We start from the raw sequence: 110,913 nt of genomic DNA on the forward strand, positions 1-110,913 counted from the left end.
ATGTCTGAAATCACTGATTTTTGGTCAGCGGTTAATAATGAATTTAACAATACGATGACCAAAGCCAGCTTCGACACGTGGATTCAAACAACTCACCCAGTAGAATACAAGGGAAATCAGATTTATTTAGAAGTCCCATCCCCATTACATAAGGGGTATTGGGAGAACAATTTAGTTAGTGAAGTAACTGATATTGCGAGTGGATTACTAAACAAACCAATCCATATTATTGTAAGAACTACTGATGAGTATGCGTCGTTAGATCCGACGATTGTTGAAGAGGAAGTTAAAGCACCTGTCAAAGATAAACCGCAACAAGAAACACATCTTAATGGTAAATACACGTTCGATTCATTTGTAACGGGTAAAGGAAATGAGATGGCTCACGCTGCTGCATTAGTGGTTGCAGAAAATCCAGGTGCCACTTACAACCCGCTGTTAATTTACGGCGGAGGTGGTTTAGGCAAAACCCATTTGATGGAAGCAATTGGGCATTACGTCTTAGATAACGAAAACGACAAAATCGTTAAGTACGTCACTAGCGAAACCTTCACTAATGACTTTATTAACTCAATTCGAAGTAATCACCAAGAAGAATTCCGGCAAGCCTACCGCAACGTAGATGTCTTATTGGTCGATGATATTCAGTTCCTTGCAGATAAAGAAGGGACCCAAGAGGAGTTTTTCCACACCTTCAACACCCTTTATAATGATCAAAAGCAAATCGTTCTTACTTCTGATCGACTGCCAAATGAAATTGCAAAACTTTCAGACCGACTAGTTTCCCGCTTTAAATGGGGATTATCAGTCGATGTGGCACCACCAGATTTAGAAACTAGAATTGCAATTCTTCAAAGTAAAGCGCATGCTGAAAGTCTAGAGATATCTGATGAAACGATCACTTACATTGCAAAACAAGTTAGCTCAAATGTTCGTGAACTTGAAGGAACCTTGGTCCGCGTTCAAGCCTACAGCGCAATTAAGCGCCAGGACATTACGACAGAACTTGCAATGCAGGCGCTTGACGGACTAAAAGTTAACCAGCGCACAGATATCACTGCCAGCAAGATCCAACGCAAGGTGGCAGACTTTTATGAAATCACCCCTGCTGATCTGAAAGGTAAAAAGCGAAGCAAAACGATCGTAGTTCCCCGTCAGATTGCGATGTATCTCTGCCGTGAACTTACATCTGATTCTCTTCCACGAATTGGACAAGAGTTCGGCGGCAAAGATCACACTACTGTCATGCACGCCATTAATCGAATTCAAGAAGAGATGGAAGGATCGCAACGACTTCGCGATGAGGTTAATCAGCTAAAAAATAAAATTCGTGAGTAACCTGTGGATAACCTCGAACTTTTCCACAAGTTATCCCCTGTTTATCCACAAGCAGAATGTTGATAACTTCCAAACGGTTAGTTTTTTTCACCGAATTCACAGGACCTACTATTACTTCTAAGAAAAAACAATAAAACTTATTAAAAAAAAAGAGGAAGCAATGAAATTCAAAATAAAAAGAAACCTACTACTCAAACATATCACCCGGGCTAATAAAGGCATTGCCAGCAAAACTCCGCAAGAAGTTTTACACAACCTTTTCTTAGAAGTTCTAAATGACCAAATTCGTATCACTGGTTCTAATTCTTCTTTAAGAATTGAAAGTGAGATTCCTGTGGATAACAATGAAGATCTCCAAATTTCTGAAATTGGCTCAATCATTGTGGATGCTAAACTACTTACAGATATTATTCGTCGAATGTCTAACGAATATATTAATTTAGAGTTAGTTGGTCAAAGAACGCTTCATATTTTCGATGTGGATACTGAATTTAAAGTCCAAATCTCAAAGCAAGATGAATATCCAACTGTGGAAAAAGCTGATTTCCAAAATAGTTACACTATGTCTTCGGAAATCTTCAGCAATGTGATTAAAGATGTGATTTTCGCCATTTCAAAACTTGAAATTCAAGTGGTAATGACTGGTGTTAATCTCCGCTTTGAACCGGGGAAAATCTACTTTATTGCAACGGATTCTCATCGTTTAAGCCAAAGAGTTATTGAAGCTCCCGAAGTAACTAGCAATTTTTCAGTCATTATTCCGGGATCGAATCTAAATGTACTATTGGGACTCTTAGAAGAAGAAAAAGAAGTTAGGATGTCAGTTAGCGACGATTTGGTGGTATTCCGTTTCTCTGACTACAGTTTCTATTCTCGTTTAATTAAAGAAACGTATCCAGATACTGATGCAGTTTTTCCACATGAATTCAACATGGTTGTTAAAGCTGATACGCATGAATGGTTTCAGGCTGTGGAAAGAGCAGCAATTATCAGTAGCGGAAATTCATCAAATATGATAACATTTAACCTTGACGGAGACAGAAAAAAGATTATCCTCAGTGGTGTATCTGACAAGGAAGACTCTTATAAAGAGGAGTTACCTTTTAGTGAAATTACTGGCGATAATTTGGTGATCCACTTCAACGCTAACTTTATGTTAGATGCACTGCGGGCCTACAGCGAAGGTGAAACTCAGATGAATTTCACAACTAGTCGTGGAGCTTTGACGTTAGAAAATGAAAATTACGGGGAAAGTTTTCTCCAATTAGTAACACCAATCATTACTTACGATTGATGTTTTATCTTCGGGATGTGGCTCAGTTTGGTAGAGCACCACGTTCGGGACGTGGGGGTCACAGGTTCAAATCCTGCCATCCCGATCAATGATAACTAGCCTAGGCTAGCTATTTTTTTGGGCTCTATAATATTGAGTGTTGATCAGTAATGATCGGCGCTTTTTTATTTATACCAAATTATAAGCAAAATAAAAAGGAACACCGCAATTCTAAAATTTAGAAAAATAACCAGGATATTACGTATGGAAAGAATTGGAAATAAGGGTGCTATGCTCACCGTTTTAAGTTAAAGATGTCAAAGACTCAAATTTAAGAAAAACGCTTAAATATAGTTCTATTGCTAGAAATCCTTAAATTTGACAATTGAAGCAAGAATTCGTGATGAAATTTAAAATCAAATATAATGGGAGAGCGTAACTGCATTTGACTTACCGATAAAATTGAATTAGAATATATGTACAACAAAGATGCTTGAACCAAAGGAGAAGAATATTCCTTCTTTTCTTTAAAAGAGAACTGGTGCGCCAACACCAGATTCTCTTTTTTGTACTCAAAGAAACTTAAATCCATAAAAAAGAGAGAAATTCGCCAAAATTCCTCTCCCAAAAAATTAGCGCTTTTTCCGTTTGTCATCCAGATTTTTTTCAATCTGGTTGCCCAAAACATCCAAAACTTTTTTGAACAGTGCTATACACACTGCTACAAAAATGCTGTCCCACAAAGGAGTTTTCCTCCTTCCAATCACAAAATTTATCGCTAGCGATAGAAATGTGATCAGTCTTATTTTACTTGATTTTCTATCAGTATCCAAATCAACATTTTCTAATTTAAAAAACATGTCCAATTTACTAACAAAATTGTCGTGCTACGCGCACCGTTTTAAATTAAAGGTGTCAAAGACTCAAATTTGACAATTGAAGCAGCAGAACCTGGATCTATTAGAGTACAACCGACAGAAAAACTAACATTTGGGATGCAAGCACAAGATGTTAATGTCTACGTTTTAGATGCAGTAGAGTCTACTTTAGTAATTCTCCATCATGTAAGAGGAAAAGCTGGAGATTTGGCAATGCGATTAGACGGCCTGTTAGCCTCGGAGATGTATATGACATTTACTGCCAAGACTAATGTTGTTAAAAGATCTCGTTGGATTTCTAAGCAAGTCCAGCTATCAGTGAACCTAGAAGCAATGCGCAATAGTTCATTAAAAGATATTGCCGAACGGCACGGAATTTCAGCATCTAGTGTTCAACGCTTGATTATAGAAGCCAATCCAAGTCTCTTGGGTAATCAATGTCATCATTTACCGGAGCACTTACTCTTTGATGAGACTAAGACTACCGGTGGAATGTATAGTTTTGTGATGATGGATAGTCGGCAGCATCAGCTGCTGGAAATGTTACCAATTCGCTTAACGAAAGATTTGAAACGTTACTTTGGGCGCTTTTCATTAGCTGAATGAATATAGCCAAAGAGTTAAAACCATTGTTGTTGATTTGAATGCGGCATATGTGAGTTTTATCCCGCAAATATTTCCCAATGCTGAAATTATTATCGATCGGTTTCATCTGGTCCAGATGCCTAATCGTTCAGTAAATATCATCAGAACGAAGTTGATGCGAACGAGTTATGGCTTTAGGAGTTGGGAGAATTTCAGATTAATGATTTATCTGGAATGCGGTATGCTTAAGGTTAGCTAAAGGGACCTGAAACAGGGTTCAGTTAACGACAAAGCAAGACAGCCAGACTAGTTACTAATGCAACGAAAAGGACTACTTATTTAGCGCACCCAAAAACCCATCAAAATAAGCATCAAGAAGAACTGAGAAGCAGTTCAAAAGAAATAAATACAAAAACGATTTGAAAAGTAAAAACCAGCTAGACCAATTTAGATCTGGCTGGTTGGAAAATTACTCATCAACACTGGTTGACATTAGAACCCAAAAAAACCAACCGAAAGGTTGGCTAAAAGGATTTATAACACCATGTGAAAGTAAAACAAATCTAGCATCAGTAGACAGTTCAAATCTACCGATAACCAATTATAACATTAATTAATAGAACAGTCCAGCAATTGATGAATTATTGTTTCTTTAATTCAAAAAGAAGATTTAAAACATATTCTGGTGGAACACTTACAGCTCGGGCAACTCTTTTTAGTGGATAACCACGCCCTAAGGCTTTAATAATTATTTTTTCATCTTCCAGATTGCATCGTTCCAAGAAAAAGTCTACACTTTCTTGATTCGTAAACGAACCGAGCCGTCGTTCTTCAAAATCATCATCATATCCCGGTTCACCGCTGTGTTTAATATCATCGATTACTTCATCTCTTACGAAATTTAAAGCCGAGTGTAAAAATATCTCATTTTCTAACTCGTAACCTTCGGGTTTCAACCAAATATGGCGATAATCAATTAAATATCCTAATCCCTTAATTGTATATTTAGCAAGTTCTTTGCTATTCTCTGGCACTAAACCAGTTTCAACTATTATATCTCTAACGACTTGATATGTCTTCATATAAGAATCAAAGGCGTTATCAAAGTGATCGTCAAATGAATCATCAAATGAATTACTCATCATTCCTCCATTCACTGTAACTTTATGTGACAGTATTAACTAAGCAAATTCTATCACTTATGAAGCGTGATTTCAAGAAAATTATTATTTTTTACCGAAAAAATAGCCTTGTACAATCGAGGATTAAAAATTAAATGGTTTTATGACCTTCTTTTTTGCGCGTTTAACGCATTTTCAATTGCAAGAGTGATTGATTTATAATACTTACTTGATTTAAGCGCTTTACTATCAATATTTTCTTTAATAATTGTATCATCAGGATGAAATCTGGCGAAAACAGATAATCCCTTAATCACGCGGCAATCTTGAATAATGTTTTGATCATCAATCACAATTAAACAAACTTGACCGATTTTGAATTTTGGCTGGTAAACCCCAACGCCAAAATAACCATTTTTGCGGTTATTAATCATTTCTTTGTACTCTTGAGTGTATATTTTACTGTTGAAATAACCAATGATTTGTTTGATGACAATGACAATAATTAAAAAAATTAAAAATGAAATTCCGTTGTTGCTCATGTGCTGCCTACTTCAACAAAAATGAAAATGCAAAGGCGATTAGGACGGCAATTGGTGATGTGATCAGCCGGGAAAATAAAATTGCAGGAGTCCCAGAGGTAATTGTATCTGGTTGGGCTTCCCCCAGGGTCAATCCGACCGGAATAAAATCGCATCCTGCCTGGGCATCAATTGCAAACAAAGCCGGAAGTGCTAAGAACATTGGAACAATTCCGGTGGCGATTTGTTGGCCAATTAAGGTTCCAACTACTGCAGCGATCACTCCTGCTGGTCCTAATATTGGTGATAGAAAAGGCAAAGCACAGATTAAACTTAAAATAACTAATCCAACGATATTTCCTGCAAGTGGACTTAATATTTTTGCAAGAATTTTACCGATTCCTGAATAATTAATAATTCCCACTAAAGTAGCAACAAAGGCCATAAAAGGTAAGATATTCTTAATTACGGTATCGATTGTGTCGCGCCCAGCTTGGTAGAAAGTATTGACGAATTCGCCAGCGATTTTGCCAACAACGTCGATTAGTTTAAGAAATCCGCTATCATTAGTTGGTTTAACTTCATCATTGCTTGAAGGAGTCGGTTCACTTGTAGATTGGAAAGTAGAGTCTTCTTTGGAGCTTTCAACTTCTTCAACGGTAACGCCCGAAACAAAAATATCTTCTTTAATAAACTGTGCTAAAGGTCCAGCTGGGGTGATTGCCACCGTGTTAATAGTTGGAATTCCCATTTTAGGGTAAACACCACTTCGAGCAGTTCCCCCGCAATTGACAACTGCGGCAAAAGTTTCTTCCTTCAAGACTGGATTGTTAAATGAATCCACCACTTCCCCGCCGCTTAGATCAGCAATCTTTTGGGCGACGGGGTCAATTCCGCCACCTGTTACACTGATTACGTATTTTTTTTGTTCATCTGGTTTAACAATCAGCGGTCCACCCCAGCCATGGTTACCTTTGACGATTTTTACACTATGATAAGTCATTTAATTAAGCCTCCTCTGCGTTTTCTTTTTTCAAATCATTGACATCTAATTTTTGGTTCAATATTTCAGTATTACCGTTGCGTTTGAAAAAGAAGATACTGAGTCTTTCGGTGACCATTCCTCTGATGAAAATGACAATGATTCCGGTTATGAAATATAACAGCGCTAAACGAGTCTGATTGCCGCCCGCTTTGGTAAATCCATTAGCAATTCCCAAGAATACGAATAATTCCGCTGAGTTGGCATGGGGAAAAATACCAGTGACTGGGTGCAAAAATGACACACACGAATCGAAGTAAGCTGGTTTATATTTTTCGGGTAAGAAACGTCCTGCTGTGTAACACATTGGATTAGTAAAAAAGAAAACCCCCAGGATCGGTAATAAGGTGTAACGCAAAATTGAATACTTAGTGAGTTTGGCCATGAAATTGTTAACCCGATCTTCACCAATAAACTTAATTAGAGCATTAATTGCAGTAATTAAAGAGATTAATAAAGGAATAATATCGGTCATATATCCCATAAATACTTTGCCGCCCGCTTTAAAAAGTCCGATAAAGCCAGTTGCTACATTAGTTAAAATATCCATTAATTAATCCTCCATGTTTTATTATTGAATCGTTACGACTTGGTTCACTTCGAGAGTTGGAATCGCTGTTTTATTTGAAGAAACAAAAATTGAACCAGGAAGTTTGCCCACATCTTCGTCAGTATTATTGAAATAAATTGATAAATGCCCTAGTTTGTCAAAATTTTGGTTAGCGTCATTGCCAACAAAATCAATCTTAAAACTTTGATCACCAAAGCTAATCTGTCCACCAACATGAAGGACGTTTGTCTCATCTCCCTGTTTTTCATGGAGAGCTGCTACGTCCTTTAATTCCTGGGGAGCGTTGGGGTTAAACATAATTAACACTCCAGCATCGATTAACTCAAAAGCATCGTTTCCAATTGAAATAATTTTTGTTTTCATTTAGATTATCCTCCTTAAGATACCGCTTACATCGGTTCGCTAAAAAGAATAGCACACTCTACAGATTAAAGCTTGAAGAAATCTACAAGAGTCGTGCTATTCAGTAACTTATTTTGCAAAAACGCTATCCTGCAACTGACGTAGTTTTACTACGACAGAATTAGGATCTAATTCTATGGAATCATTTGTTAAAGCTTGACCATTTTTAATATCTTTTTTGGCAATTGTTTGACCAGTGATACATCCAATTGGGACGTGGTTATTAGCGACAAAGTCACTGTGAGTTTCGATTGAGCCGCGAACTGAATATCCACCAATTCCATCAATAACTTCGCCTGCTTTAATATCTCTTTTGGCAACGGCAATTGTTTCAGAAACTGGAGCACCCAAAGGCACGATTGCGTGGTCATGATTCAAAACAGCTTTAGCGATTGTTAGTGGAGTTTCAAGGCTTGCTAAATGGAATGGCCGGTACAAAATATGGTGCTTGCGATCACCTTTCTTCAAGAGATAATTCATCTCGTTAGCTACGCCTTCGTTTTGGCCTTCGACAATAACGAAGACACTGGGAGCAATTCCGTCTACATATTCTACGACGCCAAATTTATCAAGAACGCCGCCGTTTGATTTCAAGTCCAGTTCTTTGACCGTGCCATCGACATCGGCTTTAATTCCGTGCATCCCAGCAATATCAGGAATTAAGCCGGTCGCATTTGATAACAAGGTCATCTCGGCCATCGTCTTAGTTCCATCTTGAAAAGCTGCTAGCATGTGAGGTGACATGTGTTTACTTTCAGCTTCTTCTTTTGCGGTATCTGGATTGGCTTCCAATTTAATTTTATTATTCTTCCCTTTACCAGCAACGAGAACTTTCATTCCCATGGATTTAGCAAATTCGAAAAGTCCCGTAGTTACTGCTGGCTCATCGCCATCAGAGCCAGTGTAAACTAAGTTACCAGCGTCATAAAGTTTTTTCATTAAAGGTCCGATGGTTACATCGATTTCAACGTTTAACAATACTAAATGTTTTTTTGCAACCAAGGTTTCAAGCGCCAATTGAGCCCCGACCTCAGTTACTCCTGTTGCGTCAACTACAACTTCCACGTTATCACAATGAACAATTTCCTTAAAATCAGTTGATGTTAAAATATCAACTGGTTTCTTAGAGTTGGCGTTAAATGAATCTTTAGCGCGGTTTGCGTTTTCTAATTTAATATCACTAATTCCAGTAACTACCATTCCTGGAATTCCAGCAATCTGGGAAATCATTCCAAATCCCATTTGACCTGCTCCGATAACTCCGACTTTGATCGGGTTATCTGCTGCTTCTCTTTGTTGTAACTGTTGATATAATGTCATAATTCTACCCTTCCTAACAAAATTTCTATGTTCGAACAATTGTCATAATAACGCTTTCCTGAACTTATGTCAACAACTGTAACAAATGTTATGAATTTGAGTCTGATCGATTTTATTTTTGTCAGCCAATGTGTTAGATTGAAGTTAAAAATCAATTTTCCAAGAGGTAAATAATGACCCATAATGATTTCACGGATCGCGATTTATTGCTAAAAGCTGCGATTTTGTATTATGAACAAAATATGACCCAAGAACAGATTGCTAAAATCATTGGGATTTCTAGACCAGCAGTTTCCAAAATTTTACAGAATGCACGAGATCAACATTTAGTTGAGTTTTTTGTCAAAGATTTTTCTAAGCGGACGGTGGAATTAGAAATTGAGATTCAAAAGAAATATAATTTGAAAACCGTGAAGGTGGTTTCAAATCGCTTCAATCGAACCACCGAAGCCATTGAGATGCAAGTAGGATTTTTGTCTGCCCAATATTTACAAAGTATTGTGAAGGATGTTTCCTCGATTGGGATTGGTTGGGGCAATGCTGTGTCTAAGTTTGTCGATGAGACTGATTATTTTTTGGCGCGTAAATTAACGGTTACGCCGCTAGTTGGTGGACTTGGACTGCTTAATTTGGACATTCATGCCAATAATTTAGCTTCTAAACTAGCAACCAAATTAGGCTGTCAATATTCGACTTTTTATGCACCAGTCATTGCGGCTTCGGCTAAGGAGGCTAAAGAATTAAAAGAGTCCGAGCTGGTATCTTCTTGTATTGAGGCAGCAAAAAATGTCGACGTTGCTTTCATCGGGGTCGGAAATGACGTCGAATCATCAACTTGGCGGAAGCTGGAATATATTTCTGAATCTGAAACGAAGGAATTGACTAAGGCTGGGGCAATTGGCGATGTAGTTGCTGATTTTTTTGATCGAGATGGTCAGCGGGTTCACACTGGATTTTCTAACCGATTAATTGGAGTCACAATCGATGATTTAAAGAAGATCCCCAATGTTGTAGCTATGGCAGTTGGGACTAAGAAAACGCAAAGTGTGAAAGTTTTGCTCGAAAATAAAATCATCAATGCATTGATGATTGATCAGGATTTAGCCGAACAAATCGGATAAAAAACAATTAAAATGATAGCAATGAAAACAAGAAAGCAAGTAAAAAAATGAAAAAAATTGATGCACATCTTCATTTAGTAAAATCTGTTGCGGGATTAAATGGTAGAGGACGCCTGACGCCTTTGGGTGATGGCAAGGCAATTTGGGATGATGGGACTTTAATTAAGCTAATCCCGGATGGCTGGGGATCGGATAATTTTCTAGCAGAGTCAGCTCTAAAAGTAATGAAAGAAAACGGAATTGAGAAATCTGTTTTGCTCCAGGGCAGTTTGAATGGATACCAAAACTACTATTCTTATCAAACAGTCAAGAAATATCCGGATAAATTCATTGCAGCCTTCTCGGTTGATCCTTTTGCTGATAATGCAATGAGGATCGTTAAAAGACATGTTGAAGATTTAGGTTTTCGCGCGATTAAGTTTGAAATCAGTCAAGGTGGCGGACTCCACGGATATCACCACCCTTTTCGTTTAGATATTTCTCTTGAAGTGGGTAAAATTCTCCACTTTATTTCCGATTATCCGGGATTTGTTGTTACTGTTGATTATGGTGATTATACGCAATTTAGCTACGAGCCAGAAGCGATTGCAAATTTGGCTATGCGTTATCCAAAACTCGATTTCGTAGTTTGCCATCTGTCCTTTCCTAATGCTGATCACCTCGATCGCTTGGAAAATGCTTTAGAACAATGGAAGCCATTTAATAATATCTCAACTGAGATCTCGGCCATTCAAGATATTGAAGGAGAAACAGAATTTCCTTTTCCACGCTGTCAAAAAGATGTCGCTTTAGCAAAGAAAATTTTAGGAGCAAAAAGAATTTTCTGGGGAACCGACTCTCCTTGGTCTTCAACGTTTAATTCATATCACGATCTATCCACTTGGTTACAAGCCACTGATATTTTTACAAAAAGCGAACTAGAGGACGTTTTCTACAATAACGCCGAGAGAATTTATTTCAAACCTGAGCATATCAAGGCGATGCGCGAGAGCGTTGATCCAGTGATGGCGTAAAGCAGCTCCAAATGAAGAAACGACAGCAGTGCTGACGATTATAAAAAGTTAGAAAATAATACTAAACCCTTTTCAATTTTTTTGTTTATTGAAAAGATGTGGTACAATAAATGGTACAATTACTTCGTAAAATGTAAAGGAGAAATATAATGGATGCCGTTTCTTACTCAAATTTTCGTTATAAATTAAAATATTATTTTAAAAAAGTAAACGAAGATGCAGAACCTCTAGTAGTCACTAATAAAGATGAGAATGATGACGTTGTTGTAATGTCGAAACGAGATTATGACGCTTTTATGGAAACTTTCAGGACTTTATCAAATCCTTATTTATTAGATAAAATCAAGCGTGGGGATGAACAATTTAAATCGGGAAAATTTCAAAACCATGAATTAATTGATTTTGAAGATTATGATTAAATCTTGGTCAGATGAAGCTTGGGAAGATTATTTATCTTGGTTTCAAAAAGGTGATAAGAATATTATTAAAAAAATTAACAGACTTCTTAAAGATATTGAACGTCATCATTATACAGGAATTGGTAAGCCAGAACCTTTAAAATATGAATTATCTGGTAAGTGGTCACGGAGAATTAATGGTGAACATCGGTTAATTTATAAGATTGAAAAAGATACGATTTTTATTTATTCAGCTCGTGATCATTATTAAATTTTTCTCGTTAAATTATAAAAGGGCTCAAATGGCCGTAAGTTAGGCCAAAGCTCGAAAATCCTAATGATGCAAAATGAAGAAACGACAGCAGTGCTGACGATTACTTCGAAACTTCGGTCAAATCCTGTTAATCTGAATTTGTTGAGAGGTTGAATAAGAAAACTTTCTTAAATAAAAAAGCTAAAAGTGATTAAACACTTTTAACTTTTTTTAATTGCTCGAAAGAATTAGCAGCACCGATCAGATTCGCATCGTTATGAAACTTAGCAGCAACAATTTCTGGCACGATCGGAGCAAATTCAACCTCTTTAACTAGCTCTTGGATAGATTTTCTTAGTTGCTCTAAGAAATATGGATTTTTGGAAACTCCACCGCCAATGATGAATTTCTCGGGATCAAAACTATATTGTAAGTTGTAAATAGCTTTAGCTAAACTTTGAAACATGAGTTTAGCTTCGCTAGAAGATACTTCATCGCCTTGCTTTGCCAACTCCAACACTTCTTGACCAGATAAATTGGTGTTTTTGATTTTATTGTAGCGCTCTGCCAAGTGGACCACGGTTCCAACAAGACTAAGCGATTGCCCATCTATTAGCATCAGGCCAAATTCCCCACCGTAGAGGTGTTTGCCGGGAACAATTTGACGATTAACGACTACCGTTCCCCCAATGCCAGGTTCCAATCACGATAAACAAAACGTTTTGGAGGTTTTTGGCTGCACCGACTGATAATTCGGCAATTGCCGAACAATTAGCATCGTTTTCGATTGTCACTGGTAGTTGAAGACGGCGCTGAAGCTCATCTCTAATTGGCAAGTTATGAAAATATGGAACAGCACTGATTCCTTCGATGTAACCAGATTCCTGGTTAATGACTCCGGGGAGACTCAACGCAACTCCCTAATTTCATGACGAGAAACAATTTGATTCATTAAATCGTAAAAAGTTGTTAAATCTCCCGGAGTTGCGGTCTTAAATGTCTGTAAAAGTTTTTGTTGGTCAGGGTCCCACAAGCCGTATTTAACTGCAGTCCCGCCCACGTCAATTGCAGCTATTTTCTTCACACAGTCTCCTCAATCATCTCTAGAACTGTAAATTCATCTTCACTGGAGTTTTTATTTATTTCAACTCTTGAATCGTTAATTTGCACTTCAACATTTTTATCAAGTGCTTTAACACTCAAAATCTTTTGTGAATAGTCCCAGTTTTTTTCACTATCTTGCTTGACGAAAGCATATAGATGGTTATCTCGCTGGGTAAAAAACCAACCAGCGGGCGGATTACTAATGTCAACGGCTCGAGTTTTAAATATTGCTTGGCCGTATTTTTGAAGCCAAATTTTCAGTTGCGCTAGTATTTTTAGCGCCTCGTGAGGCAAAGTTCCGTCCGGTTTTGGCCCAATTCCCAAAATCACATTTCCGCCTTTGCTCACGATTTCAACAATCATCGATTCAATTTCAGAAAACGTTTTGTATTGATCGTTGGGGACGTAGCCCCAATTTTTGGCAAGAGGAATGTTACTTTCCCAAACTTTCTTTGGCGGAGTTTCTGGAATCGACCGCTCGGGAGTGACATAATTCTCATAAAGTCCCCCGATTGTGCGATCGACAACCAAAATATTGGGCTGATGCAAACGAATTTGCTTGACAATGCTTTCCATCTCTAAAAACTCATGATGATCTTTATTAACCCAGCCGCCGTCAAGCCATAGAATATCAATTGGTCCGTAATTAGTCGTCAATTCAAGGAGCTGGTTTTTGACAAAATCATTGAACTGCTGCCATTTAGCGGGATTTTCCTTCGGATCATAAGAAGCATAGCGCCCAATTGGGTCGCTTCCTGGTTCCCAATAATTTTCGTTATGCCAATCTGGTTTTGAGTAATACGCCCCTACTTTTAGATTGTGTTGTTGCATTGTTTGGCTAAAGATCTTAAAAATATCTAAGTTCGAGTGAAAATTTGAGAACTTAGTATCGAAAATACTGAATCCATCGTGATGCTTGGTTGTCAAGATCCCGTATTTTATTCCTGTATCTTTAATTGTAGCTGCCCAGGAGACGACGTTGTCAGGATTTGGATGAAAATCATTTGCTAAGTTCCAATAATCATGGCGCAATTCAGCCAAATCGGATCGCCAAGGTTTTTTGCGAGCCCAAGTGTCTTCTTTAGATAATTGCCAAGATTCAACAATCCCAGCAAGCGAGTAAAGTCCAAAATGGAAAATAACGCCAATTTTATCGTCTTGGAATTGATTCAGTTGCTCAATTAAATTAGCAGGAAGGTTCTCGTACTCTTCGTTGAAAGTTTCTTGATCTGTAACAATATCTTTTCGCAAATGAGTTTTCCTCTTTTTTAGATTTCTTTCGATTTATTACTTGCCAGGACAAACGGCAGGTAAAGGAAAATATCCATTATAAATAATAAAGCTGATAAAATTGTTGCGGGAATGTCTCCGGCTGTCGTTACCCAGGCAGTTAATATTGGAGGTAAAGTCCAAGGTGGAATCACAACACTTTTAGCGACTAGGCCCATTGCCGTCAGAGGGTAAGCAATCGCTAAATTAATGATTGGAACAAAAAGAAACGGAATTGCCAAAAATGGATTCATAACTACTGGTAACCCAAACATAATTGGTTCTGAAACGTTGAAGAAACTTGGGACAAGCCCTAATTTGGCGACTTCCCGATAATTTTGTCTTTTTGATCCAATAAAGATTGCGATCAAAAGCGGTAAAATGGCACCAGTTCCACCAAATAGAGTATACATTCCAATCCAAGGGTTGGTTACGATAAAAGGCACATGTTTTCCAGCGCTAAAAGCAGAAATATTTTGCTGGATAGCCGCTAACATTGACGGAGATGTAACCGAAGAAACAATGTTTTGACCATGCAAACCGAAGAACCAAAGAATTTGCGTCACGATTTGAACCATAAATAATCCAATTGGTGATTCCATCGCTGCTTGAAGCGGGATCGCGATTACGGTTTGAACGAGTTGAGTAATTGTTTGACCAGTAATTTGGATATAAATGAAAGTAAATAACGCAAAGATAATAACAACAAGACTTTCTGGAATCAAAGAATTAAAAGATTGCGCAACTGCTGGTGGAACACCATCTGGCATCTTGATTCTAAGTTTTCCGCTTTTGGTAATTTTAATTAATAATTCAGTACTTAAAAGTGCGCCAATGAGCCCAACAAACATTCCACCCGAAGAGGTTAGAGCCTGAGTATAGACCCCAGCGACTTTGACGATCTTAGTGCTGTTGGCAACATTTACATCGTTAAATAGTGGGAACATGATTAAAGTTACTGCGACACTAATAATTCCTGCGTGCAGCGGGCTTAAATTCTCTTCAGTAATAGTTTTAGCAGCAACATAATGCTTGGTTAAACGATAACCAATTAAAAATGTTACAAAGATGGTCATAAAACCTAATGTACCATTGTTTACCATGGTACCAATATCTAATAGTTTCTTAAAATATGGAAACTTCTTTTGCAAACCAGGATTAGAAAACAATAGACTATTTAACAAAATAAATAGTGAATTCACCATGATGATTGGTGAAATATCAATAAAACTATCGCGGATTGCAATCAAATGGCGTTGATTACCAATTTTATTTGCATAAGGTAAAATCCATTTGTTGATTTTATCTGCTATTTTCAAAATTTATTACTCCCCTTTTTTTACATGACTTCTCCATTGGTATGAATCACTTGTTTCAACCAATGGTAACTTTCTTTTGGAATTCTCTTTAAATCCAATAGATCATGATTAGTGCGGTTGACATAAACTACCCCATAACGTTTATCGACATTACCTTGAGAACTAGGAATATCGATTAATCCCCAGCCGAGATAACCAATTACATTGGCACCATCTTGAATCGCGTCTTTTAGCGCTTCAAGGTGCTCACGGTGGTATTTGATACGATATTGATCATTAATTTCGTGTTTGCCGTCCCAACTTTCTCTAACGCCAATTCCGTTTTCAACTGGAAAAATTGGCAGCCTGGTTCGATTAGATAAATCCATAATAACGTTATAGAATCCCGTTGGATCAATCTCCCAGCCCCATTCATTGGCATTTAAATAATGATTAGGAACTTTTGAATAATCAGCCCAATAGTTTGGTGGCGTGCCTACAGGAACTTTGGTACTATCTAAAGCCGCCGAAGTGTAATAACTAAAACTGATAAAATCACTTCGCGTTTTACTGATTTGCGCTAAATCGTTTGGATCCAAAATGTCGTCCAAGTGATTCTCTTTCATAAAAGCAACAACTTCCTTGGAATACTCTCCAGTCGTAAATAACTGCAACAAATTGTAAGTAGTAAATTCTTTATACTTACGGACAACTTGTTGATCTTTAGGATTAGTTGTCGCGGGATACAATTCATGCAAAGCTTGCATGCCGCCAATTTGGATTCCCGGAAAAAATTCATGGATATAATTAGCTATTTTGGCATGAGCTAAGGCAACGTTATGTTGAATTTGATACAAATCGTGCAGTGATCTCTCACCTTGTTGATAACCACTATAATCGAAACCGCCCCCTGAACTGTAAAGATTTTGTTCATTAAAAGTCAACCAATACTTAACTTGATCACCAAATTCTTGAATCATTTTTTTTGCATAGATCACAAAATTATCCACGACAGTTTTACTTATAAATCCGTTGTATTTGTTTGCTTGATTCAATGGCATATCGAAGTGATATAAGCAAATCATTGGTTGGATCCCAGCTTTTAACAACTGATCAATTAGGTCATGATAAAACTTGATCCCTTTTTGATTAAATTCCCCCTCTCCTTTTGGTTGAACTCGGCTCCAAGAAATTTGAAATCGATAAAAGTTCATCCCTAAATCTTTCATCAAAGCAATATCTTCTGGATAGCGATGGTATGCATCAATTGCTACTTTCCAATCGCTAGCATCTTTTTGTGCGGGACGCACGTCGTAAACCGAGGGCCCTTTACCATCTAGATCAAAGGCTCCTTCAGTTTGCATACTGGACGTTGAATTCCCCCAGAAAAAATTGTTTGGTAACTTAATCATCATTAATCCTCCTAGAAAAGGCTTACAATAGCAAACACAAATATAGTATATACCCTTTTTAGAAAATGTAAATACATCTTTGGAGATTGTTTTTTACCTTTTTTTTTGTAATAATTCTAAAAGGAGGGTAAAAATGCCAAAATATCAGGATATTGAACAAGAATTAATCAGAAGAATTCAAAAGGGAATTTATAAGGCGGGTGCCCCCTTTCCAAATCAAAATCAATTAGCCAAAGAATTTAATACAACGCGGATGACCGTTCAAAAAGCTCTTAGTGGGCTTTTTAAAAAGGATTTAATTTATACACAGCAAGGTGCAGGGACTTATGTAAAGGTTAATGCGCGACTTGCTTCGCAATTAGATGCAAGTGTCGATCAATACGTGGGAACGACGAAATTAATGGGCGCCGATCATGAGGTTGAAAGTCAGATTCTCAAATTCGAAATTAGATTTCCCAATGAAGACGAACAAGAACAGCTTTATATTTCGGCTAATGAACCGATTTATGATATTCAAAGAGTTCGGATTGTGGATAAGATGCCATCTTCAATTGAGTACACCAATATGCCAGTCAGTGTAATTCCAGGCCTAAGTGAAGAAATTTTAAAAAAATCGATTTATCACTATATTGAGAATGACCTGAAAAAAAAGATTGGCGCGGCTTATCGAATAATTGGTGCAGATCATCCGCAACAATTTGATATTGATTATTTGAAATGCAAAAAAAACGACCCAATCCTCAAAGTTCGGCAGGTCGTGTTTTTACAAGATGGGACGCCTTTTGAATATTCAGAGACTCGCCATCGCCATGATAAAGGGAATATTATGATTTATTTACCGGGAAATAATTTCTGATTTTCTATTGATTTAAATTCTTCATTGCATAATCGATCTCAGAATCTGTGTAGTGGGAGTTCTTCAAAATTCGTTTAATGTCTTCAGTTCTAGTATTTCCTTTAAATCGTTTAGCATCTTTTAAAGCCATTTTGTTCCAATTAGTTTTCAAATGGTCGATAGCATACTTAGCTTGGGAAGTAGTAAAATTCTCTCCGTATTGGGAAATCAATTGATTATAAATTCCTTTTTGGGAGAAAGCTTGATGTTTCAAATAACTTTCTGCAGATTTTTTTGCAACTTGGTTCCAGTCAACGTCAAGATGATCGATCGCATATTTTCCCTCTTCTTTAGTAAAACCCTCAGCTTTTGGGTCAGTTAGCATTTCATAAAGTCTTTTTTTGGATGTTGGATAATCTTTAACTCTGTATTTTGCAGCTTTTAAAGCTTGTTGTTTCCTGCTTTATCTGCTTCTTTTTTGCTAACATTATAGCCGCCTTTATCGATGGGATCAGTTAAATTTTTGTAAATATCTTTCTTCGAAGGGTGCCATTCGTATTGAGCTATTACCTTCGCCTCATCAAAGGCCGTCGAAGATTCAGATTTACTATCAGAGCTTGAGGTAGTCTCGTGAACGGAATCGTCCTGATCTTTTTTAAAAGGTGCTGGTCCAAAGGCCAATATTGTTAAAATTATAATTAACCAAAACTCCCAGTGCTGATAAATTTTTTTGGGTGCGCGGTTATTAATCTTCCCAGTGTCTTTAAAATGATAATAATTTTCAGTTTGAGGCGTATTATTTCTCATTTTTGTCTCCGATCCATTTTAAACAAAAACTCCCTCTCAAGTGAGAAGGAGCAGATTTTAACGACCGCCCATTATTTGTAGAAGCTGCTCAGAAAATTCTTTTGGTGAGACGATCTTGTCGCTTGAAGGCATCTCAATTTTCTTATCGTATTTCTCGGTTTGAGTATTAAATTCAGCTTCGATTTCGCCGCCATCCTTTGGTTGCATTGTTAAGGTGTATTTTAATTTGGAAGCTTTTGTATCAAATTTGATGACGATATCTAATGCCTTCTGTTTTGAGAAGAATTTATCAATGTCGGACTGCTTCATCGGCTTCACATCATCGTCTTTATGCTTCTCAAGATATTTGTTATAAATTTCCGTTGCTTTTTTAACATCATATTTGTGTAATGTTGCTGTAATTACATTATCTTTTTTGGTGACAGCATCTTTTGGTAATGAATCCACAACTTCTTTTAAGGCTGCAGCAGAATCTTGTTGAATGTTATTAGCAGCTTTTGTCGCATTTTTTTTGTTTGCTGAACTAACTTTTTTACCCGATTCTTCCGACAGAGCTATCACGTCAACGTATTTACCAGATAATTTCGAAAAATCATAGCTAGGAACTTTTGAGCTAAACGATCCCATCAGTTTAATGATCGATCCAAGAAAGTCGGCATCTAGATAAACTTTTTGGTCATTGCCCACAAAATCTAACGGAATTGTCTGCTCCATCGCATTAACTTTGATGTTTCCCTTACCGTTTTTACCATCGGAATAAAGTTCGCCGTTTATAGTGCTCTGTTTAAAAAGATTGAGTGCCATCATACTCGATGCATCCATCTTCTCTTTTTCATCGTTTGATAATTCGAGTTTGTTGATTTTTAAATCAAAAGTTGCTTTCGCTTCTTTTTGGCTCGCCATTTTCTCGTACTCACTTACCAGAGCTTGTTTATTAGATTTGGCACACCCAGTTAAGACCAGCAACATCGATAATAAAACTAGTAAAAAAATTGTTTTTTTGTTTTTCATTTTTCCCTCCAATATGATGATATCTAATAGTAAAAATAATGTCAAAGGAGTGTGGTAAAATATATTAAAAACATGGAGGCAACTGGGATGGAGTATCCGGATAAGTACAAATTTACTAAAGATGAAAATCGACGTTTTGCTCGAAGTAATCTTGTTAAATTAGTACACACTGAATCTCGTTTTGAGGGTGTTAATACAACGTTGCCACAAACTCAGACAATTATGGACGGAATGAGTGTTCAAGGAGTACCCGTAGCTGATATTTTAACGATTGTTAATTTGAAAAAAGCTTGGCAATTTATCACAGAGAGCAATGCGAGTTTAAGTTTGGATTTTGAAAAGCAAATTAATTTGATTGTCGCAAAAGAAGATGCTTTGATTCCGGGTAGTTTAAGAAGCGGACAAGGTGGAGTTAGTCTATCTGATAATGAATTTTTTGAGCCACCAATTGTAAATGAACAAGAAGAAATTAAATTTATAGAAGAACTGCAAGATAACGATTGTAGCATCACCGATCGGGCGATCACTCTGATGTATCACAACATGCGTAATCAGATTTTTTGGGACGGCAATAAACGAACAGCAACAATAGTTGCCAATAAATTGATGATTGACCATGGAGCTGGCCTAATAAATGTACCGCTTGATAAATGGGAATTATGGAACCAATTGCTGAGCAATTTTTATCGAACAAATGAGATGAGTCAACTAAAAACGTGGACTTATGATAATGCAATTCAAGGCTTGAGTGTGAGAATGGCCAGGTAGAAAGAGCTGAGACTTGCAGTTAAATGCTCAAACATGTATAATTTAGTTACAAAAAGCCAGTGCGTTAACACTGGCTCTGGTAAGCCGCTTTAAAGGCGGTGACCAATTATATTGTAGACATTTCTGCCACTCTATAACCTGTCAAAGTTATATAGAGCGGCTTTTTTTTATCTATCGTGATGTTAACAATTAAGATGCCAAACATGAGCATCAGGGATAGCGCTTCGAAAACTGACAAAGCTGGCTGATTTCCTTTCAAGTGTAATTGCAAAATCATTCGCAACACCTCCTCTCGAAGATCACAGTCACCGCCCATAAAACTCTTACTACAATGAGAATAAAATAAAAAAGCCGGTGCGCTAACACCAGCCTAATTTATAATTCTTTTCTCTGGAACAATAAGAGCGATATGATAAAACAAATCAGTAAGATTAAACAACTCGTGAGAATGTAGGGTAGAAATTGATTTAGGGTGATTAGTTTAAGAGCAATTTTGTTAGAAACACCAAAGAAATCAAGGTATTTCAGCCAATCCCATTTAGTCACGGTCGTAACCAAGTTAACTAAGACTGGAAAAAGGACAATGAAGACTGCACTGACGATGGATAAACTGGTTAAAATTAAAAGAACAATTGCCATACCAAAAATAACACTGATAAAAAAAGTGGTCACAAAAGTGGTGGTAAAAGTTGTACTTAATAAATATCCCCAACTAGAACCCAATTTTCGTCCGCAAAGTAAGCCAGTGATGATTCCAGTTAAATAAAAAACAAAAACTTGAAGTAGGATATTGATAAGCATTGTGAGATATTTGACGACGATGAACTGGAGGCGGGAAATGCCAGAAATTAGCGTATTTTTATAAGTATTTTGGCTAAATTCCGTTCCAATCACCATCACAAAAATGCTGATAAATACGTAAATTAGTAAACTTGAGCCCATTGTCAAAAATTTTACGCCAGTTAAGACCGACCAGTTCGTGGTGTCGATCTCTTCTAGTGCATGTTGGATCCCTCCAGTCATCACTACGCCACCGACCGATTTGTAAAATGTAGTCAATGCACTATAACAAATAACAAAAATAGTTAAAAGATAGTTTCCTTTGGTATGAAACTGGCGGTACATTTCCGCGCGCAGTTGATTAATCATGGTTTCCTCCTTCATTTTGCAAGAGAGCGGTGTAGTAATTTTCTAAGGAACCCTCTTGCTGGGTGATGTTGTAGACCGCGAGGTTATTAGTAACTAAGATTTGATTTAATTCAGCGGTATTAAAAGCCAGACTATTAATGAGAATTCTGCGCTCATCAAGGACGGTGAACGGAGAGATCTGACGCTGATCCAAGATTTGGGCCGCTTTTTTGACGTCATCAACCTCAATGAGGATTCCAGCAGCGTTTTCTTGATCCAGCTTTTCCTTGGTGACTTCTTTGATAAAACGTCCGTGGGAAATGAAGCCAAACTTCGTCGATACCTGGTAAAGTTCACTAAGGATGTGACTTGAAATTAAAATTGTGGTATTACGTTCTTGATTCAACTTTTTGATTAGTTTGCGAAAAGCTAGGATGCCGGATGGGTCCAAGCCGTTAATTGGCTCATCGAGAATCAGAAAATCTGGTTGAGCCAAAAGGGCGATGGCGAGGCCGAGTCGTTGGCGCTGACCGAGAGATAGTCGACCCGCACGAGTTTTGGTTTTTTCACTCAGACCGACTAATTCGATCGTTTCATCGATAACGGACAGGTCTTCAATCCCGTGTTGAATCGCTGATATTTTGAGGTTTTCGAGCACCGTTAATTTCTTAAAAGCAGCGGGATTTTCGATAATTGCTCCCAAGTGTTTAAGTGCTTGATTGTAGTGCGGCGCCTGTTCTCCGAGCAAGGTGATTTTGCCATCACTAAGGGGCGATAAACTGGTGATGAGGCGCATTAATGTAGTTTTGCCGGCACCATTTTCGCCAATTAAGCCATAAACATCGCCGCGGTTGATCGTAAATGAGACGTCGGTCAAAGCGCGAAAGTTGCCAAAACGCTTATTTACATGTTCTATTTTTAAAATTTGAGTCATTTAACTCCTCCTTGAAGACTAGTTTAACTGGCGTTTCTTAAGACCTTTGCTAAATAATTCTTAAATAATTCTAAATTGTGCAACTGATTTCTGTGCGTTAAAATCTTGTTAAAGGAGAATCTACGATGACTGCTAAGATTTTAATTGTTGACGATCATGAAGATATTCGCGCTTTATTAAGCGATGTTCTAAAGGAATTCTACACTGTTTTTGTTGCGGCTAATGGCGTCAGCGCTCTTGCGCAAGTTAATCAATGTCAGCCAGATTTGATGATTTTAGATCTAATGTTACCAGAAATTATGGGTGAAAGTGTGCTCAAAACGCTTCGCAAAACTTCTCAAATTCCAGTAATAGTTCTTACAGCCATTCAAAATAAGGACAAAATTGTGGAGCTACTCGAAAACGGCGCCAATGATTATCTAACGAAGCCTTTTGATATTGATGAATTATTGGCGCGCGTGAAGGTTCAGTTAAGGCAATCACGGCCTCGTTCGGTGCAAAAAGAACTCTTGGATTATGGCCCGATCAGTCTAAATCAAGTGACCCACCAAGTTTTGGTCGCAGGGCAGGATTTAGTTTTGCCGAAAAAAGAATTTGCGATTCTCCAGATTTTATTAGCTCATCCCAAGCAAGTTTTTCCAAAAGATCAGCTTTATGAAGCCGTCTGGGGTGAACCTTATTTCAATGCAGAAAATACGCTGAACGTTCATTTGAGCAACTTGCGCACGAAAATTGCCGATCTCGCCGAGGGTGCCTCATACATTAATTCAATTTGGGGGATTGGAGTTCGTTTTGACTAAACTCATCGTAATTATTGTTTTGAGCCTGATTTGTTTCGCGCTTTTAGTCAGCCTGCTCCTAATTGTAAGCGACGTGAAACGGATTACCGAAGAATTGATTTACATCAATGAGCACCCGACCAATGGTTTTGTGACGGGTAGCAGCGGTTTGCCATTGATTCAGCGGTTAATCAATGCCAGTAATATAAATTTGAAATTAAACCGGCAGCTGCAAAATGAACAGTTGCAGCAAGAAAAGAAAATTCGCTCGATGCTTACAAATCTCACCCACGATATTAAGACTCCCCTCACCGTCTCGCGCGGCTATGTTCAGGTTCTTGGTAAAAAGCTGGATTCAAAGCATCGCGAACAATTCACTCGGATCGAGCGCAATTTGGATTCGGTCAATTACTATTTGCGATATTTGATGGATTTTAATCTCCTCCAGGAAAAAAGCGTCAATTTAAAAGTAAAAGAAATTAATGTTTCCCAACTTTTAGAAAATGAAATTTTCAACTATTATGATGAATTTAGTCAGAAAAAACTGGAATTGGTTCCGAAGATTCCGACGGGAGTTTTTTGGCAAACGGACGCCACTTTACTAAGTCGGATTTTCGAAAATTTAATCAGCAACATTTTGAAATATGGGAACGGTCAAGTTAAAGTAGATCTCAACCAAGATCATGATCGGCTCAAAATAACTTTTGCTAACCAGGGGTCTGACATATCTGTTGAAACTAATGATTTGCTTAATCGATTTTATACGCAGGATCAATTACAAGGTTCGGGGCTGGGACTGAGTATTGTTCAGTCGCTTGTGGTGAGCCTCGGGGGAGAGTTGGAAATTAAGACGGATGATGGCTGGTTTAAGGTGATGGTAATTTTAAAAAATGAAAATTGATAGTTTACTGGACGAAGAATTAAAGAATCCTGAATTTGCAGAATTTTTTCAAATCGAGAGCAAAAAATTAAATGTGGAGCTTGATTTATACGACGAAAGTATTAAGAATCCTAAAGTTTGCAAAGAAACTCCATGGAGTATATAATTAGGGTACAAAAAGAGCTGGTGCATTAACACCAGCTCAGGTAAGCCGCTTTAAAGGCGGTGACCAATTATATTATGGATATCGTTGCCACTCTATAACCGATCAAAGTAATATAGAGCGGCATTTTTTTATCTATCGTGATGTTTCATGATTGCAACAATTAAGCTGCCAAACATGAGCATCAGGGATATCGCTTCGAAAACTGACAAAGCTGGCTGATTTCCTTTCAAGTGTAGTTGCCAAATCATTTGCAACACCTCCTCTCGAAGATCACAGTCACCGCCCGTAAAACTCTTACTAAATGAGAATAACATAAAAAGAGCTGGTGAGCTAACGCCCTCTTAAAATCATCGCTACTCTAAATTTATAGAGTGGCGTTTTTATTTTTTAAAATTGCTTTATGTTATACACATTTCAGATTATTCATACACAAATCATGTTTCTGAGTCAAAAATATATACACAAAAGGATTTCTGCTTTGATAATCAGCTAAATTACTAGAATTTAAAAAAGTATAGCTATACACAAATATGTAAGCGGTTTTTGTGTTTTTTAAAAAGATCTCTTAAGATTGAATAATAGAAGAAAGGAGGAGTTAGTAATGTCAGAAATTCCACCAACTGGTGAGAATACAAAAATTCAAGATCTTGCAATGGAAATAATTGCTTTTGCTGGTGATGGGCACGCAGAATCACTTCGAGCAATTGACGAGGAGTTTGCAGAGAATTCGGTTGAGTCAATCAATTTATTAGAAAAAGCGCATGGAAATATTGAGCGGGCCCACAAAGCACAAACTAAACTTTTGCAGATGGAAGCCAAAGGAGAAGAAATTACTCCATCACTGTTAATGGTCCATGCGCAAAATCATCTAATGAACAGTATTTTGATCAATGAATTGAGCGAAAAAATGATTCAAATGTATCGCAAACTTAAGGAGCGGGAAGTATGAAGATTCTCTTTGTTTGTGCTGCTGGGATGTCCACCGGTATTTTAACTCGAAAACTTGAGCATTATATTAAAGAGCATCAATTAAAAATGGTCGTAGATGCTGTTGGTTTATCAGAATATGAAGAAATTTGTCATGGTTATGATGTCATTTTGATTGGTCCTCAAATCTCCTATCAAATTGATGAAATTAGAAGGAAATCAGGGCTGCCAGTGGCGAAAATTCCGGCACTAGATTATTCGATTGGTAACTGTGAAAATATTATCAAATTAGTAAATAAATTACAAAAAGGAGAGAAATAGAATGAAAAGCGGGGAAAAATTAAACAATCTTATTGTCAAATTTTCAAACAATATTTTTATTAAAGCGATTGCTGATGGAATGATGGCGATCATGCCGATTACTTTGTTGGGAAGTTTCCTATTAGTAATTAAAATGATTCCTAATTTGCCCAAAATAATCATCAACATTTGCACGATTGGAGCAAATGTTTCAAGCAATTTGATTGCATTATTTATTGCAATTGCCTTGTCTTATACATTGGCACGTGAAATGAAATCAAATATCATCGCTTCAATTATTTTGGCATTAGCTTGTTTTACGGCATTAATGCCAAATGATGCTCTAAAAGTTGAAGGTAAACCAGTACCTGTAATTAAGCTCGATTATATGGGTTCAAAAGGAATTATTGTGGCAATGATCTGTTCGTTGTTGGTAACTTGGAGTTTCGCCAAATTAATTGAGAAAAAGGTAACCATTAGGATGCCAGAAAGTGTGCCCCCTTTTATCAACAAAACCTTTGAATCGATTGTTCCAGCTGCAATAGTATTTTCAGTTACTATTATAATTGCAGCTTTAATGCAACTAACCAAATACCATGATATTCAAGATTTTATATATAAGATGCTTCAAGCCCCTTTACAGAATTTGGGTAATTCAGTTTGGTCGATGTTATTAATTATGTTGTTATCAGAAATGTTATGGTGGTTTGGAATTCATGGAAGTAATGTAACTCAGTCGATTATCATGGTGCTATTTGCTTCCAACGGTTACGCAAATATGGCAAGTGCCGCTGCAGGCAAACAGCCAACTAATATTATTTCTTCTTTCTTTATCGATGCGTACAAAGGTCCGCGCGCATTGGCAATTGTTTTTGTAATTTTACTCTTCTGTAAAAGTGAAAAATTGAAAGCAATTGGTAAAGTTTCTTTCATTCCAAGCTGGTTTGGGATTACAGAGCCGATGAAATTTGGAATTCCGCAGGTTATGAATCCATTGATGTTTATTCCGTTGACCTTAGCGGCACCAATTTGTATGGCAATTGCTTACGTTGCAACAAAGATTGGTTTTATTCCAATTATTGCTTATGATGTTCCTAAACAATTTCCGGCAATTTTTGGTGGATTCGTTGCAGGTGGTTGGCAAGGATTTGTCGTTCAGATCATTCAATTTGTGGTTGTTGTAGCACTTTATCTACCTTTTCTAAAAAAACAAGATAAAATTGAATTAGCAAATGAATTAGCAAATCTTGAAGCACAGGAGGCATAATTTTTGCAAATTTCGCGCAAGCAAAATAAAATTTTGGGTCAAATTCCAGATCCCCTCACCGATCACGGGCAAGTCACAATTTATCTTGACTACAAATTGGAAAAAGTTGCTGAAGTTGTTGACGTTAAGTTAATTAATGGTAGTTTTGAACTTGCAGATAAATTTGTTGCTAATCGAATTTTCGTTAAATTAGTAGTTGGCTTTCAAACTTATCTGGGGGCAACTCGACACGTGAATCTTGCAACTCTTTACAATTTAAGAGACATTGGTGGCTATGAGGGCCCGCTTGGCATGATCAAATGGGGGTGGTTGTATCGAAGCGATGCACTTGATCATTTGAGCCTGTCTGATCGCAATTTTTTGGAAAAATTACCAATCGAAACGGTGATCGATTTGCGTTCTCAAAAAGAAATAAAGCAAAATCCAGATCAAAATATTGGTGAGCATGATTATTTTGCGATCGATCCAGCGGCAGCAGTTGCAGCTGAAGCGAGCAAGATCCCAACTGGCAAAAACCATGATCAGCAAAAAGTTGAAGCATTCGAAAAGTTGGCGCAGACAGAAGCAGGACGTCAGAAACTTAAGGGTATGCAGCAGCAGATGCTAATTCAGATGCATGATATGGTGACACAACCGACGTCGCAGGAATCTTATGCCAAGTTTCTACGAGTGATTTTAAGTTCATCAGGGCCAGTGATCTATCATTGCCAGGGCGGTAAAGATCGCACCGGTTGGGGCACGGTCTTATTGTTAGGATTGTTAGGGATTGATGATGAGACCATTATGGCAGATTACTTAATGACTAAGAAGTACAACGCTCCAAGAAATGCTAAACGGATGCAGATTTACAAACAATTTACGAATAACGAATTTGTTCTGGATTATCTACACTCCCTTCAATTGGCCACAGAAGAATATTTAAATTCAGCACTGGCTGCTTTAAATCAGCTTGCTTCATCTTACGAGGATTATGCTAAAAGATATTTAGATTTCTCTAGTCAAGATATCGAAAATTTAAGATTAAAGTATTTAATGAAATAAATTAAACAAAAAGCAGACGCTTAAAACGCCTGTTTTTTAGATTTTCTTGACGGTCTTAATGATAATTGCAATTTCGTCATCACTTATAATGATATTAAATTTACGCTCAATACTTTTCATTAGTTTACTGATGTAGGAATAATCCTCAGGGAACTGGCGAATAATTTTTTGATTATTTTCATTACTGGATTGGGTTTTTCCGCTCAAAATTCGTTCGATAAGACTACCCAAATGAGTAAATAATCCAAGCTTTTGATCACGATTTAAATGGTATTGGATCGTTAATTCGTCGATAATTTCTGGCAAAACATCTTTGATTTTCGCAATTGAAGCAAATTTAAATTCTTCTGAAAAATATTGATAGATTCTTTCATAGATTAGAGAATTTGTGGTCAATGGTTGAAAGGTTAAGACTTTGTCTAAATTTTTATGCGGCACAGAAAAAATTTTTTGAATTGAGATAAATGGAATGTCAAAGAGATGAGGGTTGTAAGTCCCAATAAACGCGCGAATGTTGTAAACTTGGCGGAGTTGGGTTACTTCATCAATTAAGTGTTCCCGGTGGGAAATGTTCATCGCCTTGACTAAATAATTCAGATGTGAATATTCTTCAATGTAGTTTTTTAGCTGAACAGCCCCTCCTTCTCCCGTGTGACATAATGTTATTATTAGATTTTCTTTGCCGCTATTATCCAAAAATAGATGTTTTAAATTAACCGAGATATCGTGATACACATAATCAATATCACTTTCATTCTGCGCTTTATGAGCAATCTCAATGCCCAATAAAGTAATTGGGACCTTAAACAAGCGAATTTTCAGTTGAGTTTCTTCGGCAATCCGATCTAACATCACCTTAAAAGACCCCATATCGTAAATTATGATTATTCCTGCTCCCTGATCTATTGACAACAAGTGCTTTTTTAGTTTTTGATAAGCAATTTTATTATCCTGATCTAAATCTAAGTCGAAATAGTAAGCCTGTTGACCTGGGTTTAAAGCATTTGTAGTTTGGGCAAGTGCTTTAGCAGTCCCTTTTCCATGCATCGCATAAAGTAACACCGGATGATTTTGTATTTTTTCTTGATTATCTGGTTTAATTAGAAAAAGTAAAAGAATTGCTACTTCTGATTTGGAAATGACAAGGGAGAACTGAGTTTCTATCATCTTCTTAAGTTTTAATACTTCCTGATATTCCAGGGGATAATTGTTGATTATTTCCAGGCTTTTAGTCTTGCTAATTCGTTGATTATTAAAATGAAGTTCAACTAATGAATTAACGTGGAGACATAAGTTGTAGAAAATATCGGGACTAAAAAGTCGTCCCAAATTTTTAGAAGTTGAATCCAACCAATTCTCAATCATATTAATAATTAGAGGATTAATTAATTTAGACAATTCACGTTTGTTTTTATCTGTTCTCTCAATAGGATCAGAAGTGAGCTCAGTTCCCTCAAAAGTGATTCTCTCTTGATCGTCAAATAGATTTTGCAGCAATTCATAATTTTGTTTACTATTCAAAATTCCTAATCTGGTTTGGCCGTTTAAATCTGAGGAGTAGATATGCAAAACCGGATCATTTGTATCAACAATTCGAAGGTGGGCATTAGCGCAGGCCAGCGTAATTTGTCGTTTTAGCTCCTGAATATTGCCAGAAAAGTCACAAAGAAGCAACGCCTTGATGACATCTATCTCAACAATTAATTCACATCCTGCCTTTCGTGCTTCTTGGTTAAAGAAATCCATAATTAAAGCGTGTTTCTCATTTAAGGGGCGTTGCTTGAGATCAGGCAAAGTAAGATTTACCGGGAAAAACTGCTGTAAATTTTCTGAAACCTCGGGAGTTGAGGATACAATAATGAAAATATTACGGATATAATCATCTTTTAAGTGAGTATCAAGAAAGTTAGAAAAACGCGTTTTCTGTTGATTATTAAGATATTCTAAATGATTAAAAAATAAAATTCCATTTTGATTTTGCGAAAAAATACGATAATTATGGCCAAAAAGAAGCTCGTTGAGCGTTTCAGGATCATTAAGATAATTATGACAATTGATCGTGATTACTGGTGCGCCTTCAGCTATTATTTGATGTTTTTTGGCAAAATTAATAATGCACTGAACAAAAGTTGATGAACCGCAGCCTCGATTGGCGCTGATATTAATATTTAAGCTTCCTTTGGGATACAGAATTGCAGCTTTTGTATCTTGAATAGCTTTTTTTAGACTGCCATGATTTCCAATTAATGCCAAAAATGGATCATTGTTTTTTTGCGGAGCCAAAAAATATTTCACGGGTCGAGTTTTGGTTTTATTTAGCAATCCTTCTTGAACCAATTTATTTAATAAGGCACTGACGTTGGTTCGTTGCATGTTTAATGCTAAAGCAATTTCAGTAGTTTCAATGCCGATATTCGGGTCGATTCGGTTGAGTAGAACGTTTTGAACGTACTGATAGACATTTTCTTTATTGTTCATCGCTTACCTTCCTTAATAAGAATAGTTTAACTCATTTCCAAAGGAAAATGCCCGCTTGTATTCAAATTCGTGAAACCGCATACAAGTTTTTGCGATATTTCGCTTGACTGTATTGAAGGCGCTTAGATCCCGCTATATATTTAACTTGTATACAGAGGTACCCCTTATTACAAATATTGGCCTATGATGTTCATATGAAGCTTGAAAGGAAGATATCCATGAAGATTGAAATTGATAAATCATCGATGGTTCCCATCTATGAACAAATAGCCGATGGACTTAGAGATTTGATGTACGGAGGTAATTTACAGGACGGGGATAAGATCGATTCAGAGCAGAAAATGTGTATGGATTTGGGGATTAGTCGCGCGACAGTCCGCAAAGCTTTGAACATTTTAATTAAAGAAGGGCGGATTAGAAAGATCCATGGGAAAGGAACATATGTGATTCAGCCAAATGTTGAATATTCACTAAACGACAAATTATTTTCTTTTGCTGAATCTTTGGCCCAACAACAGTTGAACTATGAAACCCAAGTAATTAAACAAGAATTGTTACCGGCGAATAAGAAAATTGCCGAGCAGTTAAAGATCGATGTTGGAAATAAGTACCTTTATTTAGAGCGAATTCGATCCATTAATAATGAAAAAATTATGCTGATTGAAAATCGAATTAATGTTAAACATTGTCGCGGAATTGAAAATTCGAATTTCAACAATGTCAGTTTGTTTGCCAAAATCGAGGAGCTTTCACGAAGAAAAATTTCATTTGCTAAAAGCTCATATGAAGCTTTGATTGTTGGGAGTGAACGGGGCAAGCTTTTAGATTTGGCGCCAAATTTACCGATTTTAAAGATGCAACAGACAGTCTTTTTATCCAAGAACGAGCCAGTCGAGTATGGTTCGGTCTGGTTGAAAGCTAATAAGTACCTTTTAACTACAACATTACAAAGAAGATAGGAGAATTATTAATGCCATTAGTAAATGGTTTTGATTTAATCGATATTATAAAAGAAGAACATGTGGTGGCCGGAGCATTTAATACCACCAATCTTGAAACAACAATTGGAATTTTACAGGCAGTGGAGAAGAGTCGAATTCCCGCTTTTATTCAAATTGCCCCAACTAATATTCCAGTTTCTGGCTATGGATTTATTGCGGATATGGTTAATCGCTATGCAGCAGAAATGGACACACCAGTCGCTTTGCATCTTGACCACGGGAAGTCTTTTGACTCTGTTCGTCAAGCAGCGCGGGCGGGTTTCACCTCGGTCATGACTGATAATGCTAAATATGATTATGAAGAAAATGTTCAGCATACCTATGAAGCAGTTCAATTTGCCAAAGGTTATGGCATTCCAGTTGAAGCTGAACTTGGGGCAATTGCGGGTAAAGAAGATGATATTGTGACAGAGGGCAACAGTAAGACGGATCCCAAGCAAGTCCTTGATTTTGTTGAACGAACGGGGGTCAATATGTTGGCTGTAGCTGTGGGCAATGTCCATGGGCTCAATTTAGATCCAAATATTGATTTTCCGTTGCTAAAGCAAATTCAGGATATTTGTCCAGTTCCTCTGGTTTTGCATGGGGCATCCGGCATCCCGGATGAACAAATCAGCCAAATGGTGGACAACGGAGTGATAAAAATCAACGTCGCTAGTGATTTGCGGCAGGCTTTTATCCAATCAGCTGGTAAGGATTACGAAGCTGATCCTGAGCGCTTTGATATCGTTAATGTATCGCTTAATGCCGAAAAGGCCGTCGAAGAAGTGGTTTATCATAAAATTCAAGTGATGAATCGCAACTCACCAACACCGGTTCGCTAGGTACTACTAATGAGTGAACAAGTAAATTTTGATAAAGATTTTGTCAAACATTTCCCAACTGAAATTAGTTTTTCAGAGATAGTTGATGAAATGTCCACAAATTTAATAGCAAAAGATCTAGTGACCCCAACTTATCCACAAGCGGTTAAAGAAAGAGAACTTGTGTTTCCAACCGGGTTACCGACGGAACCCATCGGGGTGGCAATTCCCCACACTGATCCAAATTATGTTAAGCAAAATGCGATCTCGGTCGGGATTTTGCACGAACCAATTACCATGACGGTAATGGGGACTGAAGACGAATTGGTCGACGTGAAAATTATTTTTCTTTTATCACTAGCACAATCTAATAAACAGTTAAATATTCTCCAAAAAATCATGTCAATTGTTCAAGACCAAAATTTGTTGGAAGAATTTTTAACTAAATCAGACGAGTTCATCGTTAAAGAAGTAAAAAAATCAATCTTGGAGGAATCATCATGACCCAAAACGGAACCAAAAAAACAATTCTTTTTGTTTGTGCGACCGGAATCGCAACTTCAACAGTAGTAGCTGAAAAAACTTTGGATTATTTAAAAGATCAAGGAATTGACGTTAACTATACGCAAACTAACGTTGCCTCATTACCTGAATACGATCTTAAAAACGCAGATTTAATCGTTTCGACCACTAATGTCCCTTATGAATTAGAAATTCCAGTAATTCGAGCGCTACCGCTAATTACCGGAGTTGGTGCGGATAAAGTGCTAGAAGATATTAAAAATCATCTTGTTGATTAGGGAGGATAACGATGTCTAATCTAATAGCACAATTAAACGGGATTGTGCAATATGTTTTAGGGATGGGCGCCACCGTTATGCTCCCGCTCTTCTTGTTTATCCTCGCAATTTGCTTTCGAGTAAAACCAGCTAAAGCCTTGCGCTCAGCCGTAACAGTTGGGGTGGGATTTGTTGGAATTAATGCCGTAATGACCATTTTATCGGATAACGTTGGTCCAGCCGCTAAGGTCATGGTTAAGCATATTGGATTGAATTTACCGCATGCTGATCTAGGCTGGCCTGCCCTTTCGGCAATTACTTGGGGCCTGCCGATTGCCCCATTAGTTATTATTATGACAATTGTGATTAATATCGCAATGTTGGCGCTAAAGTGGACTAAAACTGTCGATGTCGATTTATGGAACTATTGGCATTTCGCCCTGCTAGGCACGTTAGTTTATTATGTGACTGGCAGCTATTGGTTGGGAATTTTGGCTGCTGCAATTATTACGGTGATTGTTTTCAAACTTGCCGATTGGGCAGCACCGATGGGAGAGAAATATTTTGGACTCGAAGGAATTTCGCTTCCGACCGTTTCCTCAATAACTTTTTGGCCAATTGGTTTGTTGGGAAATTATATTATCGATCATATTCCTGGTCTTAACAAAATCAAAATAAGACCAGAAACGATTCAGAAAAAGTTTGGCATCATGGGCGAGCCTTTGATGATTGGAACAATTTTGGGAATTATCTTAGGACTTTTGGCCGGATATGACCTCCGTCAGGTTTTGCAAACCGGGATTAATCTGGGCGCAGTAATGTTTATTTTGCCCCGGATGGTAAGAATTCTGATGGAAGGCTTAATGCCGATTTCAGAAGCAGTTAAAGATTGGCTCAATCAGCATGTCAAAAATAGCGGTGAACTTTACATTGGGTTAGATATCGCAGTGGCAATTGGGAATCCGGCGGTTATTTCGACCGGTTTAATCTTAACTCCCCTTGCGGTAGTGCTTGCGTTTTTCTTACCCGGAAATGGTACGATGCCGCTGGCAGATTTGGCTAATTTAGCAGTATTTGCCTCAATGATTGTCTTAGCGACCCACGGAGATGTTTTCCGCTCAATCCTTATTTCAATTCCTTGTCTAATTGGGGACCTTTATATTTCTTCTGCTTTAGCAGCAACGATTACTAAAATGGCCAAAGCTGTTAATTACTCCGGAGCCAACAAAGCTTCAGTGACCAGTTTCTTAGACGGCGGAAACCCCTTAAGATTTTGGATTGTCAAAATTTTTGAGCTAAATCCGATTGCTTTGGTGCTGATTCCGATAGTTGGCTTATTGATTTGGTGGACTTATCGAATTTATAAAAAAGAAATGGCTGGTTTAAGTGGTGCGAATGAATCTAACAATTGATGTTGGGACAACTAATACTAAAATTTCAATTTGGAATGATCCTAGTTCGGTTGCACCCAGTAATCAAGTTAAATTCAAGACCCCAAAGTCAATTCATGACGGTTTAATTGATTTCGATGCAGATCAATTAGTTGCTCAAATTAAAAAAATAATTAGTAATTTTCCTTTGGAAGTTTTAGCTCAAGTGAAACAAATTGCAATTGCCAGTGTTGGTGAATCCGGCGTTTTAATTGATCAGCATGGTCAGACGGTTTCGCCAATGATTGCTTGGTATGATTGCCGCTCACAAGAGATAATTGATCATTTAACTCCAAATGAAAAAAATGAAATTTATGAAATTACGGGATTGCCAGCGCATGTCCACTATTCGGTTAGCAAAATAAAGTGGCTGCTTGCTAATGAATCAGGACTTGATGACAAGCAAAATTATACTTGGCTTTGTATTCCCGATTATCTTGCCTATCAACTGACGGGGGTGATGAATTCGGAGTATTCCATTGCGAGTAGGACAATGGTGTATGATTTAAAAAATCATTGTTGGTCTGAACGAATTAAGGAAATTTTCCAAATTACCAACATTAGCTTCCCGGCTTTAATTACGGCGGGGGATAAAATTGGTTTTGTCAAAAAAGAGATTGCCAAAGAGCTTAATTTAAATGATCAAGTTAAAGTGACAATTGCTGGACACGATCATATGGTAGGGTCAATTGCCAGTGGTCAAAAGCAAGATGAACTATTGGATTCAACTGGAACCACCGAGGGAATTTTGGTTTTGTTGGATCAATTTAAGACAAGTAAAAATGATGAAGAACACGGGATTGCTTACGGGATTTATCCAGATCCCCAGTACTATACAGCTTTTACAGCGCTACCGGCGGTCGGTTCAGTTATTCAGTGGTTCGATGAACTTTATAAATTATCAGAAGAAGAATTTATGGATTTGTCAAACGAAATTGATCAAGATTATCGCAACGATCGGCTCACACCTGGGAGTTTTAATTTCGTAATTCCTCATTTTAACGGAAGCGGCAGTCCTACGAAGTCGGTGATAACAAAAGGGCTTTGGTATGGCCTCACTGATCAAACGACGATTAAGGAATTGATTTTTGGTTTGTTTTTAGGTCTGACTTTTGAATTGAAGTATGCTTTAGAGTGTCTACCAACTAAGCAAGTTAAGAGAATTAAACTGATTGGTCCGGCAACCAAGGATCCCATCTGGATTCAGCTGAGAGCAGATTTGTTAAATTTGCCGATTCAAGTCATGCAAACACCCGAATCTGTATCGCGCGGAGCCAACTTAATTGGCAGTAAAGTAGAGCCACTCGTATCGAATGAACTTATTTTGCCGCAAGAGCATTTGTTATTGGTCGAAAAATTGAGGTCAATATATGAACATCAATATAAGAAGCTTTACCGTGCAAAAGTTGAGATGGAATTATAGCAGGAAACCGCTATTTGTTTGGTGCTAAAATATGCTATAATAGCGTCGGGAGCGGATGGGTTCTGGTGTTCCCTCTGGTCTTCAAAACCAGTATGAGGGGTTTAAAGCTTCTTGGGTGGGTTCGATTCCCACACGTTCCCGCCAGTAAATCAGCTTCTGGTTCTTACTAGAAGAATAACAATTTGTCGCCTGCCTAAAAGTTTTAGGTGGGTGTTTTTTTGCAAAAAAACAGTTAGCACTGAGGCTAACTGCAACATTTTATTGATCGTTTTCGGGGAGCATGTAACGCATAATTCGCATACCCGTTGCTCGCCGCGCAAAATCTGTCGTGTGAATAACTGGTAGTTTCAGTTTTGGTGCTACTCCCATGACGGTATTGGTACAATCGGTACAGTTACCGACCATGAGCTCTTCAGCACCATCTGCTCGTAATTTTAGAATTTTTTCGGCTTGTCCTGGACAAATACCAGGGTTGATACATTTTGCTCGGCCGGTTTTTTCATCGACGACGGCGTTTTTACACCATTCGATCCCTACTACTTCGGCATCCATCGAAGCAGCTAGTTCTTTCATTCGTTCTGGTGTTGCGCCGCATGCACAAGCGAGCAGGCCAACTTTTTTGCCTTTAAGGCTTGGAAATGGGATTGTTGCAATGACTCCGCCCGCGGTTTTACTAATTGGTTGAGTTAGATCAGTGCGAGATCCGGTGAAAGGTCCACCCAAGATCAATTCTCCGTATTCAGCCATTTTAGGATAATCTGTTAAAATATCTCCAACTAAAGTGCCGATTGGGACGTCTAGCTTGACATCGATAACCTCATTATCGCCGTTTAAGCGCCCAGCCACGGTAATGTCTTTGGTCATAACTGGCTTGCGGTCCTCAATTGCTTCAGCTGCTCGAAAGACAGTCTCTAAATTAGTTACGATCGCATTAGCAGCATAAGGTAATTCATCGGTTTTTAAAAGCTTGTGGAGATTGGAATCCCGGATGATTGCCCGTTCTTCCCCTTCTGGATAGCGATTTAGCATTAACTCTAACGAAATATCGTCGTGACCGCGAATCGCTTCTTCTAGTAGAGCGACAGCATTAGTGTTTTTGCGTTTAATTGCAATTTGAACATCTTTTGCACCGACAATATCCTTGATGTATTCAATTCCACGAACAATTTTCTCGGCATCCGTAATGATGCGAGCGATGTTGTGACGCAAAACAGGTTCACATTCAGCAGCGTTAATAAATAAATGACCGTCAGGAATGGGGCGGGCATATTTAGCACCAGCTGGAAAACCAGCACCTCCACATCCGACAACACCTGCTTCAGTAATTGCTTCTAAATTTGAAGCAGTGTCAGGGATTTTGACAAAGTCAGAACTTTGTTTTTGGTCAGCAGTAATTTCAATGTATTGATCAGTGACCTCTTTAATGATGCCATCAACACTGGAGTGTAAATTCACGCCTAAACCGTTTGGAACGGCAATGAGCTGGCCGCGTTTAACTTTATCACCAACTTTGACAGTCGGGTTATCGAAAGCGCCAACGCTTTGCTTCAATGATAACTTAATTAAACTCATAGATTATTTCCTCTCTTTAATCGTGAATGCCTAGAAACAACTTGGCATAGCGGCTCATTTTTGCCGTAGTCCAAGCAGGTTCCCAGACAAGCTTAATAGTGCATTCTTCAATTTCTTTGATTGCCAGAACTTGTTCTTTGATTTGTTCAGATAACATCTCGCTTAATGGACAGCCCATAATAGTTAGAGTCATCGTAATTAAGCATTGGTGATTGAAACATGTTACATCGTAAATCAAGCCTAAATTAACAATATCAATTCCTAATTCAGGGTCAATGACGTCTTCTAGTTGACCATAAACTGTATCGGCTAAAAGTTCATCTTCATTAGTTTCATTCATGGTTTTCACTTTTTTAAAAATTTTTGTAAGTTCTTCAATGATAACGGATAAATCTGTTTGTGTTAAAGTTCTAAGATCAAACAATAACTGCTCATTTTTTAAACGAGTGATTATTGGGATTGTTGCTTGACGTAATCGAGTATCGAAATCTTGCGTAGAAATCTTCGGAGACGAAACAGCAACAATTGAGGTTGGCAGCTCTAAATTTGGGAAAGTTCCACCCCCAACTTCTGAATAACCAGCAATGATTTCTGATTTAATATCTGGTAATTGTTGCAGTTGAGCTAGGAAATACTCTGCGCTACTTTGTAGTTCGTTTTTTGTTCGAGTGAGCATCCGTAAAGTCGGGATTTCCTTTAAAGCACGGGCTGGCTCTTGGTAAATTTGCAGGGTTGCCTCTAAAGCAGCAAGAGTTAGCTTGTCAATCCTTAAGGCTCTAAGTAGCTGATGGTGTTTAAGCTGATCAATGTATTTTGATTTCCCAACAATAATACCAGCTTGGGGTCCACCTAATAATTTGTCGCCTGAAAAAGCTACCAAATCGCTGAATTGCGCAATTTCTCTAACTGTTGGTTCATCATTAATATCTGGTAGATTGACCATTAGCCCGCTCCCGAGATCAGTAATTAGCGGTAAATTTGCTTGATGAGCAAGTTCCACCAACTCTGATTCTGGAACTTGTTCGGTAAAGCCGATAATTTCGTAATTACTAGGGTGAACTTTTAAAATAGCTCCAGTTTGTTCGTTAATTGCGCTCTGATAGTCAGCTAAATGAGTTTTGTTGGTAGTTCCGACTTCTCTTAAGGTGCTATTAACACTTGTGATAATGTCAGGGATTCGAAACGAACCGCCAATTTCAACTAATTCTCCACGCGAGACAACTACCTCTTTTTTGTGAGCAATTGTTGATAAGATTAATAATACTGCAGCGGCATTATTGTTTACTACTAAAGCTGATTCAGTTCCTGTCAGCTCTTTTAGGATGCTTTCTACATGTTCATAGCGACTTCCCCGTTTTTTTTCATTGAGCGAAAATTCGAGGTTAGAATAATTAAAGGAAATATCATTTAATTTTTCCTTGACACACTTACTTAAAACCGATCGACCCAAATTAGTATGGAGAATAATTCCAGTTGCATTAATTACTGGTTGCAACGAGTTAGCTGAATTTTCTTTTATTTTCTTGGTGATCATGATTTTAAGATCTGCAATGTTTACTTGCGTGATTTTGCCGTTTTGGATTTGGGCCCTAGTGTTTTTTAACACTTGTTCGATGGCAGCTTTAACTGCAGGAGTGTTACCTAAACTTTCAACTAGTTCATTCATCGAAGGGATTTGACGAAAAATTTCAGTCTGATTCATGTTCTGGCTTCCCTTTCTAGTTCATCAGAGAGTGTTTTGATTGCCTTAACCGCTTGATCGACATCACTTGGCTGGTTGAAACTTGAGAAAGAAAATCTAACCATCCCCTGATCCTTAGTCTTAAGCGCACAGTGTAGAAGAGGAGCACAATGAGCCCCAGCCCGAGTTGCGATGTCATAATGCGTCTGAAGGAAGTCGCTTATTTCAGCTGAGTTTATATCCCCTAGATTAAGACTAACCGTCGCCACTTTCGGGCGATTTAAATTTCCATAGATTTTAACTTGTGGCAAATTTTTGATTCCTGCAATGAAACGATCGGCTAAATTCCTTGCAACAGTGCCTGAATTCTCAATTCCTTGAGCTAAAACATATTCGATTCCAGCACCCAATCCAGCAATGCCAGCAACATTTAAGGTTCCCGCTTCAAGGTGCTCGGGAAAAACAGCTGGTTGATCATGGTTAAAAGAATCAATTCCGGTTCCTCCCGAGATCAAAGGTTCAATAGCCAGTTGATGGCTTAAACAAATTCCGCCCGTTCCCTGGGGGCCGAAAAGAGATTTGTGACCAGTAAAACAAAGAACATCAATGCCATCGCGTCTAACGTCAATCGGTATAACACCCGCTGTCTGGGCCGCGTCGACAACCATTAATAATTGGTTCTGGTGACAAAAATCACTAATAAACTTAAGGTCCAATATTTCGCCAGTCACATTTGAGGCGTGAGGACAAACGACCATTTTAGTGTTAGGTTTGAGGAGTCGCTCAAATTGGTTGTAATCCAGAGACCCATCTTTGTTTAGTCCAACAAAATCATGTTCAATACCGGTTTTTTCTAACTGATAAATTGGCCTTAGCACTGAGTTATGATCTAATGTAGTTGCAATAACATGATCTCCTGATTTCAAAAGCCCTTTGATGGCAAAGTTTAAAGCTTCTGTTGCGTTATTTGTAAAAGCAGTCAAACTAGGATCTGCTAAATTGAACAATTTTCGAATCAATTTACGGGTTTTGAAAACTTCATCAAGAGCGTTGACTGAAGCATTGGAAGAACCACGAGCTGGATTTCCAAACTTTGCACTACTAATTATTTCAAATACTTTTTTTCCAACAATTGATGGTTTAATTAGTGTAGTAGCCGCATTATCTAGGTAAATCATGTCGTTTCATGACCTTTCTTTAATATCCGTTTATTGCTCGATCTTTCAGTAATTCCGTCTTGATCCATTTTAGTCAAAACCAACATTGCATAACGTCGACTTGATCCCGTTAAATCACGGTAATCTGCCAAACTCATTGGACCATTTTCTTTAATAAAGGATCTAACTTGCTCTGCTATTTTTTGATAAACTTCTCGATCGATTACGGTTTCAGAATCTAAAAGAACCACATCATCTCCAATCATTGACATTAGTACTTCTTTTGCTCTGGCCTGTCCATTAACCAGTTCATCAATTGAAGGAGGTGTATTACCTGAAGCCACTAATCGTTGATGGATTTCTAATTGGATTGCTTGATCTTCTTTAGTCAGTTGCGGTGAGAAGGAGGCCAAGTGATAATTTTCACCATTTATTCTAATCAGATCTTTTGTTTCGAGATATTTTAAAATCACTTTTGCAGCAGATTCACCAATTTCAGCACTTAATTGGGCTTGAACTACTGATCTTGGACAACCTGAACGAAGAGGATACTGTTGGTGATATTTCTCTAGCTCATTAATAATTTGTTGATTTTTGAGTTTAGCATTTTTGATCACCAACAATTGATTGTCAATTTTTACAATTTCCTGATCAGTGATTAGATTTTCAATTTCCCGGGAAATAATGTTAGGACTCTCGTTAAAAGTCACTGCTAGATCCTTTGGATTGAGCAAATATTCTTTTTGATAAGATGCATAGTCAACAATCATTTCTTTTAATTTGCCGCGATGGCGAATTTTTAATTGCTGCAAAATCTGTTGATCAAATCTTTTTCGAGTTGGGGGTTTCGGATCTAAAATTTGACCACCACCCAAGGTTATTAATGGTGAGTAGGAACGAATAATGAAATGATCGCCATACTTAACCACAATAGGTTGCTCTAATCTAATTTGTGCAAAGCACTCGCTTTCTGGTTTAAAATCATCAGTCCCTAAAGGATAAATCCTACCCAAAACTTCAGTGGCACCAACATAAACGTGAACGCGGGTGTTAAGTTCTAGTAGCTGCTCTTTGAAATTCAGGGTCTTTAAATTGACATTAATTTCGTCAGTAATTTGAACAGTATTTTTGGTTGCAATAACGGAACCACGGGAAATTTCGTCAGCAGCTAAATTAACATTTAATGCTGTTCGCTGACCAGGTAAAGCAGTATCAGTTGCTTGATCATAAGTTCTCACGCTTTTTACGTGAACATTTTTCTCTTCGGGATAAAGTATTAGGTTATCCCCGTTTTTAACAGCACCCTCTAAAAGGGTGCCAGTTACGACGGTTCCAAAACCTTTAATAACAAAATTACGATCAATGTTCAAACGAGCAAAACCAGTGTTTTTTCGAGGTTTAATTTTTTGGGACATCTTTTGAATTTCTGCAATCAAATCATTTAGTCCAAACCCGCTTGCAGCATCAGTCTTAATGATTGGAGCATTTATAAGCACCGGGTCAGATTTAAAAGTTTCCTTGATGTCAGAGATTGTAAATTCAATCATTTCCTGATCAGTAGTTTTAACTTTTGTTAAAACAATAATAAAATTAGTCAAACCAATTAGGCGCAAAATGCTGGCATGTTCAATGGTTTGTGGCATGACGCTTTCATTGACATCAATAACAAGAAGTACTAAATCCACGCCAGATAAGCCCGCTAACATGTTTTTTAAGAATTTCTCATGACCGGGAACATCGACAATTCCAACTCGTTGATCGTTAGGTAATTTCAAAAAGGTAAAACCCAGATTAATTGTAAGACCACGGCTCTTTTCTTCTTCGGTAGTATCGGTATCAACCCCAGTAAGACTTTTGATCAGGGTTGTTTTACCGTGGTCAACGTGTCCTGCTGTTGCAATTACTATTTGATCCAAGTTCAATCCTCTCATAATGGGTTTTGAGCCCGTTTTTGTGTCCGACATATATTGCATTTTCATTGTCTAATAGTTTAATTATCTCTTCAAGGTCTTCAACTGCACAGAAGATACTCAAACCACACCCAGCGCTTATTGTTCCAGGTGTAGTTAAAACCCGTGTTTGATAATGCTTAGCTGTCAGAAGGTCTTGTGCTTTAATTGCTAATTGAGTTGACTCAAAAACAATTAACCCGAAATCGTCATCCATAATTTATGGTTTAACGATGCGTTGAGCCTTGCGCATTAGTTCTAAGATATGGTACAAATTCGTAATTTCACCCACTTGTAATTGATCTTTGATTCCGTAGAAATCTACACAAGTTCCGCAGACCAAAATCTTAACACCCTTTTCTTGGAGTGCTTTAATGTCTGGAACCGATTCAGAGCCTTCAACGAGAAGTTTGACGCCGCCGTTAAAGAAAATAACGGTTTCTGGTAAAACATCTTGTTCAGTTAGTGAATAAATGAAGCTCTTCATGAGAATCGCGCCAAGTTGATCATCGCCTTGTCCCATGACGTTGGTGCCGATAACCGTTAAATAACCATCAGACAACCGGACATTATTAACAAAAGCTGGTTCGATTGCTTGAGTTAGATTATCATCAATTGCTTGTGAGACTTTAGCAGGTGTTGGGATCCTCTGGATTGCAGAATTTTCGCGGTTAATCTCAATTTGAACATCTTGGTTTCCAATTTCTTGTTTACTAAAAGAATATTGCAATTGTTGAGCTAATTTTTCAAGATTTTCTGCTGCCTCTTCATTATCAACGGTAATCTGAATTTCAGTGTGATCTCTGAGTGCTTTTTTTGCCTTAATTACAGGTAACGGACAAGCAAGTCCGCGCGCATCAATTTTTTTCATTTTAACTCCTTAATCTACGATAATGTCTGCGGCCGTGGGGACAGGTTTCTTTTGGATTCGGCCAATTTTACTAAATGGAACTTTTTTCTGAGTCATTTCAGCCATCATTGCCTCGGCGTCTTCAGCTTTAACGCTGATTAAAAGACCACCAGAAGTCTGGGGATCAAAGACGATTTCTTCTAAAGCATGATCGACAAAGTTGAAATGAATTCGCTCTTTGAGAAATTTTCGATTCCTTTGGCCGCCAGCAGTAACTAATAAATCTTCCGCACAGGCGTAAGCCTCAGGAATGATTGGTAAATCTTCGGCCTCGATAACAGCTTGATGTTGACCACCTGTAAGCATTTCAGCCAAGTGACCGGCAAGACCAAAGCCCGTTACATCAGTACAAGCGCTAATTGAATACTTGCGCATAACCATAGATGCATCACGGTTAAGCATTGTCATAGAGGCAACGGCTGTATTGAAAGCTTCAGGGCTTACCGCTTCGGCTTGATAACTTGCGGTGATGATTCCCACTCCCAATTTCTTGGTTAAGATCAAAACGTCGCCATCATTAACCTTGTTATTGCAGATAATTTGATGAGGGTCAATTGAGCCAGTAACTGAAAGTCCATACTTGGGCAAATGGTCATGGATGGAGTGCCCTCCTGCAATGACGCCTCCTGCTTCAGTAACTTTCTCTTGGCCGCCAGCTAGAATTTTCTTCAAAGTTGTTAAACTACCCTTTTCCGGAAAACAAACGATATTGAGCGCTAATAAAACATCGCCGCCCATTGCAAAGATGTCACTTAAGGCGTTAGTTGCAGCAATTTGACCAAACAGATAAGGATCAGTGACCATTGAAGGAAAGAAATCAATTGTTTGAATAGTCGCAAGATGCTCATTTAATTGATAAACTGCTGCGTCATCAGTAGAGTCAAAACCTACTAGCAGCCGAGGATCGTGATTTTGGGGCAAATCATTTAAAAGATTTTTGAGGTCCCCTGGCCCCATTTTGGCATTACATCCACCACAGACAAACAATTGTTCTTCATCCATCTTAAACTCCTTATCTAAAAGACCGCAATCTAAAAATTGATTACGGTCTTTTGTAAAACTAACGATTACCTAAACCGCAGTTGAATAAAAATTATTTAGCAGTTTTGCGAAAACCTTGATATAACATTGTTAAAGCGGTATAAGCAACAACAATGATAACAAGCCATGACAAAACTTTAACGTCAAGACTTTTAACAAATTTAACTGCAACATAAACACCGATTACTCCACCGATTGTAATTCCAATCGAACCCATTCGGTTATAATCGCCCTTTTTAATGAATTCGCGGCTAGCAACTGGCATTAAGGCAGCACAAGATGCCATCATAATTGGAAAAGCAGCGATTGGAGTTAGGCCTAAAAGGTAAATCATTGCCATACAAGGAGCATAAAGCCCGATTCCGGCAGTCATAAGAGCTCCTAGGATTAAATTACCAATAATTCCAATGAATAGTTTGCCACCAGTTAAGGCAGTAGCTTCATTACCGTTTCCAAGTCCTGCTAAAACACCAGTATTTTGTAACAGCATCAAGATTGAAGTTACGACAAGGGCAAATCCCATAATTATTTGAATTTTCTTCTCATCAACTTTTGCAATAAATTTAGAGCCAAAAAATGAACCAACAGCTGAAGCGATTACTAGTGAGATCAAAGTTAAACCGTCAACTTTGACCGAAGTAATAAACATAAATGCTTCAACTAAAACCGGAATAGAACAAGCAACATTTAGAGTTCCAGGTAGCAACTTGTCAGATTTTAAAAATTTTGTCAGCTTTAAAAACATTGTGGTTGGTGCATAGCTACCAATCCCGAGGGCATCAAAAAAATTACAAATAAATCCAATGCCCCCCGCAATATAAACATTTCCATCGTTAATCTCATCGCGATGTTTTACTAGATCACGAATCCAGATAAACGCAAAATAGATGCCTAAAATGCCTAATAATATTTGAAGTACAGTCTTAATTGGCAAAATCTTTACCTCCTATTTCAGTGTAAATCCTCCAGATAATGGATCTGACGGATCGAACAAGAAGGTGTTAAATCCAGTAAGATATGCCGATCCGGTAATCTCAGGAATAATTGCATTAACTCCGCCGATCGAAGTTTCTTCGACTACTCGGCCAACAAATTTGGTATTTAGAATACTTTCATAAACAAATGGCTCGTTTAAGCCAATCTGTTTTTTGGCATACAAGGTCGCTAATTTAGCACTGGTACCAGTTCCACAAGGAGAACGATCAACTTGACCATCGCCAAAGACTACGACGTTTTGCATTGTAGCATCACTAGACTGCGGCTCACCGTACATTTCTACTAAATCAATGGTATTGATATAGTCCATGGCCGGATGTTGAACCGGAATCTGTTCATTAGCAGCTTTAAGAATTTTCATTCCAATTTCTGCCAACTGGTTACTATTGTTTTTTTCAATTTTTAAGTTGAGTTCAGCGATTGGTAAAATCGCAAAAAAACTACCCCCAAATGAAACATCTAGTTTGATTGAACCCAACTCAGCAACATTGATTTCAACGTCACGCTTCAGTAAGAATGCAGGGACGTTACGAAAAGAAACGCTTTGAACATGATATGGTTCATCTAAATGAGCAGTTGCGTGAATAATTCCCGCAGGTGCTTCTAAGACAACCTCTTTTTCACGGTCGTTCTCTGAAACGTCAACCATGCCAGTTTCAACAATTGCAGTTACTGCGGCAATCGTATTGTGACCACACATGTTTAAATAACCGCCAGTATCCATGAAGATAATGCCAAAATCAGCTTCGTCGCTGACAGCAGGAATCAAAAATGCGCCAAACATTTCATCGTGTCCCCGCGGTTCCAGCATTAAAGCTTTACGTAAATCATCTTTTTCTTCTATTAAATACTGTTTCTTTTCGGCAATCGTTTTACCCTTTAATTTTGGAATCCCTCCAGTAATGATTCTAGCTGCTTCACCAGCCGTGTGAGAATCGATCCCTGAAAGCATTCTTGAAATTTTCAATTGTTTTCCTCCAATTCAGCAGACTTTTGATCTGCACGCATTTTTAATTTTAAAAAACCAAGAGCTTTATTGGCATCACGTTCATCGAGACTGTTCTCTGCAAGGACCGTGGTTTCTTTGCCGCTAGGAGATTTGTTAATATCTAATACGTAAGGAGTATATTCATTAGTTACAACAAAAGTTGCTTGGGTGCCGATAAATTTTAAACCAATCACCGAGATTCCCTCAGAACCAATACTTTCCATTGTATTCATGAAATCGACATCAGAATTGCCCCAGCCATCAGCAGAGATTACTGCGCCGTCGGTTCGCATAGCTTTAAGCCATTTAGCGACTCGCTTACCAACAAGATTCTTTAAAACATTATCCTGCGGAGTGCCGACGACAATAATTCCTTGAAAATCAATGTCTGGATCTTGGGCAAAAACACGCACCAAGGGATCCTTAAAGTGATGTTTTGTTGTTTCTTTAGTTGATGGACCAACTCCCATTCTATCCTCCTTTTAAACCATTGCTCTAATTGCGCCATCGCGATACTCATTGGGAGTGAGAAGAACGGGAAAATTATTGAGATCAATAATGGAAATTCCGTCTTCCATCCCACTTGGTTCTTTGGCGAAAAGTAAATTATCATACATTGCTCCTTGGCCAGAGACTTGTTTGACAATCGCGACTTTTGGTTTACCCGGATGGACCTCATTGACATATTCATGAGTATAGTCAGCTTCCAAACCGTTAGTTACTTTCAAAATTTTGCGAATTGGCTGAATGTAAGCATCAGCAAAAGCAAAAATTTCGGTCATCGACTTACGATCCATCTTGGAGGTGCTTTTAACAATGACATTAAACATAATAATGTAATCATTAGTGCCTGGCGTTCCATCGCGGTCTAACATGATTTGATCTTTTAAGATTCCATCAGAAGATCCAAAATCATGGATTTGGCGCCCTTGTTGATCTGCGCCAGTTAGTAGCACACAAGTACCGGTGAGAGTATGGGTAATCCCCTCTCCGATGTTTCCCAGCACTTTAGTAGAGATTGGAATAACATCCATAATGGCGTTAGTGGGCACATCTAGTTGATTAGGGGGCAAAACTTTAATTTCAACCGATTGAAAATCAGCTGGCAGCACTTCTTGCGGCTTTTTTGGAATCACTAACTGATGATCCTTAAGCTGATAACTATCTCCTATTTGAACGTGGTCAATAATAAACTCTTTAATCTTAAGCGTTTCATTAGGCATCTTTTAACTCTCTAAATGCTTTAGATTTTTTTTAAATTTTAGCAAGATATTCATATGGTAATGGGATGATTTTACCTGGTTGTTCAAGCTTTTCAAGCTGAGATAAAGTATCCTTTAAAATACCAGTTTGCATTTCGATATTATGAGGTTCACCAGCGTTAGCTCCCATTGGAACACGAGGAGCAACGGCCCGTGGAGATCCTTGTTGACGTACGACTGGAGGTAGGGCTGCAATAATAATAGTTGGGATGCCAACTTCTTCAATAGCTCGCTGCACGATCACGGCAGTTCTATGACAGGTCCCTCACCCGGCAGTTAAAACAACAGCATCAACTTTTTCTTCTAATAATTTTTGAGCAATTTCCGGCCCAGTTTGTTCGGTGAAGACTTTAACGTCTCCCCCGCCACCCATACAAGTATACATGCTTGGAGCAACTGCCTTGATAAAGCCAGAATCAGCTAATTCGCGTAGGCGGTCGATTGGAAACATTGAGTTGATATCACGATTTACATCAGTATTATCGTATCCGCCATGAGATACCATCAATTCATCGGTTTGAGCGGTTCCTGGAACCATCCGATATGAAGTATCTCCTGCAAGGTTAAATGGTTTATCAGTTTTTAAATGGACGCCTGCTGCGGTAACTAGCGCAACAGTCATATCTTTTAACGGTTTAGTAACTGGTGCCCAAACCGGTTTTGGGGTAATCGGGACAAAAATTTCTGATTGTAGTCCCTCAAACTTCTTGAGACTCATTGTGAGTACTCCCTTCCTTTAATAAATTTCTTTGTTTGGTTTTTTCTTGAACTTCTCGCATCCTCTGATGATAAGCGGCTAATGCATTAACGTATTTTTCATTTGGAGCTTCTTGTATGACTTCAGGATAAGACATTAAGAAAGCAACTTCTTGTCCGATGCGCATTTCGTATTCGGTAATAACCATGCGTTTAGGAACTTCAAGTCGTCCCATCCGGCCCTTGAGGTCAATTACAACACTAGCATCAGTCAACTCAATGATGACACCCTGCCAAACAGTTTCAGTTGATGCGTATTTAAGTTCATCAAAGCCAATATTTTCTTCGGCCAATGTTGTTAACCTTCGGCTTTTTCGTAAATTTCACGCCGTTTTTTGCTCATTGGCAGAGATTGCTCATTTTGAACCAGATGAATCTTTTGGCCCGTCTGTTTTTCAATCACTTCAATGTTATTTTGTTTAACATTTGGATTCCATTGACGTTCTGGTTTCTTAATCGTTCCACCAGCCATTTTGGTTTCCAGCATTGCTAGAGCCCGGACAGCTTCTTCAGGACACAAGGTGTTGTTTGAGAGAACTTCGTTTTCAATTCCCTGACGCGACTTATTATTGTCAACCATTGCATCCATATATTTGTTACCAGTGACTAATTGGCCTTGGACAGCTGAGAAAGTAACCCCAACGACAGCAACACCGCGTTTACCAATTTCTTCATGGTGGAATCCGAAGTCAATATGATTATTACCAAAACCTTCAGTTGTAATAATTGCACCATCAAGGTTCATCGCTTCAACCATCATTCCAAGACGTTTTGAAACGTAGGATTTTTGGGTGTTTTCCTGGGGAGAACCGACTAAAGCAACACCTACTAAATCGATGTCTTCGTTATGCATAGCTTCTTCTACTAGAGGTTCTCTCCAATAGTGGCGTGTCGTTTCCTTAGAAGCAGGTCCAATACAAGTTAAAGCATGAATTCCGCCATCTAAAAGCTCAGTTGGCGCTAAAACTACCGGAACATTACCAAGGTCAACGTTTGGTTTTGCTCCCAGAGTTCCAGCAGGTTCTACTGGCATGATTAAGTTATCATGCATTGCACCCTGGCCCATGATTTCCTTAACGATAAGTACGCGTTTTTGACTTGGGTGACGTTTTTGAACAAATTCTTCACTATGGTCAACTAAACCTGCATCCGCTTCTTTTAAAGCTTCCCGAATTTCTTCAGTAATTGTATCTGTTGCCAAGTGGGCAGACAATGGACCTTTACGCTCACGGTTAGTACCAGCGGCAACAGTGATGTTGAGTTTGATCATAATATCGCCTTTATCAACAGCGCCTGGACGACCCCACATGATATTTTCATCCATCGGGCCTTCAGATGAACCAAATTCACCGATTTGGACTCCGTTTTCGTCAGTTCCGGTTAAAACCATTACGACGCCATCTAAGACACGAGTGACACCTTCACCGATCTCACCTTCTTGCTTGGTTGCAATTGGCTGGACATCCATAATAGTATTGCTAAATTCATGATATTTATCTGGTGTAATAATCTCCATACTCATATCTTTAACAATATCTTGAGTTTCAACCGCTTCTTTGCATAAATCCTCAGCACTGCGCAATTGAAGAGTTTTTCCTTTGATCTCTGTTTTATCACCAAAGGTAACTTTTTCGATTGGATAGTAGTCCTTAACCAATTTGCGGACTACCGTTGCTTCAACTTGTTCAGATTTATCCTCTGTAGGAGCAACATCTGGACTTTCTGTTGTCTTTTGAGCTGGTTTGTTAGGATCCGTTGGTGCATCTGGTAAGACATTTTGTAACGCACTTAAAGGAATCTGCAAATCAATCCCCTTACCTTCAGCAATTGAAAGATGCAAAGTATTACCATCTTTAGTTATACCAGGAGCAACTGGTGCTGGACTTGGAGCCGCAGCAATAGGTGCAGCAGTCTCTGGTTTAGCTTCAGTTTTTGTTTCTTGGACCTGATCAACTGAATCAGGAGTTAAGGGAACTAAAGCATCTGTTGTTTTCTTTAAGGTCCCTCCCAAAGCTTGACCAATACTGAGCACGTCCTCAGGAATAGTTAACAATCCTGAACTGACGTAATCATCAAATAAAGTCGGATCTTCAAAATCAGCGGCTTCTAGAACTTTGCCACTATCTCGACGACAACAGAGAACGGCTGGGTCAGCAGAATGCTCCTTCGCCATTTCTGGTGTAATAGACATATTTATACCTCCTTAAAATATCGGAGAGAACACTTGAAATAGCGAGCCAAATCCCAGCCCGCTTAAAAATTTCGAATGAACTCTCAATTAGCTTGAACAACCTATTTAAAGATAAAATTAAAATCCCATCTTTAAACAGGATAAGTATAACATAGAGCAGTTTCAAAATGGCTAATTTTATTAAATAATTTGCATTTTTGAAATTGTCTTTTTTGGATCTAAAAAAAGGCTGTGGCATAAGTCGCAAAAATCGGTCAGCCATGCGATTATAGTCTGAGTTTAAAGAAAAACGCTGATGAAAAAACGAGATCAAGAACGATTTCGAATTCATCAGCGTTATTTTATTTTCGAGAGGTAGTTATGTCACAGCCTCTTCATTATGGTGTGTTATTGACTAAAGTAAAAGTAATTTGACCATTATAACTTCCAGCCGTTGGAATATCACTTGGAATTGATTTAAAGCTTAACGTCCAGGGATAATTCTTAGTATCTGGCTTGTTATCACTTTTAGTCCCACTGTAAATCGTCTGTCCTGTTGACGTCAGATGCGTTGTTGTCCCTGCTGTTGTATCGTGATAGTATAGCGGATCTCCCTTAATTACCTTTGTAGAATTTGTTGTCAGCGTAAATGGTTTCGTTACCGCTGCCTCAATATGCCACTGCTTTGCGGTATCGCTGTTGCGGTTGTCGGTTTTCTTTATATTCTGGGAATCACTCACATACTCCTGATTCTTTAAATATCCCTCATGCGTCCCAAAATCAATACTTCTGGAAGTCGCTTCTAAAGTCTGAGTCCCTACCTGATCCCACACGTACGTTCTTGTATCGCTTCTTACAGCTGATTCATTCATCATCTGGGTTACAGTCAGCTCATTTCCTTTTGGTTCGTGCGGTGAACCTGTTCCAACTTCTCGCCACTGAGGATTAGTTACATAGTAAATCGGTGTCGGATTATCAACATCATTGATCGCATCCTCGACAGTAGGGTTTGCTAACATCTCGTTGCTGACATAATCTTCAAGGATAAAATTCGGTCCAAATGTGATCTTCCAGAGCTTCGGTGTATTCGCCAGCATCCCTTTGCGATAGCTGCTGTACACCCGCTTTGTGTTGAATTGGGTTAAATCCAAGCTTGTTAATTTACTACACCCACTGAACATCGCATTAAAGTTACCCACTTTTTCGGTGTCAAAGCCGCTTACATCTAACCTTGTTATCTCGGCACAGCCGCCAAACATTCCATTCATATTCGTCACATTTTTTGTCTTAAAAAAGCTGACATCAATATTTGGCAGTACGGTACAGCGATTAAACATATTATCCATTGCCGTTACCTGACTCGTGTCAAACTTCACTGAATCCAGCTTGAGATCAGTCATCGACCGGCAGTAGTAGAACATCCCTGACATACTGGTAACTTTGCTTGTATCAAAATTCCTAAGATCAAGTGTTGTTAGCCCAGTACTAAAACCAAACATCGAACGCATATCCAAAACATTACTGGTAACGAAATTATTCAAATTTATTGTTGGTAACGAGCTACATTCGAAAAACATTAAACTCATATCTGTTACCAGACTGGTGTTGAAGTGGGTCACATCTAAACTGGTTATCTTCTTGCAGCTCGTGAACATTGCTGACATATTTGTTACTTTGCTGGTATCAAATTTGGTCACATCGATATTTGTTAAGTTATTGCACTCCTTAAACATCGCTGCCATATTTTCCACTTTACTGGTATCAAAATGGGTCACATCTAGATTAGGCAGCTGACTACAGTAGCCAAACATGCTAGACATATCTGTTACGTTGCTTGTATTAAAATTGGTTACGTCTATCGCTGTTAATGACGAACATTGCGAAAACATTGAGCTCATGTTGGTCACTTCACTGGTGTCAAGCTGGGCAAGGCCCTCAATTGAGGTCATTGCACTCATTCGGCTGAAAAGTCCAAATAGTGAATTCTTGGCAGTCACTCCAGGAGAAATAACCGTTTTAACGATCTGACTATCTTTTCGATACCAAGGCCAGTCTGATGTGGGTTTTCCATCATCACCAATGTAATTAACACGATCTACATCAAAATTCAGCTCATGCGGATAGATTGTCAATACGTTGTTACTATCAACAACCCACCAGCTCCCTAAATTAAAAGTTGTTTGATTACTCACCCCATCTTGATCTTTGATGGTCACCGTGATCGTTTGATTATAAGTATCTGAAGGATTGTAGCCCATGTCATCTGGTAGTTGAGCGGTCCAATTCTGGTCAACTCCTGAAGCACTGGTGATTAAACGATTCAATACCCCAGTCGTTGGATTTTGTAAATTCCAAGGGACTGTTTTTGTCACTCCGGTTTTGGACCGGTATGTTAAATAAAAATCGACGTACGCGGGATTACCAACAACTCCAGTTGAACGGTTATTTACTTTTCCGCTAATAACCGAATGATCTCCATTATATTTAGGCTGATCGGTTTTGACTGTTGGCCGAAAAATTAAGATTTTATTGCTTGCGCTATTAGTTTCACTAGTTGTGGCAGGTTTGGTCCCAACTTGATAAGTTAACGTGGCTTTATTGGGGTAGCCGAGATAAAAGCTTTGAGGATCAGCGGTTGACTGCCATTGAGCTTGCCAAGTCGCTGAATTATTTTTGTTGACACATCCTTTGATTAGAAAAGTGAAAATATGGCCAGCAGTACCGTAAAAATTGGTGTCTGAAAGAGCGGTGGGTTTGGCTGCAATAGTCAAATGATTTAAAGTATTAATGGTAATATCGAAATTGTTAGTAACAACGTTTCCGTCCTCATCAGTTACTACCACGTCGAGTGGATTAACCTGCCAGGCGGGATTAAGATCGTCTTCGATCTGATACTTTTTTAAATAATCTGCAGGACTTTGAGGGTAAGTCAGAATTTGAGTGATTGAATATAGAGGCCGGACCTGACTTGGGTGAATCGTTGGATAGGGCGGGTCAAGTAACGGAGTTGGTTGGAAATCGGAGAGGGTCCCGAGCGGCAAGGCTTGAGCGTTAATTGTAAGCGGGTCGATACTTTCATCATTTCCGGCTTTGTTAGCACCTGGCATTGCAATATTAGCCAAAGAACCCAAGATAAAGCCGCTGCCTAAAATTCCCCAAGCATCAGGCGTAGTTTTAAATTCGTATTGAAAACCAGATTTATTTTCGAAAATTCCTGTTAACTGTGATGGTGCAGTAATGGACCAAGTATCAGCAGAAAAATCAGTTAGCCCATTTAAGCCAGGGGCGTATTTGATAATCGTGTCGCTTCTGGTATAAATTTTGATAAATTGATTAATATCAAAGCTGACAACTTTGACATTATTAATCGTACCCATGGTAATATGACCGCCCGAAACAACTGCTGGTGTATCCGTGCCGTGAAGGACAAAACTTGATTTTACTTTGGCGCTCATTTGACCAGGCGCGGTGTTGGAAGTTCCGACTGCCCCAATGGGAATCAAAAATGCGTATTTAGTTGCATTTGTCGTTGTGACTTCTGTAATGACATCAATCGCATGACCAAAATTATCAAATCCGACGTTAGTATAAGTTATCTTAGCTTGCATATTGCCATTTGAACCAGCAGTTGGATATAACATATAAATTCCGGGCGTATTGGGCATGTTAGGAATGTTCATACTGGCATCGTAAGGTTGGAGCGTACAATTACTGATCGGAGTTGCAACAATTCTTGTTTGCGCGCTGACCACCGGTGAAAAAGCATATTTGCCGTCGATTTGCGTAGTAAGATCGGTGCTAACTCCTGGCATTTGAGGTAACGGAGTTCCAGTAAATGCTGAAACTATTTTCCCTTGAAAGAGAAATGCTGAAAATAATGCAATAAAGAAAGCCATTGCTAATCCCTTTTTATTCATCATTTTTTCAATAAATTTTTTTAACATTTTCCACCACTTTCCGAAACACTACTCCCTAAATGGTAACAAATCTAGAAATAATCACACGTCAGTATTTATAAATTTTTTTCAAATTATGATACACTTGTGAAAAAAAGTGAAATTTCTTTACTTGAACACAAGGGGAAAAGTTATGGAATATTTTGAAGATCACAAACTTTATCAGTTGCTTGATGAACCAAATTTTGAACTTATCAAAGATTTTCTTTCAGAGTTTGGTTTAGATAGTGTGGATTGGCATGGACGGACATTCATGATGTCAGCAGTAGTTGAAGGAAAATCTGAATTGGTTGAATATTTGATCAATTAGGATGCAATGTTGATGCAAAAGATTTGCAAGGATTAACACGCTATATTTGGCAGCTATTAATGATCAAACAGAAAGCTTAAAAATTTTGATTGATGCGGGTGCAAAAATTGATATCCAGGATAACGAGGGTAATACACCTTTATGGCGGGCAGCTATGAGAAACCGTAAAGGGTCGCCAGTGATTGATGCATTAATGGAAGCTGGTGCAAATCCAGCTATTTCAAATAATCACGGGGTATCTGCTCAAAATTTATTGGGAGCATAAATGGTTAATTCTAAAGAAGAATTTGATGGATATCATCTGAATACTGATCAAGCGGTTTTGAAAGATATCAATTGGTCAGTTTTATCAGACATCATTCAGGCGGCTAAGGTTTATGAATGATTAGCAATATAAACGATCTTATCAAAGCCGAAGGATTGGACGATCTCCAAGCGCTTTTTGCCAAATATGAAACATTTGAAGAAATTCCCATTTTTTCAAGGTTCAGTCATATTTCATTTCTCAGCTCACTTTCGTTTAATGAAAAGTACAAAGTTTTACTAAAAACGGGTTTAGATTTAGTTGAAAAATGCAATTCTATCACCCGTCAGTATTACTGATTGGGATAACTATGAGGAGATAAATTGCCTCATTCCTAACTTGTTTATTTCACCAAGAAAAGATTGGCTGCTATCTAAGTTAAAGCTCAGAAGTACTCAAACCGTTGAAGAAAACTTGGTGCTCGAATATTTGTTTTCGTTAGATCGGATGGACTACAAGGTCTATCGGCAAATGATTTTGAAAAATATAAGCGGATTTATGTTTGGAACAAAGTTTAATTTTAAAGGATTTTAGGTTAAACTGAATGAAAAAGTTTGCAGATAAGGAGGAGTGATTCATGGTAGAAAGACTTAAGATCAACACAGATGTGCTGTCCTATTACGTTGAAAACTCTGGAATCCCAAAAGAAATACTGCAGACAAAAACTCAAAATTTGGACAGTTTTTTAGACGGAAGTAAGAAACCGACGTTTAATCAACTATCTGAGCTTGCTAAAGTAATTAATGTTCCAACGGGATTATTGCTTTTGCAGCATTCGATGGAAATAACTCCGAGAAGGCTTAAATTTAGAACTTTAAATTCTGAAAGTCTTGATGGTTTAAGTAATGAATTAAGAAACACTGTTTCAGAAATGCAGTTAAAACAAGACTTTTTGAAAGGCGAGATTGATACAAATTTAGATTTTATCGGCAAGTTTTCAATTGAAGACGATTACTTAGAAGTTGTTAAAGACATAAGAGCTAGACTTTCAATTCCGATTAACTATCAAAAAGAAATCGGCCAGAATCCACTAAAATACTTTAGAACTAAGATCAATCAAATGGGTGTATTTGCGTTTTTTAACGGAAAGATAAAAGACAATACTCATTTAAATTTAGATCTTAATGAATTTAGAGGTTTTGTGCTTAGTGATAAAAGAGCTCCGATTATTTTTATTAATCAAAAGGATAGTAAAAGTGGACAACTGTTTACCCTGATTCATGAGCTCGTTCATTTGTTTATTGGGGATGATGAAATTTTTAATTTGTTGGAAACTGAATTATATACTTTCGATCAAACAGAGGCTTTTGTAAATAAAGTTGCTGCTGAAATATTAATGCCGAAGTCAGAAATTTTAAAAACGGATTCCAAAATTGAGACGCTTTATAAATTGTTTCCTGTCAGCAAATTTGTCATTGTTCGCAGATTGTTAGATCTTGGAAAAATATCAAAAACTGAATATGAAGAAATTATTGTTGAATTAGAAGATTATTTTAAGAGCCTTCCAAAAGCTAAGAAAGTCAAGGGCGGCGGGAATTACCTGAATAATTTGAATTTTAGAATGGATAAGATGTTTTTTCACTATGTTGAAAATGCAGTAAAACAAAATCGAATTTCTTATACAGATGCTTTTAATATTGTCGGTGTTGGTTATAAGGGATACAAGACCTTAATTTTAAGTATTTTAAACGTGTAATTTATTTATATATGCAACTTAAATTCAACATGAAAGATAATAAATATCTTTAATTTACGAGAGAAATAGTCATGAAAGAAGAATCAAATTATATATACAATCTATTAAATGATATATATGTAAAACATCAGAATTCAGATATTGGATTAGATTCAATATTAAAAAATGAATCTTTTAAAAAATTTTTTAAATTTTATTTAGAACCTGAACATTATCGAACAATATGTTTTGAAGCTATAGATAATTTTATAACTAGAATTGATACAGTTGATTATCAAGATGGGGCAAGTAATGTAAGTAATGAAGAAACGGATAAAATTATGTTGAATTTTAGCAATGATTTATCTGATGCCATTGATATTAGGTTAAGTATGCAAAATGATTCAAATGAAAGTTATTTGGGCGGAGTTAAAGAAGTAAGGGATCATATTAATATTATTGTTTTAAAAAAAATATGCTTCAAAACTTATCCTGTTATGACAGCTGTAAGTAAAGTCGTATCATCTCAAGAGCTAAGAATTAGAGATCAAAAAAAGAGTTTAGATGATTTTATAGATAATAGCTATCACAAATTAAGAGATCTAGATAATGAGCAAGAAGGCATAAAAGAGAGTATCGATACTTTAAATTCTGATTTAGAAAAGTCTAAAGAAGGAGTGAATGAAATCAGAAGTATTAAAAGTACTATTTACACAGATTTTATTGCAATATTGGGTATATTTTCAGCTTTAATCTTTTCTCTGTTTGGTGGATTTTCAAGTATTTCTAACATTTTAACAGAGGTATCTGGGAAACAAAGTATTTCTAGAATAATTATTTCCATTTCATTATTAGGAATTTTATTGATATGTTTGATATTTTGTTTATTACAATTTATTGCTACAATGTCCAATCGATCAATTTCATTGAGCAATAATAAGAATCCGTTTTCAAAATATCCTATATTTATTGTTAGTTTAATAATCTTTTTTATAATGGCAATAATAGGATTAGCTTGTATGATTTTTGCTCATATATGATTTTAGATAATAAATTTTAAATGTGGATAACGAAAGAACTTGAATACAATTAGATCTTCTTAATCTCGATGACAATCTATCGAGGAGTTGAGGCGTTTGATTTAATAACTTTATAAATTATAATAATTAAATCTAGAAGGTTCAATTATTCAATGAATAGATGCGATATAGTATGGAGGAATAAATAAATTGTCAAAAACCGATGCTTATTTTTTTACGGAAGATTTATCAAACTTTGAAAAAAGCAGTATAGATTTAATAAAGCCCGCAATTTGCGGATACTGTAATATGACAGGAGATCAAAAATTAATAAACACGATTATTGATGATATAAATATAAGTGATTTTGCGGGAGTAACTTTAACTTTTTGCTATAATTGTAAAAATATTTCTGCCAGGTTTTTATTTTACAATGAATGGGAGGGAAATTATACTGTTGCCAAGTCTGCACCGGCAGAAGATTTTAAACAAGAGGATCTTAATAGTTATATTGAGAAAGAATATCCGGAATTTAGTGAAATATACAAGCAATCTCAAATTGCTGAAACAAATGGATTAAATCAAGTTGCAGGAATAGCTTATAGAAAATCGCTAGAGTTTTTAGTCTCAGATTTTTTATTAAAGGTGCAACATGAAGATGAGAATTGGGTTAACGACTATAACACTTCGCTTTCCCAAAAAATAGAAAAACTAGGAGATCAAAGAATAAAGACATTAGCTAAGGCCAGTTCTTGGCTCGGTAATGATCAGGCCCACTATTCCAAAAGGCATCCCGAATTTGATGTGGAAGATCTGAAAGCGTTTATAAAAGTCATGGTTTTGGCAATTGAAAATGATTACCAAATATCTAAAGCAGAAGCATTAATTAATAGAAAGAAAGAACAATAAAGAACAATATTTTTTATTAATGATATAAACCAAAGAAATTAGAATAAAAATTTATTTTACTATGTAAAAAGTAAATGATCGATTCTAAAAAGCAAAGAGCGCACTCTGTGAGTACGCTCTCAGGATCTCCTTCTACATCATGGTAGATGAGATAACATTATGTTAACAACTCTTAATCAATTTGTTAATCTTCACGAAAAATTAATTTTAAATAACAGATAAGATTTTCAAATTTTGCTAGGATGACACACTTAAAGACATGAAAATTTGATTTACAAGTTAGCTAAGATTATATCTGGCAAAAGACAAATCTCGTCAAAGACTCATACAAATTATAGAAAAGGAGAGACGTAAATTGGATAATACTTCTTTAGCAAAATTTATTACCTCGTTGGGGAGTTTAAACGGGTACGGGAGTACAGTTTTGCAAACCAAAAAGGCTTTAGATTCAAAGTCGACAGAGCCATTGACGCAAGATAGTGAAGATCCTGTCATTTTTTCCGATGCCTTGAAAGGAATCGCTGCTATCAAAGAAGTGGGCTTTTCCTCCGAGGGAATTATCTCAATCAATAAGCAATTTGATTCGCCTTCAATCGAACAGCCTAATTGGCCCGGACATTTGAGAAATGCTACGTACAATGAAGAGGATCGCATCGCAATCATTGTTGACGAGAAAAGCCAGTTAAAATACATTCCTAAAGAAGTTATTACTCGCAATGATCTTGATGAAATCGTAAATCAATATCGTCATTCTGCTCAAGAGGAATTCGATGCATGGACGGTGTTCGCTAAATTATCAAAATTACAAGCATTTCAGGATGGCAATAAACGAACAGCATTAATTGCAGCAAATAGTGCATATGGAACCTTTGAGTCGGGAAATTATTTAGTTCTTCCGTTTAATGATTTAGATCGTGCTGAATTTACTATTAACTTGATGCGTTATTATATCGCCAATGATGAAGCGAGCGAACAGAGTGCCTTTAATAAGATGATGAACACGTTACCTTCAACTGAAGAAAGAATTCGTGAGTTACACAAACCGATTAAAGAAGAAACTTTCACCGATGCCAAAACCATCAGGCTTAAACCTCAAATCCGTTCGAAACATAACGATTAAATTTATTAGCCAATTGCGATGTCTGGTAAAAGATAAATCTCAATTGACGAGTTGAAAATCCATCAACGATTTGCTGAATCAACTTTTAGTTTTTGAAATTTACTTAAATCAAGCCCTAACGGGAAATATTAGGAGGCCCATTTTGCCAAACGGAAACGTAAAATTTAAAGAGATCGATGTATTTACAAAAGTTCCATATAAAGGAAATCCCGTTGCAGTGGTGATGGAAGGCGATAATTTATCGAGTAGTCAAATGCAGCAAATCGCTAATTGGATTCACCTTTCGGAGACAACTTTTGTTTGTTCTCCAAGTAATCCAGAAGCCGATTATCGCCTAAGGATTTTTTCTCCTAACAATGAATTGCCTTTTGCTGGCCACCCGACGATTGGCTCAGCTCATGCCGTATTAGAAAGTGGACTTCGCCCGCAGCACGAAGATTATGTGGTTCAAGAATGCGGCAGCGGTCTTGTGAAAATCTATCAAAAAGGCGAACAGTTGTTTCTGACGCTACCTGAACCAGTTAAGAAAGAAATCAGTTTTTCTCGGGTAAAACAACTTGCCGAAGCTCTTGGCATCAACGAGACAGAGATCGAAATTGCTGAACAAATTAATGTTGGCGCTGTTTGGGATACAGTAAAACTTCCAAGTGCTAAACGGGTCACAAATCTATTGCCAAATATGAACATGTTATCTAAATTAATTGCGCCTGGCGTTACAGGTCTGACTGTTTTTGGTCCAACTGATGATAATTTCAGTGATTTTGAGGTTCGTTCTTTTGCACCTAATGAAGGCGTTGATGAAGATCCAGTCTGTGGCAGCGGCAATGGTAGTGTTGCAGTTTTAATTAAAGAACATCACCTGATCAATAAAAATAGTTACCTTGCAACTCAAGGAAAATGTCTTGGACGTGATGGACGAGTTGAAGTTAAGTTTACCGAGGATGACCAAATTCTATTAGGCGGTAATGCTGTTAGCTGTATTGAAGGGAACTTGGTTTTGCCCGGTTAGTGAATAAGCGACAACGTCGTTGAGCTTTGTTATAATAATATCAAAAATAAATTAAGGAATTTGAAGATGAAAGTTCACAAGTTTGATTTCAACGGAACTAAGCAAGAAAATTGTGGCATAAAATTTGGCGGCGGAGCGTTTTTGCAAGGAGAATGGCCTAAAAATCCAGCTGGAAAAGATCTGTCGCTGTTGTTTACAATCGATACTGATAAATTGAATAGCAAAGTTAGTGATCTTAATTTGCCAAGCAATAAATTTATATCTGTATTTTCGACTTATGACGAGAATGACTATTTTTTGGATGACGTTTCTTTTTCGGGGGATCCTTTAGAATTAGAAGATATCGAGGGCTACACCAAAGTGACAATTAGTGATCAAAGCTCGATACAAAATAATTCAAATGCGTTTGACAGCAAAGATGTCAATTTAGTAGAAACTGAGATTTCGGATGATGATTTTCCAGCATTTTCTCTAATATCCGACCAGATTCCAAATGGTCTTTCGGGGAGCGAGATATTTAATGACGAGTATCGCTTTATATGCCAGGTTTATTCCATGGATCTTCCACCATATGATGGTTCTGCTCTATATCTTTCGGATGCGATTGGCTATCTTTTCTTGAAAAAAAATATTGTTGATAATAATGATGCTGGATTTTTCTTTGTCCAAAGTGCTTAAATCGCATGATCGAATTTGTTCATTTAAAAATAAACCCATCTTTTGATAATAAATATGTGTTTGCCGAATGCTTTTTTCAATTTGGAGATGTAGTTATTGGTGATCCGGATGTGAGAGTGCTGGCAGATAGTTTAAAGTTATCCTTTGATGATGCAATTTTAAGATTAAATCATCAGGATAACATTTTTTGTAATGAGGAAAATCTAGTCAATCAACTATCTATTCTGTCTGAGGACGTATTAAAAAATACAGTTCTTCCCACGTGCATTGAATCTTTTGACGGAGATATCGGCTTTTTCATATATTACAACAAGCAGGAATTTTTAGTTATAAAAGCTTGGGGAACAGAGGATTTTATGTTCATCCAAATGAGTAAGGCGGACTATCTTAAGCAATTAGAACAGGCTGTAAAGGAATTATAAAAATATAACCGGAATTTTATACGGCTTTTATACAACCAAACCCATTGAGTTAGTTTTCGAGTTGTTGAAGGTTGAGGCTCAAAATATTAATTATCACTTTGAATATAATCGTTTCCAAAAAAAATCAGGAGATGTTGGACCATCACTTAAGCTGGATCTAGAAGGCGAGGGCCGTTTTTGTGTCGAAGCAAAACGTGTTAATCTTCACGGAATTGCTTCGCTTTTTGAGTTTGAAGGCAAATCAGACTTTGAACTTTACGATATTAACTTAAGTTTTGATAACATCTTTTATTATGTTTTAGTTGTTCCAGACCCAATTGAGAATTCCGATTTTTGTCTTAAGATTCACGACATGATAAAAAGGGTTTTGGCATTGAATTAAAAGTAATCTGATTTAACCAATTTTGATAAAAAAATAAAATGGAAAAGGAGTCAAATGAGTAAAGAAATTAGTTCTGAGATAAGCTCTGAAATGAATTCAGAATTTGTTTTAAATAGAGAAGAAGTGATAGGAAAGATTTGCGAAAGATCTCAGCAAGGAATGTTGGGTTTATTTCTAGGATCAGGTTTTTCAAAAGCTGTTGTTGGTGATAGAGCCTTATCATGGGCTGAATTGCTGAAACAGTCTGTAGAACGTTTAAATAGATCATGTGACAAACTGGATATTAAACTAGATCTTGAGGACGATTTGCTGAATTCCGGTTTAACTTATCCACTTGTTGCGAGCAGGATCAATAAAGCTGCAAACAAAGCTCTTAATGAAGCAAATGAAATAATTCAGCAGAGTAACAAACAAAAGAATCAGCAAGATGAAGATTATGTGAGGGCTAGTGATTTTCAATTTAAAGAAATAATAGCTAACGTTGTTTCTGTATATCCCAAAAATAATGAAGAGAAGAAATGGAAAGACGTACTTATTAAGACGGATTGTTCATGGATACTTACTACTAACTATGATCATATTGCAGAATGTTTACTGAATGGTCGAGCATTGTCGATTTATCCGAATAATATTTTTTCACAACCGAAAGGACTTGTTCCAGTTTTTCATTTACATGGTAGTATTTGGAATCCTGAAAGCATAGTTATTACTAACGAGGATTATGCTAAAATGTTACGCCCAGGAGACTATCGACAAACAAGGTTACCATTTTTATTAAAGGAATACACAATCCTCATGGTTGGTTACGACTTGGGAGACCTCAATGTTCTTTCTGCTGTTGACTGGAATCGCACTGTTAAGGTTGATTCTTCTGTTGGTTATGAACAGGATGTTTACTTTATCCGTTATAAAGGTGAGGACGAAAAAGTAGTTGATAATCCTTATAAAGATCCTGAAACGGGAATAACCATAATTGAAACTAATGACGTACATTCTATTTTTTCAGAAATAGTTAATCAGAATCATCTTTTAAAGAAAAAGTATTCGAAAAGCGAATCAGACGTAAAGAAATTAACACAAAAATTTGTAGAGGCTGAAAACTCACCTGATAAAGAATATTCAGATTCATCTATAGAGGATGTAAAGGATGATGCAAAAAAAGTACTAGAATTAGCTCCATTATATCCGTATTTGCTTTCAAACTTTTTCATATATATAAAGGCAGTAATTGATAATATTTACAAGCAAGCACGTAAACCCAATGCTTTTGATAAATACGACATTGAAATACAAATGATTTTAATGTTAATGAACGTGGTTGAAGAAATGCAGATGCCCGACACGTATGTATCTCTGCTTTGCACAGCTCTTAATAATGTGGCAGAATTTTTTGGAGATCATTCTGAATTGGGAAAGGCATGGAAAGCTACGGATACATGGAATAATGGAAAAAGAGGGATCCCTGATAAGCTTAAAGAACGCATGAAGAAATATTGTGACAATAGTTCCAATAAGCTCCTTTATGCACGTAAAGTATTGGAATGAGATGATTATTTTAGTGGTATTACACTTGAAAATATTGGCGTTTTTTTCGTGGTTCCAATTTTATTCTTTATTGCGTATAACACTATCTGGAGATTTGGCCTTCGAAGATATGACAGTTTCGGGTAGACATTGAGAGCGCGTAGGTGCAAAAATTGAATTACATAATATTAATAGGAAGAAACACGTACAATATGCTTGACTATCTTCATGATATATCAGCGGATTTTTCGTTATTTAGTGAAGGTATTAGCCTCGAAGGTCTTGATTTTACTCTAAAATATCAAGCCAAGAATAAATCTAGTTTTAAGAAAATCAAGAAGTGCCACTTGTTATTCACTACTGGACCTGATTTGGTTAGTCGTGATCTTAGGGTAGTTCTTGAACAAACTGTACCAACCGAAGTTGAATTTTTTGATGCCGAAATTTGTTATGAAAATGAAATTCTAAGTGGTTTCAGTGTGATAAATCCGATCAAAAAGATAGATTGTTGCGATATGGATAAGAGCGAATAAGAGTTGACTAATTTTGATCCGCACAATCCAGTCTATATGTTCTTATATACAGTAATATTAGATAATATACCTGATGGTTTTAATATTGTTAGATGCAATGAACAGTCAAATCTAATTGTGATCAGCGAAAAAATAAAATCGGCGATTTTGAATTCTCGCTTGAAGGGAATTGAATTCTGTTAGGCGCTTGATCTGACATATAAAGGTCGGACAGTTTGCGAATCAAGTTAAATGAGGTATTAAATGAATATCGACGCTAACAATACGCTGAAAAAATTTATTTCTGCGATTATGAAAATAAATGGGTCAAAGATAATCTGTGAAAAAAGAATATAAACGTGAATTGCTTTATCGAAGAGGGCAAGTCAAGATTCATCAGGATCGCTATTTCAATAAAATTCAGACCTTTACAAATGAAGCTGTCAAGACTGATAGATTTCTTAGTTTAGAAGATACCGACTTGATCATCGAAAAGATTAAGCATAAGCCAATCTTGGCAAATGTCGAAGAAAATACTTCTGATTACAAAGAAGTTGCGAATTTTATCCGAACAAAGGTAAATAGTCAGCCTTATTATTTGTTAATCGATGAAGAATGGAAGTTTTTTGGCGCTTATCGGGTCCTAAATGATCTTTCAGATAAATACAATTTTGATGAATTGGTTTCTGACGAAATTAGAATTATTCCCGATGATTTAACATTTCACATTCAAATAGATTATGATTTTGACGAAATAACATATGAGTACAAGGAATGGAACAAATAGACAAAAGAGAATTGGAAAATCAGCTGTATTCGTTTATGCAAGACATGAATATCTGGGAAGTGGAAACTGAACAAAAGTATAATGAAGTTGGGATCGAAGATTATGGGGTCGAAGCTGGAAAAAAATTAAAAAGCATTTACGACGCATATTTAACAGTCAAGGATCGACATCTTGGGCGGTTGCCAATCCCCAATGCTGGATTTCCGCCAGAATATGATCTGAACTGTGAGAAAATTACAAATGTGACCGTCAACTCTCCTAAAAAAGTTGAGGTTGAGACGATTTGGACTCATCCAGTAGTTGAAGACAGCAAGATTAAATATCGATACATAATGATTAATTCTAACGGTAAATGGTTGCTTGACTCTAAAAAAATGTATTCCAGTGTAAGTCAGAAATGGAAGGGAATCACTTTTTAGGATTAATCTAGATTGAGATGGAGCATAAAATGAATCACCAAGATGTGAAACAAGTAGTATCTTCTGATTTGTACGACGAGATTTTAACGAAAATTAGAGAAATTGTACCAATAAAAATGTGTGAAGATGATCAGGAGTATGAGTATCTCGACTTGAATTTTGCGCTAGAAAAAATAAATAAAGCTAATTTAACAATCCAAGAGATCGAAGATTTTATGACGACGCAAAAGGAAAACCTTATTAGTTATTCTGTTAACAAAATGAATAATTATGTTGATCTGGGAGAAGAATACCCAGAAGGCGAGGAGCCAGATCCGGATGATGATTATGAAGATGAAGAGATAAATCTAGGATATTCGAAATTTTTTGTGTTAACAGATGCACTCGAATATATCATGGCTCAAAAAGGTAAAACCGAACTCGTAAAATATCTGAAAAGGGTAGGAATATCGCATGCAGCAAAGTATGCCAAACAGATAATTACCGATTTTGTACCGGATTCTGATTAAAAATATCGAGGTAAAAATGTTAGAAATTCAAGCGTTTGAAAAGTTATTAGAAGTGGTAAAACAACATAAAGATTTCCAGTTTTTGACAAACGACGAAAAACATGTGGATGAATCATATTTACATAATAATGATGGTCTAATTCAGTTTTATCGAAAGTTTGACTTACAACAAGTCACGATAGAAACAGGAGTTTCTCTAATATCGTTTATCGATTATTCAAATTTAAAAGAACGAAACGCAGAGTATCATTTTTCAAACTTAAATGAAAATGAATGTATCGTTTTCTTGGAACAGTCGGGCGGCGGAGAACCAATTTTGTTCAATTTTGCTGATAATACTGCTATTTATGCAGCATATGATGTGTTAGATCCGTTTAAAATCGCAGATAATTTCATTCAGTTTATCGAAGCCCTAACTGCGCTTGCAGATATTGTGTACAACGAATATAACATTTACGAAGTATATACAAATGATGATTGTGATGAAATAAAACCAGAATTTCTACCCAAAATGAATAGTAAACTTGCTCCGATCTTAGGGGATAATACCGCTAATTTTATGAACTATTTTTATGGTTAGCATGAGTGTTGATGAAAAGAAAACATATTATTTAGGTAAATTTGATACTGGTGAAATCTACACCGAATTTTTAGATGAAATTGCAATAAGACAAATTAATGTCATAAATGGCAAATATTTTTTATCATCATCTTTAGAAGATTGGAATGAAGAATTTGGTTATCTACTTTATGACGGTAAAGAAAGCGATTTAGATTTATCTGAATCCGTAAGTATTAATGAGGGAAACTTTGAAAATATTTGGTTCAAACACACTTCAAATGTTGATGTTGAGTCATTTATAAAATATGAAATAGGAGATGCTTCTTCTCCTAAACACAGTTCTTCATTGATTATTCATATTGTAAACAATCGTGGGAAATGGGGTAAGGGTTTTGTTTTAGCGCTTTCAGGAAGATTTCCTGATGTTAAAAAACAATATATAAAATGGAGTTCTCAAAAAGACTTTAACTTAGGGGAAGTTCAGTTCATTAACGCTGATAAAAATAATAGAATATATGTTGCCAATATGCTCGCCCAAGATGGAATAAGAAAAGATTACAATGATAAAGCTATATATGTTTCATACGAGAAATTAGATCAGTGTTTAATAAAAGTGGCGGATTTTGCTTTAAAAAATAGATTAACTATTCAAATGCCTAAAATTGGACAAGGCTTAGGCGGGGGAGATTGGAGTGTAATACTTCAAATAATAAAAAACGCTTGGCTTATAAAAGAATTCATTGCAAAATTTTGACGATTAACTAGAAAGGAATGATATGGTGAGGCAATTTAAGTTTAGAGATTGGAGAAAAAAACCTCGAACAATGCTTCGATTTATTAAACCTGGCGATATTTTCAGCTTTCAGATTGAAGATAACTTATTTGGGTTCGGTCAGATAATTGCCGATTCAATGATGGGTCACAGTGCTGAAATATTCAATTATTTTAATTCTTCACCTGAGATCTCAAAAGACAATATTATTGGTGCCAAAAGATTAATCTCGCCGATAATTTTGGATTCTTACACTTTGTTTGATAAGAAATTAGAAGGTGATTGGCGGATTATCGGTCACGAGGAAAATTATAATCCTAAAGATATTGATGGATTTTTCTTTAAATATGGAGATCCGATATTGAAAAAAGTCGATCTTTTGGGAAGTGTTACTTCTACTAATGCTAAAGAAGCAGAGAAGTATCCCTACTACACATCGCAATCCGACTATGATATCAAAAATTTGATTCAGTTACAGAGTTTAGAAAATGGAACAAACGATTAAATTGGATGGCAAAAAACTAAAACAAGATGTTAATTTTATTGTTAAATCATCTGGCTTCAAAAAGAAGGGAACATCATGGAGCAAAACTTGTAAGGATATTACAATAATTATTGCGTTACAAAAACAATTCTTTACTTTTGAAATTGAAATATGTGTTGATAAGCATTTAGAAATTGATGATTTAAAATATTTAGGTTAAATGAATTGCCTGACCTCTCTGAGGAGCAACTGATGAATATAAATAAGACACTTAATTTAGAGGAGTATGACGAGAGAATATATTCAATGTTCATTACCCTTCTAAATGAAAAATATATTAAACAAATAGATAAATTTTTCGACATATCTTATTTAAGACATTTGTATAACGATGGTTTTTTTAAAGATAAAATGATAAACAATGACTCTTTAAAAGTGCTATCGAATCCAAATAAATAATTAAGTAGTCAAATATGAGAGAAATCCCTAGAAAAAGTGACTTAATTAAAAAGATACAAAATTTAATATCGGGACATGAAAGCAGGAAAACTGTTTCTGAGTGGGCGTTTGATATTTATAATGATGATTCTTTAAGAATTTCAGACCCAATGATATCTAATTACTTGGAAATGTTAGGCGCGGTAGATTTACCATCCTCAGATAGAAACTACTTATATACTGAATCGGATTTTAGAGAATGGATAAGTGAATTAAATTGTTCTTGATTGCGTTAAACTGTAATTGATTTTCGTAAAAATCTATCATGAGGTGATAGCAAAATGTCCGTAAAAGAATCTCTCGATAATTACAAAAATAGCTTTGATAGGCGATCTAAAGCCTTTATTGAAGAATGTATTTCGTATGGTATGACAGAGAAAGAAGCCAAGATTTACGCAAAACAAAAAATACTTTCCGGTTCGGTAATAGATAAAATACCGACACTAGATATAGCTGTATATCAAAAAGTCTCCCCACAGTTGAACGAGAGGTTTTTGTATGCCGATTCGTGGGAAGATATCGGAGAAACATTTTTGAACGTTGAGGAGATGATCGAATTAGTCGGTAAACCGCACTTTAAAAGTTGGGTTACGTCTATGAGAGATAATTGGGAAGACTCTGCGCCAGCAATTTATCCTGACGAACAGTTATCAGTAATTTCTGTAATGAGTGAAGATGAGGGAGATTACACGCTTGCTGTGTGGGACAAGCCTTTAGAACCTGAGATCTGGAGATATTCAGGTCAAAGTGAGCAAAAGTTTAAAGATTTATTAGCTTGGCTAGACTGGTTAAATGGGGATTAACTAAGTTGTTCTAATAAAAAGATTGTAGGGAAAGCAAATGACTAATTCGAGATAGATAAAGTAATAAAAATTGATAATTTTAGAGTTATAAACACACGTCATTCTTATTAATGAGGTCAATAATTCAGGCTATTATTATGATGCTTATTCAAACAAAGTAGAAATGTCGCCAATCAGTCTCGATAACATTCATGATGATAGTATTCTTATCTGCCCTCAAAAAAGGATAGCATCATGACGGTTGGATATGGTTTTGTAAAATAAAAAAAGCAAATACTAGATAGATAAACAAACCTAAGGAAGAACAAAAGAAAAAGGTATTAAAATTTTTTGTTTTAAATAAAAATTCAGAGATAAGCTATGAAATATGTATATAGTGATGATAGAAGAAAAGATCAGTATTGGAAAGAATGCGAAAAAGAACATTCTCCTTTTATCGAATTAAGAAGGACTAGTAGTGAATATATCAATGTATTTTACGATGTAACTAATTATCAGATTGATCTTGATGAAATATCTAATAATATTAAAAGGTTTTATACAGCATATGTTGAATTTTTTATGATCGATCCTTCCGTGTACAAGGAATTGTATGATCAATATTATTTCTTTAATTTAGTGGTGAAAATTGAACATTCTGAATTTCTTGCGGAAAAATTATATGACTATCTTTTTTCACAATTAAATAAATGACAGCATTTGATGCGTAATGTAGAAAGCTTTTGTGATGACACCTACTCAAAAGAACCTGTCAGCCAAACCAAAAAGAGGAGGAAGTGTTAATGCAACAAAATAATATTATTTCAGACGAAGAATTGAATTTAATAAAAAAGCGTTGTGAAAAAACGACAAATGGACCATGGGTTTCCTACATTGAAGGAAGAGATCATACTTGTGGTTCCAATTTCATTATGACTGGAGGTGAAGATATTGAACTTCTCGGGGCAACAGTAGAAGATCAGGAATTTATAGCTCATGCAAAGCAAGATATACCTAAATTAATTAATGAAATAAAACGATTAAAAAGGCTAATCGAAAATACTCAATAAAATTGGAAAAATTCCTTTTAATCTTTAAATAAGTATAGGTAATTTATATGTCCCACATTAGATTTTTTTACTCAAATAAAGGATTATTAAACTCGTTAAAGAAAGAGTTTAATAACGAATCCAATAAAGATTTGAATGCAAAAAAGAATATTTTACAATTAGACTTTTGTTTAGATTATCCATTAGAATCATTGAAAGAAGAGTCTTTGGACTATTTTATTCAATCGTGCAATAAGTGTGAAAATGCCAAAGAGTTTTCGTCTTTAGAGTACTTTGATTTATTGGATTCTATATTTTTCCTGGTGGCTTCTAATTTTAATTTTGAAACTGAAAGCACGATGCTGTTTGATTCTTTAAATGCATTACGTAATACGATTAAAATAAATGATGATGACGAATTAAAAAATTATTCAAAGATATACCTACTTATATTAGTAGATTATTTGTTAAATAAAAATTTCGATAAAAATATAATATTGGATAATAAAAACGTCTTAGAGAACCTTTTCGATCAATTTAAAGGGCTAATAGATGCCGATTGTAAAAAGTTATATGATGTTGTTGCTGTGGATTTAACCAATATCAATAGAATGAAATCATTATATTTGGATGATGATAAAAGCTCTAAAACAAATGGCTATCAAGATTTTAGCAATATGTATGCAACTATAGGAAAAATCACATTTTGGAAAATGTTGGGGTTAGGTATAGATGATGAAATTATTAATGAAAAATTCATGGACGAATTTAACAAGAGCTTTAGCTTTTTTAATTTTTAAATACCAATCTTGAGAATATCCTCAAGCAACAAAATTTTAAGGAATATACGATGTTAATTAATTCAAAAATCGTAGTAGTAAGAAATAACCCGGATTTAGATACCGATTTTTTTCTATCATTTATTTGGGGCGGTAATTCATCGATAGTAAAATTATCTAACTCCCAAAAAATAAATATCAGTTCAGAGCCTTGGATTAGCGATAATTCTGATATTTTTGGATTTGATATTAATAACTATTTATGCAATTTAGAGTTATATGTTCCCACATCGAACAAAAAAATATTTCTAAATGAAAGAAAAAAGTGCATTGGCACACTAGCTGTTAAAGAAAATACAGATGCAGGTTTGATCTTACCTCCCAATAAATTGCGTTATTTTGATCCAATTTCAAGATCGCTAGTTTGTACAAAATATGGTTTATCTCAAGAGATGGCTATCGATCTTGTTGAAATCAAGAGTGATTTTTTCCTGCTATTTAATGAAGATTCTTATTCAGGCTTTATGCTAAAAAATCCGTTGAGTTATTTAACTAGTCATGAAAATGGAAAAACCAGATTATAAAACTGAACCAAATTCAGATGAATATAAATTAATAGATACTTATTTCGAAATAATGTCAGATAATAATCTTGAAAAATTTAATGGTGATATGAGTCCACTTGTTGAAAGTTTAGACAAAACAATTACACCCAACTTGAGCTGTATTAAAAGTAGTTTTAGGAAAAAAATAATTGCAGATTCTATAAATGATTTATTAGATTATTATTTGTAGTGGGGTATATCATGAGCGTAGGAATTGCTTTATACAATACAGATGGTCTTACAGCATTAAACGCATATGAAATAGGCGAATTTATTTTTGATCGATTGCACATTAACATTACTACTGCTTCTTATTACAAACCTTTACCTAATGGAGATCATACTTCCCAAGGAATTACAGCAAAGGGATTACTTAAAAAATTAGAGCAGAATAATGAATTACAATTCGGCTTATATTGTATTGAGAATAATGAAACTATCGCTACCTTTTATCATATTACTAAGGAATTCGGTAGTTTTTATAATTTAAATATGCAATATGCGCATAAAATTGAGAATCAAAAACAATTTATGGTAGAACTGGCGAAAAAAGTCACTGAGTTTATAGATTTTCCTTATGGAATATCATTCGAATTAAATGATATGTTCGAAACGTATTTTTATACAGAAGGCGAAATTTTTTATTCAGTTTATAAGTATGAATCGCCTAACACTTGGAATCGAGAAACGCCAGGAAGATTTAAAGGCTCTGCTAGATATAAAGAGTCAATGCTCCGAATGATATACAAGTTTAATATTATCAATGATAGACATCTTGAGATAAAACTTAATAATGCGATCTCCTTGAGGGATTGGATTTTATCAGACACTAAACACGGCGAGTTAACTAAAATAAATAATAAACTTTGGCTGTGGAGTGTAGATAATAATCAATTGGATCATATTAATAAAGTCTGCGGGGAGGCAGGGATTCTTATATCTTGGCGTGAGGCATGAAAAAGAAAAGAATCGACTATGAAGGAATGCGATTAATGGACAAAGTTAAAGTTAGACCAGGGGAAATATACGCTATTCCTCTATTTCTACCTACTGAAGATATTAAGGAGAATTTAAAAAATTATAAAAAGGAAAAATTTGAAAATAGAGGTAGAGAATTTGCCTATTGCAGAATTATTAAAGATAAAGTTGGAAGTGGTATATTTGTCGAGGTATTTAATAAAGTAGGGACACTGCAAGAAGATTTTCAATCCATTATAAACTCTCGTAGACTATTTCCACCAATATCTATATCAGGATTAGGAATTTTAAAAGGAAGATGGAAAAAAATTTATACGCAAAGGGATTATGATCCAGAAAAAGATTCTAGTTTATCAAAAATTCAATTAGTGCTGGGCAGGGGAGAAGATTCAAGGTTATGGCAGAATGGAATTGAAAAACAAATTAGTGAAATTGAAGCGAATAATTATGAACGATGGATTGTTTGGACTCCAACTCAATTAGAAATGAGGATAAAGAATGGATTGTTCAAATAACCTAAAATTGCAAAGTAATCCTTCTGTTATAATAGAATCTCTAGAATCAAAGAAATATATCTTTAATCTGGCACTAAGTAAAATACCGAACTCATTCGCAGAAGCAGTTGTTGACATTTTCCTTGAGGATAATGATTTTTTTATTGATGAAATTAGTTTAATTAGCTGCGTAAAAAATGGGACTTTAGGATTGAGAGAAAGTGTCCTGTATAGAAATAATGTACCAGAATACATTCGAGATTTTATATTGTTATCTGATTATTGATTTATATTACCCAGTGACTTTAAAAGGTAGGCATTGTTATGAACATATTAAACACCAATGGTGTTATAAGTGAAAAAGATATCGAAAATTTTGAGAAAAAAATTGGACGAATTCTTCCAAAGGAGTATAGAGATTTTTTAAAAGAATATAATGGAGGGACTTTAGAAAGTAAAAATGTCTTTTGCTTTTATGATAAAAATAGAGAGAAAAAAGATAAGTCTACATTACGGCTTTTAGGATATTTAGGTAAGAAAAACAGAAGTGATACAGATCATTTGTCTTATTTATATGGGATGTTTTCACAGCGAATGCCCAAAGGGTATATTCCAATTGGTCGAGATCCTGGTGGTAATTTAATTTTAATAAATTTAGACTCGGGAAAAATTTATTTTTGGGACCACGAGTTTGAGCCGGAAGAAGATGAGTTAGATACCAGAAATATTTATTATATAAATGATGGATTTAATGATTTTATTGAATGTCTAGAATAATGCATTTACAGGTTGAGTTTTGAAAATACTGCTTGACTCACTTCTTGAAGAGAAAATAATCATTAGTATTTTTTTGGCGAAAAGACAGGTAATTGGAATAACACGTTGGGTCATGATTCTATTGATCTATAGAAAGTAGTAAAGGAAAAAACAATGGTAACAACTAATGATGTAAGAAGTTTTATTAGAACAGAATTTTATGTCAATTATTGAGTAGAGTTATCTCAACTTTGCAGTTAGATGTTGACGATGAAGAACCATCCAGCCAGGCGTTTAACATTGAAGCTAATTGTATAAATAAATCTAAGATCGAGTTAGATAGATTAATGGAACTAGATGCAGATGAAGTTGATAAGTTTATTCAATTCGTTAATATGAAATTATTAAATATTAAAGAGTACCCTGACGAATATAATGATAACGGGGATGTTTTAATAGAAAAACTACCTTTTTATAAAACATTCTTAGTTAGCTATCTCATCGAATTCTTTTTTCTAAAAAATGATCCAAAGGGATTAGATGTTTATTTAAAAGCAATACGGGTGCCTGGTCTTAAAAAGTATTCCGCTGGACTAAAAGATATTTATCGTCAACTGTAATGGAGTGAAGTCGGAAAGATATTGTAAACTTTCTGGCTTTATTTATCATTTGATTATATCAGAGCACAATAATTTTAAAGATAAGACGGTCAGTTTCGGTGAGGAGAGATGATTATGAGTGATTACAAATTTTGGGGTTGGAATAAAAAGCCGAGAACAATGCTTCGCTTTGTGAAAGCAGGGGATATATTTTGCTTTAAATTGGATGAAGATAAATATTGTTTTGGTCGAATTATAACTTTAATGACCGTTGGACATCTCTCTGAATTATTTACTGTAATTAAAAATTCTCCTGAAATAACTGAACTAGAAATTGCTAATGCAAAGAGAATTATTGAACCAATTATACTAGATACATATTCTTTATTTGATAAGAAGTTAGAAAATGGAAGTGATTGGAGAATTATTGGTCATCAGGAAAATTACGTTCCAGTGAATTTAGACGGTATCTATTTTGCATTTGGAATAGATGATTTCTGTAAAAAGCAAGATTGTTACGGAAACGTTTTTCCTATTTCGGAAAAGGAATGGAAAGTACTTCCTAAATTATCACCTAAGGGGGATTTTGACATCAAAAAACAGTTGGGATTAGATTGATCAATTGATGTGAACGTTATGATAGGATTAAGAATTATCCATTTTATGTCGGTAGGGAGTATGGGTAGCAATGAACAATATTGTTATAAGTTTAGATGCGGATATCATACCTGGTAAGTCTATTGGTGGGATTCCATTAGGGAATAATGCGGACGATTTCAGCCGCGTCAAGGGTCTGGAAGGCAAAAAAAACTATAGTACAAATAGTTTAAAGAACATAACATGAATTCTAATAATGAGCGCATAGATTTATCGGGAACAGAAGCGATTGATGTTTATCTGAAATCGAATATATATTAATTTCTTAAAAAATATTTCGGATTATTATTTTTGTGTGAGTGCTACATTAAATTAGGGATTTATGGGATATTGATATTTGTGGCAAAATGTGTCCTTGACATTTATTGTAATAAATGAGTGGGAAGAAACGGCTGCATCTTTTGCCATCATTTTGATAAGCTCGAAAACATGGAAGCACGAGGACTTCGTCATCAACACATACCAGCTTGTGAAACTTCGAAGTATGGAGCTCAAGAATCTTTTGAAAATGGATTTTCAAAAAGAAAGACCTCCAGTTGCCACTACTCAAGGCAAAATCGCAGGCTTTATCTAGGTTTTTCAGCTCAATGAAAGCTTGGTCTATTTTCATTGCAGAGAGTGGCAACATTTTATGCAAACCGTGGCAACCTTCATTGCCGTACTCATCTAGATAAAATAAAAACGTTGATAAAAGCTAAAATCCAACTTAGATTTTGACTTCTTCAACGTTTTTTTGAGACCCGTTTGTAACAACGGTCTTTAATTAAGGCTATAAACCTTTGTTTAAGCAAATCATCAACCGGTAATGATGATGATAATAATATCAAATAGAGACATCTTTATATCATCCTATAATCTATCTTACATTTCTAAGTATATATTCTTTCTACAGATAGTCTTAAAAATGTCGTATTTAAAATTTTTTAGTCAAATATGACTTCTCAGAGATAAATTTTATTATTTTTTCGCTATAATTATCCATCCCCATAAATTTAAAGCTTTGGGCTGCAGATTTACAGTTTTTTAAATGGATGGGATCATTAATCTTGTGGAAGGTTACTAGGTTTTCATATACATATATCGATGTTTTATAAAACAGCAAAGCGGGTTTGGAAGGGATTTTATGAGAAGCTTCAATAAAGTAAAAGCAGTCATCTTCTTCACATTTCTCGATCGATAGGTTTAAGATGTTCGCTATTATTGCAAGCAGAATTTCTTGCACTTTTGGATCATACGAATTAATATTTCTTTCAATTGCTCTTTTCGAGATGATAATATTGTCATCTAAATCGTAGAACGGCATGAAGTTACAGTATAAAATTAGACCAGCTTTATCCATGTCGGAAATACTAAAAATAAGTTCCTTTACGGAGTCCACCTTTTCTTTTCCAAAGGAGTCTAAAGAGTTATTCATAACCGAGATTAATCCATCAATGAAGAGTAGATAATCGTTTTTATAACTTTCATTACTTTTATCAATTTTCAATCTTACTTTTATAAGTTCATCAACGTTATTGTCATAATAAGCTTCAACTATCTGTTGTTTTAGCGCTTGTTTTGCGTCATAAACATATTTGCTTTTATAATCTAATTCACTAAAGAAATCTAAAACAGAAACGTTATTTTTCTTCAATATTCTAATAAGATCCTCAGCGGATATGTGGTGCATATCTTTTTCGACCTTGGAATAATACGAGGTACTTATCACATCTTCTGCCCACTCTTTTTGAGTTTTAGTTTGTAAAATGCGATACTTTTTTAGCAAATCTCCTATTGTTGGCATCGTAACCACCTCTCCCACAATTGTACATCAACAGACATTCGAATACGACATTTTTAAAAAAAATCCGGCAAAACAGATATAACTATCTTATCGGTAGTTAATTTAGCTTAAGGAGTAATACTAAATGGACGTATTTATACAAAACAAAAATTTTAGGAAATTTTCAATAGCAAGCATTTTATCTAGTGCAGGAGATATTCTATTTTATTTAGCCTTTATGACTTATGCTTCTAAATTTAAGAATTATTCCCTAGCATTATCGCTAATTGCAATTTCAGAGTCTTTACCAAAAGTTTTATATAGTTTAGGTGGATATTTTGCAGATAAAACAAAAAGCAAGATAAATGGATTAATAAAGTTAGCGATAGCCAGAAGTATCTTATATTTTGTGGTGGGAGTTTTGTTTGCGCAAAACATTAAAGGTTGGAATTTAATTTTAATTGTAATAGCTATAAACTTTCTTTCAGATTTGTTAGGGATCTACTCTAGTGGTTTAATCTCTCCAGTAATTGTTGATATTGTGGGTCAAGATGAAATGGCAGAAGCAACCGGTTTTAATAGCGGAATTAATCAGATAATATCAACTATCGCTCAATTCATCGGGTCTGGCTTACTTCTTTTTATGTCATATTCGTCTTTAGCAGTAATTAATGCAATTACGTTTTTAATCGCCGGAATATTGTTCGCAATAGTAGGACATCAAATCAACAAGAGTAGTCTTTGTAACGATAGCGCCAAAATAAACAACAGAAATTTTTTCAAAACAATCCGATATTCAATAAAACAAGTGAAAAAGGAGAATGGATTGATAACAAACGTTTTAGTTTTAGCACTATTAAATGGCGTTTTAGGAAGTATTGAGCCGTTAACATCAATAGTCGTTGCTGCAAATAGAAAGTCAATGATCTTATTTAATTACACGTTTACAATTGCAATTATCGGATCTTTACTTGCTATCGGTGCTTCATTGGGAGGCATATTCGGTCCGAAAGTATTAAAAAAAGTCCCATTGATAAGCCTTTCAGTTGTTACCGCGATAGTTGGTGCTCTAACTATAGTTGGTTTGATTTCCAAAAATATTTTTTTATGTCTGCCAATACTGTGTTTATTGGGTTTGTGTGTTGGAACGATGGCTCCAAAATTAACCCAATGGCTTGTCAAATCTGTGGATAGAACGGTTTTATCTTCGTCAATAGGTTTACTTAATACAATTTTAGTAATCGTGGCTCCAATAATGGTAACAATTCTTACTACAATATCAGCGGCATCAACTATTAACTACGCTTTGTATTGCGACTTAGCTGTTTGTTTTTTAGTTTTAATCGTCACTGTAAGAGTAAGAATTAAGAAATGAATATAGTTAAAAAATCCGAATACAGCTGGTTTATAAATGACTTGGTTACATTTTCTAGATTTTAGAATGATTATTAATGAAATTTAAAAATATTTCAGTTGTTTTTAAGTCTAGATTTTAAAATGTTTGGTAAAAAAACTTCGCCGGCTTGGTCAATTTCCTTCGCCGCCTTCACCCGGATGTCGTACCTTAATTAACAATATGCCGTAAGCAGGACAAAATTTAATCATAACGTTCTTGATTATCAAGTGAAGTTTATGGAAGTAAGTTCAATCAATGAAATGAAATCTTGGTAATGGTAAAGTAGAGTTCGGAAAAAATTATTCAGGAGTATTAATAATATGCTTGTCAAAGGAAATCTTTACTCAATAAACGATATCATTTCTTATATGAAAGATAGTGATAAACGTGATGATAATTTTTCTCTATACGGAGAATCAGATGAAGACTTACAAAGCAATAACAGTTATTACGTTGACGACTTTCCAAGCGTAGACGATAACGGGAAAGAAGTTTATCCCCCGCATTCCTTTGAAACATCGGTCAAGGTAAATGTACACCATCATTTATGATATTTCACAAGAATTAGATTAATGGTTGCTATATGATTGCTGTTTACTGCTTTTTGCAATATACTTATAACAAATAATTTGGAGGTACAAATTCATGCAAAATACAAGCAAAAGAACAGAAAGCATTTACGCTCGGGTAACTCCTGAATTAAAACGGCAGGCAGAGGAAGTATTAAATCAATTACAAATCCCAATGACTACAGCAATAAATATGTTTTTACAACAAGTAGTAAATACAAATGAAATTCCTTTTAAAGTAAAAACTGCTAAAAAACCCTTGGATTTAAACTCTCTCAGCAAAGACGAGTTTAACCAAGAGATCCAAAAAGGGATTGACGACTTAGCTGAAGGAAGGACCTATACTCTAGAAGAAGTAAAAGCCAAGATCTTCGGAGACGGAAAATAATTTATAGTGCAGGTGTGTCTACAAATTTTGGTATTTAATAGATGATTGGAGCGTTATGAATAGAGATGCAATTGAACAAATAGATTTTATAGAACAAAAGTTAGATATTAAATTTCCGGATTTATATAAAAAATTTCTAGTAGAAGAAATTCAGGATAGTCTTTCTTATGAAATTATAGATAAAGATGGGTTTGATATATATTTATATTCTTATATGGATATTCTCGAGAGAAATGAAACAAACCAAATTCAGCCGTTTGAACCAGATTATTTTTTGATCGGACAAGATGGCGATATCGGGTATTTTGTTTATGTTAAAAAAGGTAGCGAAAAGGATACTATTTATAGCCTTGATCTTGGGGCTTTGGGCAGTCTTGATATGGAAGAAGCAGCGGATAATATATATGATTTAAGAACTAATCAAATGTAGTTCGGAAAAAATACCTGGCTTAAAACTACAAAATGCTAAGGTCGATGTTAACCAAAATCGGTGCGATTTCTTGGGAGGACTAATGCCAACAACTTATATTTATAATACTTATATATGGAAAGTATAAATTATGGGAGCGTTGGAAGCAGTTTTTCGTATTATCTTTATAAAGACAAACTTTTAGATCAGATTGACGTTCAGCAAAAAGTTCATAATAAAGCTGATATTACCCATATAAAGTTTACTTTGAATATGAAGTTTTGACCAAAATAATAGATCGACATCCCAATGGTTACGAGGAGCAGCGATATCCATAAAATTTGAGGAGTTAGGCAACACGAAATAAAACACACTTTCAACTGGTGGTCGATATTTCCAGTGTGAGGAACTAATTGAGTAGTTGATCGCGACCGAATTAAAAACGTCTGCTTCAGCGACCGTCAAAAATTTGGCTTTGCGGATACGCCAGTCTAATGTTTGAATCAGAGTCGTTGCTACAACACACGGAACCTGCAAATTTGTGATTGGGACTTCTGTTAGAGCTCCTCGAATACTGGTGCTGATGGGGCAGCAAATCATCAAACCGGTATTTTTATTATATCTTTCGTCACTTAATACAAGTGCTGGACGATTTTTGCCAATTTCTTTACCTTTTGTTGGTTCGAAATCAAGCAATACGATATAGTTACGTCTTGAAAATTAATAGGTAAATTCTGAATCGGAGATAGAGAGTAATTCATCGGCATGAGCATTGATTTTATCCATGTCTTCTAATAAATCTTCCTCTAATATTTATTTTTATTTGGATTTTTTTCATAAAAATAATCAGGCGAAAGAGACCATCCATATTACAACAGCATCTCCTGGACTAGGTTTAATAGATCTATGTTTAGGCGTTTTAAAATGGAAAAATGAACACGTTGTGTTGTTATATCAGAATAACAAAAGAGATTATTGGGAAATAAATATAACGACTAAAGAAACTGACTTTATATATGAACCTGCCATATCGGGAAATCCGCATGGGCAATATAATCTTGCTATAAGTTATTTAGAGGGAAAATTAGGGCTTTCTAACAATATGGAAAAAGCTATATTTTGGCTTAATAAGTCGGCAGATCAAGGATTTTCCAAAGCAATAAAATTGCGTAATAAACTCAGAGGCGGTTAGTTGAATGTTAGATTTTTCATATTTATCTGATACTGATGGAAGTAAACCTTCTCTGGCACTCAAAGATAAAACAATTCAATTGTTAGAAGATGCTTTTTTAGATTTGAAAGAAAAAACAGGGATTTATATTGATCCATATGGGAAAACAAGAATTTATCCGGCGTATCAAAAGATTTTGCTTGATTACTTATCCGATAATAAAGATGAAGAAATAAAAAAATTAGTAACATTTTTTGCTGAATCAATTTGCCAAGATGAAGTAATAGTTGCTGATGGTGATTGAAATGGATATAAATAAATTAGTAAGTAGAGAGAATTTTTATTTTTCAGACTGCATCTTTATAAGAAATGAGGGATTGTTTAGTTATTCTTTGGCAAAAGATATGTTAGTTATCAAGAATGAGGTGCCTATTGATGAAGACGATTTAACCGACATATTTGCAAATGTTACGATTAATCATAATGGAGCTGTTTACGTGGCAGGAGAAAGTGCTACTCACGGTTCTTGAGGCTTCTTTTATAAAAAAACGAATGAAATTATCGATTGGATGTTAATGAGTCTGGAATCAGATCCATTTATAGAAATTAAGTGTCATAACAATACAGTGGCTTTTTTATCAAGCAATGCTTCTACTTGGACTATTTCGGATGATGATATTTTAAATATCAAAATAAGGAAAAATTAGGATTGATCCGTTGTAACTTTCAGAATGCTAAATTTAAATAAAAAATATTTCGAAAATGCTACGTTTTCTTTTTGAACTTGCCACAAAGTGATAGTATTTTTTCGCCAATAGCTTTAAAGCATGCAAGTTGCATGATGTTTATTGTTTGTACGCCAATCAACAAAAACTACCATACCGACCAGATTGGAATACCGCTAGACTTAACTAATTAACAAGGCACGATTGTATGGCAAGCTAACTACAAAGCATGGGGCGAAATTGAAAGTTGTAGAATTAACGACATAGAACAAAACCTACGCTACCAAGGACAATACTTTGATGAAGAGACTGAGTTACATTACAATACCTTTAGGTATTATGATTCGCAGGTAGGAAGATTTACTACTCAAGATCCGATAGGATTGATCCACTTGGTTGGTGTGGAAATACAACGCCAAGTAAGAAAATCACTTATCAAGGAAAAAGTAGAAGGATGCATTTAGACAGGCAAAGCGAGAGTTATGGGGCAAATCCCCATTTTAATGTCAGGTCGATTGAAAATACTAGAACCGGAAATCTCTGGCAATTATATTTTAGCAAAGGAATACTATGAATATTATTGATCAGATTCAACGTAATATATTTCTAGAAAAAATTTTTCCAGAAGGCTTGGATAGTAATTTGTTAATAGGTAATTTAGATTTAAGGCTAGATGGCAATCTATTAGTTGACATACACACTCTTCAAAAACCTCATATAGAAATTCCAAAATGGGGTATATGGAACAAAGATTATAATGTTATAGTGATAAAAATACTATGTAGCGGGCTTAGTGACATGCATATTACCAATTGGATGGGCAATAAGTTTTCGGGAGTAAATTTTATTTATAAAAATAACCGCTATATTATAAGTTCAAAAGAAGCAAATAGTTCTGTAAGTATTACTTGTAGTGGACTTATATTTCAAGAATGCAGTACATATATTATGGAATAAAGTATGAATAATTTTTTTCAAGATTTAACGGATTTTTTTGGTGTTGACACCTTAGATAAAATGTAGTGGAGTTTAGGAAAAACATATTAGCTTCATTCAGGAAACCTTTTATTAAGAAAGATATCACAACTAATGGTCCTTTATGGAACCCCCAACGGATTAATGAAATAATCCTTGATAAAAATACTCAGGGCTATATTTTTGTCGATGGACAAGATATATATATATTTCATACTTCTTGGGAAAAATTTGCAAATTACTTGCAGTATAGACAGGATGGCATATACCCAGCTGTTTATTTTATTGATGAAAATTTTACTTCTTGTTTTGGTGAGAATGGAGAGCGAGGCTCCATGAAACCTGTATATATTTATATAGGACTGAAGAGCTAACAACTTTGGGTATTATATGTGGTAAAAGGAAAATATCTGGACAAAGTTATTGATGAAAAAGCAAATGGAAATCAATCTTGAAAAACTATTAAATTCACTAGATGAGCTTGTCACAAATTTGTCTAAAGGTGGAAAAAATGAACAGGCTAAATATTTCTCTAACAAAATTAAGCAGATAAAAAGTTCTTCCGAAGATCCGCATAATGTGGATTTGATCCTTCAAGAGTTAATTGCATGCCGAGCAATGGCACAATATGGTAATTTTTCTCATATTGAGGAAAAATACTTGGACGAAGTTATTGATGATGCGATCGCTTGTTCGGCTTTTAACCTTAATGAAATGATAACTGCAGGAGCACAACTGAGAAAAAGGGAAATTAAAGACAGTACGGTTAAGAACCAGATATGTCCAAACTTGACCTTCTGGCAATCGGTAATTAAGAACTGTTCATTCAAAGATACTGATCTTTCAGGGATTGGTTTCTTTGAAAAATGTATTGTTGAAGATTCCGTTTTTGAAAAAGTCAGTTTTAATTCTGCTGCATTGGTAAGTGTTGCTTTTAGAAATTGTCATTTTGTGAATTGTGATTTTAGGAGCGTGTATTTTGATACCAGCGTTTTTGAGAATGTGATTTTTGAGAAGTGTAAGATTATTGACACGGAAATTAATCCAAAAAATCTCAAAAATGTAACTTACATCGGTAAGTTGACGGATGCTAGATTTATTTCACGAACTCCTGACACGAAATTATTAGTAGATTTTAGCAATTGTAAATTGGATTTTGTTAGTTTTGAAAACTGCGATTTAACACATGTAAAACCACCTATTGATAAAAATTGTATCTTCATAAAAGATTTAAAATCAAAGTCAGTTAAAGCGTTAAGGGAACTTCAAAGCTGGCCAGAGACCAGCATAAAAAAGGTGATCGTTAGACGGATTAATTATTACTCCAAACAAAATGAGTACATTTTTAATGTGAATAATTTTATTGAAATTGAAGGAAAAGAAGTTGCCAAACAGTTCTTTAAATTATTAGGTTATGAATGTGTTTGAATATAAGCGTTGTTTAGAGCTTTTCTTGTAAAGAATGATGTAAAACGTAATTCTAAATCTGGCAAAGGAACAAAAAAGATGTCAATGAATCAAATAATTGATCCAAAAGCGAAAAAAATATTAATGCAATATGATCCTAATTTTCCGGAACAGACTTCTAAAGAGAACTTTGAATATGCTAAAGCTAAAGGGCTGATGTTTGACACGGAGGAGTTAACTCACGATCAGATAAATTCGTGGGCATTTCTTGAATTCAAGAGATGTAATAAAGAAAGTGTTGTAAATTCTTTTTTATATGGACTAGGACATAACATAGCCTGTTGTCGATCCGCTATTTCTGCATATGCAATTATGACACATTTTCCTCCGCATGATTATTTATATAAAGATGAATTCATTTTTTGTGCCATTTGCACTATTTACCCTAAACAAAAGGTTGATTATTCGTTCTTAAATGCTTGTCGGTTCACAGGGAGTCTAGTTTCTGGGAAGCCTGACGAATTAGCTTTTTATCTTCAGCAACATAACGAAGAGCCAATTTTAAACAATACTCCTACTGAGTCAGATATTCATACATTTGTGGCAATACTGCATATCATTGATAACTGTGATGATAACACGACGCCAACAATTTTTAGAAAGTTATTACGTAAATTAAGCCCAATTAAGTTTTCAGTAGAAGAAGTCAATGCTCTGATAGATACTTTAGGATATTGTGGCATTTTGCAAACTACAGAGCATCAGGGATTTATTTACCATTTCCCAGGTTATCTTACTCCAAGGAAAACACGTAGTTCTGATTGGGCATATCCAGTAGACTTTTGGACCAGAAAAAATGGGATCAATACGGATGCATTAAATTATTGGTTTAGCCATTATCCTATCATAGCCAATTGGAAGTCTAAAAATGTATAACTAGATAAAGTTACAAAACAGTTCTTTATGTGGTGTTGAGGGTGGCTAACAACCTAAATGCAAATTAATATAACGATGTGACAAAGAGGGGCACAAATATTATGCATTTTCAATTATCTGAATATTATAAAAGAGAAACATGTTTCTTTTATAACGAAAAAAATATAGCTCCATTTTATGAATTTGATGAACGTGCATCTGAAAACAATGGCACTATTTTTTATTCAGTCGATAAAATAGATAGTTATATCAATCAATATGATATTTTACCCACCTCTGGACCATTATTAGTTAGTAAACAATTTTTAGACTCATTTTCAAAACTAATAGAAACCGAGATGGAATATTTTCCAGCCATTATAACGGATGATAAAGGAATATCTAATACAATTTTTTTGCATTAAAATTAAATAATATTATTCCTTGTTTTGATTATGAGAACTCTATTTATGAAGAAGAAGATTATGATGATGGAGATCCACCTAGTTTAGAGATTATAGAATTAAAAATTCTGAATAACTTTTTAAAAGACTTTTCAATAGTCAGAATGTTAGAAGATCCGTCTGTTATTATAGTTTCCAATAATTTTAAAAAAATCTGTGAGACAAACAAACTAAAAGGATTTGATTTTATAGCTTTAAATTAAATAAGGGTACAATAATTGAAAGGGAAATCGAGATATTACAGTCGATAATATTATATATAAGCAACGGTCAAAACGACTTATTAAACAAAATGACGAATTTAAGCATTTAACAGTACGAGGATTTTGATATCAAAAATTACATGAACATAAATGAATTTATGAACTCAGATTTCTATACGAATTATTTAGATGAATTGGATAGAAAATTGTCAGTAAAAATAGATAGAGAATCGAAAGTCCATGAAGTTGTAATGGAAGGTGAAAACGAAGCGCTACAATTTTCTTCTGTTAGTTTGGATGATATTTGCTGGTTGATTACAAATTATAGAGATGAAACGATTAGCTATATAATTAAAAAATATGCACGTTACATTGAACCAAATGGCGGAAAAGATAATATTGTTAACCTCCCGCCTAAAATCAATTTTCCAATTGGGCATCTCATAGAGTTCTTCTTAATGCTTAAAGCACCAGACAAACTGGCATCTTACATCAGAAAAATTCGGATTCCTGATGCACATCAGTATGTTAAAGAAATCACGGAGATATTCAATGCCAGAAATTAAAGATTTAAGAATTGATTTTGAGAAAAATTTACAGGAATTTTTAAAAGAACAGTTTAGCTCTTATCCTAATATTAAAGTTATTAGAAATGAAATATCTATTAAAGAAAATAAATACAGAGCTACCGGAAGCATTCAGTTTAGATATTTAAATAATGCAAAAGGATATATTTTGGGCATGAATGTTGATGCTCCAGAATTAATGGCGTTTATCAATGAAGTAAATCCACCATATGAGTCGAACTGGCCCAGTCATTTCGCTTTAGTAATGACGACTTCCATGGAGAAATATAATATTTTTTCTAACAAAATGGGAGGAGCGATTGATCTTCCTAGAAATGATGAAGAAATTGGCAAGGCTTGTGCAAGAATCGCAGATAAAGTAAAAAATATATATTTAGTTCGGGCGTTAAATTTAATGAATATAGAGGAGGCAGCAATCCAAGATGTTTTAGATAATCCCAATTATTATGCTTATCCATTTCTGACGATTGTCTATATTATGAGAAAGCGTAAATTGGAACTAGATTTAAATAAAATCCTCAGCAAAAAGATAATGGGCAATAAATCATTTGATAGAGGGCTTATATCTCAAGATGAAAATGAAGTGTATGGAAGAGATGTTTTACATAGCGGATTTCGATCAGAGGATTCTATGAGAGATCGATTATAGATCTAATTCTTTCAACACATCTTCATGAGAATAAATAGTTGAGTTTTCTTCAAACTCTTCAATTGCTTTATTGTAAAGTTTTAAATCTATTTCAGATTCAATTTTTTCCAGAGCAGATTTTCTTAAAAATTCGTTAATAGTTAATCCATTATGTTTAGCGTAATCACGAAATAGTTGATCTTCTTCTTTATTAAAATGCAGTGAGATTGTTGGCATAATTATAGAACCTTTCCTTTTTTAGGCATGCTACAGGAGACAAGGTAATTTGTCTAGTAGATTATTAGTACAATCTGATACAATTGAAAAAATCGATTTAAGAAAGTTGTCAGATGAATGAGGTAAATATTCAGCTTTGGATTGGCAATAATTTTGCTGCGGAAGATAAATATCTAAAATATTTTGAACAAAATGAGGATGCTAATCCGCTAGATCCTAATTATGTTGAAGAATGTCAGTTTCTTGCCGATGTTGGTGACATCTGGTTCGATCCGAAATTTATGGTTATTCCCAAAAGATTTGCTGAATCGCAAGATCTTCAAACGATTATCGATGTTATTAAAGTGGATGAAGCAGAAAAAGCCAAAATTCGCCAAAGCGCGACGATTATAACGGATTAAATTACATTGGAAAATTTAGCTTTTGAGAGAGGTGCCCTCATGTCAACAACTGAAATTAAGATCGAACTAGATGAATTAGAAAAAAGAAAATTAGAGAAAAATGCCAATTCAATGGGGCTTAGTGTAGAAGCAGTTATTAAATTGATGATTGATCAATTTAATCGCAGCTGTCGGATCAAACGCAAAGATAGCTTGGATGATTTTTCTACTCTTCCTCGTGAGGTTGAAGAGGCGATGTTGATCGCTAAGGCTGAAGAATTTGGTTTAATTAAAGATACTAGCGAAGAAGTACATAATATTGAAAGTTTACGCCGACGATGGTTGGACAAATAAAACAGAGATTGGCAGATGAAAAACGACTTCGAAAAAGAACTCCAAATTTTTCTAAAAGAGCACCTTAGTGTGCCGGCAGATCTTAAAGTAAATCGCCATCAAGTAATAATCGATGATCGATCTGGGACCAAAGCTGAAATTAATTTCACTTATTTAAATATTTCGATGGAATATTCGATTAGTATGAATGTGTCCTCAAAACGAATTCAAAAATTTATTGAGCAGATTGATCCTCCGTATCCTTCAAATATTTCAGCGTCAAACCTCGTTTACTATTCTTATTATCTGAATGAAAAACAGTATTTTCCGTTGATGCTTCCAACGACCGAAGCTGGGAAAAAACAAACTTTCGAAAATTTTTTGAAAGTTTTCCAATCAATTTACATTCCACGGGTGTTTAATTTAATTGAATTAAACGAACAGTTAATCAATGATGTGAAAGAAAATCCCAAGCATTATTCGTATCCGTTTTTGATTGGGATGGCTGCGGCAAATCATAATACATCGATTAAAGTCGACCTAGAGGAACTGCTCAGTAAAAAGTATTTAGGGTTTGAGAATAATCTGGATCTTAAAATGGAGTTTAATCGTCAATTGGTGAGAAACGAAGATGATGATGTTTGATGATTTTATAAAGCACGGAATTACGTGCATGAAGTTTGGTGATAGTTTTTCAGATCTTGCCAGAAATTTCAGTAATTATAATGTTTTGTCGATTAATGACGCTGAAGGACAATTTGGCGTCTTTGTTGAAGGGTCAGAATTACTTTTTGATTAGTTAATGTTCAATACGAAATCGATCGATCTGATGAATTAGTTTTCAATGGACATAAAGATTCTCAAATTATTTTGGTTACTGAAAATTTATACTTTGATGAAAGTCTTACTGCGATGCAGGTTGAGAGATGACGGAATATTTAAAGTCAGTATTTAAGAAGCTAGATTTCTTTTTCTATGGAAATGAGGTTAAGAGTTTAACTTTTTTTAGCGATCAAGACGGTGATCGATTGGAAGATTTAGTATATCTTGGAAATGTTGGGATTTTTGTGGACGGAGTGAATCCGTATTTTTCTAATTTTTGGTCGGATGAAGTTGATATTTTTAACCTTTATGCAAAATATAACGAATTAAAATGATTGGAACATCAGTTAGATCCATTCGTGATTCAAACAATTAGAATTTTTCACAGTCGAGTTTATCATGAACAATTGGGGCTTTATCTTGCTGATTTGGACGAACGAAATTCGGTTTTTATTATTTTCCAAGGCGACCAATCTGATCGTATTGCCGATAATTTAAAGCAGATTCCTGCAAATGATCTAGTTTGCTACGAAAGACGGGGGTCATCAGAATGGAGAGAAGTTTAAATGGCTTTTTGGCAGTATTCTTTTTGGGCACTTCCCGAGCGCAGCATTGTAAATAAATATGGAATAACTCCGACTGAGATTTCAACGAAGAAAATTGGTTTTTAGATTATGATATTAGTGATTTTATCGATTCGATAACCTATCTTTCGAAGAACGAGCACTGGGACAAACAAGCAATGTTCTTTAAAGACTATTATGCAGATTCAATTACGATCTCAACAGATCCGATTGAGATTTATTGCAGAATTGATTTACGGAAAAATTTTGAGTTAATAGCAGAACAGTTTCTTCAATCATTGTCGGCTGGGGGACTCGTGATTTATGATTAATCCTTGGTGAAGGTAGACAATTTAATAGTGGAATTGAACCGTTCGTTAGCAAGAAAAAGTCGGTTTTTCGAAAATGAATAACATTATAAAAGATTTTTTAACTATTTATTGGGACTCAATCGAGCAGGTCAAACTTTCTATGTTTGGGGTAGTGAACTGGATTTTCCGCTTAGTTTTTGGGAAAAAGGGACAACTGCAAAAAAGTATAAATTATTCGGCGATGATTGCTGGGATTTAAAAGTAAGTGGCTTTCCAAAAGATTGGCGTAAATCTTTGAGAGAAACGCTTCTATATTTTAGTGAAGAAGCTGGCTTAAGCTGGTGCAGTTTGGAAGGATACTTTGAAGATCCGCTGTCGCTCTTTAACCCCGAAACGTCGGTGGGTTATTATGCTTATGCGATCAAAGACGATTTCGTCTGCTACAGGACTTATACTTCACTCTCCAAACAAGACTTAAAGGGTTAATATAAATGTCAGAATGGAAAACACTTGATTTGTTATTAAAAGGTAATTCTGTGATTAAAGAAATCCCAAGCAACAATCCCGATGATGTAATGTGGCTTGAGATCTCACTGCAAGATGATTTGAAGCCAACTTATCAGTTTCGTCATGATTACTATGCAAGGGTAGAGCTGAATTTTTTTAACAGTTGTCCGATTGAAAAGGCTAAAAGCATTTATAAGATCAGATTTAAAACAAGGATTTTGAGCGAGTTGGTCAATTTCTTTACCTAAACTCTCTTGCTGAGTTAGAGGATTATTTGAGAAATAGTAACTTGGATTTGGACTGCTTTAAGTAAACTTATATCCTTTATAGGAGTTAATTTAACATCGCATTAATGAATTCAGTTAGGTGATGATCAGGCATCCCGTTTTTTAGTGTGACAAGATTAAGATAAAAATAAAGATCACTCGCCTCGTTTAAATCAATTGCGACAACTTTCTGATTGGCGGCTGTTAGAGCAGCTTCAGTTAAAAAGCTAATCCCGCTATTATTTTCCACGAGCGTTAAAATCGTTTGAACGGCGGGCGTGCGAAAAATAATTCTTGGTACGAAAAGATTTTTTCTAACTAACTGAGCAAAAATCTGTTGGTGGGTGGACTCACGATCTAACAGTAAAAAAGGATAAGACTGCAGGTCATTGAAACTGACAGTTTTTTTCGTGGCTAAAGGAGATTTTTGACTACAAATAATTTTGAAATGATGTCTGGCGATGATATGTGAGGTCAAATCTGGTGAGGAAATCGGCTCAACCGAACCAATAAATGAAGCGTCAAGGTTGCCAGAGACCAAACTGCGAAATAATTTCTGCGATTCGCTTGAGTAGACTTCCAAGTGTTCCAAATTCTGCTGGAATACTGATAAATACTTCTCTTGGTGCAGCAAATAATTGGTGATTATCGGTGGCAAGCCAATTTTAATATGAGGAGACGCAGCATTTTCCATGTCCTTATCTAACATCGACATTTCTTGGACTACTTTGCGCGAATGATTATAAAATTGTTGACCAGCTTCAGTTAAAGTCATCGATTTTCGGTCAAGTAAATCGATGCCCGCCTGTTCTTCAAGTCTTTGGATTGTATAAGAAATTGTTGGCTGTGAGACGCCAAAATAATGAGCGGTATGAGAATAATTCTTAAGCTCGACAAGTTTATTGAAATACTCTAAATCCCGTAGATTCATGTTCCCTCTATAAATAAAGTTTATTGAAAACTTAGCTTTTGACTATAGTTATCTATCCAGAATATTATACATGATAGATAGAACAAGGAGGAACTGAAATGACATCAAATGTTCAAGAAATATTAAATAATCCTTTTATAAACCAGGGGACTGCGTTTACGAAAGACCAGCGCGCGAAACTTGGGATTGAAGGGATGCTGCCTCCAACCGTTCAAACTTTAGAACAGCAAGCAGAAGTCACGTATCAACAGTATCAAACTAAATCATCAAATCTTGAGAAAAGAATTTTCCTGATGACGATTTTTAATACTAATCGAGTTTTATTTTTCAAAATGTTTAGTCAGCATGTCATGGAATTTATGCCGATAGTTTATGATCCGACAATTGCTGAATCAATCGAAAACTATAGCCACTTATTTGTAAATCCACAAAATGCAACTTACCTTTCCATTGATGAGCCAGACAAAATTGAACAATCTTTGAAAAATGGATCTGAAGGAAGAAAGATTAAGTTAATTGTGGTCACCGATGGTGAAGCGATTCTTGGAATTGGTGACTGGGGCACGCAAGGTGTCGATATCGCAGTTGGCAAATTGATGGTGTACACAGCAGCTGCAGGAATTGATCCAGCAGAAGTGTTGCCAGTGGTCTTAGATGTTGGAACTAATAATCAAAAATTATTAGACGATCCACTTTATTTAGGATTGCACCACAAACGAATCAAAGGCGAGCAATATCATCAGTTTGTTGATCGTTTTGTATCTGCTGCTGAAGAGATATTCCCAGAGTTGTATTTGCACTTTGAAGACTTTGGCCGAGATAACGCAGCTAGTATTTTGGATCAATACAAAGACAAAATTTTGACCTTTAACGATGATATCCAAGGGACAGGAATTATTGTTTTAGCTGGGATCCTGGGCGCTCTTAATATCAGTGGCGAAAAATTATCTGATCAAAAATATCTTTGCTTCGGTGCGGGAACTGCCGGCACAGGAATTGCTAAGCAGATCTATACAGAAATGGTTAATTCAGGTCTTTCTGAAGAAGAAGCTAAGGATCACTTCTATTTAGTTGATCGTCAAGGGTTGCTTTTTGAAGATACCCCTGATTTAACGCCAGAACAGAAGCCTTTTACCAGAAAACGCAGTGAATTCTCAAACGCTGATGAATTAACAAATCTTGAAGCAGTAGTTAAGGCAATTCACCCAACTATTATGGTCGGCACTTCAACTCAACCAGGAACTTTCACCGAAGAAATTGTTACTGAAATGGCTTCACACACCGAGCATCCAATTATTTTCCCACTTTCAAACCCAACCAAGTTGGCAGAAGCTAAGGCTGAGGATTTGATTAAGTGGTCAAAGGGTAAGGCACTTGTTGCAACAGGAATTCCTGCTGATCCCGTCGAGTTTGAAGGAGTCACTTATGAGATCGGGCAAGCTAATAATGCTCTAGTTTACCCAGGACTCGGTCTTGGAGCAATTGCTGCCAATTCGAAAATTTTAAGCGAAACGATGATTAGTGTCGCAGCTCATTCACTGGGTGGAATTGTTGATCCTTCAAAATCTGGCGCCGCTGTCTTGCCACCAGTTTCTAAATTGGATGTTTTCTCTCAAACCGTTGCCGAAAATGTCTGCAACCAGGCAATTAAAGAAGGCTTAAGTCAAAATGATTACAAAAATGGTCATGATGCGGTAACTGCGATCAGATGGCAACCAAAATATTAATTAGAGTTTGGGAGGGAATTTAAATGGAAGCTTTTATAACGTCACTTCAGAGTGTGGCTGAAATTATCATTGTCATAGCTCTTGGATATTGGCTGAAGGTTTCTGGCAAGGTCGGCGATGAATTTAAGGGAAACATCTCTTTTATAATTATGAATATCGCTTTGCCAGCCTCAATTTTTGCTTCAGTCCTTAAATACTTAAGCCGTGATAAACTTGCTGGCTTAACGGGCGGGCTGGTTTATGCGTTTGCTAGTTTTGCTGCCAGTTATTTACTAGCGTGGATTTTGGCTAAAGTATTGAAAATCAGAAAAGGTCGTCGTGGGACTTTTATCAACATGTTTGCCAACGCTAATACAATTTTTATTGGTCTGCCTTTAAATATCGCACTTTTTGGTCAAAAGAGTCTCCCTTATTTCTTGGTTTACTACGTGGTAAATACAATTTCAACTTGGGCAATCGGGGTATTCTTCATCTCAGCAGATGATCCAACGGTCGCAAAAGGAACCAAGAAGGAGTTTAACTGGAAGAAATTATTGCCAGCTCCTTTAGTTGGATTTCTAGTTTCTCTAGTGTTCTTATTGCTTGCGATTCCAGTTCCCGGCTGGATTACAAATACTTTGAACATGGTTGGAGGAATCGTAACACCAATGTCACTGATTTACATCGGAATCATCTTAGCTGACGCGGGATTGAGTTCGATTCGCTTTGATCGGGATACGATTTGGGCATTACTTGGAAGGTTCGTCTTCGTGCCAGCGATAATGATCATGTTTATCTTGATCGGAGCCAAAATGGGAGCGAATTTACCAAGTGTAGAACAAAGCACATTGGTAATTCAAGCTGGGACGCCAGGATTGGCGGTTTTACCAATCTTAGTCGGTCAATCGCATGGTGATGTCAGATACGCCACCAACGTGGTAACGACAAGTACAGTTTTGTTCGTGATCGTTGTTCCAATCTTGATGCAAGTAATAAATATGGTGTTTTAGTTAAAAAAAAGAATGGTCAGATGCGATCATTCTTTTTTTGGTGCCGCGCGAGGCGCATGGTGAAAAATCGGTGAGGGTTCTGTTGGTCAAATTAAATTAATCTTGATTTCACAACTTTTTTAAAGCAACATTCCTGATTGATTAACACCCATTCACTTTTAAGTCAGAAAAATTATTGTAGAATTTGAGGTTTTTCCCAGTAATCAACCGCAAGTTGATTGAAAAATATTAAACAATTCCGGTAAAGTAATAAGAAAAAGTGAAAAGGCGGAATTTAATTATGATTTTAAAAGAGATTCTCAAAATTTTGAGAAAGAAAAATGGCTACAGTCAAGAACAAATTGCAAAAAAAGTTTTTGTATCAATACAAGCAGTATCTAAATGGGAGAATGGGCAATCTGTCCCCAGCATAGATAATTTATTGCTCCTATCAGATATATATGGAATATCATTAGATAATCTTGTTAGCGGTAGTCCTTTTTTTAAAAAGCCTTATATAGTTGGAAATAAATTTAGTTTCAAAAAAGGTATTTTATATCTATTTATTTGGACTCTATCATCGCTTTTTTTAACTGGATTCGGTTATCAACCTTTTTATATTTTTTTAATTGTGCTTACAATTGGGTTAATTTTAGTTTTGCCAGAATTATTTGATGATTATTGGATCATAAATATAAATGACTTAAGTATAAAAAAGTATTCTAAGAATGATTTTCGCAAGATTAGTCAACTTCTTTTTTACCCCGAAGAAGAAAAAATAAAATACTCTGATATTACTAATGTTGAAATCATATACAAACCGAAAGCAAGAATATCTCCATTCGATATTGGTTTTGACAATTTTTATTTGAAACTTAGGACAAAAGATAAGAACTATAGACTGGAATTAGATTATTCAGGAGCAAAAATTTTACCACAATTTATTAACTACATAGAAAGGCATAATGTAGATGTATATGATAAAAATAATGTCATTGAGTTATTAATCAAAGGAGAATCATTATATGAATATTTTAATCAAAGAATTAATTAAGTACAATATAAGCCTTCGTATATATTAAATGAATTTAATTGGTGGGAGACACGGTCAGCACCTCTAGTTGGGTTACAAAGACTTATTTGGTCAGATTTGAATTTAATTCGCTGTGATCGGTGCCAAAATGGGAGCAAATTTACCAAGCGTAGAACAAAGCACATTGGTAATTCAAGCTGGGACGCCAGGATTAGCGGTTTTACCAATCTTGATGCAAGTAATAAATATGGTGTTTTAGTTAAAAAAAAGAATGGTCAGATGCGATCATTCTTTTTTTGGTGCCTAAGCGAAGTATTCTTGGAATAATTGCTTATAAATTTCAATAAAATCTAGAAACATTTGTTTGGAGAGATGTTCATTAGATTGATGGGGAGTTTCATTGCCGGGACCAAAGACGGCGTAATTGGCACCAACTGGCTGATCAGCTAGTAATTGGGAAGCATCCGTTCCGCCCATCGCACCACCAGCAATAACCTTGTCAGGAGAATAAGGTACTCCGAAACCGTCAGCAAAAGCTTTATTTTGCTTAATTTTTTCCGGCGTATCATTCATGCTCTTGAAATATGGCTGGGAAATTTTTTGTAACAGCGAAACCAATTTAGAATCAGGCTTGCCAGCGATTGGGATCAGGTTGGTTGCAATTTCGCAATTGATTTTGCCTTTAGCGAATTTATTAAAAGCGTCAGTCGTATCGTTGATGATTTTGACAATTTTATTATTCGGATACTCGGCGATCGTCCGAATGTTAACTTCTGCTTTAGCAGTACTTGGAATCGTGTTGACTTGTTCACCACCGTGAAACTTATCGAGGTTGAATAAAGTCGGCTTTAGCAAAATTGGACTAATTGTATGTCCAGTTGCTCGCAAGATATTTTTTCTAAGCAAGTCTAAGAAGTCGATTAAATTCTCGACCGCATTGATTCCTGCTTGAGGACGCGAACTATGAGCCGCTTGACCAAGGGCCGTGATGTCTAGATCCATCGCTCCGGTATGGGTGTGCATAATGAAGTAGCCGGTTGGTTCGCCCAAAAGAAGTGCATCAGCGTCTTTCATCGCACCGTCTTGATACAAGGCTTCTGCACCCAGCTCAGTAATTTCTTCATCTGCGGTGGCAAGCAAGCGCACGGTTCCATTAATTGGCTGGTTGGACTCCTTTAACTCAATCATTGCAATAACAAAAGCTGCCATGCCGCTCTTCATATCGGTAACGCCGCGCCCATAAAGCTGTCCGTCTTTTTCAGTTAAAGTAAACGGATCACTTTCCCATTCGCTTTCATTAACCGCAACAACGTCTAAGTGACCTGAAACTACCAAGACGGGCTTGCCGTGACCGATTTCAGCAACTAAATTTGCTCGATTTCCCTCAACTGGTCGAACCTCACTGTGGATATCGTGTTGATCAAAAACCGACTTTAAGTATTGCGCAGCTTCAATTTCGTTACCGCCGACGGTCTTACAAGAAACGAGATTACGTAAAATCTCAATTTTATCTTCTGTTTTCATTTGGAATAAAGCCTCCTCTCTTTACTCTCATTGTAACAAATAAATAAAAAAATGAAATAGATAGGATTCTTTGGCAGGGAAAGTTGCTAATTTAAAATTGATTAAGATATAATGAATTAACTATTTTTAATCAGGAGAAATTAATGAAGAAAGTGAATGGCTTTGACGAATTATTGAAGGTTCCAAGAGAAGAACTGGATTCTTTTCCCTCTGGGCTTTATGTTGATCACGATTTAAAATATGATTTACCATCCATTGGATCAGCTGTTTTTTATCTGGCAGAAAATCGAGATGAAGACGATGAAATGGCTGAGGAAGAGGATAAATATAAGGTGTTGCTGGAGAATGCATCATTGATAACAAGCGGGATCATCACCCAAACGCAACGAAACAGGACTTGTTAGAGGCGGTTATTTTTTGTAGAAAATGAGATAATCTATTAGAATGACAAAGATAAATGAAATTAGAGAAGAGACTCTTCAGGCAATAAAGAGAAAGGAAATCTAGTTGATGGATGATTTAAATGCTTGATCTAGTAATCAATCCTGACTCTGTTCGGGTGTCCCATAGTAAGATTTCAACCCAGATATATTCTGATATTTATTTTCAAATCGGTGAAACATTCTTTCCAGAGGAAAAGTGGGATGATTTTTCCGTAATTGTATTAGGCTGGTGGCTGAAAGAGGCATTAAGCATTAGCAGTGATAGTCGCTCGGTTTTTCGATTTATGGACGGTCCTTATTATTTTGAGGCTCACCTAATCGATGGCAAGTGTAGCATTGACTTTATAAGCGAGCGGCACAACAAAAAAGAGATAGTTTCTAATAGCGTGATTGAACATCGAGAATTTTTAAGACTTTTAACTTCGAATGCGCGTTTACTAATCAGAAAATTACCTTTTGAAGCCAACGAGTTCAAGGAAGTGTTGGAGTTAAAAAATAACCTAAAGCAACTGCAACAGCATGCAAAATTGATTACGCCTTCGTAAGAAAACTATACGAATTGCCAGAGATAATTTGACAAATATTTATTCGTTTTCTTTGAATTTCTTTGTAAAAAGGTCAATTCCAATTTGATCAAAATCAGATAGTTTCCCAATTCTTTTGAAGGTTAGTCCAGTTTTTGGAAATTGAAAAAGATGTCCGATGTCTACCCATGACTTTTGCTTAAGACCAGCAGTTTGCCAATTTTTAATTGGATAATATTGACTTTTAATTTTGTTTGATTTGTTTAAATATTTGCTGGTAATTTTAAAGGCAGTGAAATAAACATCATTTATTTCTCTGATCAAAACGGGCCTTTTTTTACCACCATTAATTTCAACAAAGGCAACATATATAGTGACAATTTCGTTAGTCTTCATTTGGGTCATTGAGCCATTTTGCCACTTCGTCAGCATTGTTAAAAACGGTAACGGGCGTATCTTCAGTTAATTTTAAAAAGTTAAGGGTCGCTTTTTGGGCATCTGTTAGTGCTATTTCAAAAGGTAATGCACCTTTGGCAACAATTTGCTTATATAAGATTGTAATTGCAGTTGTTGGAGTTAACCCTAATTCTTTTAAAACTTGTTCTGTGTCTTCAGCCAAATCTTTATCCACTTGAATTTGAATTCTTTTTTTGTCCATGAAGTCCTCCTCTTTACGAGTAAAATTATACTATATATTGAGTGATAGATGGGATTTTTTCTATTTATTTAGATTAATTTGAGTAAAAAATAGTTGATTTTTAGAACTTAATGCGCTCGCAAAGGTATTGGGTATATGCGCAGTATTGGCGTGGGGAAGATAAGTACAATCAAGAGGCAGTGAGCAAACTTTTTGGTCGGGATGTGAGATGATGAATAAACTATATAATATTAGCAATTTCAATGGAGTGCAGGTTGATTTTCAGGATTCAAAGTCGAGATATCCAATTTCTTTATTTGGAATGACGGAAATGGAAGGTTTCTTGATTATTCAAAACCCAGAGGGCACGCAACAAGTTCGTTGTTCAACAATTCCGACTATCTGTCTGCTAATATTGGAATTCCGATTTTTTCTTGTCGTGCTAAAAGTGTTTTTGAAACCAAAATTCCGACAGAAATCAGCTTTTATGAATGTATTATTGATGATGAATTTTTTTTCTTTGGTAAAATTGAAAAATACCTTCCTATCATTGATGAAGAAAGGACTACTTTTAGAACCCTTCTCGATGGCAGCCGTGTGATCGATGAACCGATTTATAAAACTGATGATGATTTTTTTATAACGAGAGATAAGGTATTTTGTGAGCAGCTGGTTGTCTCGCAGAAGTTTGTTGATCTGTGCAGAGAAGAGAAGCTTAATATTAATTTTTACAGTTGCAAAGGAGACTTATGTTAACAGAAAAAGTGAAAAACTACTTGATTGAAGCAGATTTGTATGATGAAACCGATGATACAAGTTATCAAAAGGTAATTGAAGAGTTGAATATCGATGCTTCAACAGCATTTGCAGATTTTAATCTCAATACAAATTCAGCGACTTTCTCAAGGCAGTTATATGATATTTACAATGTATGTTGGTTTGCCATAAATTCAACATACTTTGAGCAAATAGAATGGATGCAGTCTGCACTGAAACTCCCGCAGGAATATATTCCCTTAGATAGCTTTGAGGGTTAGGCAGGCTTATTTTACAATCGTAAGACCAGCGAAGTTTTAGAACTTGAGTTGGGGCAAAAGCTGATCGATTTTCAAAATGGACAACTGCAACCTCAATGGAAAGATTTCAATGACTTTTTGGAATGGTATTTTGAAATAAATTAAAGGTTTGTATTATGACAAGTAAAGTATTAAGTTTAGAAGTCTTTTTAACAAAAACCGATGAAAACACATTTTCAAGGTTATTAAAAGAGCAGTTTCCGCAAATAAAGTTTATCGAGAACTTTGTTTGGCATACCCCTAACCCGCCAGTATACGATTCAATGGCAGAGTGCTGGAATAACAAATTTTCTGATATTATCATTATTGATACACATATTCTGTCAATAGAAGAGTATAAAAACACATGTATAATACCACACTTAAGTGGGCAAGGTTATTTGGGATCACAAGTGGGGGATGGAGTGATACAGTTTTTACGTTCACGCGTAGGGGAATATGGGGATAATAATTGCTTGGGAAATGGGTCATTAGGGGCAAGTTATAACTTAGAGTATGAACCAGAAACAGACAAATTGGTCAAAGCAGTCTGGAAACTGGTTAGAAAAAATGCCCTAAAAGTTTATTTCGTTGACACAGCAACAGGTAAAGTTTCAGAGAAACCGGAAAGTCGTTTTTATGCCTTTCCTGATGCCGCGGCTAAATTTAATGGCACGAATGGTCGATATTTACAGTGCGGAGCACTCACACAGTTTATTGCAAAATAAAAAGGGAACAAAATGAAGGACGTTAGAGTAGAGTGGGTTCGCAGAGACAGAAATAAAGTTCCGGAGAATTGTAAATACTATCCCGTATCAAAATTCCCAGATGAGACTGAAAGCTCTACCCCTTGGAGTGTGGTTTTGCAGTTGGGAAAATCTACATGCACTGGCGGAAAAATTATTAGCTTTGGAACTGTCAATTTTCTAATGGATAATGCGCCGTCTGAGAAATTATCTCAACACAAGACTTTTGAAATTTATGAAGGTCCCAAAAAAGTTGCCGATGTTTTTATTATATAGAGCCAAGGAGGTTTTCATGCAAACGCAGGATAAAAAAAGGGCATCAAACATTCATGAACTTTTTGCCGACTGGCAAGATGACGGTTATCGAGAGCATGAAATCGATTGGGGTAAATCTCAAGGCAATGAATTATCGTGGAAAAAAGATGAATAAATTAGTTCAGAAAATTTTAAATAATCGAAATGACCTTATTGAAGGGACGTTTTGTTACGAGCTGTTTGAGAATAAGACCTTCAATGCGACTCTTTTCGAGGAGCTGATAAAAGACATCAAGAACTCTTTAAATGAAGATGAGATTACCGATTTTTTGGACTTTGTTCCATGGGTCGTAATGAATACGATGCACTGCATAATATGTCATAACGACACAAACGATTCGTATTTTATTTTAAACATGGATATGGATTTGTGGTACGAAACGTATGAGAACTTGTTATCTGATGTACTGAATTCAGCTCTTTTATGCCAGAGAAACAGATGATAATTTCAATTGATAATTGGCACGGCGTCTACAGCAATGAAGAAAGTTTCGATTTAACAAATCCCGATACCCTTTTGCGTTGTATTAATGATCTCAATGGTAAAAATAAAACTTCCGTTGCGCTGACCCATGACGAAGAAATTTATATGGTCATTGGAGGAGGAAACGAAGGAAAATATTCGGTTGTTGGTGGAATTAATGGGCAAATTTATAACTTAATTAATAAAAATAACATCAACAAAAAAGGGTATGTTCAAATTGTGACAGGTGGTCAGTTAGGTGATTTTGAAATGAAGTATTGTGTTGATAAAGAAATGGCTATCCAGGCGGCTAACCATTTTTATAAAAATATAGATTTTGATAAAACTTTAAAATGGGAGATTTTGTGATGCAAAAATTTGTAGATTCCGGGAAAAAGCTAACTTTATTAGATATCCAAGGAATCGGTATCAATTTTCCGAAAGATTTAGTTGATTTATATCTACATTACAATGGCGGAAAAGTTGATGGCGAAAAAGATTTTTACATCGACGAAGACAATGATGTTGAGGTCAGTGTTCAAACTTTTTTGCCGATGAAGTATAAGAGATTTGAATTCGATACGTTATTAGAAGAAATGTATCAAATGTTTGCGATGGATAAGAAACTTATTCCAATCTCTTATATTCCTTTTGCAGTTGATTACGGCGGATACCCTTATTGCATCAATACATTGGATCATAAGATCTATATAGGTTATATGGACGATTACGACGGGACACCTGAATCAACGATTCGTTTTATATCAAATTCTCTTGCGGAGTTTATCGACGGAATGATGTCAGAAAGCGAGGCTTATTGATATATCTATTAAGATCAACATCGAAAAACACTTGTTCATTTATTCAAGACTACCCAGATGGTGAAGAAAGCATTATGGGAAGGGCTGTTAAGGATCCATGGAAGCCATTTGGTCGTGAATACCGTGCTATTACACTTGAGTTAAGGAAAAATGATTTTGGCAAAAAGAACTATCAATTTGATTTTAGTGGTGCTTTGAATCCATTTTTTATCATCAGTGAATTTGCATTGGTCGCACTTAATGATATTTTAAAACCGCGAGGCCAGATATTGCCGGTTATCACAAAGTGTAAGCGAAAACAGTTTTTTGGTTATTATCCCACTAAACATTTATCAGGTTGTTTTGATAAACAAAAGTCAGTTTATCGTGAATTTCCAAAAGGTTTAATGATTGATAAACCGGTGCTTATTGCAAAAAATATTACTGATGATTATTTATTCTCTATTGAAGAAGATATTAGTCGAGTCTTTGTGCCAGATAAATTTAAGCAACGAGTTGAAAAGGCAGGATTATTAGGTTTTGACTTTTCTGTTGAAATTGGCATGAATGATACGAACTAAGGAATCATTTTATCCGACATAAATTTCAAATTATGTCGGATTTTTTTTTCAAATTCAAAAATATTACAGGACCTATTTTTGTTATAATGATCAAACTACTTACCCCTAGGGTATTCCAGGAGGAAGCAATTGTTAAAAAAGTTAGGATATCTCTTGACAATACTGAGTGGAATTTGGGCGTTATCATTTGCCATGAGTTTTAAAGAGGACGACAAAGCGGCAGATTTCCCTGAACACGTTGCACAGCCAGCGGACGCAAGCGATTTCAAGGGAGCGTTAGATAATAGCGATAAATCCGATTCCTCAAAGGAGGTTTCAAATAACGTTGCCGAAGAACCGAAGCTTACGCGGGGAGTTGAAAGCCAGACTGAATGGTGGGAGTATGATGGCACTTCAAGAGTGCTCACAATTCACCCGCACGAACTGAATGCGGCTGTTGATGTGACTGTAACCAATATTTGGCCTTGGCATTACGACTATAATATAAAACCGACGAAAGTGGTCATAGAGCCAGGAGTTACGGCTAAAGGTTCGCTAAGAGGTTTGTTCAATGGGTTCGGTTATCTTCAAACTATTGTTGGACTTGAAAGTTTAAACACCAGTGCCGTAACCGATATGTCTTATATGTTCAATAAATGCAGGAGCCTGACCAGTCTTAATTTGAGCAACTTTAATACAAGTAATGTTGTTGATATGACTTGTATGTTTACCAATTGCGGGAGTTTAACTAGCCTTGATTTGAGTAATTGTGATACAAGTTCTGTGACTGTTATGAATGGGATGTTTGCGGGTTGCGGGAGTTTAACTAGTCTCAATCTGAGGGGACAGTTTAATACCAGCGCAGTTAAGGATATGACCAACATGTTCCAATGGATCAACAGTCTACAGAATTTAGATCTAGGAAACTTTAATGTCGAAAATGTTGAAGAAATGTCAGGCATGTTTCAAAATAGCTCGATCATAAATCTTGATTTGTCGATGTTTAAGCCAAGCAAGGCGACCAACATGTCAAAAATGTTTTATGGATGTTCATCAGAACAGATAAATTTCGGTTCCAATTTTGACACGGGTTCTGTAACAAATATGAAAAATATGTTTACTGAGTGCGGCGTTAAATCACTTAATATCAAGGATTGGAACGTCAGTAACGTTCAAAACTTTCAAGAAACGTTTAACAATTGCTACAACTTACAGCAGCTTGATTTGAGTAATTGGCACACAAGCGAAGCTACAACAATGGCATCGATGTTTAATAATTGCCAAGCTCTTACAAATTTAAATCTTCTTAATTTTGATACTAGAAAAGTTACAGATATGAGTTATATGTTCTATCGGGGCAATAATTTACTGGCACTAGATCTTTCGATGTTTCGAACCTCTGAAGTTACAAATATGATCTCGATGTTTTATGGATGTGGTGCACTTAGAGAACTTGACATAAGTAATTTCGATACGAGTAAAGTAACCACAATGGCAAGCATGTTTCAAAATTGCAGTAACTTAACTAGTCTAAATGTTAACGGATTATTTGATACGAGCATCGTTACGAATATGAATAATATGTTTGCGGGATGTGGGAATTTACCGGAACTAAAAGTGTCGAACTTCAATACCGCAAATGTAACCAATATGGCTGGTATGTTTTATGCGTGTAGCAGTTTATCTAACCTTGATTTGTCAAACTTCAATACCTCAGAAGTGACAAGAATGGATGGAATGTTTTATTCATGTGGCAGTTTATCTAACCTTGATTTGTCAAACTTCAATACCGCCAAAGTGACAAGAATGGATGGAATGTTTCAAGATTGTCTAACTATCACTGATATTGATGTGACGAGCTTTGACGTCAGAAATGTTGTTTATTTTAACAAAATGTTTTCAAATTGCCAACAGCTTTCAAGTATCGACGTCAGCAATTTCGTTACTTCATCTGCACAAACTATGCGTGAAATGTTTGATCAGTGCGGGTCGCTAATGGATTTGGATCTTAGTAATTTTGATACTAGAAACGTAACCGACATGGCTTTTATGTTTAGGGGCTGTAATAAAATTTCAACCCTTGATTTAACGAACTTTGATAGTAGTTCTTTAACTGACATGTCAAACATGTTTGCTCAAAACAAAGGCAGTAATCTACTTAAAGAAGTAAAGTTTGGAAGTAATTTTACAGCAAGTAAAGTGACCAATATGACTAGTTTGTTTAGTGGATGTGATAAAGCGACCAATCTCGACTTTGTGAGTTCATGGACTACCAGTGAACTAATTGGTATGGCTGGAATGTTTGAGTACTGTAAAAGTATAAAAACAATAGATTTATCTCACTTTATAACGGATAAAGTGGACAACATGTCTTATATGTTTCGAGGTTGTTCTAGTCTAACGGAGTTGGATTTAAGCAACTTCGACATGCGTCAAGCCAGTGTGTTATATATGATTCAAGGTACCTCCGCTCTATGGCGCTTAACCTTGGGTCCCAATTCGCAGATTACAAGTGGTCAATTTGGTTTGGGGGATCCAGTGGCTAGAACACCAATCGTTGATGTCAATGAACCTAATGAGAATTATTACTGTACTGATCCTAACTGGGTGGAAGTAGATGTTAATAACGGCGGGACAGTGCATGATCCTAAAGGTCCTAAAAAATTGGCAAAAGAAATTATTGCAGAATCACTAACTCGTACTGATGTTAGAACGTATGTGTGGGATCAAACCGGTAAGGTGACTTTTGAAGTTCCAGGGTCAATTGATTTTGGAGTGTACAAAGATAAAAAATATCGTGGAGAGAAGATCAACAGCAGTAAGCAAACTTTCAAGGTTATCGACAGTCGTAATATGCCACGGCAGAAAACTTGGCAAGTTAGCGCGTCTGTGACTCCAATGACCTCAGCAAGTGGCGCAAGTATCGCTGGCAATCCGCTCTATTACAAAGATTCTGATGGTGTAAAACAACTAAATTCGAATTCTATATTATTAAATTCAAAAGTTACACCAGCCCAAGCGTACGAAGATATCTGGGAACAATCATGGCATCTAATGTTCGAGCCGATCGGCAAGAATATCCCAGAAGCTGGGAAATATGCTTCAACGATCACATGGACGCTGGTTGACGCAGACGGTGTGTAGATTATGAATTAATGAAAGAAGCACTACAAAAGCTCAAGTGATATGATGAGGCACTTTGGAGGTATACATTATGACCCAGGCAACTTCGGTTAGATTCGACGATCGAATCAATGATCTGTTAAATGTTTATACGGAATCTCATTCAATTAGTAAGTCTGAATTCATTCAGGCAGCTGTGCAGGAAAAATTAGAAGATTGGCTTGATATTGAGAAATCTGATTTAGCTTTTAAAGCATGGCTGGATGATAATAAGAGAACTTTAAGTTGGGATGAAACGCTTAAAGAATTAAATTTAGAAAATGAGTAGATATTCGGTTAGAACTACTGCATATTTTCGAAAATCTTTTAAAAAATTATCTCCTGATGTTCAAAAGACGATTGCGAAGTTTATAAATAAAGTTGATTTTCCCAGCACGCCAGGGAAAAAGTTAGTAGGAAATTTATCGGGTTATGTGCGATTTAGAGTTGGGTCTTACCGCTTGATAACGGTAATTAACGATGATCAACTTGTAATAACAGCTGTTTATGTAGGTAAACGATCAGATGTCTATAATGTAAATAAAAGAAATTTTTTTGAAATAGTTTGAAAGCGGATCATGAAAAAATGGTGCGCTTTTTTTTGATGAACTGATCCTTGAAAAAGTGTTATTATGTAGGGAGAAAAGGGGGCATAAGCATGGGGATGCACGAGTTAGCTAAGCACATTTTGGCGGTAGCTAATGAAAATGAGCTTGGGGTAACGAATTTACAGTTACAAAAAGTGATGTATTTTGTCGTGAGAAGCTATCTTGTAAATCATGAAGATTTTAGAAGCGATCCATTCATTCATGAACTCTACAACGATAAGTTCGAGACGTGGCCATACGGACCAGTCGTGCCAGATATCTACTATTTATATAATTCATATGGTAGTTTGGAGATTTTCAATGAAGGAAGTTATGATGATGAGTATAAAATATTTGATTCGGTCATCATCAATTTTTTGAAAATGGATGTCTTTAAATTGGTGCGTGCAACCCAGACGCAACCGCTTTGGCAGGAACACCGACATGAAATTTTAAATCACATCAATACTTACGAATATGGATTGGAGGACATCATTGAGCATGGATAATTTAAAAGACGGGATCAGCGATCTTAATGAGACTAGCGATTCCAATAATAAAATCAACAAAAAAACGGTTGAGAATCAGCCGCTAATTAAGATTCTTCAGCGTTTGTCGCACGAGTTAATGCCGGAAAATATTGCGGCAAGCGATGCATTTCAAGATTTGCGTGATTACTTTAAAGATCGCAATAATGATGAGCCGCTTGAGCTTGCTCCAATTCGCTCTTTCGTTCTTAACATCAATGAAGCACATGAAAATGGAGATACTTCTGGTTTCATCAATGCGTTAAGAAAAGCAATTGATAATTCTGACGTGTCTGAGAAGGAGATGACTGGTCTCAAGGAACTTTTAGACAATCTTGATCTTACTGCCATGCAGGTGAAAAGGATAGATTTGAATAAACAGATTAACGAACAGGAAAAGAAACTTAATGAAATTCAAAATCAAGCAACAGAGTTTGAGGCAAAATTAACAAATATCTATCTGAGTTTTATCGGGATTTTGGGATTGTTCTCTGCTTTGATTTTCGCTTTATTCGGCGGATTTAAATCAGCGATGGACGCAGTCGTTCATGCGACGAAGATCTCACGCATTTTGGTGAGTGCCTCGGTTTTAGGTATTGTCATGGTATGCGTAGTTTTCATTTTCTTCCGATTTCTGAATAAATTACTGCACCCGCAAACAATGAATCCAAAAGTATCCAACATTGATGTAGCTGTTGGAAAGAAGCATTTTCGACTTCCTAATATTTCGAAAAGCGGCTATCCAGAATTTAGTTGGAGCATTATGATTTTAGCTGCAATGTTGATTTTGGGAATTTTATTGAGCATTATTAGGCTTTAATAATTCTTCCATTACTTGTTCTATTGTTTTTAGAGGTTCTCCTGCTTCTTGATAGTGCTTGTAAGCAGCTTCGCCAACTTTTGCATCATATTCATCTTCAAGTTGTTCGATTGAGTACTTCTTTAGCAAATCAGAAAGGCTGACTCCATAGAGATCGGCCATTTTTTGTAACCATTCATTAGTTGTTGTCATTTTTCACCTCTTTGTTTACCTGTTTGGGATTCTGGTCGCACAAAAGCCCAGACGGATTCAGTTGAGCGGTTTTTATCAAAATGATATCCAGCGAGGTCAAAGTCCTTTAAGTCTTCGACTTGTTGGAGCTGATTTTTGATGATAAATCTGCTCATTAGTCCGCGGGCTTTTTTTGCATAAAAACTGATGATTTTATATTCGCCGTTTTTCTCGTCCAAAAAAATCGGCTGAATCAGGTTTGCTTTTAGCTCTTGAGGCTGAATGGCTTTAAAATATTCGTTTGAAGCAAGATTGATTACGGTTGACTGCCCTTCATCGTTGAGGTTTTGGGTCAGTCGGTCGCCCCAAAATTGATATAAATTACTGTTTTTCCCATTCGGTAATTTGATCCCCATTTCCAATCGATATGGCTGGATTAAGTCAAGTGGTCTTAAGATGCCGTACAAGCCAGATAATATTCGTAAATGAGTTTGCGCAAATTTTAAATCAGAGTCTGAGAAGTCCTCCACTTGCAGTCCTTCATAGACGTCTCCTTTAAAAGCTTGAATTGCCTGGCGAGAGTTGTCTATAGTCGAGTCATTTTGCCAATTTTGGAATCGTTCGTAATTCAGTTCAGCGAGTTTTGGACTGATTGACATTAAACTTTGTAAATCGGCGGGAGTTAGTTTTTGGCAATATTTAATGAGGACTTTCGCATCGGGAAGGTATTGAGGCTGGGTGAACTTTTGAGTTAATAATGGTGATTTAAAATCTAATTTTTTTGCAGGTGAGATCAGTGTAATCATAATTTTTGTCCTAGAATGTATTTATGGATCTAATTTTACTCTTTATCGCCCGCAGATTAAATGATGGAGGAAAAAATATATGATAAAATCAGTAAATCTACGCAAGACCAAGAAAACTTTGTTTGATGGGCTGGAGCCAGAGTATCTAAATTATAGACATGAATATTCCTGCCCCTTTTGTTCAAGCAAGATTGAATCAAAGGTTATTGAATCTAAATCATTTTATCAACTTGATGAAGACGTTAAATGTAAAATAATAAGTCTGATTTCAGGTTTAGATGCAGGGAATAATTCGTATAAAGAACCAGGATTAGTTTATAATTTTGCCAAGTAGCAATCAACATGAATTTTTAATCTTTAGTGCTAGCGGCGAATTTCAACCTGCAAGGTACATGGTGATTCATTGGGGGATTTTTGAAATAATGAAACGATACGATAAATATGATGAATTGTATTTGTTAGAAGCAATTCAGGACGCTGGATTAAAGAATGTTCAAGTAATTGCATCTGATGAAATCAGGCAAAAAATGATTGATAAATTTGTAGATTTTTCTTTAAATAAATCTGATGAGAGAATATTTTTGAACTTTAAAGAACCAACAAATGTTTATTATAAAAACTCTTATTGTCTGCAGGTGCTAAAGAATAATCCGCAAAAGGGAAAATTTTATCTGTTTGCAGAAGAAAGCAAGAGCTGTCTGGTTTTAAACAATTGGGGCGAAGTACTAGAGATCCTGGAAAATTTACCCTACATGAATGTTTATATTTTAGATGAATTGCTTTCATATGTTATCTCAGTAACTGAGGAAGATAACATGATTTTTACCGGGATAGAATTGAATGAAAAATTTAGAAACTATAAAGAATGAAATTATATCTCTTCCTACAATAATGAATATCTCCGAAGAAATTCGAATCATCACTGATTTGATGAACGTGGAAACTGAGGATTTAATTGAAAATAAAGATATTTTTCGTTTTATTGTAAACTCTCTCGAACTTTCGCATGCAGATTCAGGTTTTATGGATGTAACGAAAAGAAATGAAAAAAACTTTATTAATTTTTATGTTTGGTTAAGAAAAATTAATGACGACTATGGTCTGATCTTGAACAACAATACAATAGGTGTTTTTGGCATGAGCATTGAGGACATCAACAGATCAATGAATCTATAGAGAATTGGGGAATCAGAATTGAAGATAGATGAAAGGAAATTAAAATTGACGATTGTTACAGCCCCTTTGAGCGATTGCTTACGATCATTCTAAAGATTCCGTAGCGATAATGATTATGAACTTGTGGATATTGCAGTGACAGAAATCATGGCTTCTTTTCCCGAGTTTGTTAAACAGGAAATTTAAAACCAATTGGTAGCTTGCGAGCACACAAGGGCTGGATTTTTGTGCGATACGAGGGAGATTAGCTGGCTTTTGAATTTTTTTTAAAATAAGTATATATTAATTGAAAACGATTTAAATACTGATAAGGAGTTTAAATTTGAAAGCAGATAGCATGGAGTTAGTTGATTTTTTAGCACAAAACAAGACCATCTTCAGAATCCCTGTGTATCAACGAAATTATGAATGGGGAGAAGGGCAGTGTGTTCAACTTTTTAAAGATTTAGAAAATGCTTTCAAGCAAAATAAAAAGCATTTCTTAGGTGCCGTTGTTTACGTCCCAGAAGAGGGACCAAATCTTAGCCATCTTGAAACAATTATTGATGGACAGCAGCGATTAACTAGTTGTATGTTACTGCTTAGAGTACTTGCCAATTTAAATGAAAACAATAAAGAAGAGATAGAAAATAGTTTTTTGTTCAATAAATATATTGAATTAAACAACCATATTAAACTGCAGCCGGTTGATAAAGATCAAGAAGCTTTTCAAAAAGTAATCAATAATCAAGCTGATCAGTATGAAGTTCCATCAAAAATAATTGAAAATTACAATATTTTTAAAAGTTTGGTTACGAATTCAGAATTAAATATAGATGAATTATTTCAAGCTATAAATTATCTTAATATCGTTTATATCTCGCTTGATAAAAGTGAAAATCCACAAGTTATTTTCGAAAGCCTTAATTCAACGGGAGTTTCTTTGTCATCACCTGATTTGATTAGAAATTTTATCTTAATGCGGTTGGGTTCTAATGATCAAACCAGACTTTATAATGAATATTGGTCGAAGATTCAAGCCCAGTTTGTGGGAAACGTCCTAACAGAATTTATTCGTCACTATTTAATTATGCGGACGGGGAGATTTGTTAACAAAGAAAAAATATATGATTCTTACAAAAACTTTTATGACGATCAAAATTTGACCCCTGAAGAAGCATTGAGAGATCTTTTAACTACGTCAAATTATTATCGTCATCTGTTGGATGCTAATAAAATGTCTAAAAAGTTTGACAAAATAGTAAGAAATATCAATATTTTGGATAAGAAGGTGGTATATCCCTATTTTTTAAAACTATTGGATTTGAACGCTAAAGGACTATTAACGTGGGAAGAAATTGAAGAAATAGGTCTTGTGATTCAAAGCATGCTTTATCGCAGAATGGTTTGTGGCATTCCTAGCAATGGTTTAAACAGCTTGTTTATTTCGCTAACGGGTAAATCAGATTCTGAGTATGAATTATTAAAGGCCCGTTTGTCTAACAATGACTTTCCAAATGATAAGATATTTAAAGAAAGTTTGATTAATTTTCCAATTTACAATAAACGGCGTGATTGGGCAAAACTGACTTTGGTTGTGCTTGAAGAAAATTATACAAAAGAAACTGTTGATTTTGATGATGCTCAAGTGGAACATATCATGCCCCAAAAGTTATCTACTGACTGGCGGATTCAAGTCCCTAATGCGGAAGCCGTAAATAAACAGTTGGGGAACACAATAGGGAATTTGACTTTAACTAAATATAATCAAGAAATGGGAAATAAAGATTTCAATGAGAAGAAATCGTTCTATCATGATTCTAATATCTATTTGACGAGAAAAATTTCAGAAACTTGTGATACTTGGAATAAAGAAACAATCATCTCTCGAGCATCTGAGCTGGCGGATTCTTTAATTAATATTTTTCCTAAGTTAGAGTTAACACCAGATAAACAAGAAAATGATTCTAACCAAGAATATTCGATCAGTGAAGAAGTTGATGTTACAGGTAAAAAGCCAATTAGAATAACAATTCAATCGAAAGATTTTGCGGTTTCTTCATGGGCAATGTGTATTGTCGTCTTTTTAAATTATGTTTGGGATAATGATAGTGAGATTTTTAAGATGATTAAAAACTATCCTACTTTTCACAATATGTTTTCTAATTTTAGGAAGCCAAAAGAGTTGAGTAATGGAGAAATGGTGGAGACAAGTTATTCTGCCAACAAAATT

General features: G+C 35.8%; 148 protein-coding genes, 2 tRNA genes and 2 pseudogenes (1 of these 152 only partly in view). 105 read left to right on the forward strand and 47 right to left on the reverse strand.

The genetic code is table 11. The features are described 5' to 3' along the window. The 3 genes from dnaA (at window position 1) to R8495_RS00015 (ending at window position 2,717) form a co-directional block, all read left to right on the forward strand. Window positions 1–1,338 carry a chromosomal replication initiator protein DnaA gene (gene dnaA, locus R8495_RS00005; RefSeq protein WP_317635520.1) on the forward strand — a complete coding sequence of 446 codons (1,338 nt, stop codon included), beginning with the start codon at window positions 1–3 and terminating at the stop codon, window positions 1,336–1,338. Window positions 1,339–1,498: 160 nt separating this feature from the next. Beyond that, window positions 1,499–2,632: a DNA polymerase III subunit beta gene (dnaN, locus tag R8495_RS00010; RefSeq protein ID WP_317635521.1), complete on the forward strand. Its 1,134-nt coding sequence runs from the start codon at window positions 1,499–1,501 to the stop codon at window positions 2,630–2,632. 11 nt (window positions 2,633–2,643) lie between these two features. Further along, window positions 2,644–2,717 (forward strand) — tRNA-Pro (locus R8495_RS00015). A 225-nt stretch (window positions 2,718–2,942) separates the two neighbouring features. Here the strand turns inward: R8495_RS00015 and R8495_RS00020 are convergent. Beyond that, entirely contained in the window at window positions 2,943–3,266 is a 324-nt protein-coding gene (locus tag R8495_RS00020; protein WP_317635522.1) for a hypothetical protein, read from the reverse strand. A gap of 274 nt (window positions 3,267–3,540) precedes the next feature. On the opposite strand from R8495_RS00020, the gene R8495_RS00025 reads away from it, so the two are divergent. Next, a complete protein-coding gene (locus R8495_RS00025; RefSeq protein WP_317635523.1) occupies window positions 3,541–4,095 on the forward strand; it encodes a hypothetical protein in 555 nt (184 codons plus the stop codon). Further along, entirely contained in the window at window positions 4,088–4,333 is a 246-nt protein-coding gene (locus R8495_RS11100; protein WP_425613274.1) for a transposase, read from the forward strand. The genes R8495_RS00025 and R8495_RS11100 overlap by 8 nt, the downstream gene beginning before the upstream one ends. Window positions 4,334–4,715: 382 nt before the next feature. Here the strand turns inward: R8495_RS11100 and R8495_RS00030 are convergent, their stop codons facing one another. The 6 genes from R8495_RS00030 to R8495_RS00055 all read right to left on the reverse strand — a co-directional run bounded on the left by R8495_RS00030 (window position 4,716) and on the right by R8495_RS00055 (window position 9,051). Continuing rightward, window positions 4,716–5,216, reverse strand: coding sequence for a hypothetical protein (locus tag R8495_RS00030; RefSeq protein ID WP_317635524.1), 501 nt, complete (start codon window positions 5,214–5,216; stop codon window positions 4,716–4,718). 140 nt (window positions 5,217–5,356) lie between these two features. Then, a complete protein-coding gene (locus R8495_RS00035) occupies window positions 5,357–5,737 on the reverse strand; it encodes a transcriptional regulator GutM (RefSeq protein WP_317635525.1) in 381 nt (126 codons plus the stop codon). Between the two features lie 7 nt (window positions 5,738–5,744). Beyond that, window positions 5,745–6,719 carry a PTS glucitol/sorbitol transporter subunit IIB gene (srlE, locus tag R8495_RS00040; RefSeq protein WP_317635526.1) on the reverse strand — a complete coding sequence of 325 codons (975 nt, stop codon included), beginning with the start codon at window positions 6,717–6,719 and terminating at the stop codon, window positions 5,745–5,747. A gap of 4 nt (window positions 6,720–6,723) precedes the next feature. Continuing rightward, complete coding sequence (srlA, locus tag R8495_RS00045; RefSeq protein WP_317635527.1) at window positions 6,724–7,308, reverse strand: PTS glucitol/sorbitol transporter subunit IIC; 585 nt, start codon at window positions 7,306–7,308, stop codon at window positions 6,724–6,726. Window positions 7,309–7,329: 21 nt separating this feature from the next. Beyond that, entirely contained in the window at window positions 7,330–7,692 is a 363-nt protein-coding gene (locus tag R8495_RS00050) for a PTS glucitol/sorbitol transporter subunit IIA (RefSeq protein WP_317635528.1), read from the reverse strand. Between the two features lie 108 nt (window positions 7,693–7,800). After that, window positions 7,801–9,051 carry an NAD(P)H-dependent oxidoreductase gene (locus R8495_RS00055; RefSeq protein ID WP_317635529.1) on the reverse strand — a complete coding sequence of 417 codons (1,251 nt, stop codon included), beginning with the start codon at window positions 9,049–9,051 and terminating at the stop codon, window positions 7,801–7,803. Between the two features lie 173 nt (window positions 9,052–9,224). Between R8495_RS00055 and R8495_RS00060 the strand changes: the two genes are divergently transcribed. The 4 genes from R8495_RS00060 (at window position 9,225) to R8495_RS00075 (ending at window position 11,854) form a co-directional block, all read left to right on the forward strand. Further along, a complete protein-coding gene (locus R8495_RS00060) occupies window positions 9,225–10,172 on the forward strand; it encodes a sugar-binding transcriptional regulator (protein ID WP_317635530.1) in 948 nt (315 codons plus the stop codon). 47 nt (window positions 10,173–10,219) lie between these two features. After that, the gene (locus R8495_RS00065; protein WP_317635531.1) at window positions 10,220–11,185 is read left to right on the forward strand and encodes an amidohydrolase family protein; all 966 of its coding nucleotides are present in this window, start codon (window positions 10,220–10,222) and stop codon (window positions 11,183–11,185) included. A gap of 149 nt (window positions 11,186–11,334) precedes the next feature. Then, window positions 11,335–11,604, forward strand: coding sequence for a type II toxin-antitoxin system Phd/YefM family antitoxin (locus R8495_RS00070; protein ID WP_317635532.1), 270 nt, complete (start codon window positions 11,335–11,337; stop codon window positions 11,602–11,604). Further along, a complete protein-coding gene (locus tag R8495_RS00075) occupies window positions 11,597–11,854 on the forward strand; it encodes a Txe/YoeB family addiction module toxin (protein WP_317635533.1) in 258 nt (85 codons plus the stop codon). Before R8495_RS00070 ends, R8495_RS00075 begins: the two co-directional genes overlap by 8 nt. 193 nt (window positions 11,855–12,047) lie before the next feature. On the opposite strand, the gene R8495_RS00080 is transcribed toward R8495_RS00075, so the two are convergent. The 6 genes from R8495_RS00080 to R8495_RS00105 are packed head-to-tail and all read right to left on the reverse strand — an operon-like array spanning window position 12,048 to window position 16,919. Further along, on the reverse strand, window positions 12,048–12,539 hold the full coding sequence (locus R8495_RS00080) for an ROK family protein (protein WP_317635534.1): 492 nt from the start codon (window positions 12,537–12,539) through the stop codon (window positions 12,048–12,050). Further along, complete coding sequence (locus R8495_RS00085; RefSeq protein ID WP_317635535.1) at window positions 12,505–12,747, reverse strand: ROK family protein; 243 nt, start codon at window positions 12,745–12,747, stop codon at window positions 12,505–12,507. The genes R8495_RS00080 and R8495_RS00085 overlap by 35 nt, the downstream gene beginning before the upstream one ends. Continuing rightward, window positions 12,744–12,920 (reverse strand): hypothetical protein, encoded by a 177-nt coding sequence (locus tag R8495_RS00090; RefSeq protein WP_317635536.1) that lies wholly within the window; start codon window positions 12,918–12,920, stop codon window positions 12,744–12,746. The genes R8495_RS00085 and R8495_RS00090 overlap by 4 nt, the downstream gene beginning before the upstream one ends. Next, the gene (locus R8495_RS00095) at window positions 12,917–14,191 is read right to left on the reverse strand and encodes an alpha-L-fucosidase (RefSeq protein ID WP_317635537.1); all 1,275 of its coding nucleotides are present in this window, start codon (window positions 14,189–14,191) and stop codon (window positions 12,917–12,919) included. The genes R8495_RS00090 and R8495_RS00095 overlap by 4 nt, the downstream gene beginning before the upstream one ends. Before the next feature lie 17 nt (window positions 14,192–14,208). Beyond that, complete coding sequence (locus R8495_RS00100) at window positions 14,209–15,528, reverse strand: PTS sugar transporter subunit IIC (RefSeq protein WP_317635538.1); 1,320 nt, start codon at window positions 15,526–15,528, stop codon at window positions 14,209–14,211. Between the two features lie 20 nt (window positions 15,529–15,548). After that, window positions 15,549–16,919, reverse strand: a complete 1,371-nt coding sequence (locus R8495_RS00105) for a glycoside hydrolase family 1 protein (RefSeq protein WP_425613275.1) — start codon at window positions 16,917–16,919, stop codon at window positions 15,549–15,551. Window positions 16,920–17,052: 133 nt separating this feature from the next. Between R8495_RS00105 and R8495_RS00110 the strand changes: the two genes are divergently transcribed. After that, a complete protein-coding gene (locus tag R8495_RS00110; RefSeq protein WP_317635540.1) occupies window positions 17,053–17,775 on the forward strand; it encodes a GntR family transcriptional regulator in 723 nt (240 codons plus the stop codon). A 4-nt stretch (window positions 17,776–17,779) separates the two neighbouring features. On the opposite strand, the gene R8495_RS00115 is transcribed toward R8495_RS00110, so the two are convergent. The 3 genes from R8495_RS00115 to R8495_RS00125 are packed head-to-tail and all read right to left on the reverse strand — an operon-like array spanning window position 17,780 to window position 19,572. Next, window positions 17,780–18,139 carry an Ltp family lipoprotein gene (locus R8495_RS00115; protein WP_317635541.1) on the reverse strand — a complete coding sequence of 120 codons (360 nt, stop codon included), beginning with the start codon at window positions 18,137–18,139 and terminating at the stop codon, window positions 17,780–17,782. 56 nt (window positions 18,140–18,195) lie between these two features. Beyond that, a complete protein-coding gene (locus tag R8495_RS00120) occupies window positions 18,196–18,561 on the reverse strand; it encodes a hypothetical protein (RefSeq protein WP_317635542.1) in 366 nt (121 codons plus the stop codon). A 57-nt stretch (window positions 18,562–18,618) separates the two neighbouring features. Continuing rightward, complete coding sequence (locus tag R8495_RS00125) at window positions 18,619–19,572, reverse strand: hypothetical protein (protein ID WP_317635543.1); 954 nt, start codon at window positions 19,570–19,572, stop codon at window positions 18,619–18,621. An 87-nt stretch (window positions 19,573–19,659) separates the two neighbouring features. Between R8495_RS00125 and R8495_RS00130 the strand changes: the two genes are divergently transcribed. Beyond that, window positions 19,660–20,340 (forward strand): Fic family protein, encoded by a 681-nt coding sequence (locus R8495_RS00130; RefSeq protein WP_317636638.1) that lies wholly within the window; start codon window positions 19,660–19,662, stop codon window positions 20,338–20,340. A 106-nt stretch (window positions 20,341–20,446) separates the two neighbouring features. Here the strand turns inward: R8495_RS00130 and R8495_RS00135 are convergent, their stop codons facing one another. From R8495_RS00135 to R8495_RS00145, 3 genes are all read right to left on the reverse strand, one after another. Further along, window positions 20,447–20,617, reverse strand: coding sequence for a putative holin-like toxin (locus R8495_RS00135; protein ID WP_317635544.1), 171 nt, complete (start codon window positions 20,615–20,617; stop codon window positions 20,447–20,449). A gap of 98 nt (window positions 20,618–20,715) precedes the next feature. Further along, on the reverse strand, window positions 20,716–21,489 hold the full coding sequence (locus tag R8495_RS00140) for an ABC transporter permease (protein WP_317635545.1): 774 nt from the start codon (window positions 21,487–21,489) through the stop codon (window positions 20,716–20,718). After that, window positions 21,482–22,402 (reverse strand): ABC transporter ATP-binding protein, encoded by a 921-nt coding sequence (locus R8495_RS00145; RefSeq protein ID WP_317635546.1) that lies wholly within the window; start codon window positions 22,400–22,402, stop codon window positions 21,482–21,484. Before R8495_RS00145 ends, R8495_RS00140 begins: the two co-directional genes overlap by 8 nt. 125 nt (window positions 22,403–22,527) lie before the next feature. Between R8495_RS00145 and R8495_RS00150 the strand changes: the two genes are divergently transcribed. Together R8495_RS00150 and R8495_RS00155 are read left to right on the forward strand one after the other, a co-directional pair. Then, window positions 22,528–23,202, forward strand: coding sequence for a response regulator transcription factor (locus tag R8495_RS00150; RefSeq protein WP_317635547.1), 675 nt, complete (start codon window positions 22,528–22,530; stop codon window positions 23,200–23,202). After that, complete coding sequence (locus tag R8495_RS00155; RefSeq protein WP_317635548.1) at window positions 23,195–24,082, forward strand: sensor histidine kinase; 888 nt, start codon at window positions 23,195–23,197, stop codon at window positions 24,080–24,082. The genes R8495_RS00150 and R8495_RS00155 overlap by 8 nt, the downstream gene beginning before the upstream one ends. 273 nt (window positions 24,083–24,355) lie before the next feature. Here R8495_RS00155 and R8495_RS00160 read toward each other — a convergent pair whose 3' ends face one another. Continuing rightward, window positions 24,356–24,475 (reverse strand): putative holin-like toxin, encoded by a 120-nt coding sequence (locus tag R8495_RS00160; protein ID WP_317635549.1) that lies wholly within the window; start codon window positions 24,473–24,475, stop codon window positions 24,356–24,358. Window positions 24,476–24,828: 353 nt separating this feature from the next. Here R8495_RS00160 and R8495_RS00165 point away from each other — a divergent pair, with 353 nt between their 5' ends. Genes R8495_RS00165 through R8495_RS00180 form a run of 4 tightly spaced genes read left to right on the forward strand, consistent with a single transcriptional unit; the run spans window position 24,829 to window position 27,762 of the window. After that, window positions 24,829–25,176, forward strand: a complete 348-nt coding sequence (locus R8495_RS00165) for a PTS lactose/cellobiose transporter subunit IIA (RefSeq protein ID WP_317635550.1) — start codon at window positions 24,829–24,831, stop codon at window positions 25,174–25,176. Continuing rightward, window positions 25,173–25,475 carry a PTS sugar transporter subunit IIB gene (locus R8495_RS00170; RefSeq protein WP_317635551.1) on the forward strand — a complete coding sequence of 101 codons (303 nt, stop codon included), beginning with the start codon at window positions 25,173–25,175 and terminating at the stop codon, window positions 25,473–25,475. The genes R8495_RS00165 and R8495_RS00170 overlap by 4 nt, the downstream gene beginning before the upstream one ends. A 1-nt stretch (window position 25,476) precedes the next feature. Then, window positions 25,477–26,721 (forward strand): PTS sugar transporter subunit IIC, encoded by a 1,245-nt coding sequence (locus tag R8495_RS00175; RefSeq protein ID WP_317635552.1) that lies wholly within the window; start codon window positions 25,477–25,479, stop codon window positions 26,719–26,721. A gap of 3 nt (window positions 26,722–26,724) precedes the next feature. Further along, complete coding sequence (locus R8495_RS00180; protein ID WP_317635553.1) at window positions 26,725–27,762, forward strand: tyrosine-protein phosphatase; 1,038 nt, start codon at window positions 26,725–26,727, stop codon at window positions 27,760–27,762. 36 nt (window positions 27,763–27,798) lie between these two features. Here R8495_RS00180 and R8495_RS00185 read toward each other — a convergent pair whose 3' ends face one another. Next, window positions 27,799–30,240: a PRD domain-containing protein gene (locus R8495_RS00185; protein ID WP_317635554.1), complete on the reverse strand. Its 2,442-nt coding sequence runs from the start codon at window positions 30,238–30,240 to the stop codon at window positions 27,799–27,801. A 218-nt stretch (window positions 30,241–30,458) separates the two neighbouring features. On the opposite strand from R8495_RS00185, the gene R8495_RS00190 reads away from it, so the two are divergent. The 7 genes from R8495_RS00190 to R8495_RS00220 all read left to right on the forward strand — a co-directional run bounded on the left by R8495_RS00190 (window position 30,459) and on the right by R8495_RS00220 (window position 35,820). Continuing rightward, a complete protein-coding gene (locus R8495_RS00190) occupies window positions 30,459–31,199 on the forward strand; it encodes a GntR family transcriptional regulator (RefSeq protein ID WP_317635555.1) in 741 nt (246 codons plus the stop codon). Between the two features lie 11 nt (window positions 31,200–31,210). Continuing rightward, on the forward strand, window positions 31,211–32,065 hold the full coding sequence (locus tag R8495_RS00195) for a class II aldolase (RefSeq protein ID WP_317635556.1): 855 nt from the start codon (window positions 31,211–31,213) through the stop codon (window positions 32,063–32,065). 9 nt (window positions 32,066–32,074) lie between these two features. Beyond that, window positions 32,075–32,548 carry a PTS sugar transporter subunit IIA gene (locus R8495_RS00200; protein WP_317635557.1) on the forward strand — a complete coding sequence of 158 codons (474 nt, stop codon included), beginning with the start codon at window positions 32,075–32,077 and terminating at the stop codon, window positions 32,546–32,548. Continuing rightward, a complete protein-coding gene (locus R8495_RS00205) occupies window positions 32,545–32,844 on the forward strand; it encodes a PTS sugar transporter subunit IIB (protein ID WP_317635558.1) in 300 nt (99 codons plus the stop codon). Before R8495_RS00200 ends, R8495_RS00205 begins: the two co-directional genes overlap by 4 nt. An 11-nt stretch (window positions 32,845–32,855) precedes the next feature. Next, window positions 32,856–34,235: a PTS galactitol transporter subunit IIC gene (locus R8495_RS00210; protein ID WP_317635559.1), complete on the forward strand. Its 1,380-nt coding sequence runs from the start codon at window positions 32,856–32,858 to the stop codon at window positions 34,233–34,235. Further along, window positions 34,219–35,676: an FGGY-family carbohydrate kinase gene (locus R8495_RS00215; protein ID WP_317635560.1), complete on the forward strand. Its 1,458-nt coding sequence runs from the start codon at window positions 34,219–34,221 to the stop codon at window positions 35,674–35,676. Before R8495_RS00210 ends, R8495_RS00215 begins: the two co-directional genes overlap by 17 nt. Window positions 35,677–35,723: 47 nt before the next feature. Continuing rightward, a tRNA-Sec gene (locus R8495_RS00220) sits at window positions 35,724–35,820 on the forward strand. 114 nt (window positions 35,821–35,934) lie between these two features. Here R8495_RS00220 and prdC read toward each other — a convergent pair. From prdC to R8495_RS00300, 17 genes and pseudogenes are all read right to left on the reverse strand, one after another. Beyond that, window positions 35,935–37,248, reverse strand: coding sequence for a proline reductase-associated electron transfer protein PrdC (prdC, locus tag R8495_RS00225; protein WP_317635561.1), 1,314 nt, complete (start codon window positions 37,246–37,248; stop codon window positions 35,935–35,937). Between the two features lie 16 nt (window positions 37,249–37,264). Then, window positions 37,265–37,588, reverse strand: a complete 324-nt coding sequence (locus R8495_RS00230) for a metal-sulfur cluster assembly factor (protein WP_317636639.1) — start codon at window positions 37,586–37,588, stop codon at window positions 37,265–37,267. A 36-nt stretch (window positions 37,589–37,624) separates the two neighbouring features. Beyond that, window positions 37,625–38,950 (reverse strand): annotated as a pseudogene (gene selA / locus R8495_RS00235) (L-seryl-tRNA(Sec) selenium transferase); the annotation flags it as partial. Next, window positions 38,947–40,107, reverse strand: coding sequence for an aminotransferase class V-fold PLP-dependent enzyme (locus R8495_RS00240; RefSeq protein WP_317635562.1), 1,161 nt, complete (start codon window positions 40,105–40,107; stop codon window positions 38,947–38,949). The gene R8495_RS00240 and the pseudogene selA, both read right to left, overlap by 4 nt. After that, on the reverse strand, window positions 40,104–42,002 hold the full coding sequence (gene selB, locus R8495_RS00245) for a selenocysteine-specific translation elongation factor (RefSeq protein WP_317635563.1): 1,899 nt from the start codon (window positions 42,000–42,002) through the stop codon (window positions 40,104–40,106). Before selB ends, R8495_RS00240 begins: the two co-directional genes overlap by 4 nt. Then, window positions 41,965–42,252 carry a putative Se/S carrier protein gene (locus R8495_RS00250; protein WP_317635564.1) on the reverse strand — a complete coding sequence of 96 codons (288 nt, stop codon included), beginning with the start codon at window positions 42,250–42,252 and terminating at the stop codon, window positions 41,965–41,967. Before R8495_RS00250 ends, selB begins: the two co-directional genes overlap by 38 nt. Before the next feature lie 3 nt (window positions 42,253–42,255). Further along, entirely contained in the window at window positions 42,256–42,906 is a 651-nt protein-coding gene (gene yedF, locus R8495_RS00255; protein ID WP_317635565.1) for a sulfurtransferase-like selenium metabolism protein YedF, read from the reverse strand. A gap of 9 nt (window positions 42,907–42,915) precedes the next feature. After that, entirely contained in the window at window positions 42,916–43,947 is a 1,032-nt protein-coding gene (selD, locus tag R8495_RS00260; protein ID WP_317635566.1) for a selenide, water dikinase SelD, read from the reverse strand. A gap of 91 nt (window positions 43,948–44,038) precedes the next feature. Next, window positions 44,039–44,914 (reverse strand): TSUP family transporter, encoded by an 876-nt coding sequence (locus R8495_RS00265; RefSeq protein WP_425613276.1) that lies wholly within the window; start codon window positions 44,912–44,914, stop codon window positions 44,039–44,041. A gap of 18 nt (window positions 44,915–44,932) precedes the next feature. Beyond that, window positions 44,933–45,949: a proline racemase family protein gene (locus R8495_RS00270; protein ID WP_317635568.1), complete on the reverse strand. Its 1,017-nt coding sequence runs from the start codon at window positions 45,947–45,949 to the stop codon at window positions 44,933–44,935. Continuing rightward, window positions 45,946–46,440 carry a glycine/sarcosine/betaine reductase component B subunit gene (locus R8495_RS00275; protein ID WP_317635569.1) on the reverse strand — a complete coding sequence of 165 codons (495 nt, stop codon included), beginning with the start codon at window positions 46,438–46,440 and terminating at the stop codon, window positions 45,946–45,948. The genes R8495_RS00270 and R8495_RS00275 overlap by 4 nt, the downstream gene beginning before the upstream one ends. Window positions 46,441–46,452: 12 nt before the next feature. Next, window positions 46,453–47,193 (reverse strand): proline reductase cluster protein PrdD, encoded by a 741-nt coding sequence (gene prdD / locus R8495_RS00280; protein ID WP_317635570.1) that lies wholly within the window; start codon window positions 47,191–47,193, stop codon window positions 46,453–46,455. Window positions 47,194–47,224: 31 nt separating this feature from the next. Further along, the gene (locus R8495_RS11210) at window positions 47,225–47,470 is read right to left on the reverse strand and encodes a hypothetical protein (protein ID WP_486684818.1); all 246 of its coding nucleotides are present in this window, start codon (window positions 47,468–47,470) and stop codon (window positions 47,225–47,227) included. 27 nt (window positions 47,471–47,497) lie between these two features. After that, complete coding sequence (locus R8495_RS11215; RefSeq protein ID WP_486684819.1) at window positions 47,498–47,950, reverse strand: glycine/sarcosine/betaine reductase selenoprotein B family protein; 453 nt, start codon at window positions 47,948–47,950, stop codon at window positions 47,498–47,500. Then, window positions 47,931–48,281, reverse strand: coding sequence for a CBO2463/CBO2479 domain-containing protein (locus R8495_RS00290; protein ID WP_317635572.1), 351 nt, complete (start codon window positions 48,279–48,281; stop codon window positions 47,931–47,933). Before R8495_RS00290 ends, R8495_RS11215 begins: the two co-directional genes overlap by 20 nt. A 5-nt stretch (window positions 48,282–48,286) precedes the next feature. Beyond that, complete coding sequence (prdA, locus tag R8495_RS00295) at window positions 48,287–50,179, reverse strand: D-proline reductase (dithiol) proprotein PrdA (RefSeq protein ID WP_317635573.1); 1,893 nt, start codon at window positions 50,177–50,179, stop codon at window positions 48,287–48,289. A gap of 377 nt (window positions 50,180–50,556) precedes the next feature. Then, window positions 50,557–54,102: a BspA family leucine-rich repeat surface protein gene (locus tag R8495_RS00300; RefSeq protein ID WP_317635574.1), complete on the reverse strand. Its 3,546-nt coding sequence runs from the start codon at window positions 54,100–54,102 to the stop codon at window positions 50,557–50,559. 145 nt (window positions 54,103–54,247) lie between these two features. Here R8495_RS00300 and R8495_RS00305 point away from each other — a divergent pair, with 145 nt between their 5' ends. The 35 genes from R8495_RS00305 to R8495_RS00465 all read left to right on the forward strand — a co-directional run bounded on the left by R8495_RS00305 (window position 54,248) and on the right by R8495_RS00465 (window position 74,895). Next, window positions 54,248–54,424 carry a hypothetical protein gene (locus R8495_RS00305; RefSeq protein ID WP_317635575.1) on the forward strand — a complete coding sequence of 59 codons (177 nt, stop codon included), beginning with the start codon at window positions 54,248–54,250 and terminating at the stop codon, window positions 54,422–54,424. A 46-nt stretch (window positions 54,425–54,470) separates the two neighbouring features. Then, a complete protein-coding gene (locus R8495_RS00310; RefSeq protein WP_317635576.1) occupies window positions 54,471–54,689 on the forward strand; it encodes an ankyrin repeat domain-containing protein in 219 nt (72 codons plus the stop codon). Then, window positions 54,690–54,809 (forward strand): DUF7660 family protein, encoded by a 120-nt coding sequence (locus R8495_RS11105; protein ID WP_425613247.1) that lies wholly within the window; start codon window positions 54,690–54,692, stop codon window positions 54,807–54,809. It begins immediately after the preceding gene. Continuing rightward, window positions 54,806–55,027 (forward strand): Imm15 family immunity protein, encoded by a 222-nt coding sequence (locus R8495_RS11110; RefSeq protein ID WP_425613248.1) that lies wholly within the window; start codon window positions 54,806–54,808, stop codon window positions 55,025–55,027. Before R8495_RS11105 ends, R8495_RS11110 begins: the two co-directional genes overlap by 4 nt. After that, window positions 54,990–55,262: an Imm15 family immunity protein gene (locus tag R8495_RS00315; RefSeq protein WP_317635577.1), complete on the forward strand. Its 273-nt coding sequence runs from the start codon at window positions 54,990–54,992 to the stop codon at window positions 55,260–55,262. Before R8495_RS11110 ends, R8495_RS00315 begins: the two co-directional genes overlap by 38 nt. Window positions 55,263–55,305: 43 nt before the next feature. Continuing rightward, window positions 55,306–56,424 carry an ImmA/IrrE family metallo-endopeptidase gene (locus R8495_RS00320; RefSeq protein ID WP_317635578.1) on the forward strand — a complete coding sequence of 373 codons (1,119 nt, stop codon included), beginning with the start codon at window positions 55,306–55,308 and terminating at the stop codon, window positions 56,422–56,424. 71 nt (window positions 56,425–56,495) lie between these two features. After that, window positions 56,496–57,443 carry a hypothetical protein gene (locus tag R8495_RS00325; protein WP_317635579.1) on the forward strand — a complete coding sequence of 316 codons (948 nt, stop codon included), beginning with the start codon at window positions 56,496–56,498 and terminating at the stop codon, window positions 57,441–57,443. Window positions 57,444–57,632: 189 nt separating this feature from the next. Then, on the forward strand, window positions 57,633–58,331 hold the full coding sequence (locus tag R8495_RS00330) for a DUF4145 domain-containing protein (protein WP_317635580.1): 699 nt from the start codon (window positions 57,633–57,635) through the stop codon (window positions 58,329–58,331). 355 nt (window positions 58,332–58,686) lie between these two features. After that, on the forward strand, window positions 58,687–59,451 hold the full coding sequence (locus R8495_RS00335; RefSeq protein ID WP_317635581.1) for a Fic family protein: 765 nt from the start codon (window positions 58,687–58,689) through the stop codon (window positions 59,449–59,451). 142 nt (window positions 59,452–59,593) lie between these two features. Then, a complete protein-coding gene (locus R8495_RS00340) occupies window positions 59,594–60,460 on the forward strand; it encodes a PhzF family phenazine biosynthesis protein (RefSeq protein ID WP_317635582.1) in 867 nt (288 codons plus the stop codon). A 66-nt stretch (window positions 60,461–60,526) separates the two neighbouring features. Beyond that, window positions 60,527–61,138 (forward strand): DUF1963 domain-containing protein, encoded by a 612-nt coding sequence (locus R8495_RS00345; protein WP_317635583.1) that lies wholly within the window; start codon window positions 60,527–60,529, stop codon window positions 61,136–61,138. A gap of 5 nt (window positions 61,139–61,143) precedes the next feature. Next, window positions 61,144–61,560: a hypothetical protein gene (locus R8495_RS00350; protein ID WP_317635584.1), complete on the forward strand. Its 417-nt coding sequence runs from the start codon at window positions 61,144–61,146 to the stop codon at window positions 61,558–61,560. Window positions 61,561–61,621: 61 nt separating this feature from the next. Further along, window positions 61,622–61,942, forward strand: coding sequence for a hypothetical protein (locus R8495_RS00355; protein WP_317635585.1), 321 nt, complete (start codon window positions 61,622–61,624; stop codon window positions 61,940–61,942). A 54-nt stretch (window positions 61,943–61,996) separates the two neighbouring features. Continuing rightward, on the forward strand, window positions 61,997–63,487 hold the full coding sequence (locus tag R8495_RS00360) for an SIR2 family NAD-dependent protein deacylase (protein ID WP_317635586.1): 1,491 nt from the start codon (window positions 61,997–61,999) through the stop codon (window positions 63,485–63,487). A 191-nt stretch (window positions 63,488–63,678) separates the two neighbouring features. Beyond that, entirely contained in the window at window positions 63,679–63,999 is a 321-nt protein-coding gene (locus R8495_RS00365) for a hypothetical protein (protein ID WP_317635587.1), read from the forward strand. Window positions 64,000–64,318: 319 nt separating this feature from the next. Continuing rightward, a complete protein-coding gene (locus R8495_RS00370) occupies window positions 64,319–64,765 on the forward strand; it encodes a hypothetical protein (RefSeq protein ID WP_317635588.1) in 447 nt (148 codons plus the stop codon). Beyond that, window positions 64,753–65,184 carry an NTF2 fold immunity protein gene (locus tag R8495_RS00375; protein WP_317635589.1) on the forward strand — a complete coding sequence of 144 codons (432 nt, stop codon included), beginning with the start codon at window positions 64,753–64,755 and terminating at the stop codon, window positions 65,182–65,184. Before R8495_RS00370 ends, R8495_RS00375 begins: the two co-directional genes overlap by 13 nt. Window positions 65,185–65,213: 29 nt before the next feature. Beyond that, entirely contained in the window at window positions 65,214–65,693 is a 480-nt protein-coding gene (locus R8495_RS00380; RefSeq protein WP_317635590.1) for a hypothetical protein, read from the forward strand. A 16-nt stretch (window positions 65,694–65,709) separates the two neighbouring features. Continuing rightward, the gene (locus tag R8495_RS00385; protein ID WP_317635591.1) at window positions 65,710–66,273 is read left to right on the forward strand and encodes a hypothetical protein; all 564 of its coding nucleotides are present in this window, start codon (window positions 65,710–65,712) and stop codon (window positions 66,271–66,273) included. Window position 66,274: 1 nt separating this feature from the next. After that, on the forward strand, window positions 66,275–67,009 hold the full coding sequence (locus R8495_RS00390; protein ID WP_317635592.1) for a macro domain-containing protein: 735 nt from the start codon (window positions 66,275–66,277) through the stop codon (window positions 67,007–67,009). 70 nt (window positions 67,010–67,079) lie between these two features. Continuing rightward, window positions 67,080–67,532 (forward strand): immunity 26/phosphotriesterase HocA family protein, encoded by a 453-nt coding sequence (locus tag R8495_RS00395; RefSeq protein ID WP_317635593.1) that lies wholly within the window; start codon window positions 67,080–67,082, stop codon window positions 67,530–67,532. Further along, window positions 67,516–67,731 (forward strand): hypothetical protein, encoded by a 216-nt coding sequence (locus R8495_RS00400; protein ID WP_317635594.1) that lies wholly within the window; start codon window positions 67,516–67,518, stop codon window positions 67,729–67,731. The genes R8495_RS00395 and R8495_RS00400 overlap by 17 nt, the downstream gene beginning before the upstream one ends. Window positions 67,732–68,290: 559 nt before the next feature. Next, on the forward strand, window positions 68,291–68,812 hold the full coding sequence (locus R8495_RS00405; RefSeq protein WP_317635595.1) for a hypothetical protein: 522 nt from the start codon (window positions 68,291–68,293) through the stop codon (window positions 68,810–68,812). A gap of 360 nt (window positions 68,813–69,172) precedes the next feature. Continuing rightward, window positions 69,173–69,505, forward strand: a complete 333-nt coding sequence (locus R8495_RS00410) for a hypothetical protein (protein ID WP_317635596.1) — start codon at window positions 69,173–69,175, stop codon at window positions 69,503–69,505. A gap of 89 nt (window positions 69,506–69,594) precedes the next feature. Further along, window positions 69,595–69,861, forward strand: coding sequence for a hypothetical protein (locus R8495_RS00415; RefSeq protein WP_317635597.1), 267 nt, complete (start codon window positions 69,595–69,597; stop codon window positions 69,859–69,861). Between the two features lie 47 nt (window positions 69,862–69,908). Further along, window positions 69,909–70,640 carry a hypothetical protein gene (locus tag R8495_RS00420; protein WP_317635598.1) on the forward strand — a complete coding sequence of 244 codons (732 nt, stop codon included), beginning with the start codon at window positions 69,909–69,911 and terminating at the stop codon, window positions 70,638–70,640. A 50-nt stretch (window positions 70,641–70,690) separates the two neighbouring features. After that, the gene (locus R8495_RS00425; RefSeq protein WP_317635599.1) at window positions 70,691–71,203 is read left to right on the forward strand and encodes a hypothetical protein; all 513 of its coding nucleotides are present in this window, start codon (window positions 70,691–70,693) and stop codon (window positions 71,201–71,203) included. After that, window positions 71,184–71,414 carry a hypothetical protein gene (locus R8495_RS00430; protein ID WP_317635600.1) on the forward strand — a complete coding sequence of 77 codons (231 nt, stop codon included), beginning with the start codon at window positions 71,184–71,186 and terminating at the stop codon, window positions 71,412–71,414. The genes R8495_RS00425 and R8495_RS00430 overlap by 20 nt, the downstream gene beginning before the upstream one ends. Before the next feature lie 11 nt (window positions 71,415–71,425). Next, entirely contained in the window at window positions 71,426–72,181 is a 756-nt protein-coding gene (locus tag R8495_RS00435) for a hypothetical protein (RefSeq protein ID WP_317635601.1), read from the forward strand. After that, window positions 72,178–72,717 carry an Imm26 family immunity protein gene (locus R8495_RS00440; RefSeq protein WP_317635602.1) on the forward strand — a complete coding sequence of 180 codons (540 nt, stop codon included), beginning with the start codon at window positions 72,178–72,180 and terminating at the stop codon, window positions 72,715–72,717. Before R8495_RS00435 ends, R8495_RS00440 begins: the two co-directional genes overlap by 4 nt. Then, window positions 72,701–72,982, forward strand: coding sequence for a hypothetical protein (locus R8495_RS00445; protein ID WP_317635603.1), 282 nt, complete (start codon window positions 72,701–72,703; stop codon window positions 72,980–72,982). Before R8495_RS00440 ends, R8495_RS00445 begins: the two co-directional genes overlap by 17 nt. 38 nt (window positions 72,983–73,020) lie before the next feature. After that, window positions 73,021–73,473 (forward strand): SMI1/KNR4 family protein, encoded by a 453-nt coding sequence (locus R8495_RS00450; RefSeq protein WP_317635604.1) that lies wholly within the window; start codon window positions 73,021–73,023, stop codon window positions 73,471–73,473. 209 nt (window positions 73,474–73,682) lie between these two features. Then, the gene (locus tag R8495_RS00455; RefSeq protein ID WP_317635605.1) at window positions 73,683–74,072 is read left to right on the forward strand and encodes a hypothetical protein; all 390 of its coding nucleotides are present in this window, start codon (window positions 73,683–73,685) and stop codon (window positions 74,070–74,072) included. A gap of 114 nt (window positions 74,073–74,186) precedes the next feature. After that, complete coding sequence (locus tag R8495_RS00460; protein WP_317635606.1) at window positions 74,187–74,669, forward strand: immunity 26/phosphotriesterase HocA family protein; 483 nt, start codon at window positions 74,187–74,189, stop codon at window positions 74,667–74,669. A 70-nt stretch (window positions 74,670–74,739) separates the two neighbouring features. Beyond that, complete coding sequence (locus tag R8495_RS00465) at window positions 74,740–74,895, forward strand: hypothetical protein (protein ID WP_317635607.1); 156 nt, start codon at window positions 74,740–74,742, stop codon at window positions 74,893–74,895. Window positions 74,896–75,621: 726 nt separating this feature from the next. On the opposite strand, the gene R8495_RS00470 is transcribed toward R8495_RS00465, so the two are convergent. Next, a complete protein-coding gene (locus R8495_RS00470; RefSeq protein ID WP_317635608.1) occupies window positions 75,622–76,491 on the reverse strand; it encodes a helix-turn-helix domain-containing protein in 870 nt (289 codons plus the stop codon). Between the two features lie 124 nt (window positions 76,492–76,615). On the opposite strand from R8495_RS00470, the gene R8495_RS00475 reads away from it, so the two are divergent. The 4 genes from R8495_RS00475 to R8495_RS00490 all read left to right on the forward strand — a co-directional run bounded on the left by R8495_RS00475 (window position 76,616) and on the right by R8495_RS00490 (window position 79,253). After that, window positions 76,616–77,845 (forward strand): MFS transporter, encoded by a 1,230-nt coding sequence (locus R8495_RS00475; RefSeq protein WP_317635609.1) that lies wholly within the window; start codon window positions 76,616–76,618, stop codon window positions 77,843–77,845. 341 nt (window positions 77,846–78,186) lie between these two features. Continuing rightward, window positions 78,187–78,417, forward strand: a complete 231-nt coding sequence (locus R8495_RS00480; protein ID WP_317635610.1) for a hypothetical protein — start codon at window positions 78,187–78,189, stop codon at window positions 78,415–78,417. A 94-nt stretch (window positions 78,418–78,511) separates the two neighbouring features. Beyond that, complete coding sequence (locus R8495_RS00485; RefSeq protein WP_317635611.1) at window positions 78,512–78,823, forward strand: type II toxin-antitoxin system RelB/DinJ family antitoxin; 312 nt, start codon at window positions 78,512–78,514, stop codon at window positions 78,821–78,823. Window positions 78,824–78,878: 55 nt separating this feature from the next. Next, window positions 78,879–79,253 (forward strand): SMI1/KNR4 family protein, encoded by a 375-nt coding sequence (locus R8495_RS00490; RefSeq protein WP_317635612.1) that lies wholly within the window; start codon window positions 78,879–78,881, stop codon window positions 79,251–79,253. Between the two features lie 180 nt (window positions 79,254–79,433). Here R8495_RS00490 and R8495_RS00495 read toward each other — a convergent pair whose 3' ends face one another. Further along, window positions 79,434–79,934: a type II toxin-antitoxin system PemK/MazF family toxin gene (locus R8495_RS00495; protein WP_317636640.1), complete on the reverse strand. Its 501-nt coding sequence runs from the start codon at window positions 79,932–79,934 to the stop codon at window positions 79,434–79,436. Between the two features lie 82 nt (window positions 79,935–80,016). Here R8495_RS00495 and R8495_RS00500 point away from each other — a divergent pair, with 82 nt between their 5' ends. The 11 genes from R8495_RS00500 (at window position 80,017) to R8495_RS00545 (ending at window position 86,328) form a co-directional block, all read left to right on the forward strand. After that, window positions 80,017–80,424 (forward strand): SEL1-like repeat protein, encoded by a 408-nt coding sequence (locus R8495_RS00500; RefSeq protein ID WP_317635613.1) that lies wholly within the window; start codon window positions 80,017–80,019, stop codon window positions 80,422–80,424. A 4-nt stretch (window positions 80,425–80,428) separates the two neighbouring features. Next, complete coding sequence (locus tag R8495_RS00505) at window positions 80,429–80,707, forward strand: hypothetical protein (protein WP_317635614.1); 279 nt, start codon at window positions 80,429–80,431, stop codon at window positions 80,705–80,707. Window position 80,708: 1 nt separating this feature from the next. Further along, the gene (locus R8495_RS00510; RefSeq protein WP_317635615.1) at window positions 80,709–80,933 is read left to right on the forward strand and encodes a hypothetical protein; all 225 of its coding nucleotides are present in this window, start codon (window positions 80,709–80,711) and stop codon (window positions 80,931–80,933) included. Between the two features lie 398 nt (window positions 80,934–81,331). Beyond that, window positions 81,332–81,592 (forward strand): RHS repeat domain-containing protein, encoded by a 261-nt coding sequence (locus R8495_RS00515; RefSeq protein WP_317636641.1) that lies wholly within the window; start codon window positions 81,332–81,334, stop codon window positions 81,590–81,592. 106 nt (window positions 81,593–81,698) lie between these two features. Further along, window positions 81,699–82,085 (forward strand): Imm50 family immunity protein, encoded by a 387-nt coding sequence (locus tag R8495_RS00520; protein WP_317635616.1) that lies wholly within the window; start codon window positions 81,699–81,701, stop codon window positions 82,083–82,085. Window positions 82,086–82,529: 444 nt separating this feature from the next. Then, window positions 82,530–83,531, forward strand: a complete 1,002-nt coding sequence (locus R8495_RS00525; protein WP_317635617.1) for a pentapeptide repeat-containing protein — start codon at window positions 82,530–82,532, stop codon at window positions 83,529–83,531. A gap of 78 nt (window positions 83,532–83,609) precedes the next feature. Then, window positions 83,610–84,446: a hypothetical protein gene (locus R8495_RS00530; RefSeq protein ID WP_317635618.1), complete on the forward strand. Its 837-nt coding sequence runs from the start codon at window positions 83,610–83,612 to the stop codon at window positions 84,444–84,446. 101 nt (window positions 84,447–84,547) lie between these two features. Then, window positions 84,548–84,850, forward strand: a complete 303-nt coding sequence (locus R8495_RS00535; protein ID WP_317635619.1) for a hypothetical protein — start codon at window positions 84,548–84,550, stop codon at window positions 84,848–84,850. Window positions 84,851–84,891: 41 nt separating this feature from the next. After that, window positions 84,892–85,092, forward strand: coding sequence for a hypothetical protein (locus tag R8495_RS11115; protein ID WP_425613277.1), 201 nt, complete (start codon window positions 84,892–84,894; stop codon window positions 85,090–85,092). A 206-nt stretch (window positions 85,093–85,298) separates the two neighbouring features. Then, the gene (locus R8495_RS00540) at window positions 85,299–85,658 is read left to right on the forward strand and encodes a hypothetical protein (RefSeq protein ID WP_317635620.1); all 360 of its coding nucleotides are present in this window, start codon (window positions 85,299–85,301) and stop codon (window positions 85,656–85,658) included. Next, a complete protein-coding gene (locus R8495_RS00545; protein ID WP_317635621.1) occupies window positions 85,645–86,328 on the forward strand; it encodes a hypothetical protein in 684 nt (227 codons plus the stop codon). The genes R8495_RS00540 and R8495_RS00545 overlap by 14 nt, the downstream gene beginning before the upstream one ends. Here R8495_RS00545 and relB (R8495_RS00550) read toward each other — a convergent pair. Continuing rightward, window positions 86,323–86,544, reverse strand: a complete 222-nt coding sequence (gene relB, locus R8495_RS00550; RefSeq protein WP_317635622.1) for a type II toxin-antitoxin system RelB family antitoxin — start codon at window positions 86,542–86,544, stop codon at window positions 86,323–86,325. The genes R8495_RS00545 and relB (R8495_RS00550) overlap by 6 nt on opposite strands. 113 nt (window positions 86,545–86,657) lie before the next feature. Between relB (R8495_RS00550) and R8495_RS00555 the strand changes: the two genes are divergently transcribed. The 8 genes from R8495_RS00555 to R8495_RS00590 all read left to right on the forward strand — a co-directional run bounded on the left by R8495_RS00555 (window position 86,658) and on the right by R8495_RS00590 (window position 89,708). Continuing rightward, the gene (locus R8495_RS00555; protein ID WP_317635623.1) at window positions 86,658–86,945 is read left to right on the forward strand and encodes an immunity 22 family protein; all 288 of its coding nucleotides are present in this window, start codon (window positions 86,658–86,660) and stop codon (window positions 86,943–86,945) included. A gap of 39 nt (window positions 86,946–86,984) precedes the next feature. Beyond that, window positions 86,985–87,278 (forward strand): hypothetical protein, encoded by a 294-nt coding sequence (locus R8495_RS00560; RefSeq protein ID WP_317635624.1) that lies wholly within the window; start codon window positions 86,985–86,987, stop codon window positions 87,276–87,278. 15 nt (window positions 87,279–87,293) lie between these two features. Beyond that, window positions 87,294–87,902, forward strand: coding sequence for a hypothetical protein (locus R8495_RS00565; protein ID WP_317635625.1), 609 nt, complete (start codon window positions 87,294–87,296; stop codon window positions 87,900–87,902). After that, window positions 87,889–88,056: a hypothetical protein gene (locus R8495_RS00570; RefSeq protein ID WP_317635626.1), complete on the forward strand. Its 168-nt coding sequence runs from the start codon at window positions 87,889–87,891 to the stop codon at window positions 88,054–88,056. Before R8495_RS00565 ends, R8495_RS00570 begins: the two co-directional genes overlap by 14 nt. A 127-nt stretch (window positions 88,057–88,183) precedes the next feature. After that, complete coding sequence (locus R8495_RS00575) at window positions 88,184–88,414, forward strand: hypothetical protein (protein ID WP_317635627.1); 231 nt, start codon at window positions 88,184–88,186, stop codon at window positions 88,412–88,414. Then, window positions 88,415–88,645, forward strand: coding sequence for a hypothetical protein (locus R8495_RS00580; protein WP_317635628.1), 231 nt, complete (start codon window positions 88,415–88,417; stop codon window positions 88,643–88,645). A gap of 437 nt (window positions 88,646–89,082) precedes the next feature. Further along, entirely contained in the window at window positions 89,083–89,439 is a 357-nt protein-coding gene (locus tag R8495_RS00585; RefSeq protein WP_317635629.1) for a hypothetical protein, read from the forward strand. A 5-nt stretch (window positions 89,440–89,444) separates the two neighbouring features. Beyond that, entirely contained in the window at window positions 89,445–89,708 is a 264-nt protein-coding gene (locus R8495_RS00590) for a hypothetical protein (RefSeq protein ID WP_317635630.1), read from the forward strand. Window positions 89,709–89,793: 85 nt separating this feature from the next. On the opposite strand, the gene R8495_RS00595 is transcribed toward R8495_RS00590, so the two are convergent. Then, window positions 89,794–90,657: a LysR family transcriptional regulator gene (locus R8495_RS00595; RefSeq protein ID WP_317635631.1), complete on the reverse strand. Its 864-nt coding sequence runs from the start codon at window positions 90,655–90,657 to the stop codon at window positions 89,794–89,796. Window positions 90,658–90,755: 98 nt separating this feature from the next. On the opposite strand from R8495_RS00595, the gene R8495_RS00600 reads away from it, so the two are divergent. From R8495_RS00600 to R8495_RS00610, 3 genes are all read left to right on the forward strand, one after another. Then, window positions 90,756–92,384 (forward strand): malolactic enzyme, encoded by a 1,629-nt coding sequence (locus tag R8495_RS00600; protein ID WP_317635632.1) that lies wholly within the window; start codon window positions 90,756–90,758, stop codon window positions 92,382–92,384. A gap of 23 nt (window positions 92,385–92,407) precedes the next feature. Next, window positions 92,408–93,373, forward strand: coding sequence for an AEC family transporter (locus tag R8495_RS00605; protein ID WP_317635633.1), 966 nt, complete (start codon window positions 92,408–92,410; stop codon window positions 93,371–93,373). Between the two features lie 280 nt (window positions 93,374–93,653). Next, a complete protein-coding gene (locus tag R8495_RS00610; RefSeq protein ID WP_317635634.1) occupies window positions 93,654–94,406 on the forward strand; it encodes a helix-turn-helix domain-containing protein in 753 nt (250 codons plus the stop codon). A 282-nt stretch (window positions 94,407–94,688) separates the two neighbouring features. Here R8495_RS00610 and R8495_RS00615 read toward each other — a convergent pair whose 3' ends face one another. Beyond that, on the reverse strand, window positions 94,689–95,909 hold the full coding sequence (locus R8495_RS00615) for an ArgE/DapE family deacylase (RefSeq protein ID WP_317635635.1): 1,221 nt from the start codon (window positions 95,907–95,909) through the stop codon (window positions 94,689–94,691). A gap of 143 nt (window positions 95,910–96,052) precedes the next feature. Here R8495_RS00615 and R8495_RS00620 point away from each other — a divergent pair, with 143 nt between their 5' ends. Both R8495_RS00620 and R8495_RS00625 read left to right on the forward strand, forming a co-directional pair. Further along, on the forward strand, window positions 96,053–96,313 hold the full coding sequence (locus tag R8495_RS00620; protein WP_317635636.1) for a hypothetical protein: 261 nt from the start codon (window positions 96,053–96,055) through the stop codon (window positions 96,311–96,313). A 119-nt stretch (window positions 96,314–96,432) separates the two neighbouring features. Further along, window positions 96,433–96,897 carry a hypothetical protein gene (locus R8495_RS00625; protein ID WP_317635637.1) on the forward strand — a complete coding sequence of 155 codons (465 nt, stop codon included), beginning with the start codon at window positions 96,433–96,435 and terminating at the stop codon, window positions 96,895–96,897. Window positions 96,898–96,936: 39 nt separating this feature from the next. Here the strand turns inward: R8495_RS00625 and R8495_RS00630 are convergent, their stop codons facing one another. Beyond that, window positions 96,937–97,281: a hypothetical protein gene (locus R8495_RS00630; protein WP_425613249.1), complete on the reverse strand. Its 345-nt coding sequence runs from the start codon at window positions 97,279–97,281 to the stop codon at window positions 96,937–96,939. After that, window positions 97,262–97,534 (reverse strand): type II toxin-antitoxin system RelB/DinJ family antitoxin, encoded by a 273-nt coding sequence (locus R8495_RS00635; RefSeq protein WP_317635638.1) that lies wholly within the window; start codon window positions 97,532–97,534, stop codon window positions 97,262–97,264. Before R8495_RS00635 ends, R8495_RS00630 begins: the two co-directional genes overlap by 20 nt. Window positions 97,535–97,894: 360 nt before the next feature. Between R8495_RS00635 and R8495_RS00640 the strand changes: the two genes are divergently transcribed. From R8495_RS00640 to R8495_RS00705, 14 genes and pseudogenes are all read left to right on the forward strand, one after another. Further along, on the forward strand, window positions 97,895–98,269 hold the full coding sequence (locus R8495_RS00640) for a hypothetical protein (RefSeq protein ID WP_317635639.1): 375 nt from the start codon (window positions 97,895–97,897) through the stop codon (window positions 98,267–98,269). Beyond that, the gene (locus tag R8495_RS00645) at window positions 98,263–98,550 is read left to right on the forward strand and encodes a hypothetical protein (protein ID WP_317635640.1); all 288 of its coding nucleotides are present in this window, start codon (window positions 98,263–98,265) and stop codon (window positions 98,548–98,550) included. Before R8495_RS00640 ends, R8495_RS00645 begins: the two co-directional genes overlap by 7 nt. Window positions 98,551–98,705: 155 nt before the next feature. Then, window positions 98,706–99,296, forward strand: a complete 591-nt coding sequence (locus R8495_RS00650; RefSeq protein ID WP_317635641.1) for a hypothetical protein — start codon at window positions 98,706–98,708, stop codon at window positions 99,294–99,296. 141 nt (window positions 99,297–99,437) lie between these two features. Continuing rightward, the gene (locus R8495_RS00655) at window positions 99,438–99,590 is read left to right on the forward strand and encodes a hypothetical protein (protein WP_317635642.1); all 153 of its coding nucleotides are present in this window, start codon (window positions 99,438–99,440) and stop codon (window positions 99,588–99,590) included. A gap of 31 nt (window positions 99,591–99,621) precedes the next feature. Then, window positions 99,622–99,744, forward strand: a pseudogene (locus R8495_RS00660) (AbrB/MazE/SpoVT family DNA-binding domain-containing protein); the annotation flags it as partial. Beyond that, on the forward strand, window positions 99,737–100,072 hold the full coding sequence (locus R8495_RS00665) for a hypothetical protein (RefSeq protein WP_317635643.1): 336 nt from the start codon (window positions 99,737–99,739) through the stop codon (window positions 100,070–100,072). The pseudogene R8495_RS00660 and the gene R8495_RS00665, both read left to right, overlap by 8 nt. Continuing rightward, on the forward strand, window positions 100,069–100,461 hold the full coding sequence (locus R8495_RS00670) for a hypothetical protein (RefSeq protein ID WP_317635644.1): 393 nt from the start codon (window positions 100,069–100,071) through the stop codon (window positions 100,459–100,461). The genes R8495_RS00665 and R8495_RS00670 overlap by 4 nt, the downstream gene beginning before the upstream one ends. Continuing rightward, a complete protein-coding gene (locus R8495_RS00675) occupies window positions 100,461–100,913 on the forward strand; it encodes an SMI1/KNR4 family protein (RefSeq protein WP_317635645.1) in 453 nt (150 codons plus the stop codon). Before R8495_RS00670 ends, R8495_RS00675 begins: the two co-directional genes overlap by 1 nt. Beyond that, entirely contained in the window at window positions 100,910–101,473 is a 564-nt protein-coding gene (locus R8495_RS00680) for a hypothetical protein (RefSeq protein WP_317635646.1), read from the forward strand. Before R8495_RS00675 ends, R8495_RS00680 begins: the two co-directional genes overlap by 4 nt. Before the next feature lie 129 nt (window positions 101,474–101,602). Beyond that, window positions 101,603–104,596, forward strand: a complete 2,994-nt coding sequence (locus R8495_RS00685) for a BspA family leucine-rich repeat surface protein (RefSeq protein ID WP_317635647.1) — start codon at window positions 101,603–101,605, stop codon at window positions 104,594–104,596. Between the two features lie 70 nt (window positions 104,597–104,666). Continuing rightward, on the forward strand, window positions 104,667–104,903 hold the full coding sequence (gene relB, locus R8495_RS00690) for a type II toxin-antitoxin system RelB family antitoxin (RefSeq protein WP_317635648.1): 237 nt from the start codon (window positions 104,667–104,669) through the stop codon (window positions 104,901–104,903). Beyond that, window positions 104,896–105,183 carry a type II toxin-antitoxin system RelE family toxin gene (locus R8495_RS00695; protein ID WP_317635649.1) on the forward strand — a complete coding sequence of 96 codons (288 nt, stop codon included), beginning with the start codon at window positions 104,896–104,898 and terminating at the stop codon, window positions 105,181–105,183. Before relB (R8495_RS00690) ends, R8495_RS00695 begins: the two co-directional genes overlap by 8 nt. A gap of 89 nt (window positions 105,184–105,272) precedes the next feature. After that, on the forward strand, window positions 105,273–105,710 hold the full coding sequence (locus R8495_RS00700; RefSeq protein WP_317635650.1) for a Panacea domain-containing protein: 438 nt from the start codon (window positions 105,273–105,275) through the stop codon (window positions 105,708–105,710). Then, a complete protein-coding gene (locus R8495_RS00705) occupies window positions 105,703–106,548 on the forward strand; it encodes a hypothetical protein (protein ID WP_317635651.1) in 846 nt (281 codons plus the stop codon). Before R8495_RS00700 ends, R8495_RS00705 begins: the two co-directional genes overlap by 8 nt. On the opposite strand, the gene relB (R8495_RS00710) is transcribed toward R8495_RS00705, so the two are convergent. Together relB (R8495_RS00710) and yaaA are read right to left on the reverse strand one after the other, a co-directional pair. Next, entirely contained in the window at window positions 106,525–106,740 is a 216-nt protein-coding gene (relB, locus tag R8495_RS00710) for a type II toxin-antitoxin system RelB family antitoxin (protein ID WP_317635652.1), read from the reverse strand. The genes R8495_RS00705 and relB (R8495_RS00710) overlap by 24 nt on opposite strands. Then, a complete protein-coding gene (gene yaaA / locus R8495_RS00715; RefSeq protein ID WP_317635653.1) occupies window positions 106,737–107,525 on the reverse strand; it encodes a peroxide stress protein YaaA in 789 nt (262 codons plus the stop codon). Before yaaA ends, relB (R8495_RS00710) begins: the two co-directional genes overlap by 4 nt. Before the next feature lie 79 nt (window positions 107,526–107,604). Between yaaA and R8495_RS00720 the strand changes: the two genes are divergently transcribed. The 4 genes from R8495_RS00720 to R8495_RS00735 form a co-directional block, all read left to right on the forward strand. Further along, entirely contained in the window at window positions 107,605–107,859 is a 255-nt protein-coding gene (locus R8495_RS00720) for a hypothetical protein (protein ID WP_317635654.1), read from the forward strand. Between the two features lie 88 nt (window positions 107,860–107,947). Next, window positions 107,948–108,394 (forward strand): hypothetical protein, encoded by a 447-nt coding sequence (locus R8495_RS00725; RefSeq protein ID WP_317635655.1) that lies wholly within the window; start codon window positions 107,948–107,950, stop codon window positions 108,392–108,394. Then, window positions 108,366–108,701 carry a hypothetical protein gene (locus tag R8495_RS00730; RefSeq protein WP_317635656.1) on the forward strand — a complete coding sequence of 112 codons (336 nt, stop codon included), beginning with the start codon at window positions 108,366–108,368 and terminating at the stop codon, window positions 108,699–108,701. Before R8495_RS00725 ends, R8495_RS00730 begins: the two co-directional genes overlap by 29 nt. Window positions 108,702–109,023: 322 nt before the next feature. Beyond that, on the forward strand, window positions 109,024–110,913 hold the 5' portion of the coding sequence (locus R8495_RS00735; RefSeq protein ID WP_317635657.1) for a DUF262 domain-containing protein. Its footprint extends 69 nt past the window's final position; the window shows 1,890 of its 1,959 coding nt (coding positions 1–1,890); it begins with the start codon at window positions 109,024–109,026; its stop codon lies off the right edge, out of view.

This window comes from Xylocopilactobacillus apicola (assembly GCF_033095985.1).
In the GTDB taxonomy this organism is placed as follows: Bacteria; Bacillota; Bacilli; order Lactobacillales; family Lactobacillaceae; genus Xylocopilactobacillus; species Xylocopilactobacillus apicola.

Coding starts and splice junctions, on each gene's coding strand:
- prdC (WP_317635561.1), bottom strand. CDS start 37,248: ATGAGTTTAATTAAGTTATCATTGAAGCAAAGCGTTGGCGCTTTCGAT.
- R8495_RS00325 (WP_317635579.1), top strand. CDS start 56,496: ATGAAAGAAGAATCAAATTATATATACAATCTATTAAATGATATATAT.
- R8495_RS00020 (WP_317635522.1), bottom strand. CDS start 3,266: ATGACAAACGGAAAAAGCGCTAATTTTTTGGGAGAGGAATTTTGGCGA.
- relB (WP_317635652.1), bottom strand. CDS start 106,740: ATGACAACAACTAATGAATGGTTACAAAAAATGGCCGATCTCTATGGA.
- R8495_RS00345 (WP_317635583.1), top strand. CDS start 60,527: ATGAAAGTTCACAAGTTTGATTTCAACGGAACTAAGCAAGAAAATTGT.
- R8495_RS00620 (WP_317635636.1), top strand. CDS start 96,053: ATGAAGAAAGTGAATGGCTTTGACGAATTATTGAAGGTTCCAAGAGAA.
- R8495_RS00730 (WP_317635656.1), top strand. CDS start 108,366: ATGAAAAATTTAGAAACTATAAAGAATGAAATTATATCTCTTCCTACA.
- srlA (WP_317635527.1), bottom strand. CDS start 7,308: ATGGATATTTTAACTAATGTAGCAACTGGCTTTATCGGACTTTTTAAA.
- R8495_RS00460 (WP_317635606.1), top strand. CDS start 74,187: ATGAGTGATTACAAATTTTGGGGTTGGAATAAAAAGCCGAGAACAATG.
- prdA (WP_317635573.1), bottom strand. CDS start 50,179: ATGTCTATTACACCAGAAATGGCGAAGGAGCATTCTGCTGACCCAGCC.
- R8495_RS00490 (WP_317635612.1), top strand. CDS start 78,879: ATGAATAGAGATGCAATTGAACAAATAGATTTTATAGAACAAAAGTTA.
- R8495_RS00440 (WP_317635602.1), top strand. CDS start 72,178: ATGAAAAAGAAAAGAATCGACTATGAAGGAATGCGATTAATGGACAAA.
- R8495_RS00060 (WP_317635530.1), top strand. CDS start 9,225: ATGACCCATAATGATTTCACGGATCGCGATTTATTGCTAAAAGCTGCG.
- R8495_RS00535 (WP_317635619.1), top strand. CDS start 84,548: ATGCATTTTCAATTATCTGAATATTATAAAAGAGAAACATGTTTCTTT.
- R8495_RS11215 (WP_486684819.1), bottom strand. CDS start 47,950: ATGAGTCTCAAGAAGTTTGAGGGACTACAATCAGAAATTTTTGTCCCG.
- R8495_RS00165 (WP_317635550.1), top strand. CDS start 24,829: ATGTCAGAAATTCCACCAACTGGTGAGAATACAAAAATTCAAGATCTT.
- R8495_RS00070 (WP_317635532.1), top strand. CDS start 11,335: ATGGATGCCGTTTCTTACTCAAATTTTCGTTATAAATTAAAATATTAT.
- R8495_RS00435 (WP_317635601.1), top strand. CDS start 71,426: ATGAGCGTAGGAATTGCTTTATACAATACAGATGGTCTTACAGCATTA.
- R8495_RS00565 (WP_317635625.1), top strand. CDS start 87,294: ATGAAAAACGACTTCGAAAAAGAACTCCAAATTTTTCTAAAAGAGCAC.
- R8495_RS00395 (WP_317635593.1), top strand. CDS start 67,080: ATGCTTCGATTTATTAAACCTGGCGATATTTTCAGCTTTCAGATTGAA.
- R8495_RS00145 (WP_317635546.1), bottom strand. CDS start 22,402: ATGACTCAAATTTTAAAAATAGAACATGTAAATAAGCGTTTTGGCAAC.
- R8495_RS00410 (WP_317635596.1), top strand. CDS start 69,173: ATGAAATATGTATATAGTGATGATAGAAGAAAAGATCAGTATTGGAAA.
- R8495_RS00305 (WP_317635575.1), top strand. CDS start 54,248: ATGGAATATTTTGAAGATCACAAACTTTATCAGTTGCTTGATGAACCA.
- R8495_RS00375 (WP_317635589.1), top strand. CDS start 64,753: ATGGAACAAATAGACAAAAGAGAATTGGAAAATCAGCTGTATTCGTTT.
- R8495_RS00560 (WP_317635624.1), top strand. CDS start 86,985: ATGTCAACAACTGAAATTAAGATCGAACTAGATGAATTAGAAAAAAGA.
- R8495_RS00475 (WP_317635609.1), top strand. CDS start 76,616: ATGGACGTATTTATACAAAACAAAAATTTTAGGAAATTTTCAATAGCA.
- R8495_RS00210 (WP_317635559.1), top strand. CDS start 32,856: ATGTCTAATCTAATAGCACAATTAAACGGGATTGTGCAATATGTTTTA.
- R8495_RS00645 (WP_317635640.1), top strand. CDS start 98,263: ATGTTAACAGAAAAAGTGAAAAACTACTTGATTGAAGCAGATTTGTAT.
- R8495_RS00420 (WP_317635598.1), top strand. CDS start 69,909: ATGTCCCACATTAGATTTTTTTACTCAAATAAAGGATTATTAAACTCG.
- R8495_RS00630 (WP_425613249.1), bottom strand. CDS start 97,281: ATGACCCAAATGAAGACTAACGAAATTGTCACTATATATGTTGCCTTT.
- R8495_RS00195 (WP_317635556.1), top strand. CDS start 31,211: ATGCCATTAGTAAATGGTTTTGATTTAATCGATATTATAAAAGAAGAA.
- R8495_RS00625 (WP_317635637.1), top strand. CDS start 96,433: ATGCTTGATCTAGTAATCAATCCTGACTCTGTTCGGGTGTCCCATAGT.
- R8495_RS00590 (WP_317635630.1), top strand. CDS start 89,445: ATGTCAGAATGGAAAACACTTGATTTGTTATTAAAAGGTAATTCTGTG.
- R8495_RS00385 (WP_317635591.1), top strand. CDS start 65,710: ATGTTAGAAATTCAAGCGTTTGAAAAGTTATTAGAAGTGGTAAAACAA.
- R8495_RS00135 (WP_317635544.1), bottom strand. CDS start 20,617: ATGATTTTGCAATTACACTTGAAAGGAAATCAGCCAGCTTTGTCAGTT.
- R8495_RS00485 (WP_317635611.1), top strand. CDS start 78,512: ATGCAAAATACAAGCAAAAGAACAGAAAGCATTTACGCTCGGGTAACT.
- R8495_RS00425 (WP_317635599.1), top strand. CDS start 70,691: ATGTTAATTAATTCAAAAATCGTAGTAGTAAGAAATAACCCGGATTTA.
- R8495_RS00120 (WP_317635542.1), bottom strand. CDS start 18,561: ATGAGAAATAATACGCCTCAAACTGAAAATTATTATCATTTTAAAGAC.
- R8495_RS00500 (WP_317635613.1), top strand. CDS start 80,017: ATGTCTTCTAATAAATCTTCCTCTAATATTTATTTTTATTTGGATTTT.
- R8495_RS00415 (WP_317635597.1), top strand. CDS start 69,595: ATGCAACAAAATAATATTATTTCAGACGAAGAATTGAATTTAATAAAA.
- R8495_RS00470 (WP_317635608.1), bottom strand. CDS start 76,491: ATGCCAACAATAGGAGATTTGCTAAAAAAGTATCGCATTTTACAAACT.
- relB (WP_317635622.1), bottom strand. CDS start 86,544: ATGCCAACAATCTCACTGCATTTTAATAAAGAAGAAGATCAACTATTT.
- R8495_RS00110 (WP_317635540.1), top strand. CDS start 17,053: ATGCCAAAATATCAGGATATTGAACAAGAATTAATCAGAAGAATTCAA.
- R8495_RS00505 (WP_317635614.1), top strand. CDS start 80,429: ATGTTAGATTTTTCATATTTATCTGATACTGATGGAAGTAAACCTTCT.
- R8495_RS00205 (WP_317635558.1), top strand. CDS start 32,545: ATGACCCAAAACGGAACCAAAAAAACAATTCTTTTTGTTTGTGCGACC.
- R8495_RS00725 (WP_317635655.1), top strand. CDS start 107,948: ATGAAACGATACGATAAATATGATGAATTGTATTTGTTAGAAGCAATT.
- R8495_RS00615 (WP_317635635.1), bottom strand. CDS start 95,909: ATGAAAACAGAAGATAAAATTGAGATTTTACGTAATCTCGTTTCTTGT.
- R8495_RS00700 (WP_317635650.1), top strand. CDS start 105,273: ATGGGGATGCACGAGTTAGCTAAGCACATTTTGGCGGTAGCTAATGAA.
- R8495_RS00400 (WP_317635594.1), top strand. CDS start 67,516: ATGGAACAAACGATTAAATTGGATGGCAAAAAACTAAAACAAGATGTT.
- yaaA (WP_317635653.1), bottom strand. CDS start 107,525: ATGATTACACTGATCTCACCTGCAAAAAAATTAGATTTTAAATCACCA.
- R8495_RS00350 (WP_317635584.1), top strand. CDS start 61,144: ATGATCGAATTTGTTCATTTAAAAATAAACCCATCTTTTGATAATAAA.
- R8495_RS00695 (WP_317635649.1), top strand. CDS start 104,896: ATGAGTAGATATTCGGTTAGAACTACTGCATATTTTCGAAAATCTTTT.
- R8495_RS00275 (WP_317635569.1), bottom strand. CDS start 46,440: ATGGGAGTTGGTCCATCAACTAAAGAAACAACAAAACATCACTTTAAG.
- R8495_RS00390 (WP_317635592.1), top strand. CDS start 66,275: ATGAGTGTTGATGAAAAGAAAACATATTATTTAGGTAAATTTGATACT.
- R8495_RS00160 (WP_317635549.1), bottom strand. CDS start 24,475: ATGATTTGGCAACTACACTTGAAAGGAAATCAGCCAGCTTTGTCAGTT.
- R8495_RS00380 (WP_317635590.1), top strand. CDS start 65,214: ATGAATCACCAAGATGTGAAACAAGTAGTATCTTCTGATTTGTACGAC.
- R8495_RS00665 (WP_317635643.1), top strand. CDS start 99,737: ATGAATAAATTAGTTCAGAAAATTTTAAATAATCGAAATGACCTTATT.
- R8495_RS00600 (WP_317635632.1), top strand. CDS start 90,756: ATGACATCAAATGTTCAAGAAATATTAAATAATCCTTTTATAAACCAG.
- R8495_RS00605 (WP_317635633.1), top strand. CDS start 92,408: ATGGAAGCTTTTATAACGTCACTTCAGAGTGTGGCTGAAATTATCATT.
- prdD (WP_317635570.1), bottom strand. CDS start 47,193: ATGCCTAATGAAACGCTTAAGATTAAAGAGTTTATTATTGACCACGTT.
- R8495_RS00050 (WP_317635528.1), bottom strand. CDS start 7,692: ATGAAAACAAAAATTATTTCAATTGGAAACGATGCTTTTGAGTTAATC.
- R8495_RS00650 (WP_317635641.1), top strand. CDS start 98,706: ATGACAAGTAAAGTATTAAGTTTAGAAGTCTTTTTAACAAAAACCGAT.
- dnaA (WP_317635520.1), top strand. CDS start 1: ATGTCTGAAATCACTGATTTTTGGTCAGCGGTTAATAATGAATTTAAC.
- R8495_RS00030 (WP_317635524.1), bottom strand. CDS start 5,216: ATGAGTAATTCATTTGATGATTCATTTGACGATCACTTTGATAACGCC.
- R8495_RS00125 (WP_317635543.1), bottom strand. CDS start 19,572: ATGAAAAACAAAAAAACAATTTTTTTACTAGTTTTATTATCGATGTTG.
- R8495_RS00450 (WP_317635604.1), top strand. CDS start 73,021: ATGAACATATTAAACACCAATGGTGTTATAAGTGAAAAAGATATCGAA.
- R8495_RS00250 (WP_317635564.1), bottom strand. CDS start 42,252: ATGGATGACGATTTCGGGTTAATTGTTTTTGAGTCAACTCAATTAGCA.
- R8495_RS00360 (WP_317635586.1), top strand. CDS start 61,997: ATGAGTAAAGAAATTAGTTCTGAGATAAGCTCTGAAATGAATTCAGAA.
- R8495_RS00065 (WP_317635531.1), top strand. CDS start 10,220: ATGAAAAAAATTGATGCACATCTTCATTTAGTAAAATCTGTTGCGGGA.
- R8495_RS00675 (WP_317635645.1), top strand. CDS start 100,461: ATGCAAAAATTTGTAGATTCCGGGAAAAAGCTAACTTTATTAGATATC.
- R8495_RS00190 (WP_317635555.1), top strand. CDS start 30,459: ATGAAGATTGAAATTGATAAATCATCGATGGTTCCCATCTATGAACAA.
- R8495_RS00230 (WP_317636639.1), bottom strand. CDS start 37,588: ATGAATGAAACTAATGAAGATGAACTTTTAGCCGATACAGTTTATGGT.
- R8495_RS00130 (WP_317636638.1), top strand. CDS start 19,660: ATGGAGTATCCGGATAAGTACAAATTTACTAAAGATGAAAATCGACGT.
- R8495_RS00430 (WP_317635600.1), top strand. CDS start 71,184: ATGGAAAAACCAGATTATAAAACTGAACCAAATTCAGATGAATATAAA.
- R8495_RS00300 (WP_317635574.1), bottom strand. CDS start 54,102: ATGTTAAAAAAATTTATTGAAAAAATGATGAATAAAAAGGGATTAGCA.
- R8495_RS11110 (WP_425613248.1), top strand. CDS start 54,806: ATGATTAGCAATATAAACGATCTTATCAAAGCCGAAGGATTGGACGAT.
- relB (WP_317635648.1), top strand. CDS start 104,667: ATGACCCAGGCAACTTCGGTTAGATTCGACGATCGAATCAATGATCTG.
- R8495_RS00520 (WP_317635616.1), top strand. CDS start 81,699: ATGAATATTATTGATCAGATTCAACGTAATATATTTCTAGAAAAAATT.
- R8495_RS00480 (WP_317635610.1), top strand. CDS start 78,187: ATGCTTGTCAAAGGAAATCTTTACTCAATAAACGATATCATTTCTTAT.
- R8495_RS00075 (WP_317635533.1), top strand. CDS start 11,597: ATGATTAAATCTTGGTCAGATGAAGCTTGGGAAGATTATTTATCTTGG.
- R8495_RS00170 (WP_317635551.1), top strand. CDS start 25,173: ATGAAGATTCTCTTTGTTTGTGCTGCTGGGATGTCCACCGGTATTTTA.
- R8495_RS11105 (WP_425613247.1), top strand. CDS start 54,690: ATGGTTAATTCTAAAGAAGAATTTGATGGATATCATCTGAATACTGAT.
- R8495_RS00185 (WP_317635554.1), bottom strand. CDS start 30,240: ATGAACAATAAAGAAAATGTCTATCAGTACGTTCAAAACGTTCTACTC.
- R8495_RS00510 (WP_317635615.1), top strand. CDS start 80,709: ATGGATATAAATAAATTAGTAAGTAGAGAGAATTTTTATTTTTCAGAC.
- R8495_RS00570 (WP_317635626.1), top strand. CDS start 87,889: ATGATGATGTTTGATGATTTTATAAAGCACGGAATTACGTGCATGAAG.
- R8495_RS00635 (WP_317635638.1), bottom strand. CDS start 97,534: ATGGACAAAAAAAGAATTCAAATTCAAGTGGATAAAGATTTGGCTGAA.
- R8495_RS00555 (WP_317635623.1), top strand. CDS start 86,658: ATGAATGAGGTAAATATTCAGCTTTGGATTGGCAATAATTTTGCTGCG.
- R8495_RS00720 (WP_317635654.1), top strand. CDS start 107,605: ATGATAAAATCAGTAAATCTACGCAAGACCAAGAAAACTTTGTTTGAT.
- R8495_RS00240 (WP_317635562.1), bottom strand. CDS start 40,107: ATGATTTACCTAGATAATGCGGCTACTACACTAATTAAACCATCAATT.
- R8495_RS00150 (WP_317635547.1), top strand. CDS start 22,528: ATGACTGCTAAGATTTTAATTGTTGACGATCATGAAGATATTCGCGCT.
- R8495_RS00140 (WP_317635545.1), bottom strand. CDS start 21,489: ATGATTAATCAACTGCGCGCGGAAATGTACCGCCAGTTTCATACCAAA.
- R8495_RS00670 (WP_317635644.1), top strand. CDS start 100,069: ATGATAATTTCAATTGATAATTGGCACGGCGTCTACAGCAATGAAGAA.
- R8495_RS00525 (WP_317635617.1), top strand. CDS start 82,530: ATGAAAAAGCAAATGGAAATCAATCTTGAAAAACTATTAAATTCACTA.
- R8495_RS00545 (WP_317635621.1), top strand. CDS start 85,645: ATGCCAGAAATTAAAGATTTAAGAATTGATTTTGAGAAAAATTTACAG.
- R8495_RS00405 (WP_317635595.1), top strand. CDS start 68,291: ATGTCCGTAAAAGAATCTCTCGATAATTACAAAAATAGCTTTGATAGG.
- R8495_RS00530 (WP_317635618.1), top strand. CDS start 83,610: ATGTCAATGAATCAAATAATTGATCCAAAAGCGAAAAAAATATTAATG.
- selD (WP_317635566.1), bottom strand. CDS start 43,947: ATGGATGAAGAACAATTGTTTGTCTGTGGTGGATGTAATGCCAAAATG.
- R8495_RS00035 (WP_317635525.1), bottom strand. CDS start 5,737: ATGAGCAACAACGGAATTTCATTTTTAATTTTTTTAATTATTGTCATT.
- R8495_RS00105 (WP_425613275.1), bottom strand. CDS start 16,919: ATGATTAAGTTACCAAACAATTTTTTCTGGGGGAATTCAACGTCCAGT.
- R8495_RS00575 (WP_317635627.1), top strand. CDS start 88,184: ATGACGGAATATTTAAAGTCAGTATTTAAGAAGCTAGATTTCTTTTTC.
- R8495_RS00175 (WP_317635552.1), top strand. CDS start 25,477: ATGAAAAGCGGGGAAAAATTAAACAATCTTATTGTCAAATTTTCAAAC.
- srlE (WP_317635526.1), bottom strand. CDS start 6,719: ATGACTTATCATAGTGTAAAAATCGTCAAAGGTAACCATGGCTGGGGT.
- R8495_RS00215 (WP_317635560.1), top strand. CDS start 34,219: ATGAATCTAACAATTGATGTTGGGACAACTAATACTAAAATTTCAATT.
- R8495_RS00610 (WP_317635634.1), top strand. CDS start 93,654: ATGATTTTAAAAGAGATTCTCAAAATTTTGAGAAAGAAAAATGGCTAC.
- R8495_RS00595 (WP_317635631.1), bottom strand. CDS start 90,657: ATGAATCTACGGGATTTAGAGTATTTCAATAAACTTGTCGAGCTTAAG.
- R8495_RS00320 (WP_317635578.1), top strand. CDS start 55,306: ATGGTAGAAAGACTTAAGATCAACACAGATGTGCTGTCCTATTACGTT.
- R8495_RS00465 (WP_317635607.1), top strand. CDS start 74,740: ATGAACAATATTGTTATAAGTTTAGATGCGGATATCATACCTGGTAAG.
- R8495_RS00365 (WP_317635587.1), top strand. CDS start 63,679: ATGCTTGACTATCTTCATGATATATCAGCGGATTTTTCGTTATTTAGT.
- R8495_RS00445 (WP_317635603.1), top strand. CDS start 72,701: ATGGATTGTTCAAATAACCTAAAATTGCAAAGTAATCCTTCTGTTATA.
- R8495_RS00055 (WP_317635529.1), bottom strand. CDS start 9,051: ATGACATTATATCAACAGTTACAACAAAGAGAAGCAGCAGATAACCCG.
- dnaN (WP_317635521.1), top strand. CDS start 1,499: ATGAAATTCAAAATAAAAAGAAACCTACTACTCAAACATATCACCCGG.
- yedF (WP_317635565.1), bottom strand. CDS start 42,906: ATGAAAAAAATTGATGCGCGCGGACTTGCTTGTCCGTTACCTGTAATT.
- R8495_RS00200 (WP_317635557.1), top strand. CDS start 32,075: ATGAGTGAACAAGTAAATTTTGATAAAGATTTTGTCAAACATTTCCCA.
- R8495_RS00115 (WP_317635541.1), bottom strand. CDS start 18,139: ATGCTAACTGACCCAAAAGCTGAGGGTTTTACTAAAGAAGAGGGAAAA.
- R8495_RS00705 (WP_317635651.1), top strand. CDS start 105,703: ATGGATAATTTAAAAGACGGGATCAGCGATCTTAATGAGACTAGCGAT.